The 113186-nt window shown below is 63.8% G+C and carries 103 protein-coding genes, 1 tRNA gene and 5 pseudogenes (1 of these 109 only partly in view); 42 read left to right on the plus strand and 67 right to left on the minus strand.

Annotated elements, in window-relative coordinates; genetic code table 11:
- Window positions 1-549 precede the first annotated feature (549 nt).
- Window positions 550-1194 (plus strand): beta/gamma crystallin domain-containing protein, encoded by a 645-nt coding sequence (locus PO883_RS02855; RefSeq protein WP_167093158.1) that lies wholly within the window; start codon window positions 550-552, stop codon window positions 1192-1194.
- Between the two features lie 100 nt (window positions 1195-1294).
- Here PO883_RS02855 and PO883_RS02860 read toward each other — a convergent pair whose 3' ends face one another.
- Genes PO883_RS02860 through PO883_RS02870 form a run of 3 tightly spaced genes read right to left on the minus strand, consistent with a single transcriptional unit; the run spans window position 1295 to window position 3668 of the window.
- Window positions 1295-1669: an RNA-binding S4 domain-containing protein gene (locus tag PO883_RS02860; RefSeq protein ID WP_167093156.1), complete on the minus strand. Its 375-nt coding sequence runs from the start codon at window positions 1667-1669 to the stop codon at window positions 1295-1297.
- Window positions 1669-2829 (minus strand): cardiolipin synthase ClsB, encoded by a 1161-nt coding sequence (gene clsB, locus PO883_RS02865; RefSeq protein WP_289308419.1) that lies wholly within the window; start codon window positions 2827-2829, stop codon window positions 1669-1671. The genes PO883_RS02860 and clsB overlap by 1 nt, the downstream gene beginning before the upstream one ends.
- 26 nt (window positions 2830-2855) lie before the next feature.
- Window positions 2856-3668 carry an endonuclease/exonuclease/phosphatase family protein gene (locus tag PO883_RS02870; protein ID WP_289308420.1) on the minus strand — a complete coding sequence of 271 codons (813 nt, stop codon included), beginning with the start codon at window positions 3666-3668 and terminating at the stop codon, window positions 2856-2858.
- A 306-nt stretch (window positions 3669-3974) separates the two neighbouring features.
- Between PO883_RS02870 and PO883_RS02875 the strand changes: the two genes are divergently transcribed.
- The 4 genes and pseudogenes from PO883_RS02875 to PO883_RS02890 form a co-directional block, all read left to right on the plus strand.
- The gene (locus PO883_RS02875; RefSeq protein WP_289308421.1) at window positions 3975-4514 is read left to right on the plus strand and encodes a hypothetical protein; all 540 of its coding nucleotides are present in this window, start codon (window positions 3975-3977) and stop codon (window positions 4512-4514) included.
- Window positions 4515-4564: 50 nt separating this feature from the next.
- Entirely contained in the window at window positions 4565-5179 is a 615-nt protein-coding gene (locus PO883_RS02880) for a methionine ABC transporter permease (RefSeq protein WP_289308422.1), read from the plus strand.
- A 28-nt stretch (window positions 5180-5207) separates the two neighbouring features.
- A pseudogene (locus PO883_RS02885) lies at window positions 5208-6037 on the plus strand (MetQ/NlpA family ABC transporter substrate-binding protein).
- Window positions 6038-6041: 4 nt separating this feature from the next.
- Window positions 6042-6233 (plus strand): annotated as a pseudogene (locus tag PO883_RS02890) (5,10-methylene tetrahydromethanopterin reductase); the annotation flags it as partial.
- A 336-nt stretch (window positions 6234-6569) separates the two neighbouring features.
- Here PO883_RS02890 and PO883_RS02900 read toward each other — a convergent pair.
- Window positions 6570-7352 (minus strand): annotated as a pseudogene (locus tag PO883_RS02900) (serine O-acetyltransferase); the annotation flags it as partial.
- A gap of 247 nt (window positions 7353-7599) precedes the next feature.
- On the opposite strand from PO883_RS02900, the gene PO883_RS02905 reads away from it, so the two are divergent.
- A complete protein-coding gene (locus PO883_RS02905; protein WP_289308423.1) occupies window positions 7600-11160 on the plus strand; it encodes a calcium-binding protein in 3561 nt (1186 codons plus the stop codon).
- Between the two features lie 49 nt (window positions 11161-11209).
- Here PO883_RS02905 and nudB (PO883_RS02910) read toward each other — a convergent pair.
- Window positions 11210-11503: pseudogene (gene nudB, locus PO883_RS02910) on the minus strand (dihydroneopterin triphosphate diphosphatase); the annotation flags it as partial.
- 279 nt (window positions 11504-11782) lie between these two features.
- Here nudB (PO883_RS02910) and PO883_RS02915 point away from each other — a divergent pair.
- On the plus strand, window positions 11783-13774 hold the full coding sequence (locus PO883_RS02915; protein WP_289308424.1) for a calcium-binding protein: 1992 nt from the start codon (window positions 11783-11785) through the stop codon (window positions 13772-13774).
- 25 nt (window positions 13775-13799) lie between these two features.
- Here the strand turns inward: PO883_RS02915 and nudB (PO883_RS02920) are convergent, their stop codons facing one another.
- The 4 genes from nudB (PO883_RS02920) to PO883_RS02935 all read right to left on the minus strand — a co-directional run bounded on the left by nudB (PO883_RS02920) (window position 13800) and on the right by PO883_RS02935 (window position 17155).
- On the minus strand, window positions 13800-14249 hold the full coding sequence (gene nudB, locus PO883_RS02920) for a dihydroneopterin triphosphate diphosphatase (protein ID WP_289308425.1): 450 nt from the start codon (window positions 14247-14249) through the stop codon (window positions 13800-13802).
- 69 nt (window positions 14250-14318) lie between these two features.
- Window positions 14319-16115, minus strand: a complete 1797-nt coding sequence (aspS, locus tag PO883_RS02925) for an aspartate--tRNA ligase (RefSeq protein ID WP_187363481.1) — start codon at window positions 16113-16115, stop codon at window positions 14319-14321.
- A gap of 65 nt (window positions 16116-16180) precedes the next feature.
- The gene (locus tag PO883_RS02930; protein WP_167093138.1) at window positions 16181-16786 is read right to left on the minus strand and encodes a DUF502 domain-containing protein; all 606 of its coding nucleotides are present in this window, start codon (window positions 16784-16786) and stop codon (window positions 16181-16183) included.
- A 42-nt stretch (window positions 16787-16828) separates the two neighbouring features.
- Window positions 16829-17155 carry an FmdB family zinc ribbon protein gene (locus PO883_RS02935; protein WP_289308426.1) on the minus strand — a complete coding sequence of 109 codons (327 nt, stop codon included), beginning with the start codon at window positions 17153-17155 and terminating at the stop codon, window positions 16829-16831.
- 143 nt (window positions 17156-17298) lie between these two features.
- Between PO883_RS02935 and PO883_RS02940 the strand changes: the two genes are divergently transcribed.
- Entirely contained in the window at window positions 17299-18288 is a 990-nt protein-coding gene (locus PO883_RS02940; RefSeq protein ID WP_289308427.1) for a peptidylprolyl isomerase, read from the plus strand.
- A 77-nt stretch (window positions 18289-18365) separates the two neighbouring features.
- Here PO883_RS02940 and PO883_RS02945 read toward each other — a convergent pair whose 3' ends face one another.
- From PO883_RS02945 to glpD, 13 genes are all read right to left on the minus strand, one after another.
- Window positions 18366-18962, minus strand: coding sequence for a methyltransferase (locus PO883_RS02945; RefSeq protein WP_289308428.1), 597 nt, complete (start codon window positions 18960-18962; stop codon window positions 18366-18368).
- A gap of 2 nt (window positions 18963-18964) precedes the next feature.
- Entirely contained in the window at window positions 18965-20533 is a 1569-nt protein-coding gene (gene ubiB / locus PO883_RS02950) for a ubiquinone biosynthesis regulatory protein kinase UbiB (RefSeq protein ID WP_289308429.1), read from the minus strand.
- Entirely contained in the window at window positions 20533-21210 is a 678-nt protein-coding gene (locus PO883_RS02955; RefSeq protein ID WP_289308430.1) for an SCP2 domain-containing protein, read from the minus strand. Before PO883_RS02955 ends, ubiB begins: the two co-directional genes overlap by 1 nt.
- Window positions 21211-21315: 105 nt before the next feature.
- Complete coding sequence (locus PO883_RS02960; RefSeq protein ID WP_289308431.1) at window positions 21316-21912, minus strand: Tim44 domain-containing protein; 597 nt, start codon at window positions 21910-21912, stop codon at window positions 21316-21318.
- Window positions 21913-21922: 10 nt separating this feature from the next.
- On the minus strand, window positions 21923-22657 hold the full coding sequence (ubiE, locus tag PO883_RS02965; protein ID WP_167093123.1) for a bifunctional demethylmenaquinone methyltransferase/2-methoxy-6-polyprenyl-1,4-benzoquinol methylase UbiE: 735 nt from the start codon (window positions 22655-22657) through the stop codon (window positions 21923-21925).
- A 178-nt stretch (window positions 22658-22835) separates the two neighbouring features.
- The gene (glpK, locus tag PO883_RS02970; protein WP_289308432.1) at window positions 22836-24320 is read right to left on the minus strand and encodes a glycerol kinase GlpK; all 1485 of its coding nucleotides are present in this window, start codon (window positions 24318-24320) and stop codon (window positions 22836-22838) included.
- Between the two features lie 136 nt (window positions 24321-24456).
- On the minus strand, window positions 24457-26181 hold the full coding sequence (locus PO883_RS02975; RefSeq protein WP_167093119.1) for an ABC transporter substrate-binding protein: 1725 nt from the start codon (window positions 26179-26181) through the stop codon (window positions 24457-24459).
- Window positions 26182-26242: 61 nt separating this feature from the next.
- Window positions 26243-26518, minus strand: a complete 276-nt coding sequence (locus PO883_RS02980; RefSeq protein ID WP_373890027.1) for a DUF2160 domain-containing protein — start codon at window positions 26516-26518, stop codon at window positions 26243-26245.
- Window positions 26519-26528: 10 nt separating this feature from the next.
- Window positions 26529-27329 carry a carbohydrate ABC transporter permease gene (locus tag PO883_RS02985; protein ID WP_054265957.1) on the minus strand — a complete coding sequence of 267 codons (801 nt, stop codon included), beginning with the start codon at window positions 27327-27329 and terminating at the stop codon, window positions 26529-26531.
- Complete coding sequence (locus tag PO883_RS02990) at window positions 27326-28195, minus strand: carbohydrate ABC transporter permease (protein ID WP_289308434.1); 870 nt, start codon at window positions 28193-28195, stop codon at window positions 27326-27328. The genes PO883_RS02985 and PO883_RS02990 overlap by 4 nt, the downstream gene beginning before the upstream one ends.
- A gap of 1 nt (window position 28196) precedes the next feature.
- Window positions 28197-29279, minus strand: a complete 1083-nt coding sequence (locus tag PO883_RS02995; protein ID WP_289308435.1) for an ABC transporter ATP-binding protein — start codon at window positions 29277-29279, stop codon at window positions 28197-28199.
- A gap of 2 nt (window positions 29280-29281) precedes the next feature.
- Window positions 29282-30391: an ABC transporter ATP-binding protein gene (locus tag PO883_RS03000; protein ID WP_289308550.1), complete on the minus strand. Its 1110-nt coding sequence runs from the start codon at window positions 30389-30391 to the stop codon at window positions 29282-29284.
- 58 nt (window positions 30392-30449) lie between these two features.
- Window positions 30450-31976: a glycerol-3-phosphate dehydrogenase gene (glpD, locus tag PO883_RS03005; protein WP_167093111.1), complete on the minus strand. Its 1527-nt coding sequence runs from the start codon at window positions 31974-31976 to the stop codon at window positions 30450-30452.
- Window positions 31977-32122: 146 nt separating this feature from the next.
- Here glpD and PO883_RS03010 point away from each other — a divergent pair, with 146 nt between their 5' ends.
- Complete coding sequence (locus tag PO883_RS03010) at window positions 32123-32884, plus strand: DeoR/GlpR family DNA-binding transcription regulator (RefSeq protein ID WP_289308436.1); 762 nt, start codon at window positions 32123-32125, stop codon at window positions 32882-32884.
- 83 nt (window positions 32885-32967) lie between these two features.
- Window positions 32968-34032: a hypothetical protein gene (locus tag PO883_RS03015; RefSeq protein WP_289308437.1), complete on the plus strand. Its 1065-nt coding sequence runs from the start codon at window positions 32968-32970 to the stop codon at window positions 34030-34032.
- Window positions 34033-34099: 67 nt separating this feature from the next.
- Here the strand turns inward: PO883_RS03015 and PO883_RS03020 are convergent, their stop codons facing one another.
- The 5 genes from PO883_RS03020 to PO883_RS03040 form a co-directional block, all read right to left on the minus strand.
- Complete coding sequence (locus PO883_RS03020; RefSeq protein WP_167093107.1) at window positions 34100-34516, minus strand: gamma-butyrobetaine hydroxylase-like domain-containing protein; 417 nt, start codon at window positions 34514-34516, stop codon at window positions 34100-34102.
- Window positions 34513-34935, minus strand: a complete 423-nt coding sequence (locus tag PO883_RS03025) for an HIT family protein (RefSeq protein WP_289308438.1) — start codon at window positions 34933-34935, stop codon at window positions 34513-34515. The genes PO883_RS03020 and PO883_RS03025 overlap by 4 nt, the downstream gene beginning before the upstream one ends.
- Window positions 34932-38960 carry an FAD/FMN-binding oxidoreductase gene (locus PO883_RS03030; RefSeq protein ID WP_289308439.1) on the minus strand — a complete coding sequence of 1343 codons (4029 nt, stop codon included), beginning with the start codon at window positions 38958-38960 and terminating at the stop codon, window positions 34932-34934. Before PO883_RS03030 ends, PO883_RS03025 begins: the two co-directional genes overlap by 4 nt.
- A 231-nt stretch (window positions 38961-39191) precedes the next feature.
- On the minus strand, window positions 39192-39971 hold the full coding sequence (locus tag PO883_RS03035) for a LytTR family DNA-binding domain-containing protein (protein WP_289308440.1): 780 nt from the start codon (window positions 39969-39971) through the stop codon (window positions 39192-39194).
- Window positions 39968-41158 (minus strand): sensor histidine kinase, encoded by a 1191-nt coding sequence (locus PO883_RS03040; protein WP_289308441.1) that lies wholly within the window; start codon window positions 41156-41158, stop codon window positions 39968-39970. Before PO883_RS03040 ends, PO883_RS03035 begins: the two co-directional genes overlap by 4 nt.
- An 86-nt stretch (window positions 41159-41244) precedes the next feature.
- Between PO883_RS03040 and PO883_RS03045 the strand changes: the two genes are divergently transcribed.
- Window positions 41245-43377: a TonB-dependent siderophore receptor gene (locus PO883_RS03045; RefSeq protein WP_289308442.1), complete on the plus strand. Its 2133-nt coding sequence runs from the start codon at window positions 41245-41247 to the stop codon at window positions 43375-43377.
- Window positions 43378-43395: 18 nt separating this feature from the next.
- Here PO883_RS03045 and PO883_RS03050 read toward each other — a convergent pair whose 3' ends face one another.
- The gene (locus PO883_RS03050; protein ID WP_289308443.1) at window positions 43396-43908 is read right to left on the minus strand and encodes a YqaA family protein; all 513 of its coding nucleotides are present in this window, start codon (window positions 43906-43908) and stop codon (window positions 43396-43398) included.
- A gap of 193 nt (window positions 43909-44101) precedes the next feature.
- Here PO883_RS03050 and ilvA point away from each other — a divergent pair, with 193 nt between their 5' ends.
- The 4 genes from ilvA (at window position 44102) to hprK (ending at window position 48453) form a co-directional block, all read left to right on the plus strand.
- The gene (ilvA, locus tag PO883_RS03055; RefSeq protein WP_289308444.1) at window positions 44102-45637 is read left to right on the plus strand and encodes a threonine ammonia-lyase, biosynthetic; all 1536 of its coding nucleotides are present in this window, start codon (window positions 44102-44104) and stop codon (window positions 45635-45637) included.
- Between the two features lie 78 nt (window positions 45638-45715).
- Entirely contained in the window at window positions 45716-46546 is an 831-nt protein-coding gene (gene queF, locus PO883_RS03060; protein ID WP_289308445.1) for an NADPH-dependent 7-cyano-7-deazaguanine reductase QueF, read from the plus strand.
- A 437-nt stretch (window positions 46547-46983) separates the two neighbouring features.
- Window positions 46984-47466, plus strand: coding sequence for a PTS sugar transporter subunit IIA (locus PO883_RS03065; protein ID WP_289308446.1), 483 nt, complete (start codon window positions 46984-46986; stop codon window positions 47464-47466).
- 51 nt (window positions 47467-47517) lie between these two features.
- Window positions 47518-48453: an HPr(Ser) kinase/phosphatase gene (gene hprK / locus PO883_RS03070; protein WP_054265941.1), complete on the plus strand. Its 936-nt coding sequence runs from the start codon at window positions 47518-47520 to the stop codon at window positions 48451-48453.
- A gap of 196 nt (window positions 48454-48649) precedes the next feature.
- On the opposite strand, the gene PO883_RS03075 is transcribed toward hprK, so the two are convergent.
- Entirely contained in the window at window positions 48650-48871 is a 222-nt protein-coding gene (locus PO883_RS03075; protein ID WP_289308447.1) for a hypothetical protein, read from the minus strand.
- Window positions 48872-49120: 249 nt separating this feature from the next.
- Here PO883_RS03075 and PO883_RS03080 point away from each other — a divergent pair, with 249 nt between their 5' ends.
- Both PO883_RS03080 and PO883_RS03085 read left to right on the plus strand, forming a co-directional pair.
- A complete protein-coding gene (locus PO883_RS03080) occupies window positions 49121-50020 on the plus strand; it encodes an RHS repeat domain-containing protein (protein WP_289308448.1) in 900 nt (299 codons plus the stop codon).
- Between the two features lie 37 nt (window positions 50021-50057).
- Window positions 50058-50399, plus strand: coding sequence for a hypothetical protein (locus PO883_RS03085; RefSeq protein ID WP_054265938.1), 342 nt, complete (start codon window positions 50058-50060; stop codon window positions 50397-50399).
- Here the strand turns inward: PO883_RS03085 and PO883_RS03090 are convergent.
- Complete coding sequence (locus PO883_RS03090) at window positions 50383-50607, minus strand: hypothetical protein (protein WP_289308449.1); 225 nt, start codon at window positions 50605-50607, stop codon at window positions 50383-50385. The two genes, PO883_RS03085 and PO883_RS03090, sit on opposite strands and share 17 nt — an antisense overlap.
- Window positions 50608-51107: 500 nt before the next feature.
- Between PO883_RS03090 and rapZ the strand changes: the two genes are divergently transcribed.
- The gene (gene rapZ / locus PO883_RS03095) at window positions 51108-51971 is read left to right on the plus strand and encodes an RNase adapter RapZ (RefSeq protein WP_054265936.1); all 864 of its coding nucleotides are present in this window, start codon (window positions 51108-51110) and stop codon (window positions 51969-51971) included.
- Between the two features lie 9 nt (window positions 51972-51980).
- Here the strand turns inward: rapZ and PO883_RS03100 are convergent, their stop codons facing one another.
- The 6 genes from PO883_RS03100 to hpf all read right to left on the minus strand — a co-directional run bounded on the left by PO883_RS03100 (window position 51981) and on the right by hpf (window position 58034).
- Complete coding sequence (locus tag PO883_RS03100; protein ID WP_289308450.1) at window positions 51981-54086, minus strand: TonB-dependent siderophore receptor; 2106 nt, start codon at window positions 54084-54086, stop codon at window positions 51981-51983.
- 88 nt (window positions 54087-54174) lie between these two features.
- Window positions 54175-55695: a M23/M56 family metallopeptidase gene (locus PO883_RS03105; protein WP_289308451.1), complete on the minus strand. Its 1521-nt coding sequence runs from the start codon at window positions 55693-55695 to the stop codon at window positions 54175-54177.
- A 2-nt stretch (window positions 55696-55697) separates the two neighbouring features.
- Complete coding sequence (locus PO883_RS03110) at window positions 55698-56075, minus strand: BlaI/MecI/CopY family transcriptional regulator (protein WP_167093661.1); 378 nt, start codon at window positions 56073-56075, stop codon at window positions 55698-55700.
- A 71-nt stretch (window positions 56076-56146) separates the two neighbouring features.
- On the minus strand, window positions 56147-56464 hold the full coding sequence (locus PO883_RS03115) for a hypothetical protein (protein ID WP_289308452.1): 318 nt from the start codon (window positions 56462-56464) through the stop codon (window positions 56147-56149).
- Window positions 56465-56484: 20 nt separating this feature from the next.
- Window positions 56485-57570 (minus strand): enoyl-CoA hydratase/isomerase family protein, encoded by a 1086-nt coding sequence (locus PO883_RS03120; RefSeq protein WP_289308453.1) that lies wholly within the window; start codon window positions 57568-57570, stop codon window positions 56485-56487.
- A gap of 98 nt (window positions 57571-57668) precedes the next feature.
- Entirely contained in the window at window positions 57669-58034 is a 366-nt protein-coding gene (gene hpf, locus PO883_RS03125) for a ribosome hibernation-promoting factor, HPF/YfiA family (protein ID WP_289308454.1), read from the minus strand.
- A 388-nt stretch (window positions 58035-58422) separates the two neighbouring features.
- Here hpf and PO883_RS03130 point away from each other — a divergent pair, with 388 nt between their 5' ends.
- Entirely contained in the window at window positions 58423-59763 is a 1341-nt protein-coding gene (locus tag PO883_RS03130; protein WP_289308455.1) for a hypothetical protein, read from the plus strand.
- A 22-nt stretch (window positions 59764-59785) separates the two neighbouring features.
- Here the strand turns inward: PO883_RS03130 and PO883_RS03135 are convergent, their stop codons facing one another.
- Genes PO883_RS03135 through PO883_RS03160 form a run of 6 tightly spaced genes read right to left on the minus strand, consistent with a single transcriptional unit; the run spans window position 59786 to window position 64816 of the window.
- The gene (locus PO883_RS03135; protein WP_167093671.1) at window positions 59786-61261 is read right to left on the minus strand and encodes an RNA polymerase factor sigma-54; all 1476 of its coding nucleotides are present in this window, start codon (window positions 61259-61261) and stop codon (window positions 59786-59788) included.
- Between the two features lie 2 nt (window positions 61262-61263).
- A complete protein-coding gene (lptB, locus tag PO883_RS03140; protein ID WP_289308456.1) occupies window positions 61264-62022 on the minus strand; it encodes an LPS export ABC transporter ATP-binding protein in 759 nt (252 codons plus the stop codon).
- Window positions 62019-62621 carry a lipopolysaccharide transport periplasmic protein LptA gene (lptA, locus tag PO883_RS03145; protein WP_289308457.1) on the minus strand — a complete coding sequence of 201 codons (603 nt, stop codon included), beginning with the start codon at window positions 62619-62621 and terminating at the stop codon, window positions 62019-62021. Before lptA ends, lptB begins: the two co-directional genes overlap by 4 nt.
- Complete coding sequence (lptC, locus tag PO883_RS03150; RefSeq protein ID WP_289308458.1) at window positions 62618-63241, minus strand: LPS export ABC transporter periplasmic protein LptC; 624 nt, start codon at window positions 63239-63241, stop codon at window positions 62618-62620. The genes lptA and lptC overlap by 4 nt, the downstream gene beginning before the upstream one ends.
- A gap of 21 nt (window positions 63242-63262) precedes the next feature.
- Window positions 63263-63793: an HAD family hydrolase gene (locus PO883_RS03155; protein ID WP_289308459.1), complete on the minus strand. Its 531-nt coding sequence runs from the start codon at window positions 63791-63793 to the stop codon at window positions 63263-63265.
- Complete coding sequence (locus PO883_RS03160) at window positions 63794-64816, minus strand: SIS domain-containing protein (RefSeq protein WP_373890025.1); 1023 nt, start codon at window positions 64814-64816, stop codon at window positions 63794-63796. It lies immediately after the preceding gene.
- Window positions 64817-65047: 231 nt separating this feature from the next.
- Between PO883_RS03160 and PO883_RS03165 the strand changes: the two genes are divergently transcribed.
- Window positions 65048-67033, plus strand: coding sequence for a monovalent cation:proton antiporter family protein (locus PO883_RS03165; RefSeq protein WP_289308461.1), 1986 nt, complete (start codon window positions 65048-65050; stop codon window positions 67031-67033).
- A 5-nt stretch (window positions 67034-67038) separates the two neighbouring features.
- Here PO883_RS03165 and PO883_RS03170 read toward each other — a convergent pair whose 3' ends face one another.
- The 3 genes from PO883_RS03170 to PO883_RS03180 form a co-directional block, all read right to left on the minus strand.
- On the minus strand, window positions 67039-68169 hold the full coding sequence (locus PO883_RS03170) for a diguanylate cyclase (protein WP_289308462.1): 1131 nt from the start codon (window positions 68167-68169) through the stop codon (window positions 67039-67041).
- Between the two features lie 125 nt (window positions 68170-68294).
- Window positions 68295-69146 carry an MOSC domain-containing protein gene (locus tag PO883_RS03175; protein WP_289308463.1) on the minus strand — a complete coding sequence of 284 codons (852 nt, stop codon included), beginning with the start codon at window positions 69144-69146 and terminating at the stop codon, window positions 68295-68297.
- A gap of 39 nt (window positions 69147-69185) precedes the next feature.
- Window positions 69186-69383: a hypothetical protein gene (locus PO883_RS03180; protein ID WP_373890026.1), complete on the minus strand. Its 198-nt coding sequence runs from the start codon at window positions 69381-69383 to the stop codon at window positions 69186-69188.
- 17 nt (window positions 69384-69400) lie between these two features.
- Here PO883_RS03180 and PO883_RS03185 point away from each other — a divergent pair.
- The 4 genes and pseudogenes from PO883_RS03185 to PO883_RS03200 form a co-directional block, all read left to right on the plus strand.
- Window positions 69401-69526, plus strand: a pseudogene (locus tag PO883_RS03185) (SDR family oxidoreductase); the annotation flags it as partial.
- A gap of 80 nt (window positions 69527-69606) precedes the next feature.
- Window positions 69607-69954: an energy transducer TonB gene (locus PO883_RS03190; RefSeq protein WP_289308464.1), complete on the plus strand. Its 348-nt coding sequence runs from the start codon at window positions 69607-69609 to the stop codon at window positions 69952-69954.
- A 200-nt stretch (window positions 69955-70154) separates the two neighbouring features.
- Entirely contained in the window at window positions 70155-71831 is a 1677-nt protein-coding gene (locus PO883_RS03195) for a hypothetical protein (RefSeq protein WP_289308465.1), read from the plus strand.
- Between the two features lie 263 nt (window positions 71832-72094).
- Window positions 72095-72691, plus strand: a complete 597-nt coding sequence (locus PO883_RS03200) for a hypothetical protein (protein ID WP_289308466.1) — start codon at window positions 72095-72097, stop codon at window positions 72689-72691.
- A gap of 130 nt (window positions 72692-72821) precedes the next feature.
- Here PO883_RS03200 and PO883_RS03205 read toward each other — a convergent pair whose 3' ends face one another.
- The 4 genes from PO883_RS03205 to PO883_RS03220 are packed head-to-tail and all read right to left on the minus strand — an operon-like array spanning window position 72822 to window position 76490.
- Window positions 72822-73946 (minus strand): ABC transporter permease, encoded by a 1125-nt coding sequence (locus PO883_RS03205; RefSeq protein ID WP_289308467.1) that lies wholly within the window; start codon window positions 73944-73946, stop codon window positions 72822-72824.
- On the minus strand, window positions 73943-74821 hold the full coding sequence (locus PO883_RS03210) for an ABC transporter ATP-binding protein (protein ID WP_289308551.1): 879 nt from the start codon (window positions 74819-74821) through the stop codon (window positions 73943-73945). Before PO883_RS03210 ends, PO883_RS03205 begins: the two co-directional genes overlap by 4 nt.
- A gap of 56 nt (window positions 74822-74877) precedes the next feature.
- On the minus strand, window positions 74878-75846 hold the full coding sequence (locus tag PO883_RS03215; protein WP_289308468.1) for an HlyD family secretion protein: 969 nt from the start codon (window positions 75844-75846) through the stop codon (window positions 74878-74880).
- Window positions 75843-76490 carry a TetR/AcrR family transcriptional regulator gene (locus PO883_RS03220; protein ID WP_289308469.1) on the minus strand — a complete coding sequence of 216 codons (648 nt, stop codon included), beginning with the start codon at window positions 76488-76490 and terminating at the stop codon, window positions 75843-75845. The genes PO883_RS03215 and PO883_RS03220 overlap by 4 nt, the downstream gene beginning before the upstream one ends.
- A gap of 241 nt (window positions 76491-76731) precedes the next feature.
- Between PO883_RS03220 and PO883_RS03225 the strand changes: the two genes are divergently transcribed.
- Window positions 76732-77478: a hypothetical protein gene (locus PO883_RS03225; protein ID WP_289308470.1), complete on the plus strand. Its 747-nt coding sequence runs from the start codon at window positions 76732-76734 to the stop codon at window positions 77476-77478.
- Window positions 77479-77560: 82 nt separating this feature from the next.
- Here PO883_RS03225 and PO883_RS03230 read toward each other — a convergent pair whose 3' ends face one another.
- Window positions 77561-77848 (minus strand): hypothetical protein, encoded by a 288-nt coding sequence (locus tag PO883_RS03230; protein WP_289308471.1) that lies wholly within the window; start codon window positions 77846-77848, stop codon window positions 77561-77563.
- Window positions 77849-77858: 10 nt separating this feature from the next.
- A complete protein-coding gene (gene bla, locus PO883_RS03235) occupies window positions 77859-78755 on the minus strand; it encodes a subclass B3 metallo-beta-lactamase (RefSeq protein WP_289308472.1) in 897 nt (298 codons plus the stop codon).
- Between the two features lie 313 nt (window positions 78756-79068).
- On the opposite strand from bla, the gene PO883_RS03240 reads away from it, so the two are divergent.
- From PO883_RS03240 to PO883_RS03300, 13 genes are all read left to right on the plus strand, one after another.
- Complete coding sequence (locus tag PO883_RS03240) at window positions 79069-79653, plus strand: prepilin peptidase (protein WP_289308473.1); 585 nt, start codon at window positions 79069-79071, stop codon at window positions 79651-79653.
- Window positions 79654-79672: 19 nt separating this feature from the next.
- Window positions 79673-80515, plus strand: a complete 843-nt coding sequence (gene cpaB, locus PO883_RS03245) for a Flp pilus assembly protein CpaB (protein ID WP_289308474.1) — start codon at window positions 79673-79675, stop codon at window positions 80513-80515.
- A 22-nt stretch (window positions 80516-80537) separates the two neighbouring features.
- Complete coding sequence (locus PO883_RS03250; RefSeq protein WP_289308475.1) at window positions 80538-82052, plus strand: type II and III secretion system protein family protein; 1515 nt, start codon at window positions 80538-80540, stop codon at window positions 82050-82052.
- Window positions 82053-82062: 10 nt separating this feature from the next.
- Window positions 82063-82341, plus strand: a complete 279-nt coding sequence (locus PO883_RS03255) for a hypothetical protein (protein ID WP_289308476.1) — start codon at window positions 82063-82065, stop codon at window positions 82339-82341.
- A gap of 118 nt (window positions 82342-82459) precedes the next feature.
- Window positions 82460-82663 (plus strand): Flp family type IVb pilin, encoded by a 204-nt coding sequence (locus PO883_RS03260; protein ID WP_289308477.1) that lies wholly within the window; start codon window positions 82460-82462, stop codon window positions 82661-82663.
- 48 nt (window positions 82664-82711) lie between these two features.
- Complete coding sequence (locus tag PO883_RS03265) at window positions 82712-82915, plus strand: Flp family type IVb pilin (RefSeq protein WP_289308478.1); 204 nt, start codon at window positions 82712-82714, stop codon at window positions 82913-82915.
- Between the two features lie 57 nt (window positions 82916-82972).
- Entirely contained in the window at window positions 82973-84268 is a 1296-nt protein-coding gene (locus PO883_RS03270; RefSeq protein WP_289308479.1) for a Tad domain-containing protein, read from the plus strand.
- A 3-nt stretch (window positions 84269-84271) separates the two neighbouring features.
- Window positions 84272-84700: a TadE/TadG family type IV pilus assembly protein gene (locus PO883_RS03275; RefSeq protein ID WP_289308480.1), complete on the plus strand. Its 429-nt coding sequence runs from the start codon at window positions 84272-84274 to the stop codon at window positions 84698-84700.
- Window positions 84697-85140 carry a TadE family protein gene (locus PO883_RS03280; protein ID WP_289308481.1) on the plus strand — a complete coding sequence of 148 codons (444 nt, stop codon included), beginning with the start codon at window positions 84697-84699 and terminating at the stop codon, window positions 85138-85140. The genes PO883_RS03275 and PO883_RS03280 overlap by 4 nt, the downstream gene beginning before the upstream one ends.
- A gap of 21 nt (window positions 85141-85161) precedes the next feature.
- Entirely contained in the window at window positions 85162-86364 is a 1203-nt protein-coding gene (locus tag PO883_RS03285; RefSeq protein WP_289308482.1) for an AAA family ATPase, read from the plus strand.
- Window positions 86351-87697, plus strand: a complete 1347-nt coding sequence (locus tag PO883_RS03290; protein ID WP_289308483.1) for a CpaF family protein — start codon at window positions 86351-86353, stop codon at window positions 87695-87697. Before PO883_RS03285 ends, PO883_RS03290 begins: the two co-directional genes overlap by 14 nt.
- A 9-nt stretch (window positions 87698-87706) precedes the next feature.
- Window positions 87707-88714, plus strand: a complete 1008-nt coding sequence (locus tag PO883_RS03295; RefSeq protein WP_289308484.1) for a type II secretion system F family protein — start codon at window positions 87707-87709, stop codon at window positions 88712-88714.
- Window positions 88715-88727: 13 nt separating this feature from the next.
- Complete coding sequence (locus PO883_RS03300; RefSeq protein ID WP_289308485.1) at window positions 88728-89636, plus strand: type II secretion system F family protein; 909 nt, start codon at window positions 88728-88730, stop codon at window positions 89634-89636.
- On the opposite strand, the gene PO883_RS03305 is transcribed toward PO883_RS03300, so the two are convergent.
- The 9 genes from PO883_RS03305 to PO883_RS03345 form a co-directional block, all read right to left on the minus strand.
- Entirely contained in the window at window positions 89623-90396 is a 774-nt protein-coding gene (locus tag PO883_RS03305) for a response regulator transcription factor (RefSeq protein WP_289308486.1), read from the minus strand. The two genes, PO883_RS03300 and PO883_RS03305, sit on opposite strands and share 14 nt — an antisense overlap.
- Window positions 90393-92078, minus strand: coding sequence for a sensor histidine kinase (locus PO883_RS03310; RefSeq protein WP_289308487.1), 1686 nt, complete (start codon window positions 92076-92078; stop codon window positions 90393-90395). The genes PO883_RS03305 and PO883_RS03310 overlap by 4 nt, the downstream gene beginning before the upstream one ends.
- 417 nt (window positions 92079-92495) lie before the next feature.
- A complete protein-coding gene (locus PO883_RS03315) occupies window positions 92496-92894 on the minus strand; it encodes a hypothetical protein (protein ID WP_289308488.1) in 399 nt (132 codons plus the stop codon).
- 13 nt (window positions 92895-92907) lie between these two features.
- A complete protein-coding gene (locus tag PO883_RS03320; RefSeq protein WP_289308489.1) occupies window positions 92908-97356 on the minus strand; it encodes an RHS repeat-associated core domain-containing protein in 4449 nt (1482 codons plus the stop codon).
- Window positions 97357-97833 carry a DcrB-related protein gene (locus PO883_RS03325; RefSeq protein ID WP_289308490.1) on the minus strand — a complete coding sequence of 159 codons (477 nt, stop codon included), beginning with the start codon at window positions 97831-97833 and terminating at the stop codon, window positions 97357-97359.
- A gap of 627 nt (window positions 97834-98460) precedes the next feature.
- Window positions 98461-99552, minus strand: coding sequence for a redox-regulated ATPase YchF (gene ychF / locus PO883_RS03330; protein WP_289308491.1), 1092 nt, complete (start codon window positions 99550-99552; stop codon window positions 98461-98463).
- A 132-nt stretch (window positions 99553-99684) separates the two neighbouring features.
- Window positions 99685-100338 carry an HAD family phosphatase gene (locus PO883_RS03335; RefSeq protein ID WP_289308492.1) on the minus strand — a complete coding sequence of 218 codons (654 nt, stop codon included), beginning with the start codon at window positions 100336-100338 and terminating at the stop codon, window positions 99685-99687.
- An 8-nt stretch (window positions 100339-100346) separates the two neighbouring features.
- Complete coding sequence (locus tag PO883_RS03340) at window positions 100347-101432, minus strand: patatin-like phospholipase family protein (protein WP_289308493.1); 1086 nt, start codon at window positions 101430-101432, stop codon at window positions 100347-100349.
- 144 nt (window positions 101433-101576) lie between these two features.
- Entirely contained in the window at window positions 101577-101921 is a 345-nt protein-coding gene (locus tag PO883_RS03345) for a hypothetical protein (RefSeq protein ID WP_289308494.1), read from the minus strand.
- A gap of 149 nt (window positions 101922-102070) precedes the next feature.
- On the opposite strand from PO883_RS03345, the gene PO883_RS03350 reads away from it, so the two are divergent.
- Complete coding sequence (locus tag PO883_RS03350; RefSeq protein ID WP_289308495.1) at window positions 102071-103927, plus strand: DUF3857 and transglutaminase domain-containing protein; 1857 nt, start codon at window positions 102071-102073, stop codon at window positions 103925-103927.
- A gap of 9 nt (window positions 103928-103936) precedes the next feature.
- Here PO883_RS03350 and pth read toward each other — a convergent pair whose 3' ends face one another.
- From pth to PO883_RS03385, 7 genes are all read right to left on the minus strand, one after another.
- On the minus strand, window positions 103937-104521 hold the full coding sequence (gene pth, locus PO883_RS03355) for an aminoacyl-tRNA hydrolase (RefSeq protein ID WP_289308496.1): 585 nt from the start codon (window positions 104519-104521) through the stop codon (window positions 103937-103939).
- Between the two features lie 113 nt (window positions 104522-104634).
- Window positions 104635-105267 (minus strand): 50S ribosomal protein L25/general stress protein Ctc, encoded by a 633-nt coding sequence (locus PO883_RS03360; RefSeq protein WP_289308497.1) that lies wholly within the window; start codon window positions 105265-105267, stop codon window positions 104635-104637.
- A gap of 187 nt (window positions 105268-105454) precedes the next feature.
- Complete coding sequence (locus PO883_RS03365) at window positions 105455-106405, minus strand: ribose-phosphate pyrophosphokinase (protein ID WP_054265879.1); 951 nt, start codon at window positions 106403-106405, stop codon at window positions 105455-105457.
- Between the two features lie 151 nt (window positions 106406-106556).
- Window positions 106557-106633: transfer RNA gene (locus tag PO883_RS03370), tRNA-Gln, on the minus strand.
- Window positions 106634-106697: 64 nt separating this feature from the next.
- Window positions 106698-107603 (minus strand): 4-(cytidine 5'-diphospho)-2-C-methyl-D-erythritol kinase, encoded by a 906-nt coding sequence (ispE, locus tag PO883_RS03375; protein WP_289308498.1) that lies wholly within the window; start codon window positions 107601-107603, stop codon window positions 106698-106700.
- A gap of 1 nt (window position 107604) precedes the next feature.
- The gene (locus PO883_RS03380) at window positions 107605-108204 is read right to left on the minus strand and encodes an outer membrane lipoprotein LolB (RefSeq protein ID WP_289308499.1); all 600 of its coding nucleotides are present in this window, start codon (window positions 108202-108204) and stop codon (window positions 107605-107607) included.
- A gap of 112 nt (window positions 108205-108316) precedes the next feature.
- Window positions 108317-110140 carry a tetratricopeptide repeat protein gene (locus tag PO883_RS03385; RefSeq protein ID WP_289308500.1) on the minus strand — a complete coding sequence of 608 codons (1824 nt, stop codon included), beginning with the start codon at window positions 110138-110140 and terminating at the stop codon, window positions 108317-108319.
- A 99-nt stretch (window positions 110141-110239) separates the two neighbouring features.
- Between PO883_RS03385 and mutM the strand changes: the two genes are divergently transcribed.
- The 3 genes in view from mutM to mutY are tightly spaced (at most 50 nt apart) and all read left to right on the plus strand, a layout consistent with a single transcriptional unit that may run on beyond the window.
- Complete coding sequence (gene mutM, locus PO883_RS03390; protein ID WP_289308501.1) at window positions 110240-111073, plus strand: bifunctional DNA-formamidopyrimidine glycosylase/DNA-(apurinic or apyrimidinic site) lyase; 834 nt, start codon at window positions 110240-110242, stop codon at window positions 111071-111073.
- A gap of 50 nt (window positions 111074-111123) precedes the next feature.
- Window positions 111124-113058 (plus strand): dynamin family protein, encoded by a 1935-nt coding sequence (locus PO883_RS03395; RefSeq protein WP_167092075.1) that lies wholly within the window; start codon window positions 111124-111126, stop codon window positions 113056-113058.
- Window positions 113055-113186, plus strand: partial view of an A/G-specific adenine glycosylase gene (gene mutY / locus PO883_RS03400; protein WP_289308502.1) — the start only. It continues 975 nt past the right edge of the window; 132 of the gene's 1107 nt are visible here — the first part of the coding sequence; its start codon is at window positions 113055-113057; its stop codon lies beyond the right edge, outside the window. Before PO883_RS03395 ends, mutY begins: the two co-directional genes overlap by 4 nt.

Consider the following 113186-nt stretch of genomic DNA (forward strand, 5'->3'; position numbering starts at 1 on the left):
CCGTTGAATATAAATCCGAACGCTCGTACTATTATCCACTACAAGGCAAATGTCAAACGGGAACTTAGAGGTGGGGGTCTATTGCTGCAGTGCAGCAATGCTGTCGATTTCCTGAGCTTCGCGCGCGCGGCGGCAGGCAGGACAAGTAATGCCCCCTGCCGTTTTTGCCTCCTCCATGCACCTCATGCAGTTCCGGCAAAACATCTGGCGGGGCGGGGCCGGACCGGCCCAAGCGCGGCAGGATGGTAGCGGCCGGCTGCGCGGCCGGGATCCCTCCGCGACGATGTCCAAAGCACAGTTGCGCCAGGCAGCGATAGCTCATCGTTGTGATGGGTTTCCCACGTTGAATTAAGCCTAATATTGCACACAAAGCAATATTTATCGCGCTTGGAAGAAGTCATCCATGACACGCCAGGCCGACGGATGGAGGCGGCATTGCTTGGCGCTGTTGCGATGGACAACGCCTTGATGCCGCCGCACCCGCGCGTCGACCCTAAAGCGCATGGCGACTGAAACGGGGTAAATGAAACACTTTATCGAGGATAAACTATGTCATTGACAGAAACTACGCTCACTTCTCCCGGCCCCGACCAGGTTATCTTCTACGAGGGCAGCAATTTTGACGGCAAGGCTTATCTGTCCACGCTGGGCGCACAAGTAAATATCTATAGCAGCCACCACGCCCTCAATGACCGATTGAATTCGGTGAAAATCGGCTCCTCATGCAAGGTCGTGGCGTTTCGTCATGCGAACTTCGGCAGCCCGTCGAAAGAGCTGGACGCCGATACCGGCAATATCGATATCGGCGGCATGAGCGCTTTTATCGTACTCAATAAAGCCGGACACCACGCCCTGTTATTCGAGTTCAGCGACAGCACCGGCCACGGCCGCAGCATGACGCTTCAAAGCGCAGGCTTCGGCTCGGTCATCCAACCGAATCCCGAACCGCAGGACGGAGTCGATCCGAACACGCCGCGCGCGTTCGCCACGCTGAAAGAGACCGATATCGATACCAAGCCCATCGTCACGGCAATCTTCGTCAGGAAACCGGACGGCGAGTATGAATCCCCGAACGGCTCGCTTCAATTCTATTGGAAGGATGGCAAGCCGCATGCGAAGAACATCCCTGAATACGAGTCGGCCAGCCTGAGCTACACGCAGGAAGGAAACGTATTCTCGTTTACCTGGAAATAGCGCAAACCCGGTGTGGGCCGTCAGGCTGCGCTCCGGGGTAGCGGGAACGCCTGCGTTCCCGCTTGCGCAGGAAAGGCGTTTGCGGCAACGGCAAGGCTGGCTACTCGCCCGCCTTGCTGATCGCCCGCCGGTCGCGCTTGGTCGGGCGCCCCTTGATGGTGGTCCCCGGCTCGCGGTACAGCTTGCGCGCTTCCGCATCGTTCTCGCGCTTGCTCACGCTTTCTTCCGTCTCTTCGTACAAGAGACGTGCCACCGGCGCGCCGGCGCGCACGTCGGAAATGCCCATCACCCGCACTTCCCACGTCTCGGCGCCGTTATCGATGTTCAGCCTGTCATCCAGCTTGACCGCGCGCGACGGCTTGATGCGCTCGCCGTCGAGGCGCACCTTGCCCGTATCGACCGCATCCGTCGCCAGCGAACGCGTCTTGAAAAAGCGCGCCGCCCATAACCATTTATCTATTCGTACATTGTCCATCAGGCATATCCTATAGCGAAAACCCGCATCGCCATTTTATAGAAAAAATACGCCACCTCGTAACCGCTGCGCCGTACCCATCCCACGTGTTCAAAATCTTCCCGGCAAATCATCACGCCGTCGGCAATCCCGCGCCGGATGTGTTCGCGCATGGTCCGGGCGAATTCATGGTCCTTGACCACCACATTGGCTTCCTGGTTCAGAAACAGCGACAGGCCATCGCAGTTGCTCGACCCGACTGTCGACCAGTCGTCGTCGACCACGGCCACCTTGGCGTGCAGCTGGGTCTTGCGGTATTCGTAGACCTCGACCCCGCTGTCGAGCAGTTTCGGGTAAAACGAGCGCGCCACCATATCCTGCAGCTTGATTTCACCCACGCCGATGAGCAGCTTCACCTCGACCCCGCGCTCGGCGGCAATCGCCAGCGCCTTGCGGAATTTGTGCCCCGGGGCAAAGTAAGGATTGACCAGCAGCACGCTTTTCTTGGCGTGGCCGATCGCGTGCAGGTAGGCGCGCTGGATGGTGTGGCGGTTGCGCAAGCTGTCGCGCACCACGAAGGCGGCCTGCATCGGCTTGTCGCCTTGCTGCGACTGGTCCTTGCGCATTTCGCGGAACAGGCCGATCCGCTTCATCAGCCCCAGGTGGCCCACGCGCGCCCATTGGGTCTGCATTTCGTGGTGGATGGCGGCCACCAGCGGGCCGCGCACCTGCACCGCAAAGTCCCAGCGCGGCGCCGGCAGGCGCTTGCCCGGGTCGTAATCGCAGTACCAGTCGTCGTTGACGTTGATGCCGCCGACGAAGGCCACCGCGCGGTCCACCACGACGATCTTGCGATGGGTGCGGGTCACGCCGCGCTTGAACCAGGCGTTGAACGCGCGGAAACGCACGTTGGCGGCGGCAAAGGCGATGCCCAGGGCGGTCGAGCGCGTGCGTCCGGTGCCCCACCAGTCGGTGACCACGCGCACCTTGACCCCGCGCTGGCCGGCCCGGCACAGGGCGTCGGCCACCGAACGGCCGGTGGCGTCGTCCGCAAAGATATAGGTCTCGAAGTAAATATCGTACTGGGCGCCGTCGATGGCCGCGATCAATGCGGGGAAGAATGCCAGTCCGGTTTCAAGCAGGGCGATATCGTTGTGGGCGGTGTAATGGACCGAGCGCATAGTGCTTCATGGTTGGTTGCAAAGCCTCAGGCCAGCTTGAGGTTGGCCACGATCGGGGCGTGGTCGGACAATTTGGCCCATAACGTACCATGCAAGACCTCGGCCGTGTCGACCTTGAAGCCGCGCACATAGATGCGGTCCAGGCGAAAAAAAGGCAGCGCGGCGGGGAAGGTGCGCGCCGGCGTGACCGCTCTTTCGCGCCCCGAGAAGCTGCGCACCAGGTCGCCCAGGCGCGAACGCGCGCCCAGTTCGTCGAATACTTCCACCACGCCCAGCTCCTTGCGCAGCTTGTCGCTGAGATTGTTGCGCCAGTCGTTGAAGTCGCCCGCGATGATGACCGGCTCGCCATTCGGCGCCGATGCATTCACGCAATCGATCAGCGCCTGGGTCTGGCGTCCGCGTCCCGATTCGAACAGGCCCAGGTGGACCACGTAGCAGTGCACCTGGCATTGGGGCGTATCGAGGATGCAATGCAGGATGCCGCGCTGCTCGTATGCATGGTCGGACACGTCATGGTTATGCGTGCCGCCGATGGGAAACGCGGACAGCAAGGCATTGCCGTGGTGGCCGTGATCGTAGACCGCATTCATGCCATAGGCGGAATGATGCGAGTCGCCCGCGAAATACTCGTGCTGGGCACGCTCGGGCCAATGGCGGTGTCCGCGGCTCTCGTCGCCGAACTTCGCCGAGTTGTGGTCATGCTTGCCCTGCACTTCCTGCAGGAACACGACCTCCGCATCGAACTGGGCGATCGCCTTTTTCAGGGCCAGCACGCGTGGTGTGCTCCGGATGGAGGACACGCCTTTGTGGATATTATAGGTAGCGACACGAATCTTCATGGGAACATTCTAACCCCATCAGTGGATGTTCTTCAGAAGGAACTCTATCGTGCGCACTTCTGCCCGCTCAGGGCGGATTGGTCGCGAGAAAAATCCCAGGTAACCGGGCAGCCGGATACCCTGAACGACTGCATGAACTTAAACAAAAACGCAATGTCCAATTAACTGAAGACATTGCAGCTGTTCAGCGGCATGAGGCCGGCACGGATGCCAGCGCAAGGTCACGCCCTGGAGCGAAGCGAAGAATATACCTTGAAATTCTGGAAATATTAAAGTTAGAGCAATTTTCAAATCGAAGAGGCACGCATGAACCATGTCAGGCTAGCCGCGCTGGTCCTTCTGGTGGCCATGTCGCAGGCGTCGGCGCAAGACGTTCTGCTGGCAGGCAAGGTGCAGCGGGTGGTCTTGCTGGCGTATGGCGCGCAGGGATGCCCGGATCCATGCGAGGCGCGCAAGCCGCAATCGGCCGGTACGCAATGGGTTTGCATTCATAACGGCGGTGGCTGCGAGAGCATGGAAGTGCAAGTGGAGCAGGTTTTTTTAGGAGAAGCCGGCGGTCCGACAAGGGTATTCAAACAAGGCATCGGCGAATGGGGGCCGCGTTTCACCGAGTGGCGAAGGCAGGTCATTGTCAATCAGGAAGGCGACAGCATTTCATGGTCGCCCGCCCATGTGCGCGGCGGAAAAATCTACATCGAATCAAGGAAGCTGCGCAACATCCGTAACGTAAAAACAAGCGATCTGGGCCCGGACGAAAATGACCTGGTCGCACTGGACTCAGTGCTTGAGCGCGTACGCCAGGCCCCTGATGGCCAACGCGCCCGGAAAGAGAGCGGGCACAAGTAACGATATTCGCCGAGACATCGCTGCGTCCGCGCTAGTGTGCTCGTGTCCGAGTGCGCCTATTTGTGCAGCACACGCGCCAGCACGCTCTGTTCCAGCGCGGCAAACGCCGGCTCGGCATCGTGCTGTTCCTGGTGGCCGACGGCCAGTCGCTGCAAAACCGCCCGCTCGCGCTGGTGCTGGGATGGATCGTCAACACCGTGCGCTCCTTCCCCTTCATCATCTTGCTGGTGGCGCTGGTACCGTTCACGTGCCTCATCGCCGGCACCCCGATCGGGCCGCTGGCGGCCGCCGTGCCGCTCTCGTTCGCGGCCATTCCCTACTTTGCACGGCTGGTGGAACAAAACCTGCGCGACGTACCGCGCGGCGTGATCGAAGCCGCGCACGCCATGGGCGCCTCCGAGTTCCAGATCGTCACCCGCGTGCTGCTGGTGGAAGCGCGTTCGGGCCTGGTGCTGGCGTTGACGGTACTGTCGATCAGCTTCCTGTCGTATTCGGCGGTGGCCGGCGTGGTGGGCGGCGGCGGCATCGGCGACCTGGCCAGCCGCTACGGCTACTACCGCTTCCAGACCGACATCATGCTCATCACCGTCGCCATCCTGGTAGTGCTGGTGCAGACCATCCAGTTCACCGGCACCCGCATCGCACGCCGCATCGACCAGCGCTAATTCTTACTCACTTCATTCAGAGGACACCATGCTCATCGCACGCCGCACTTTCATCGCCGCCATCGCCAGCCTCGCCATCGCCTCAAGCGCCAGCGCCAAGGACCCAAAAGAAATCGTCATCGGCACCAGTGCCGGGCCGTACGCCGGCCAGATCAAGCTCGGGATCAAGCCGATCCTGGAAAAGCAGGGGTACACGGTCAAGGTCATCGAATTCAACGACTACATCCAGCCCGACTTCGCACTGGCCGAAGGCGCGCTCGACGCCAACGTGTTCCAGCACATCGTCTATTTAACCAAGTTCGCGACCGAGCATAAACTGGCGCTGACCGACCTTGTGACGATTCCTACAGCACCGATCGCCATCTGCAGCAAAAAACACAAAGCGCTGACCGATGTGAAGGACGGCAGCACCGTGGCGCTGCCGAACGATCCGACCAACCAGGCGCGCGCGCTGGTGCTGCTCGATCAACTGGGCTGGATCAAGCAGCGCGACAAATTCGACCCGGTACGCGCGTCCAAAAAGGACATCGCCAGCTACCAGTAGAAGATCAAACTGGTGCCGCTGGAAGCGGCCCAGCTTCCGCGCTCGCTGCAGGACACCGACTTCTCCTTTGCTTTGTTAACGGGAACTACGCGCTGGCCTCGGGCCTGAAACTGACCGAAGCCCTGGTCACCGAAAAGATCTCGCCCAACTACATCAACTTGGTGGCGGTGCGCACCGCCGACAAACAGAAGCAGTTTGCCAAGGATCTGGCAGCGGCTTACCGCCCGCCGGAGTTCCTGGCGGTGACCAACAAGCACTTCGCCGGTTACGCCAAGACCGACTATCAGCTTGCCCTGCAAGCGGCAGCCAAATAGCATCATGGCCAAGCCGATCCGTTTCAACACGTTCCAGATGAACACCGTGGGCCACCAGTCGCCCGGACTGTGGACCCACCCGCGCGACACCAGCCACCGCTATCTCGACGCCGACTACTGGATCGAACTGGCCCAACTGCTCGAAGCGGGTCACTTCGACGCCATTTTCCTGGCCTCACCTCAAGGACCCCATGAAACGCAGCAACCTCCTGCAACTGGCCGCCCTGTCGGTCTTCCCCGGTGCCGCCAGCACGGCGCCGCTACGCGAATTACGCCTGGACTACGCCTACTACTCGCCAACCAGCCTGGTACTGCGCCGTTTCGGCTGGCTGGAAGACGAATTCAAGGCCGACGGCACCGCCTGCTGCTGGTCACGCACGACATCGACGAAGCGCTGTACCTGAGCGACCGCGTGCTGCTGCTCGATAGCGCCGCCGGCCCGGTGGCGGCCGAATTCGCGGTGCCGCTGGCGCGCCCTCGCCGGCGCGGCGACAGCACGCAGGCCCCGCTCAAGGCGGCCATCCTGCGCAGCATCGTCCTCGACCACCGGATGGCGCGCCACGCCCTTGATCAAGACCCCGTTCTCGTCGGCCGGGAAGCGCTTGGCGCCGAGCGTGACGGCCTGGTACAGGCGCACGCGCTGGCCGATGATGGCCGTCTCGCCGATGACCACGCCGGTGCCGTGATCGATGAAAAAGCTGGCGCCGATGCGCGCGCCCGGATGGATGTCGATCCCGGTCAGCGAATGGCCGATGTCCGACACCAGCCGCGCCAGGAACGGCACGCCCAGCTGGTGCAGGCGGTGCGCGAAGCGGTAATACAGGATGGCGATGGTGCCGGGATAGCACAGCATGATTTCGGCCACCGAGGTGGCCGCCGGGTCGCCCGCCAGCGCGGCCTGCACGTCCGACACTCGCAGCGCGCGGATGCCCGGCAGGGCGGCGAAGTCGCGCGTGATGGCGGCCGCTTTCTGCCCCAGCTCCTCGATGCTCGCCTCGTCCGGCCCGGCCGAAAACGGCAAGCCGCCGCGCACCTGTTCGACCAGCCGGTTGAGGGTGGTGGTGAGGGTGTCGCCAACAAAATAGTCGATGCTCTCGTCGGTCAGGTTGGGGCGGCCGTAATGGGTGGGAAACAGCGCCGCCGACAAGCCGTTCACGATCACGGTAAGCGCCTCGCGCTACGGCAGTTCGCGCACCCGCCCGTGGTGGCGGATGTTATGCGTCGCTTCGCGCGACACGCGCAACTGCTCGATGACGGGACCTAAGTTCCAATGCGGCGCCCGCGCGCCGGCCGGTTCGGGGATGTCGTTTTTCATGGGCCGAGCCTAGCCCGGCCAGAACACAGAATGAACGAATTTTTTCGCGCTTGTATATCCGTTTCTTGCGGCTACAGCGAAACAGTTGCGTGTTGTTGCCTTTCTTTATTTTCCTCAAATTTGAACTTTTGCATCATTGCCCTCGCGATATTATTTCTGTATGTACACAGTTATTGTAGAAGCTGCAATGATGTGATGCAAGCCAATCTGAACCGATTTTCGATCTTCCCACCGCCAGAAAGACATCATGCCCCTGAACACGACTACGCTCAATAGTGCAAACATCACCCCCACCGCCACTCTGAACGGCACCGCCGGCAACGACACGCTCAGCGGCAGCGCTGCCGATGACCTGCTCAACGGCTTGGCCGGCGCCGATCAATTGTTCGGCCTGGACGGCAACGACACGCTCGACGGCGGCGCCGGCAACGACTTCATGAACGGCGGCCTGGGCAACGATACCTACCTGTTCGGCCGCGGCGACGGCCGCGACATCGTCTACATGACCGAGGTGCGCCCATTGACCGAAGTCAATACGCTGCGCCTGAAGGAAGGCGTGCTGCCGTCCGACCTGTCCTTCGACATGAGCGGCACCTCCATGCTCATCAATATCATCGGCACCACTGACCAGTTCCGGGTCGACGGCTTCCTGTACGGGAACAGCACTACCAACAGCGCCAATCCCCTGCAACAGATCGTTTTCGCCGACGGCACTACCTGGAACCTGGCCGAGATCCAGGCCAGGCTGTACGCCGGGACGGAAGGCGCAGACGTACGCGGCGGCACTTATCTGGCCGATGCGATCACCGGCCTGGGTGGCAACGACGTGCTTGACGGCAAAGGCGGCGACGACACGATCGACGGCGGCGCCGGCGCCGATACCGTCATCGGCGGACTCGGCAACGACGTCTTGCTCGGTGGCGCCAGTAATGACAACCTGTCAGGCAACGAGGGCAACGACAAGCTCGACGGCGGCGATGGCGACGACCTGCTCGATGGCGCGCAAGGCAGCGACACGCTCGATGGCGGCGCCGGCAACGATTACCTGTATGGCGGCCTCGATAACGATGTCCTGCTGGGCGGCGCCGCTAGCGACGCGCTCTACGGCAATGATGGCGCCGACACGCTCGACGGCGGTGCCGGCAACGATACCCTCAACGGCGGCTTCGGCAAGGACGTCTATCTGTTCGGCAAAGGCGACGGCCAGGACACCATCTCGATGGGCATGACGCTCGATGCGGGCCGCCTGGGCACGCTCCAGTTCAAGAACGGCGTGCTGCCGGGCGACATCATCGTCACACCTGCCCCGGTAGGCTACGGCGGCATCATCGTCAAGATCCGCGACACTGCCGACCAGGTGACCATCGAAGGTTTCCTGGTCCAGGACGACCCGGCTTTACCCTACAATCCCGTTCAAGAATTCAAGTTTGCCGACGGCACGAGCTGGAACCTGGCCAGCATCCAGGCGGCCCTGTACGCAGGCAGCAAGGATGCGGACCGGCTCGACGGCACCATCAAGGGCGAGCTGATCACGGGACAGGCGGGTAACGACTGGATCGACGGCAAGGGCGGCAATGACACCATCGACGGCGGCCTGGGCAACGACGTCATCAATGGCGGCGTGGGCAACGATACCTATCTGTTCGGCAAAGGCGACGGCCAGGACGAGATTCGCGCGGTGGACGACGGCGCGCCAGGCAAGCTCAATACCTTGCAATTCAAGGCAGGCATCGCCGCCGGGGACGTGATCCTGGGCCGCTATCTGTCCGACCTGGTCATCACCTTCAAGGGCAGCACCGACAAAATCACGGTCAGCGCGTTCCTGAACGGCGACGATATCGGTAATGCCTACAATCCGCTGCAGCAAATCCGCTTCGACGACGGCACCTCGTGGGATGGTGCCGCCATCCTGGCCAGGCTGAACGCCACCAGCGACGGCAACGACACCATCGGCGGCACCAGCGGCGCGGACCTGATCAATGGCCTGGGCGGCAACGACAAACTCGAAGGCCGGGGCGGCGACGACACCATCGATGGCGGCAGCGGCAACGATACCGTCAACGGCGGTACCGGCAACGACACCTTCCTGTTCGGCAGAGGCGACGGCCAGGACAAAATCACCGTCTACAACGGCGCCGGCATCGATACCCTGCAGCTCAAGCCCGGCGTGCTTCCCGCCGACGTGCTGCTTGAAGCGTCCCCTTACGAGGGCCTGGTGGCCAAGATCAAGGGCAGCACCGACCAGGTGAGCATCGAGCAATTCATGCCGAACAGCGATACCAGCCGCGCCATCAATGCGCTGCAGCAAATCCGCTTCGCCGACGGCAGCGCGTGGGACCTGGCGGCGATCGACGCGCGGATCTATGGCGGCAGCGCCGGCGCGGACCGGGTGTCGGGCACCGCCAACGCCAACACCATGTTCGGCCTCGACGGCGCTGATTTCCTGGCAGGCAAGGCCGGCAACGACACCATCGATGGCGGCCTGGGCAACGACACGATCAATGGCGGCGGCGACAGCGACACCTATCTGTTCGGCAGGGGCGACGGCGCCGATACGATCTTGCCCACCTACGATTATTCGGTGGGCAAGGTCGACGTGCTGCAGTTCAAGGCCGGCATCACGCCGGCCGACATCACCCTGGCCACCTCCTACAGCGCGCTGGTCATCAATATCAACGGCGGCACCGAGCAGGTCCGGATAGAGAGTTTTCTCGGCCAGGACGACACCGCCAATGCCGGCAACCCGCTGCAAGAGATCCGTTTCGCCGATGGCACGGTATGCAACCTGGCGAAGATGGAAAGCCTGCTGTACGCCGGCACCAATGGCGCCGAGGAAATCAGCGGCACCTTCAAGGCCGATTTCATCACCGGCCTGGGCGGCGCCGACATGATCGATGGAAAGGGTGGCAACGACACGCTCGACGGCGGCGCCGGCAACGACACCATCAACGGCGGCGAAGGCAGCGACATTTACCTGTTCGGGCGCGGCGATGGCGCCGACACAATCCGCTCGACCAGCGACTGGACCGTCGGCAAGGTCGATACCCTGCAATTGAAGGACGGGGTGCTGCCGGGCGACATCAGCCTGGGCAGCAGCGCAGGCGCATTGACGGTGAAGATCAACGGCGCGCCGGACACGCTCACTGTGCAGGATTTCCTGTATCAGGACAGTACGGCGAGCAACGCCAATCCCCTGCAGCAGATCCGCTTTGCCGACGGCACGAGCTGGAACCTGGCAGCCATCGAAGCGAAGCTGTTCGCCGGCACCAGTGGAAGCGACCTGATCGACGGCAGCATGAATGCCGATGTCATCAACGGCCAGGACGGCAATGACCTCATCGATGGCAAGGCCGGCAACGACATCCTGCGCGGCGGTGCCGGCAACGACCAGATCACCGGCGGGCGCGGCAGCGATACCTATCTGTTCGGCCGCGGCGATGGCCAGGATACCCTGGTCGGCAGCAGCGACAGCACGGCGGGCAAGATCGATACCTTGCAGTTCGACGCCGGCATCGCCGGCAGCGACCTGCAACTGAGCAAGTCGGGCACGACCTTGATCATCAAGCTGGCCGGCGCCACCGACCAACTGACGGTCTACAACTTCCTGTCGCAAACGACGACGCCGAACCCGGCCAATCCTTTGCAGCAGATCAAGTTCGCCGACGGCATCAGCTGGGATCTGGCCCAGATCAACGCCGAACTGGTGGCCGACAGCACGCCGGTCCCGGCCGCCGCACCGTTGGCCAGCATGACGGCATTCGAACACGATGTCGGCCTGGTCGGCGTCGCCACGGCGGCGGCGCTGTAAGCGACGCAGGCAGGTGGGCTGGCCGGCGCCCTGCCGGCCAGCCTGGTGCGCTCAGCCCGCGCGGAAGCTGCAAAATCGCTTCCGCGTTCGATGAAGAAAAGCAGCGGTCGGCCGCGTCCATCTGGGGCAGCCACACGTGCCGCAAGTGCTCGCGCGCGCTCAATACGATGGGCGTGTCGCGCGGCACGCACACGCAGAATACATGTTCGGTGTTGTGGGTCACCCCGGGTTAAGCGATGGCGCCAGACGGGTAGAGTTCATCAATATCCAACAGCTGCCAGTCGCGCAGCGCAATGCCAGCGCCGTCGGCCCCGATCCCGGTTTGTTCGAACAGTTCACGCGCGCGGTAGCAAGCAGCGGTACAGCGCGGGCCGCTCTGCAAGCCTGGTGAAAAAGGCGTCGGCTCTGACGCCGGCGCCAGCGGGCAGCCCGGCCAGTCCGGTGGCACAGCCAAACCGATAAAATTGCAAAAATATCAAGATTATTTATCCAAAATGATTTCATAGTGGTACCATTTCCAAAGTAACTTACCCTCAGTAAAACACGCAGTCAGGCGACAGATACACTGCTACGCGGCCGCCGACTGTTGCAACAAATTCAACTCTTCACACTAGAAACTTAAATGCATAACAATACCTTTGATTCAATTTCTTCCGCTATCTCCACCGCTTACGTGGGCACCGCAGGCAACGACACGCTGACAGGCGGCGACACGGACGATGTCCTGCAAGGCCAGGCCGGCGCCGACAAGCTGTTCGGCATGGGCGGCAACGACACCCTTGACGGCGGCGCGGGCAACGATACGATGGATGGCGGCCTGGGCAGCGATGTCTACCTGTTCGGGCGCGGCGACGGCCGCGATATCGTGTACGGCACAGGGGTCCGCCCAGCCGGCGAAACCAACACGCTGCGCTTCAAGCCGGGCGTGCTGCCGGCCGACATCGGCTTCGACATGAGCGGCACCTCATTGCTCATCAACATCAACGGCAGCACCGACCAGTTCCGGGTCGATGGTTTCCTGTATGGCAACAGCATCACCAACACCGCCAATCCACTCCAGCAAATCGTCTTCGCGAACGGGATTACCTGGGACCTGGCTGCCATCAGCGCCGCCCTGTACGCCGGCACCGATCTGGCCGACACGCGCAGCGGCACTTACCTCGACGATCGCATCAGCGGCCGCGCCGGTGATGACGCGCTCAGCGGCAAAACTGGCAACGATGTCCTCGACGGCGGCAGCGGCAACGACTCGCTCAGCGGCGAGGGCGGCAACGACACCCTCGATGGGGGCACTGGCAACGACCGTCTGTATGGCGGCGACGGCAACGACACCTATTCGTTCGGCAAAGGTGACGGCCAGGACACCATCGTGACCGACCTTGACCGGAAAACCGGCTCGGTCGATACGCTCTCGTTCAAGGCGGGCGTGCTGCCGAGCGACATCGAACTGACGGCGAACGGCGGCATGCTCATCATCAAGATCAAAGGCAGCACCGACCAGTTGCGCGCCGATGGTTATGTGCCGCTAATGGTTGCCAATACCTACACCAATCCACTGCAGCAGTTCCTCTTCGCCGACGGCAGCAGCTGGAACCTGGCAGCAATCAATGCGAAGTTGTATGCCGGAACCAGCGGTAACGATGTGCTCACTGGTACCGGAGGAAACGACCGCATCTACGGCCAGGAGGGCAATGACTGGCTCGATGGCGGGTTCGGTAACGATACGCTCGATGGTGGCCCCGGGTCCGATGAAATTCAGGGCGGATTTGGCGACGATACCTACGTCTACGGACCTGGCGACGGCCTGGATTCCCTCGATTTCATCCGTAGCACTGAGGACAATGGCTTCAATACGCTGCAATTCAAAGCCGGCATTCTTCCCGACGACGTTCATCTGGAGAGCACATCAAGTGTGTTATTGATCCGCTTCCTCAACGCGGAGGGGCAGATTCAAGTTTCCGGCTTTCTGGCAAACGGAACGACATCCAACCCCGTCAACACACTGCAGCGCATTAGCTTCGCCGACGGAACCAGTTGGGATCTTCCTGCGATTGAAGCCAAGTTGTTCAAGGGAACAGAAGTGAGCGATACGATTGGGGGCAGCAACGCTGGCGACAACATTACCGGCCGCGGTGGCAACGACACCTTGGATGGCGCGGATGGCAACGATACGCTTGAGGGAGGCAAAGGAATGGATGAGCTGCACGGCGGTTCTGGCAACGATACCTATGTATTCGGCAGGGGCGACGGCCAGGACGCCATCAAGGCCGTCGAAGCCAATGCGCGCCCCGATACGGTTGATACGCTGCAGTTCAAGGCGGGAATCGCCGGGAGCGATCTCCAGCTCAGCGCGGACGGCCACGCCCTGCTCATCAAGATCGCCGGCAGCGCCGACCAGATTCGGGTGGACAGCTTCATATTGCAGGAGGTCCCGAGATGGTTCAACTCACTGCAGAAGATCAGCTTTGCCGATGGTGTTACGTGGGATCTGGCGCGCATCAAGGCCGAGCTGCTGGCCGATACCACGCCGGTCCCGGCCAGCGCAGCGTGGCTGGAAACGCCCTTTTCAGAGGCCGATGTAGCGCTGATCGGCAACACGATGCCGCTCGTCTAAATCACGCGTAACCCAGTCCTGCCGCTCAGCCAACCCTGCGCGGAAGCTGCAAAATCGCTTCCGCGTTGGACGATGAAAAGCAGCGGTCGGCCGCCTCCACGTGGGGCAGCCAGACGTGCCGCACGTGCTCGCGCGCGCTCAACACGATGGGCGTGTCGCGCGGCACACACACGCTGAACACGTGCTCGGTGTTGTGGGTCACGCCAGGCGCGTAGCGGTGGCGCCAGACCGGATAGATTTCATAGATATTCGACAGCTGCCAGTCGCGCAGCGCAATGCTGGCGCCGTCGGCCACGATCCCGGTTTCCTCGAACAGTTCACGCGCGGCGGTGTCGAGCAGCGGTTCATCGGGCGCGTCGAGCGAGCCGGTGACCGACTGCCAGAATCCCGGCTTGTCGGCGCGCTCGATGAGCAGCACCTCCAGCGCGGGCGTGTGGATGACGACGAGAACGGATTCCGGAATTTTAGCGGGCATGAATCATTGGTCGAGATCGAGGCCAAGGCCGCGGACGAAAAAAAAGCACGGCGAACCGTGCTTTTCAGTTTAAACGATCTTCGGTTCGGCGTTGCGCAAGCGGATATGCAGTTCGCGCAGTTGCTTCTCGTCGACTTCGGACGGGGCATTGGTCAGCAGGCACTGGGCGCGCTGGGTTTTCGGGAAGGCGATCACGTCGCGGATCGAGTCCGAGCCGGTCATCATCGTCACGATCCGGTCCAGGCCGAAGGCCAGGCCACCGTGCGGCGGCGCGCCGTATTGCAGCGCGTCGAGCAGGAAGCCGAACTTGAGCTGGGCTTCTTCGGCATCGATCTTCAGTGCGCGGAATACCTTGCTCTGCACTTCTTCGCGGTGGATACGGATCGAACCGCCACCCAGTTCCCAGCCGTTCAAGACCATGTCGTACGCCTTGGCGATACAGGCGCCAGGGTTCGTTTCGAGCATGTCTTCATGGCCGTCTTTCGGCGCCGTGAATGGATGGTGGGTCGCGGTCCAGCGGTCCGACTCTTCGTCGTAGTCGAACATCGGGAAGTCGACCACCCACAACGGTTTCCAGACGTCGTCGAACAGGCCGGCTTTCTTGCCGAAGTCCGAGTGGCCGATCTTCACGCGCAGCGCGCCGATGGCGTCGTTGACGACCTTCGCCTTGTCGGCACCGAAGAAAATCAGGTCGCCGTCTTGCGCGCCGGTTTTTTCGAGGATCGCGGCCAGTGCGGCATCGTGCAGCGATTTGACGATTGGCGACTGCAAGCCGTCACGGCCCTTGGCCTTCTCGTTGACCTTGATGTAAGCCAGACCCTTGGCGCCATAGATCGCGACGAACTGGGTGTACGCGTCGATCTCGGAACGCGGCATGCTGCCGCCCTGCGGCACGCGCAGGCCCACGATGCGCCCGCCCACCATGTTGGCGGCGCCGGCGAAGATCTTGAATTCGACATCCTTGACGTCGTCGGTCAGGTCGGTGAATTCCATCTTCACGCGCATGTCCGGCTTGTCCGAACCGTACAGGCCCATCGCGGTGGCGAAGTCCATCACCGGGAACGGGTTCGGCAGGTCGATGTCGAGCGTATTCTTGAAGACGATGCGGATCATCGCTTCGAACAGGTCGCGGATTTCCTGTTCGGTCAGGAACGAGGTTTCGCAGTCGATCTGGGTGAATTCAGGCTGGCGGTCGGCACGCAAGTCTTCGTCGCGGAAGCACTTGGTGATCTGGTAGTAACGGTCGAAGTTGGCGACCATCAGCAATTGCTTGAACAGCTGCGGCGACTGCGGCAGCGCGAAGAAGTTGCCCGCGTTGACACGCGACGGCACCAGATAGTCACGCGCGCCTTCCGGGGTCGACTTGGTCAGCATCGGCGTTTCGATATCGATGAAGCCGAGGTTGTCGAGGTACTTGCGCACTTCCATCGTCACCTTGTAGCGCAGGCGCAGATTGTTCTGCATCTGCGGACGGCGCAGGTCGAGCACGCGGTGGGTCAGGCGGGTCGTTTCCGACAGGTTGTCGTCGTCCAGCTGGAACGGTACCGGCACCGAGGCGTTGAGCACTTCGACGGCGCTGGCGACGATCTCGATCTTGCCCGACTTGAGGTTGTTGTTGACCGTGTTGCCGATGCGCGCGGTGACCACACCGGTCACGCGCAGGCAGTATTCGTTACGCACCGCTTCGGCGACCTTGAACATCTCCGCCTGCTCCGGATTGCAGACCACCTGCACCAGGCCTTCGCGGTCGCGCAGGTCGATGAAAATCAGCGAACCGTGGTCGCGGCGGCGGTGTACCCAGCCGCACAGGCTGACGGTTTGGCCCAGCAATTCTTCAGTGACAAGGCCGCAGTAGTTTGTACGCATGGAGGACATAGTGTTTTCAGTCTAGGTTGGTTATTCAACGGGCGCGGAGGCAAAGCGCCGCACTCTTACTCTTTGGTTGGCAAATGCTCGGGGGCGACCACGCCCATCGAGACGATGTATTTGAGGGCTGCGTCGACACTCATGTCGAGTTCGATAACCTTGCTGCGTTCCATCATCAGGAAAAAGCCCGAGGTCGGGTTCGGCGTGGTCGGCACGTACACGCTGACGTAGTCGCCCACCAGGTGGTTCTTCACGTCGCCGCCCGGCACGCCGGTCAGGAAACCGATGGTCCAGCTATCCGCGTGCGGATACGGCAGCAGCACGGCCTTGCGGAAGGCGTTGCCGGACGAGGAAAACAAGGTATCCGACACTTGCTTGACGCTGCCGTAGAGCGAACTGACCACCGGAATGCGGTGCAGCAGGCGTTCCCACAGGCGCACCAGGTAGTTGCCGACCAGGTTGTTGGCCAGCAAGCCCGTCAGGAACACGATGGCGATCGTCAGGATCGTGCCCAGGCCCGGAATGTCGCGTCCGAACAGGGCCGCCGGACGCCAGTTGACCGGCACCAGCAGCAGCGACTGGTCCATGGTGCTGATGACCAGGTTCAGGACCCACAGGGTGATCGCCAGCGGGACCAGGACCAGCAATCCGGTGATGAAATATTTACGCATTCGGCTCTCGGTGATTGGCGGGACGCCAGGGCGTCCCTTGGCTCAGGGCGTGCCGCTGCCGGGGGTGGCCGCCGGCTTGGCTGGCGCCGCCGGCGTGGAAGCGTCGGCGGCAGGCGTCGTCGCCGCCGCGGGCGCGGCTGCACTGCCCTCGGCCGGACCGCTGGCGGTACCCGTGGATGGCGCGGCTCCGCCCCGGAAATCGGTGGCGTACCAGCCGGTTCCCTTGAGCTGGAAGCCGGCGGCGGTTAATTGCTTCTTGAAAGAAGGCTTGCCGCAGGACACGCAGACCGTCAACACCGGGTCGGAGATCTTCTGCAATACATCCTTGGCAAAACCGCATTCATCGCAGCGGTAGGCGTAAATCGGCATTGAATACTCCGCAAAAATCGTCAAAACCCTGAATTATAAGCTTTTTTCAAAGACGCAAGCATAAATGGGCAACCACGGGGATGGTAAGATGCGTGCCTGCAGCGCGGCATGCGCCGGGCTAACTTGAAAAAGGAAATTGAACGATGTTGATAAAGTCTCGTGTTCTGCTCATCAGCGCTGCTTCGGCGCTGGCACTGGCCGCCTGCGGCCCAAAAGATTCTGCCAAGGCAGCGACGCCGGCCTCCGGTACGGCGTCCGGTACGGCGTCCGCCTCGACGCCTGCCGCCAAGGATGGCGTCGCAGCCACCGTCAACGGTACCGCGATTTCGACCGCCACGGTCGACATGATGGTCAAGGAGCGTACCGCCCAGGGCCAGCCGGACAGCCCCGAGCTGCGCAAGGCCATCATCGACAATCTGGCGATGCAGACCCTGGTGGCCAATGAAGGCATCAAGAAGGGCCTGGACAAGAGCGACGACGTGAAGCGCCAGATGGACCTGATCAAGCAATCGATGACGGCCAACGCCTACATCCAGGATTACATCAAAGCCAATCCGGTGACCGACGCCATGCTCAAGGCTGAATACGACAAGATGGTCGGCTCGGCCGGCGGCACCGAATTCAAGGCGCGCCACATCCTGGTCAAGGATGAAGCCGAAGCGAAAAGCATCATCGCCAAGCTGAAAAAGGATCCGAAAGCCTTCGCCAGCCTGGCCAAGGAAAAATCGAACGATCCCGGCTCGAAAGTCAACGGCGGCGACCTGGGCTGGTTCAACCCGGCCAGCATGGTGCCCGAGTTCGGCGCGGCCGTGGCCAAGCTGGAAAAAGGCAAGTTCACCGACGAGCCAGTCAAGTCGCAGTTCGGCTACCACGTGATCATGCTGGAAGATTCGCGTCCGATCACGCCGCCGCCGTTCGAGCAGCTCAAGGACCAGCTCAAGCAGCAAGTCCAGCGCACCAACATGAAGGCCTATCTGGACAAGCTGAAAGCTGACGCCAAGATTGTGTACACCACCCCGGTGGCAGCGCCTGCGGCAGCACCAGCTGCACCGGGCATGGCGACACCAGCGGCCGGCGATGGCCACGATCACGGGGCAGCACCAGCGGCAGCCACCCCGGCAGCATCGAAGTAAGCGGCTCCGGCCAGCGCCGCAGCGGTGGCCTGGCCCCGCTGCGGCGTGCATGAGGCCGTTCCCTCAGCGGGAACGGTTCAGCTGCGCTGCCACACCATCCAGCGCTCCTTGCCGGCAAACACGGCAATCGAATCTTCCACGGCAGCCTCTTCCACGCAGCGAAACGCCGGCGTGAGCAGTGCATCGAGTGCGGCCCGTGCAATGCCGAACGGCGGCCCCTTGGGTGCATCGTCAAAAAAGAAAAATCCCGCCAGCAGCGCTCCCGGCGCCAGCAGGTCGGCCCAGCGCGCGGCCACTTGCGGCCACATGGCGCGCGGCAAGGCGCACAGGAAAGCGCGTTCATAGATCAATTCCAGCGGCAGCGTAGGCGCAAAGGCAAAAAAGTCGGCCTCGCGCACGCGCTCGCTCCACGGTCCCACCGCCGCCCGGGCGGCGGCCACGGCGGCCGGCGAAAAATCGATGGCGGTGACGTTCCAGCCGGCCTCGGACAGATAGGCCAGTTCATACGCGGCCCCGCAGCCGGGAATCAGGGTGCGCAGCCCACGCCCGGCGCGGCTGGCGAAATCACGCAGCGCCGCCGGCACCCCGCCCCGGTCCCAGGGCGTGAAACCGCGCTCGAAGCGCTCATCCCAGAAGGCGGGCGATTGCGGATCGCGGCTGGCGAAATCGACCATGGTCAGAACAGGTGCGACCAGCGGCCGTAAGCCAGCAGCGCCACCGCCCCGCTCACGACCAGCGCGGCGCAAGCCAGCGCCACCGAAAGCAGGCGGTTGGTGCGCTGCTGCTCGGCCACCAGGATCTTGAGCAAGTCCTGGTTGACGGTGGCCGGCTCGGACGCATGCAGCAGCGCCCGGTGAACCAGGCGTGGCAGTTGCGGAATGATATGGGTGTAGCGCGGCGCCTCGGCCTTGAGGCGCTCGATCATGCCGCGCACGCCGACCTGCTCGCCCATCCAGCGCTCCAGATAGGGCTTGGCGGTCTTCCACAGGTCCAGGTCGGGGTCGAGCTGGCGCCCCAGGCCTTCGATATTGAGCAGGGTCTTTTGCAGCAGTACCAGTTGCGGCTGGACTTCGACATTGAAGCGGCGCGAGGTCTGGAACAGGCGCAGCAGGATCTGGCCGAAGGAAATATCCTTGAGCGGGCGGTCGAAGATCGGTTCGCAGCAGGCGCGCACGGCCGATTCGAGTTCGTCGACCCGGGTTTCGCGCGGGGCCCAGCCCGATTCGATGTGGGCTTCGGCCACGCGCTTGTAGTCGCGCCGGAAGAAAGCCAGGAAGTTTTGCGACAGGTAATCCTTGTCGAAGTCGTTCAGGGTGCCGACGATGCCGAAGTCGAGCGCAATATAGCGGCCGAAGGTTTCCGGCGCCACCGAGACCAGGATATTCCCCGGATGCATATCCGCGTGGAAAAAGCCATCGCGAAACACCTGGGTGAAGAAAATCTCGACGCCATCGCTGGACAGTTTCTTCAAATCCACGCCCTCGGCCGCCAGGCGGTCGATCTGCGACACCGGAATGCCGTGCATGCGTTCCATCACGATCACGCTGCTGGCGCAGTAATCCCAGTACATCTCGGGCACCATCAGCAGGTTGGAGCCGGCGAAGTTGCGGCGCAGCTGGCTGGCGTTGGCCGCCTCGCGCATCAGGTCGAGCTCGTCGTGCAGGTATTTGTCGAATTCGGCGACCACTTCCTTCGGTTTCAAACGCTTGCTGTCGGCCCAGATGCGTCCGATCCACTCGGCGGCGATATGCATCAGCGCCACGTCTTCATCGATCGACTTTTTCATGCCCGGACGCAGCACCTTGACCGCGACTTCCTTGCCATCTTTCAAGACGGCGAAGTGCACCTGGGCAATCGACGCCGACGCCACCGGGGTGCGCTCGAAGCTGGCGAACAGTTCATCCGGGTGGGCGCGCAGCGAGCGCGTGATCTGGGCAATCGCCAGTTCGGAACTGAACGGCGGCACCCGGTCTTGCAGATGGGTCAGCTCGTCGGCGATGTCGAACGGCATCAGGTCGCGCCGGGTCGACAGCACCTGGCCGAACTTGACGAAGATCGGGCCGAGTTCTTCGAGCGCCATGCGCAGGCGCTCGCCGCGCGGGGCGGAGATATCGCGCCAGAAAATCACGGTGTCGATCAGCTTGGCCGTGCGCGGCACTTTCAGGCCGGAGATGGCGATTTCGTCGAGGCCGTACTTGACTGCAACGCGGAGAATTTTAAGCAGGCGCAGGAATTTCAATAGCATTAAAGATCCAGTTTCTGTTGCCCGGCGGCATTGAGCGCGTCCGGTGCGGCGCCAGCGGGCGCCAGCTTTTGTTCGAGCCGGGCGATGCGCTTGGCGGTGCGTTCGACATCGTCGCGCAGGCGGCTCACTTCGGCGCCGAATTCCTCGACCGCGCTTGGCCGCACCAGCAGCGGCTGCTCTTCGAGGAAGAATTCGGCCAGGTTTTCGGTCACCTTGCCATGCAAGGCGCGCACGCCGTCGAGCACGCCGCGGGCGCCGCCCACCAGGCGGGTGGCGGCAATCGGCCCGACCAGGCGTTCGAGGTCGTGCTCGGCTTCCCAGCGCAAGCCCTTGCTCAATTGCGAAATCGTGTTGGCGAACTCGGCATCGCCTTCGATCTTGACGTAGGAAAAGGCGCGCTCGCGGTTCTGTGCGATCAGCGGCAAGTCGGCCAGCTTGACGCGGATCGTGACGCTGGCGCCCTCTTCCGCACTGCCGGCCGGGCCGGCCTCGACCATGCCGTCGCGCGAAACAAGCAGGCGCAGCGCGATGCCGCTGGCATCGATGCAAGCCACTTTGCCGCTGTGCAGGGCCAGCGCATCCCTGGCCCACGCTTCCTGCGCCAGCAAGTGATTGATTGCGGCGATGGCGGGCGCCATCAGCGCGGATTGGGGGGTAAACGAGTTCGGTGGTGACATGTGGGCACGCTTAAAAAACAAAACCGCCCTGGACAGCGGGCGGTTTTGATCTTACCAGTTTGATGGACACTTTTCCGGCAGCACTGTTACTTTGAGAAAGAATAATCAGGAAAGCTGACCGATGCCGGCCAGCTTCCAGTCGCCGCCGCCTTTGAGCGGCCTGGACATATTCCACACCTCGGCCAGCGGCTCGGGCGCGGCGCCCGGCGCGGTGCGGATCTGGCCGCTGAAGCGGACCGTGGCCAGGAACACATCGCCGACCGTCTCCACGCCCAGCAGTTCGGACTCGATCGCCACCACCTCGGTGACGCTGGCGCCGGCGAGCTGCATTTGCGGCTGCAATTCGGCGAAGACCTGCGGCGTGGTGAACTGGCGCAGGTCGCTGGCGTCGGCCTTGTCCCAGGTCTTTTGCATGCGGATGAAGGTGGCCTTGGCCTGGCGCAGGAAGGCGGTGTTGTCGAAACCGGGCGGAAAGGCGGGCTTGGTGCTGAGCGGGGCTGGCGCCGGTTTGGCCGCCGCATCGCGGCGCCGGATGATGCGAAAGCCAAAGAATCCAGCCAGGCCGAACACCATGACCGCGCCGCCGATGAGCACCTGGGGCGGGTATTCCGATGTGGTGGCAGCGGCCGGGGCCTGCTGCGCCATGGCCGCGCCGGAAAACGCCGACATGGCGAAGAACATGCTTGCAACAAATTTTTTCATCGTACGATTCCTAGAACTTGATACCGGTGTGCAACGCCGCCACGCCAGCCGTCAAATTGAAATACTGGACCCGCTCCAGGCCGGCCGTTTCCATCATCGTCTTGAGGGTTTCCTGGTCCGGATGCATGCGGATCGACTCGGCCAGGTAGCGGTAGCTGTCGGCGTCGCCGGCGATTTTCTGGCCCAGCCACGGCAGCACCGAGAACGAATACACGTCGTAGGGCTTTTGCAGGGGCGCGGCGACCTTGGAAAACTCCAGCACCAGCAGCTTGCCGCCGGGTTTCAGGACGCGCCGCATTTCTGCCAGCGCCTGGTCCTTGTGGGTCATGTTGCGCAGGCCGAAGGCCACGCTGACGCGGTCGAAGTAATTGTCGGGGAAAGGCAGCTTTTCGGCGTCGCACAGCAGGGTCGGCGTGATCAGGCCCTTGTTGAGCAAGCGGTCGCGGCCGACACGCAGCATCGATTCGTTGATGTCGGTAAGCCAGACTTCGCCGGTCTTGCCGGCCTGCTTGGCGAAGGCCTTGGCCAAGTCGCCCGTGCCGCCGGCGATGTCGAGCACCTTGAAGCCGGGGCGCACGCCCGCGTTGGCGATGGTAAATGTCTTCCACAGACGGTGCAGGCCGCCCGACATCAGGTCGTTCATCACGTCGTACTTGGATGCGACCGAATGGAACACCTTGGCCACTTCGTGGACCTTGTCGTCCTCGGAGACCGTTTTGTAACCGAAATGTGTGCTGTTTGTCATAGTAGGGCCGCCGTTTGTCTGCGTGCATTATACAAGCGACCCACGGCGGCGGCACGCTACGCGACGCGCTAGGCGACGCGCTACGCGACGCGCTAGGCGACGCGCTAGGCGACGCGCTAGGCGACGCGCTAGGCGACGCGCGATGCGGCCGCGAGCGGCGCGAGCGGGCCGCGCCGCCCTACTGGCTCCATCCGCGCGAGCGCTCCACCGCGCGCCGCCATTCGCCCATGCGCTGCGCACGCTCATCGCCCGCCATGGCGGGCTCGAAGCGGCGTTCCATCTGCCACTGGGCCGCGATTTCCTCCTGCGAGGCCCAAAAGCCCACCGCCAGCCCGGCCAGGAAGGCCGCGCCCAGGGCCGTGGTTTCGGTCACCACGGGGCGCACCACCGGCACGCCGAGAATATCGGCCTGGAACTGCATCAGCAGGTTGTTGCGGGCGGCGCCGCCGTCGACCCGCAGCTGGGTCAGCGGCATGGCGGCGTCGGCCTGCATGGCGACGAGCACGTCGGCGCTTTGCAGGGCGATGCTCTCGAGCGTGGCGCGCGCGATGTGCGACTTGTTGGTGCCGCGCGTCATGCCGACCATGGTGCCGCGCGCGTAGGCGTCCCAGTGCGGCGCGCCGAGGCCGGCAAAAGCGGGCACGAACAGCACGCCGCCATTGTCGGGCACGGCCAGCGCGAGTTCTTCGACCTCGGCCGCGTGCTTGATGATGCCCAGGCCGTCGCGCAGCCATTGGATGGCGGCGCCGGCCATGAAGACGCTGCCTTCAAGCAGGTAATCGGTGCCTTTTGGCAGGGTCCAGCCGATCGTGCTGATCAGCTTATTCTGCGACATCGTGGCCGTTTGGCCGGTGTGCATCAGCATGAAGCAGCCGGTGCCGTAAGTATTCTTGGCCATGCCGGGGCTGTGGCAAGCCTGGCCGAAGGTGGCGGCCTGCTGGTCGCCGGCGATGCCGGCAATCGGCAGCGCCACGCCGAACAGCTGCGCGTCGGTATGGGCGGCGATGCCGCTGCTGGCGACCACCGTGGGCAGCAGGCCGGGGGGAATGTCGAGCAGGGCCAGCAGTTCGTCGTCCCAGCGCGCGCTGTGGATGTTGAACATCAGGGTGCGGGCGGCGTTGCTGGGGTCGGTGAGGTGCTTGCCGCTCATTTTGAAGATGAGCCAGCTGTCGACGGTGCCGAAGGCCAGTTCGCCGCGTTCGGCGCGCTCGCGGGCGCCGGGGACGTTATCGAGCAGCCATTTCAGTTTGGGGCCGGAGAAATAGGCGTCCAGCACCAGGCCGGTTTTTTGCTGGAACAGGTTTTCGTGGCCGTCGGCGCGCAGGGCTTCGCAGCAGGGCGTGCTGCGGCGGTCCTGCCAGACGATGGCCGGGGCGACCGGTTCGCCGGTGGCGCGGTCCCAGAGCACGGTCGTTTCGCGCTGGTTGGCGATGCCGATGGCGGCGATGTCGGTGGCAGGTACGTTGTTGGTGCGCAGGACCTCGTCGATGACGGCGCGCTGCGACTGCCAGATTTCGTTGGCGTCGTGTTCGACCCAGCCGGGCTGGGGGAAGAACTGGCGGAACTCCTGCTGCGCCGCGCCGTGAATGTGACCGGCGCGGTCGAACAGGATCGCGCGCGAACTGGTGGTGCCCTGGTCGATGGCGAGAATGAATTTGGTCATGCTGGGGTCGCTGGTAATGCCGTCGTCCCCGCGAAGGCGGGGACCCAAGTTCGCGCCGTAGCAACTGAGCTTAGAACTTGGGTTCCCGCCTGCGCGGGAACGACGGTTTTGGGGTCTGAGGTCGAAACGCCTGTGATTAGCGCGCCCGCCCTTCCTTCCACGCCTTGAGCAAGACATCATACGCAATCGTCTCGCCCTTCGGCTTCTCGTTGGCCAGCTTCTTCCACGGTGCGGCCTTGTCGGTCAAATACGTGGCCGGATCGACCTTGGGATTCAACTTCGGCGCGCAATTCTGCATGCCGGCGCGCTGCAAACGCGACATCACCGAATCCATTTCCTCGGCCAGGTTATCCATCGCCGCCTGCGGGGTCTTCTCGCCGCTCACCGCCGTGGCCACGTTCTTCCACCACAGCTGCGCCATCTTGGGATAATCCGCCACATTGTTACCGGTCGGGCTCCACGCCACCCGCGCCGGGCTGCGGTAGAACTCGATCAAGCCGCCGTATTTATCCGCGTTCTTGGTGAAGTACTCGTGCTTGATGTCCGACTCGCGGATAAAGGTCAGGCCCGTGATCGACTTCTTGAGCGACACCGTCTTCGACGTGACGAACTGCGCATACAGCCAGGCTGCGGCGCGGCGGTCCGGCGGGGTCGACTTGAAGAAGGTCCACGATCCAACGTCCTGGTAACCGTTCTGCATGCCCTCTTTCCAGTACGGGCCGTGCGGCGACGGCGCCATGCGCCATTTCGGCTTGCCGTCCGCCTGCACCACCGGCAGGCCCGGTTTCATCATCGACGCGGTGAATGCGGTGTACCAGAAAATCTGCTGCGCCACTTCACCCTGCGCCGGCACCGGACCGGATTCCGAGAACGTCATGCCGCCCGCCTGCGGCGGCGCGTACTTCTTCATCCAGTCGACGTACTTGGTCAGCGCGAACACCGACGCCGGCGAATTGGTGGCCCCGCCGCGCGAGACCGACGCACCCACCGGCGTGCACTTGTCGGCCGCCACGCGGATACCCCATTCGTCAACCGGCAGCCCGTTCGGAATGCCCTTGTCGGCGGCACCAGCCATCGACAGCCAGGCATCGGTGAAACGCCAGCCGAGCGACGGGTCTTTTTTGCCATAATCCATATGCCCGAACACCTTCTTGCCATCGATATTCTTCACATCGTTGGTGAAGAACTCGGCGATGTCTTCATACGCCGACCAGTTTTGCGGCACGCCCAGCTCATAGCCATACTTGGCCTTGAACTTGTCCTTGAGGTCCTTGCGCGCGAACCAGTCGGCGCGGAACCAGTACAGATTGGCGAACTGCTGGTCGGGCAGCTGATACAGCTTGCCGTCCGGGGCGGTGGTAAAGCTCGCGCCGATGAAGTCCTTCAGGTCCAGGCCCGGATTGGTGAAGGCCTTGCCCTCGCCCGCCATGTAGTCCGACAGCGGCACGATCGCGCCGTAGCGGTAGTGGGTGCCGATCAGGTCCGAATCCGAGACCCAGCCGTCGTAAATGCTTTTACCGGACTGCATGGACGTTTGCAGTTTCTCGACCACGTCGCCTTCCTGGATGATATCGTGCTTGACCTTGATGCCGGTGATCTCCTCGAAGGCCTTGGCCAGCACCTTCGATTCATAGACGTGGGTGTCGATCGTTTCGGAGACCACGCTGATTTCCTTGATGCCCTTGGCCTTGAGCTTGGCGGCGGCGTCGATGAACCACTTCATTTCCTCGAGCTGCTGCTGTTTCGACAGCGTGGACGGCTGGAATTCCTGGCCAATCCATTTTTCGGCATCCTTGGTATCGGCCCAAGCGCTCGCCGTGGCCAGCAATGCAGCCGCCATCAATGTCATTTTCAATTTCATGTCTCCGCCTTTTTTTATGTACATCGTTAAGAAAGTACCCCACCACGCACCGCTGTCCGGTTCAACCCCAGCGCATCACAATCAACAGCACCACAAATCCGACCGCCGCACCAAACCCCTGATGCAGCTCGCTCAGGCCCGCCCACGCGAGGTTAACATATGCCGCGCTGAGCAAGCCAATAAACAGGCGGTCGCCGCGCGTGGTGGACATCGGCAAAAAGCCGCGCCGCTCGATCGAGGGCGAGCGAATCTGCCAGATCGTCATCCCGGCCAGCATCAGGCCGATGCAAGTAAAGAAAATGGCCACCGGCGCGGTCCACGCCATCCATGCAAACAGGTTTTCCATGTCACACCCTCCCCATTGCAAAGCCCTTGGCAATATGATTGCGGACGAACCAGATCACCAGCGCGCCCGGCACGATGGTCAGCACGCCCGCCGCGGCCAGCACGCCCCAGTCCATGCCGCCGGCCGACACCGTACGCGTCATGATGGCGGTGATCGGCTTGGCGTCGACCGAAGTCAGTGTCCGCGCCAGCAGCAGCTCGACCCAGCTGAACATGAAGCAGAAAAACGCCGTCACGCCCACCCCCGATTTGATCAGCGGCAGGAAGATCTTGAAGAAGAAGCGCGGAAAGCTGTAGCCGTCGATGTACGCGGTTTCGTCGATCTCCTTGGGAATGCCGGACATGAAGCCTTCCAGGATCCAGACCGCCAGCGGCACGTTGAACAGCATGTGCACCAGCGCCACGGCAAGGTGCGTATCCATCAGGCCAACCGTTGAATACAGCTGGAAGAACGGCAGCAGGAACACTGCCGGTGGCGTCATGCGGTTGGTCAGCAGCCAGAAAAACAGGTGCTTGTCGCCGATGAAGGAGTAGCGCGAAAACGCATACGCGGCCGGCAGCGCCACCGATACCGACATCACCATGTTCATCATCACGTAGATCATCGAGTTGATGTAGCCGCTGTACCACGACGGATCGGTGAAGATGGTGCGGTAGTTCGCCAGCGTGAATTCGCGCGGGAAGAGCGTGAGCGCGCCGGTGATTTCTTCGTTGGTCTTGAACGACATGTTCAACATCCAGTAGATCGGCAGCATCGCCAGTACCAGATAGAACACCAGCAGCGGTGAGGAAAGGCGCTTCATTTGGACTCTCCTGTACCGAGACGTTGCATCCAGCTATACAGCACAAAGCAGAACAGCAGGATGATGAGGAAATAGATCAGCGAAAAAGCAGCGGCCGGACCCAGGTCGAACTGGCCCACGGCTTTCTGCGTGAGGTACTGCGACAGGAAGGTGGTGGCGTTGCCAGGCCCGCCGCCGGTCAGCACGAACGGTTCGGTGTAGATCATGAAGCTGTCCATGAAACGCAGCAGCACGCCGATCATCAGCACATTGCGCATCTTGGGCAGTTCGATGAAGCGGAACACGGCAAAGCGCGAGGCGCCGTCGATGCGCGCCGCCTGATAGTAGGCGTCGGGGATCGAGCGCAGGCCGGCATACGCCAGCAGCACCACCAGCGGCGTCCAGTGCCACACATCCATCACCAGCACGGTGACCCAGGCGTCGACCACGCTGCCTGTGTAGTTGTAGCTGATGCCCATGCGGTTGATGGTATTGCCCATCAGGCCGATGTCATCGCGGACGAAAATCTGCCAGATGGTGCCGACCACGTTCCAGGGAATGAGCAGCGGCAGCGCGATCAGCACCAGCGCGAGCGAGGCGCGCCAGCCACTGGCCGGCATGGTCAGGGCAATCAGGATGCCCAGCGGGAGCTGGATCAGCAGCACGGCCATCGAAAAGCCCAGCTGGCGTACCAGCGCGCCATGCAGTTCGCTGTCGCGCATGATCATCTTGAACCATTCAGTGCCGACAAAGACACTGTTGGTCGGGCTGAGAATATCCTGCACCGAGTAGTTCACGATCGTCATCAGCGGCAGTACGGCCGAAAAGGCCACGCAAATGATCACCGGCAGGATCAGCAGCCAGGCGCGGTTGTTATAGGTTTTCATGTCAGGCCACCCGCTTGTCGTTGACGTAGTAAAGAGTGCGCTCGGGCGGAAAGCGCAGCCGGACTGCCTGTCCGGCGCGCGCAGGGGCGCTGCGCAGCTTGGCGGTGACGGTGTGCGCTCCCACCATAAATTCGGCCATGAAGTGCGTTCCCATGTTGCGCACGCTGGCCACCGTGGCGGAGACGGTGTCGACGCCTTGCGCTGCTGCGCATTCGACGAACTCCGGACGGATGCCGATGGTGATGCTGGCCGCACCGGCCAACGCACTTTGCGCCGCTGGCGGCAGCACGATGCCGTCCGCGCCAGGATATGCCCGCCCATCGCGCACCGGGCAGGCCAGCAGGTTCATGCCGGGGTTGCCGATGAAGTAGCCCACGAAGGTGTGCGCCGGCTCTTCGAACAGTTCCTGCGCGCTGCCGGTCTGCACCACTTCGCCCTGGGTCATCACGACCACCTTGTCGGCGAAGGTCAGCGCTTCGACCTGGTCGTGCGTGACGTAGATCAGCGAGAGCTTGAGTTCGTGATGAATTTCCTTGAGCTTGCGGCGCAAAAGCCATTTCAGATGCGGGTCGATGACGGTGAGCGGCTCGTCGAACAGCACCGCGGCCACGTCCGGCCGCACCAGGCCACGGCCCAGCGAGATTTTTTGCTTGGCGTCGACCGCCAGGCCGCTGGCGCGCTGTTTCAAGTCGCTGGAGAGCTCCAGCATCGCGGCGATGTGCTCGACCCGCTTGCGCACCTCGCTTTCTTTCCAGCCGCGGTTACGCAGCGGGAAGGCGAGGTTGTCGAACACCGTCATGGTGTCGTAGATGACGGGGAACTGGAACACCTGCGCGATGTTGCGCGCTTCCGGCGGCAGGTCGGTGACGTCCTTGCCGTCGAAAATCACGCGTCCGTGCGAAGGGCGCACCAGGCCCGAGATGATGTTCAGCAGCGTGGTCTTGCCGCAGCCGGAAGGGCCGAGCAGCGCATAGGCGCCGCCGTCGTCCCAGGTCAGGTTCATCGGACGCAGGGCGTAATCTTCAGGCCCCTGCGGGTTCGGTTTGTAGGCATGCGCCAGGTCGGGCAGTTCGATGCGGGCCATGCTTACGCTCCTTCCTGCTGCGCATTTGCGTGATCGGGCGCAAACAGCAGCGCGCCGCCCGGTGCGAACACGAACAATTCGTCCGGACGCAGGTACACAGTGCACGGCACGCCAAGGTCGAGGTTATGCACGCCGGTCAGTTGCGCCACCAGTCCGATCGCGCCGCGCTGCAAGTGCACATAGGTTTCCGAGCCGCTGATCTCGGCCAGTTCCACCTTGGCGTCAATCGGAAAATCGTCCGCGTGCAGTGGCGCCAGGCGCAGGCTGTGCGCACGCAGGCCGAGCGTGACCTCGCCATGCTGCGCGGCCTGGCGGCGCTGGATTTCATTAAGCGGGATCGCGAGATCCGGCGCCACCCTGGCCATGCCATCGGTGCCGACCGTGGCCGGAATCAGGTTAATCGGCGGATCGCTGAAGGTGCGCGCGCTCTGGATCGAGTTGGGGGCGTTGAAGACATCGAGAGTCGCACCATGCTGCAACAGGCGCCCTTCGTGCAGCAGCACCGTGTGGCCGCCCAGCTGCAAGGCTTCGAGCGGTTCGGTGGTGGCGTAGACGACGGTGGTTTTCCCTTCCGCGAACAGGGCGCCAAGCTCCTTGCGCAATTCTTCGCGCAGCTTGTAGTCGAGATTGACCAGCGGCTCGTCGAGCAGCAGCAGGGCCGACTCCTTGATCAGCGCGCGCGCCAGCGCGGTGCGCTGCTGCTGGCCGCCGGACAGCTGCGCCGGCAGCTTGTCCAGGTGCGCCGAAATATGCAGGCGTTCAGCCATGCGTTCCACGCGGGTACGGATCTCGGCCTCGGGCACGCGCTTGATGCGCAGCGGCGAGGCGATGTTGTCGAACACCGTGAACGACGGATAGTTGATGAACTGCTGGTACACCATCGCCAGGTCGCGCTGGCGTACCGGCAGGCCTGTCACATCCTTGCCGCCGGCGATCACCTTGCCGTGCGTGGGCCGGTCGAGGCCCGCCATGACCCGCATCAGCGAGGTCTTGCCGGCCTGCGTGGTGCCCAGCAGGACGTTGATGGTACCGGGTACCAGTTCGAGCGACATCGGGTACAGGTGATCCTGCGCCCCGTACTTCGTGCTCACGTTTTCCAATGCCAGCTGCATCATGTCTCCTGTTTTTTCCTGTCGTACCACTGCATCCCTGTGGCGGGATTTGCGTTTTCTACTTGCGGAATTCGGTGATCCAGGCATCGACTGCAATGCCCGCATCGGCTGGCAAGTGCAAGCCCAGTTTGGAACGGCGCCACAGCATGTCGGTCGCCGTGGTGGCCCATTCATGATCGATCCAGTAAACCGCTTCCGCTTCGTACAGGCCGGGTACGATCTGCTTGCCCATGGCGGCGATGCTGGTGCGCTGGTCGATGATCAGATGAATACGGGTGCCGTAAGCGCGCGCGTAGCGTGCCACCAGCGCCGCCGGCAGCCACGCGTACTGTTTCTGCAGGCCGGCGACAAAACCGTCGAATTCGAGCACGCTGCGGTTGTCCGATACCGGGCCGTGCACGTCGCCGCCGGGCAGGCAGGCGTTGACGGTCCATGCGCCGCGCGTGTTCCCCAGCACCGGTGCGATCAGGTCGACGGCTTGTTCGGCCAGTTTGCGGAAAGTGGTGATCTTGCCGCCGAAAATGGAAAGCATCGGCGCGCCCTGGGTGTCAAGCTCGAAAGTGTAGTCGCGTGTGACGTCGGACGCGTCGCTGGACTCGTCGTCGAGCAGCGGACGCACGCCAGAATAGCTCCACACCACGTCGGCCGGCGTGATCGGGTTGGTGAAGTAGCGGCTCGCCAGCGCGCACAGGTAGTCGATTTCGGCCTGGTCGATGGCGACCTTGTCGGCGTCGCCGTGGTATTCGAGGTCGGTGGTGCCGATCAGCGTGAAGTCCTGTTCGTACGGAATGGCGAACACCACGCGCCCGTCCGGATGCTGGAAGATGTAGGCGTAAGGATGCTCGAACAGGCGCCGCACCACGATATGGCTGCCTTTGATCAGGCGCACCGACTTGTCGGCGGGGCCGGGATTGGTCCCCTGCAGGAAGCGCGACGCCCACGGACCGGCGGCGTTGACGATGCAGCGCGCGCTCACGTCGATGGCCTGTCCGTCGGCGCGGCGCAGGCGCGCTTCCCAGCGCTCGCCCTCACGCCGTGCCGATTCGCAGGCGGTGCGGGTGAACACGCACGCACCCTTGCTGGCGGCGTCGATCGCGTTGAGCACCACCAGACGCGCATCGTCGACCCAGCCGTCGGAATACACAAAGCCGCGCGTAAAAGTCGATTTGAGCGGCGCGCCGGCAGCGTGGCGGCGCAGGTCGATCCCTTCGGAACCGGGCAGCAGCTCGCGCCGCGCCAGATGATCGTACAGGAACAGGCCGGCGCGGATCATCCAGGCCGGGCGCTGGCCCTTGTCGACCGGGGTGACGAAGCGCATCGGCCACATGATGTGCGGAGCCGCGCGCAGCAGCACTTCGCGCTCGATCAGCGCCTTGCGCACCAGGCCGAATTCGTACTGTTCGAGATAACGCAGGCCGCCGTGAATCAGCTTGGTGGCCGCCGACGAGGTGTGCGAGGCCAGGTCGTCCTTTTCGCACAGGACCACGGACATGCCGCGCCCCGCCGCGTCACGGGCGATCCCGGCGCCGTTCACGCCGCCGCCGACCACCAGTACATCACACGCGATATTGCCCGCCTTGTCCATGCCACTCTCGCTTCAAAAGGGGAATCTGTGTACACTGCAAAGATGAACAATAAGACAAAAACGAAAAAAATGAAACAAAAATTTATCTGTTTGTTTTCGTTTTATTTCGTTTGTGATAAATTTGGCGCTTTGACAGGAGCCCCACGATGACGCTCAATCCACGCCAGCGGCGCATTCTCGACGCCGTGCGCCAGCAGGTGACGGTGTCGCTGGAGGCACTCGCGCTGCAGCTCGAAGTGACGCCGCAGACCGTGCGGCGCGACGTCAAGCTGATGGAAGAAGCGGGCCTGCTGGCACGCTACCACGGCGGCGTGGGCTTGCCGTCCTCGGTCCAGAACATCGACTACAGCGACCGCCAGGTGCTCAACGTGGACGCCAAGCGCCGCATCGCCAGCGCGGTGGCGGCGCAGGTGCCGTCGCACTGTTCGCTGTTGATCAATATCGGCACCACCACCGAAGAAGTGGCGCGCGCACTGGTCCACCACGAGGGGCTGCACGTGGTGACCAACAACCTCAATGTGGCGACCATCCTGTGCGACAGCCCGGGGTGCGAAGTGATCCTGGCCGGCGGCGTGGTGCGCGGGCGCGATCGCGGCATCGTGGGCGAAACCACCATCGATTTCATCCGCCAGTTCAAGGTCGATATCGGCATCATCGGCATTTCGAGCATCGAGCCCGATGGCACCCTGCGCGACTTCGACCCGCGCGAGGTCAAGGTGGCGCAGGCGATCATCGAGCAGTCGCGCGCGGTGTGGCTGGTGGCCGATCACGACAAATTCGGGCGCCAGGCGCTGATGCGCATGGCCCACGCCTCGCAGATCGATGTGCTGTTCACCGACGCCAAACCGCCCGAGGCGCTGGCCCGGGTGTTGCGCGAGGCCAAGGTAAATGTTGTAATCGCGCAATAATTGACTTGAGCACTGGGCCGCTGGCGGTTTTTGGGGGATGATTGATGTTACCCTGTCTCCCCCTATTTTGTTAGCGAATGAGCATGTCGACTTTTCTGATGATTCTTGCCGTGCTTGTGATCTTGGCCGGCGCCGTAGCGGCCGGTTACTACTACTTGCAGCGCACTCAGGTCACCAGGCTGGCTGGCGATTTCAAGCTGTACGCACCCTACCTGGTCGAGCAAACCGCGCGCGTACGCCTGCGCGTGCAGCCGCTGGGACGTGAATATATCGGCGAGGAAGATGCCGCCGCCTACGCCGAGATGAAAAAACTGTGGTCGGGGATGACCAACCACCGCATGAAACTGCTCGGCACCTTCGCCTCCGACGAAGACCAGCGCGTGTATATCATCGGCCAGCACCCGGACAACAAGATCGTCGGCCTGGTGGGCATGCAGCGCGGCATGCGCCCGTTCGTCGAGTTCTACAAATTGTCGTCCAGCGGTACGGTGGGGGTGCTCAGCGGCGCTCCCGGCGCGCGCGCGCTGCGCCTTCCCACCTTGACGGTGGAACCGAACAGCAAGGCGTCATGGCGTTCGGCGGTCGCAGCGTTTGCCTCCACGCCGGAAGGGCGCGTTCTCGATGTGAACAACCTGATCGTGCTGTTTGAACGCGTGCATGCGGCGCGCATGGACCATCAACTGGCCGCCGCCCCGACCATGCCCCAGATCAAGTCGCACGCGGGCGCCCTGGGCGCCGGCGACTCCCTGAACGGACAGCAGCTCGAACATGCACTGGAAATGAACCACGTCGCCTGGACCGAAGCGGTGCAGGTCGCGCTGCTCGATAACACCAAGCGCAAGCTCAAGCTGACGGTCGATACCTGGGCCCGGCTGGAGCCGCAGCTGATCGTCATCCATGCGGGCATGAATGTGGACGACGTCCTCGCCAAGCTGGCGGAGTATCCGGCGGTCGATGCGCTGGGCGTGCAGCTCAAGGCGCAGGAAGTGGGACCGCTGGAGATTTTCGACCAGATGAATGAACGCCTGGCGACTGCGGACCGGCGCCGCCTGGTGCTCAAACTGAATTCGCCGGTGGCTGCCGCGATCTACGCGCGCGCCGGTGCGATGCAGTCGGCGGGCGTGTCGCCGCAGGCGCTGGCGACGTAAGTACACGCTCACTTACCCGCACAGAAACCGCTACGATCATCTGCGAGACCCAGGAGCCAAGCAGTAATTAGTGCTTGTGACCGCAGCCCTTGGCCGCCGTCGGCACGCCCGGCAGCTCGGCGCCCGGTTCCCGGCCGGCGTCACCCTCGAAACCGGCGGCGTGCAGGCGCGCCATGTAGTCGGCCCACAAGCTGGTTTGCTCGCTACCGAGCTTGTACAGGTAATCCCACGAAAACAGACCGGTGTTGTGGCCGTCCGAAAAGGTCGGCTGCACCGCGTAGTTACCCACCGGTTCGAGCGCCGTGACGCCAACATCGCGTTTGCCCAGCTGGAGCACTTCCTGCCCCTGTCCGTGGCCGCGCACTTCGGCCGACGGCGAGTACACGCGCAGCAGCTCGAACGGAATCGAAAAACTGCTGCCGTCGTCAAAGGCGATATCGAGCACGCGCGATTTCTGGTGGACGGTCAGTGCGGTCGGGTTCATGCTGGTTTTTCCATGCGGCGGACAATGTCGGCCGCCAGTTTCAGCAGCAGCGCGCGGCGCTCCGCCAGGGTTGATTCGTCGGTTGTGCGTACCGCCACCGTCCACACGGGATTCGGGAAGTGCGCGTCGTCGGCGTAGCGCGGAATGACGTGCCAGTGCAGGTGCGGCGTCATGTTGCCGAGGCTGGCGACATTGATTTTATCGGGCTTCATCACATCGCGCAGCGCCAGTTCCACATGCCACACCGCGTCCGTGAGCAGCAGCCGGTCGCTTGGCGCCAGGTCGGTCATTTCCTTGACGTGATCGTTCCAGATCACGCGGCAAAAGCCAGGATAGGCGGCGTCGTCGACCAGGATCACCGACAGCTTGTCGTTGCGCCAGATCGGTTCGAGCGCCAGTTCACAAAGTTCGCACGTCATACCAATACCCTCTCGATGCCGCCGCTGTTGGCACGGGCTACGTATTCGGGCAGCCAGTTTTCGCCCAGCTTGTGGCGCGCGATTTCGATGACGATGTAGTCGGCGGTGGTGCCGGCATCGTCGTTGTAGCGCGACAGGCCCTGCAGGCACGATGGGCAGCTGGTCAGGATCTTGACGTCGCCGCTGAAGCCATCGGCGCGCAGCTTGTCGGCGCCCTTCTCCATCTCGTCTTCCTTGCGGAAGCGCACCTGCGTGGCGATGTCGGGACGCGATACGCCGAAGGTACCGGACTCGCCGCAGCAGCGGTCGTTCTTTTCGATCTTCACGTTGTCCACCGTCGACACCAGCGCATTGACGGTCTTGACCGAATCCTGCAGCTTCATCGGATTATGGCAAGGCTCGTGGTACATGTAGCGGGTGCCGCTGACGCCTTCGAGCTTGACGCCTTTTTCGAGCAGGTACTCGTGGATGTCCATGATGCGGCAACCGGGGAAGATCTTGTCGAACTCGTAGGTCGCCAGCTGGTCGTAGCAGGTGCCGCACGATACCAGCACGGTCTTGATGTCGAGGTAATTGAGCGTGTTGGCCATGCGGTGGAACAGCACGCGGTTATCCGTCATCATCTTGTCGGCCTTGTCGTACTGGCCGGCGCCGCGCTGCGGATAGCCGCAGCACAGGTAACCCGGCGGCAGCACGGTTTGCACGCCGACTTCCCACAGCATCGCCTGCGTGGCCAGGCCCACCTGCGAGAACAATCGCTCCGACCCGCAACCCGGGAAGTAGAACACGGCTTCGGTGTCGGCCGTGGTCACTTTGGGATTGCGGATGATCGGGATAATCTTGTCGTCTTCGATGTCGAGCAGCGCGCGCGCGGTCTTCTTGGGCAGGTTGCCCGGCATTTTCTTGTTGATGAAGTGGATCACCTGCTCGCGCACCGGCGCCTTGCCGGTGGTTGGCAGCGGCGCGCGGGTCTGCTTCTTGGCGAATTTTTTCAGCACGTTGTGGCCGAAGCGCTGCGCCTTGAAGCCCCAGCCGGCCATGACCTGGCGCGTGGCGTTGATGGTCACCGGGTCGGTCGCATTCAGGAAGAACATCGCCGCCGCGTTGGCAGGCCTGAAGGTCTTCTTGTCCATCTTGCGCAGCAGATTACGCATGTTCATCGACACGTCGCCGAAGTCGATGTTGACCGGGCATGGCGTGACGCACTTGTGGCACACGGTGCAGTGGTCGGCCACGTCCTCGAATTCTTCCCAGTGCTTGATCGAGATACCGCGGCGGGTCTGTTCCTCGTACAGGAACGCTTCGATCAGCGAGGACGTCGCCAGGATCTTGTCGCGCGGCGAATACAGCAGGTTCGCGCGCGGCACGTGGGTGGTGCACACCGGTTTGCATTTACCGCAGCGCAGGCAATCCTTGATGCTGTTGGCGATCTCGCCGATATCGCTCTGCTGCATGATCAGCGATTCGTGGCCCATCAGGCCGAACGACGGCGTGTAGGCGTTGCGCAGGTCGGCACCGAACTCGGGCAGGTTAAGCAGCTTGCCCTTGTTGAAGCGCCCTTCCGGATCGATGCGCAGCTTGTAGTCGCGGAATTCGCTGATTTCTTCTTCGGTCAAAAATTCGAGCTTGGTGATGCCGATGCCATGCTCGCCCGAGATCACGCCGTCGAGCGAACGTGCCAGCTTCATGATGCGGCCGACCGCTTCGTGCGCATCCTGCAGCATGGCGTAGTCGTCGGAATTGACCGGCAGGTTGGTGTGCACGTTGCCGTCGCCGGCGTGCATGTGCAGCGCCACGAACACGCGCGAACGCAGCACCTTTTGATGGATCGCGGTCGATTCGTCGAGAATCAGCTTGTAGGCGGCGCCGTTGAAGACCTGGCGCAGTTGCGCGCGGATCTCCTGCTTCCACGAGACGCGCACAGTGCGGTCCTGGACCACGTCGAACAGGGTGGCACCGGGCTGCTGTGACAGGCGCTCGTCGAATACGACGTCGAGCCGCTCCATGCCGATGGCGCGCAAGGCGTCGCGCGCGCCGGCCAGCGGCTGGTCGAGTTCAGCCAGCAGCCAGGTCCAGCGCGCGTGAACGGCGTCGAGCAGCTCGGTGGCTTGCTGCACGCGGTCGCCCAGCATTTCTTCGTCGCCGATCGATTCACCCGAGGCGTCGTCGCTTTTACCCACCGGCAGATTGCCGGCCGCGAAAAACGCGCGCAGTTGGTCGGTCAGCTGCAGCTTGTTCTTGATCGACAGCTCGATGTTGATGCGCTCGATGCCGTCAGTGTATTCGCCCATGCGGCCCAGCGGAATGACCACGTCTTCGTTGATCTTGAAGGCGTTGGTGTGGCGCGCAATCGCGGCGGTGCGGGCGCGGTCGAGCCAGAACTTCTTGCGCGCTTCCGGGCTGACGGCCACAAAGCCTTCGCCCACGCGGGTGTTCGCGATGCGCACCACTTCCGAGGCGGCTTGCGCCACCGCGTTCTCGTCGTCGCCGACGATGTCGCCGAACAGCGCCATTTTTGGCAGCACGCCGCGTTTCGATTTGGTGGCGTAGCCGACTGCGCGCAGATAGCGCTCATCGAGGTGTTCCAGGCCAGCCAGGCGAATGGTCGCAAAAGCCGGGCCGCCCTTGGCTGGCAGGCCGTCGAGGTAATCCTTGATTTCGACGATCGATGGAATCGCGTCGCGCGCCTGGCCGAAGAATTCGAGGCAGACGGTGCGCGCGTACTTCGGCATCTTGTGCAGGATCCAGCGCGCCGACGTGATCAGGCCATCGCAGCCTTCTTTCTGGATGCCCGGCAGGCCGGCCAGGAATTTGTCGGTGACGTCCTTGCCCAGGCCTTCCTTGCGGAAGCGGCGGCCTTCGATGACCAGCATTTCAGTCTTGAACGGCGCGTCTTTCGCTTCGCCGCGCACATTCGGGTGGGTCCATTCGAGCTTGAAGGTGGCGGTCGGCGCGTCGTGGATTTTCGACAGATTGTGGCCGATGCGCGTCACTTCCAGCCAGTCGCCGTTCGGGTCGACCATCTTCCACGACGCCAGGTTGTCGAGCGCGGTGCCCCACAACACGGCCTTCTTGCCGCCGGCGTTCATGGCGACATTGCCGCCGATGCAGGAGGCCTCGGCCGACGTAGGATCGACCGCGAACACGAAGCCGGCCTTTTCGGCGGCGTCGGAAACGCGCTTGGTAACCACGCCGGCGCCCGAATGGATGGTCGCGTATTCATGGTCCAGGCCGGGCAGCATGGTCATTTCGACTTCGCCCAGGGTGATCAGTTTTTCGGTGTTGATGACAGCCGACATGGGCGTGAGCGGAATGGCGCCGCCGGTGTAGCCGGTTCCTCCGCCGCGCGGAATGATGGTCAGTCCGAGTTCGATGCAGCCCTTGACCAGGCCCGCCATTTCATCTTCGGTGTCGGGCGTGAGCACCACGAACGGATATTCGACGCGCCAGTCGGTGGCGTCGGTCACGTGGGCGACGCGCTTCATGCCGTCGAAGCAGATGTTGTGCTTTTCGGTGTAGCGGCCCAGCACCTTGGTGGTGCGCTTGCGCAGGTCCCAGGTCTGGCGGAATTCATTGCCGAAGTCTTCCACCGCCTTGGACGCCGCCTTGAGCAGCTTTTCCACGTTGGCGCTGCGCGCACGCGCGACTTCGCCGGCCGGGTCGTCGCCATCGAGCGCTTCAACGCTGGTGCGGCGCTTGTCTACTTCGGCCAGGCGGTGATGCAGCGCGTCGATCAGTTCCTGGCGCCGTTTCGGGTTGTCCAGCATGTCGTCCTGGAGGTAGGGATTGCGCCGCACCACCCAGATATCGCCCAGCACTTCGTACAGCATGCGCGCCGAGCGCCCGGTCTGACGCGAGCCGCGTAATTCGTCGAGCAGCTCCCAGGACGACTCGCCCAGCAGACGGATCACGATTTCGCGGTCCGAAAACGAGGTGTAGTTATAAGGGATTTCGCGCAGGCGGGTGGCGGCGTGACCGTTTGGCGTTTCGGCCAGAAGTGCTTGGATTTGTGCGGGGGCGTTCATGTATTGGTGGACTATGTGGACTGACCCTAAGGGAGTTCATTCTAGCGTATTGCGCTGCACAACGCAGGAACAGCCTTCGCTTTTGCAAGGGCTACAGGGGGAAAGTGCACAAACAAATCGATGGCGATTTGAGAAATCGACAAGCGTTTTTTTATTTAATATCGACTTCAGCCAATCAAAATTCCGCCGAAATCACATTTTCCGGAACGATGTGCTGAATCACCCGCCGCCTCAGCGCTCGCGCATCGCCGCGCGCAGGGCGTCGACATAGCGTTCGCTGACGGCGACGTGGGCGCCCGAGCGCAGGGTCAGGCGCCAGGCGCCGTCGCCCACCACCTCCAGGTTGGCGGCCTGGCCGATGCGCACTACGGCACCGCGGTGCACGCGGAGAAAACAGGCGGGGTCGAGATGGCCCAGCAGGCGGCTCAGAGGCAGCCGGTGCATGACGCTGCGCGCGGCCAGATGCAGGCTGACGTAATTACCGCAGGTTTCGATCCAGTCGACGTCGCCCAGCTGGATGCATTCGATGCGGCCGACCGAACGCACGCTCACTTGCTGCCAGTAGCGCTCCGGCGTGCCGGGATGCGCGTCGCTGGCATCGGCCCAGGCGCGCAGCGCCGCACCATAGGCCGGGCGCTGGCGCAGTTCCAGCATCGCTTCGGCGCGCGCCAGGGCCGTGGCCAGGCGCGCATCGTGCACGGGTTTGAGCAGGTAGTCGAGGGCGTGCACCTCGAACGCTTCGAGCGCAAAGGCGTTGTGCGCGGTGACGAAAATGACCAGTGGCGGGTTGGCCAGGCCGGCCAAGGCGCGCGCCAGCACCAGGCCGGAGTCGCCCGGCATCTGGATATCGAGGAATACGACGTCGACGTCCTGCGCAGCGATGCAGGCCTGCGCCGCGGCCACGCTGGCGCACTCGCCAGCCACCTGCCAGCGCGGGTGGTCGGCCAGGGCGTAGCGCAGGTTGACGCGGCCCGGTTCCTCGTCGTCGACGATCAGCGCGCGCACTGTCATTGGTCAGGCGCGTGCAGCGGCATGTGAATATCGACCACGAAGCGGCCGTCTTTCAGGCCCGTTTGCAGCGAAGCGCTGTCGCCGTACGCCAGTTGAAGGCGCGCGCGGGCATGGTGCAGGCCCAGTCCGAGGCCGGGATTGGCCGAGCGGCTCTCGCTGGCCGGGTTGGATACGTGGATCGTCAGGCGATCCGTGGTCACGGCAAAGGCGACACGGATATCGCTCGGACGGTCGTGGCAATCCAGGTCATGGCGCAGCGCGTTCTCGATCAGCGGTTGCAGCAGCAGCGGCGGCATGTCTCCGGCCAGCACGGCCTCGCTGTCGCCTTCGACACTGACCTGCATGCGCGCGCCGTAGCGCAGGCGCTGCAAGGCCAGGTAGTCGTCGAGGAACTGGCGCTCTTCGCCCACGCCAACGTGATCGCGTGCGCTCGCTTCCAGCGCATAGCGCAGCAAGGCACTCAGGTGGTTGATGCCGTCCAGCGCCACCCGCTTGTCGTCCGAGCGCACCAGCGCGCTGATGGCATTCAGGGCGTTGAAAAGAAAGTGCGGTTCCAGCTGGCCGCGCAGCGCCAGCAAGCGTTGCTGCTCCAGCTCCAGGCGCAGGGCCAGGTTGTCGCTCTGGGAACGCATCCAGGCCTGTTCGCGCCGGCGGCCTTCGCGCCAGCTGCACGCGGCCACCACCGCGACGAAGGTAAACGTCACCCATACCAGCGCCATGAACTGCCAGAATCCCGAACGCGCCAGCGCGGCGTCGACCACCGGCGCCATTCCCGACAGCGTACCCTCGTCGTGAAGTTTGAGCATGCCGGCATTGAGCAGTTCGAGCGGCGTGAACACGGCCGCGACCAGCAGGTAGGCGACCAGCATGCGCGGCACGCTGCCCAGCGCCGCCGGGCGGGCGGTGAACAATGCGTAGCACCCGAAGCTCATCGACATCAGCAGCAGGTGCTCGCGCCACCAGAGCCAGAGCAAATGCGCGTAGGGGCGGCTGACGCCACCGCGTTGCAGGTCGTCGATATGGTTACCGATAGCGCCGATCGCGCACAGCACCGTCCAGATCAACACGATCGTCAGGAAGGCCTTGGGCAGGCTGGTTGGCCGGGGTGGATTTTGTGCGGTGGTCATCGATGCAAAGTATACCAGCGCCACCTGGCCATTTTTCTGCCATGCTACCGCCTTCGTCATCCAGTTCCGGCGACTCGTCACATACCGGTGTTGCGTGGCAGGGCGAGCGGACACAATCGGCGTCCCTGTCAACCACTTGATCGTTCATGAAACACTCTCTCGTCTTTTCCGCGCAGGCGATCGCCCTGCTGTCCTCCTTCAGCCATGCCGTCCACGCCCAGGATGCCACCGGCACGATCCAGAGGGTCGAGGTGAGCGGCGCCGGCAGCGCCAATCTGCGGCGCGACGACACTGCCGCGCGCATCGTGGTCGGACGCGACGAGATCGTCCAATATGGCGACACGTCGCTCTCGGCGGTGCTCAAGCGCCAGCCGGGCGTGTCGCTCAGCGGCGGCGAAATCCGCATGCGCGGGCTGGGCGCCGGCTATACGCAGCTGCTGGTCAACGGCGATCCGGTGGCGGCCGGGTTTTCGATCGACAGCATCGCGCCGGCGATGATCGAACGGATCGACATTTTGCGCACTGCCACGGCGGAACTGGGTTCGCAGGCCATCGCCGGGACCATCAATGTGATTCTCAAGAAGGGCAATCCGCGCAAGCAGCGCGACGTGAAACTCGGCACCGGCCTGCTGCCTGGGCGGGGCGACCCGTCGGCGTCGCTGCAATGGGGCGAGCGCGCCGGCGACCTGGCGTATTCGCTGGCGGCCGAGATGACGCGCACGACCAGCGACAACAGCTACATGACGCTTGAAACGCTGGACGACGCCGACGCAGCTCCGCTGGCGCGGCGTGAACTGCGCGAGTGGGCATCGTTTCGCAGCACGCGCCTGAACCTGACCCCGCGCGTGAACTGGACCCTGGCCGACGGCGGCAGCCTGGCGTGGCAGACCTTCATCGATGTCTCGCGCAACGCCAACAACGGCAACGCGGTCGAAACCACCGTCTCCGGCGCGAGCACCGAGTATCCCATCAACGATTACGGCTTCAGGGCGGAAACGGTATCGGCGCGCAGCGACATCAGCCTGGCGCGCCAGGTCGGCGCCGACGGCAAGCTCACGGTCAAGGCGGGGCTCAATCACAACAAGCGCGAATCGGATTATCTGTTCAGGGGCGCGGGCAGTGACCATACGCTGGCGCGCAAGGTGCTCTCGGATGCGGTCGACAACAGCGCCGTCTTGAGCGGCAAATACCTGGCACCGCTGATGCCGGGCCATGCGATGGGCATCGGCTGGGAAGGCGGACGCACCCAGCGCACCGAATCGCGGCGCCAGAACGACAGTAGCGCCACCGGCCGGTTCCTGTCGCAGCTCGATGAGGACTACCGCGCGGTGGTCAGCCGCCTGGCGCTGTTCGCGCAGGATGAATGGACCGTGTTGCCGCGCCTGCAGGCTTACCTCGGGTTGCGCTGGGAAGGGCTGCACACGTCAACCGGGGGGCGCGCGCTGGCGGAAGTGAGCAGCAAATCGTCCGTGCTCAGCCCCGTCACGCAGCTGCTGTGGAAGCTCGATGGCAAGGACCAGCTGCGCTTTTCGCTCTCGCGCACCTACAAGGCACCGGCGGTGCGCAACCTGGTGCCGCGCCGGTACACGGTCAACAACGCCAACGGGCCGACCAATCCGGACGTGCGCGGCAACCCGGCGTTGAAGCCGGAGCTGGCGTGGGGGCTCGATACGGCCTACGAATCGTACTTCGGCAAGAACGGCGTGGTCAGCGTGTCGGCCTATGCGCGCCGGATCGACGCGGTGACTGTGCAAACCCTGTACCAGGAGGATGGCGCCTGGATTTCGACGCCCTTCAACAACGGCAAGGCGAAAGTAGCCGGGCTCGAATTCGACGCCCGCTTCGCGCTGCGCAGCGTGCTGCCGTCGGCGCCGGACATGGACCTGCGCGCCAACGCGGCACGCAACTGGTCGCGCCTGGATGCGGTGCCGGGGCCGGACAACCGCCTGGGCGACCAGGCCCGCATTACGGCCAATATCGGCTTCGATGCGCGCATCTGGGCGCAGTACACGGTGGGGATGAACCTGAACCTGCAGTATGGCGGGGCTACGCAAATGAGCCGCTATCTGCGTAGCGATACGGGTCCGGTGCGCGTGCTCGATGTATATGGAGTGTGGAAGGCCGGTGCGAACACGCAGCTGCGCCTGTCGGTGACGAATGCGCTGCACCGTGACCGGCGCAGCGGCAGTACGTATGCCGATGCCGGCGGCGGCAATACGCGTGCGGGGCGGGCATCGTCGCCGGCGGTGGTGCGGATTGTGCTGGAAACGAGCCTCTGAACGAAGCGGAAGGTACCGCTAAAAAAACATGTGCCAAAAATTGGACAAGGTCTCGCCGAGCCCCTTCCAGAAGCTGTCCGGCACATACAACAGCGCAGTAGTCATGGTCAGGTAGCGCGCGAATTTGCCGATCGCCATATAGCCGAGGCTGGGCCAGAACGGCAAATGCAGCCAGCCGCCCAGTGTGCACAGCGGATCGCCAATCCCGGGCACCCACGACAACAGCATGGTCTTGGCGCCGTAGCGCGCCAGCCAGGCGAACCAGCGCGACTTGCGCTCTTTCGCAAACGCGACCTTGGCGCGGTAGCCGATGAAGTAGTCGAGCGCACCGCCCAGGGTATTGCCCAGGGTCGCCACCAGGATCGCGGGCCAGAACATGCCCGGATTGGCCTTGATCACCGCAAACACGGCCGGCTCGGACCCGAGCGGCAGCAGTGTTGCCGAAATGAACGCTATCACGAAGACCGAGCTGAGCCCGACCGCGGGAGCGGCCAGCAATTTGAGCAGCCAGAGGACAGCGGATTCGATCATGGACGCACTTTGATGGCTGCTGAAGCCGTCCATTATAATGAGGAAAAACTATTGCAACGACACGATACGCCGAGCCCGTCACCCGGAACCGCGCATCGCACTGCAAGCCTCGGCCATCCGCCGACAACACAGTCCAGCGTCAACAGCATCGCGTTCCGGATTTTCCGGCCCAGAATCACTTTGTTTGCAGACTATGACTATCGACTACCTCAAAAAAATCCTGACCGCCCGCGTCTATGACGTTGCCACCGAAACGCCGCTCGAATTGGCGCCGATCCTGTCGCAGCGCATGGAGAACCGCATTTACTTCAAGCGTGAAGACATGCAGAGCGTGTTCAGTTTCAAGCTGCGGGGCGCGTACAACAAGATGGCCAACCTGGCGCCGGCACAGCTCAAGCGCGGCGTGATCTGCGCGTCGGCCGGCAACCACGCGCAGGGCGTGGCCATGTCGGCGGCCAAGATCGGCTGCCGCGCGGTGATCGTCATGCCAACCACCACGCCGAGCGTGAAGGTCGATGCGGTCAAGGCATTCGGCGGCGCCCATGTCGAAGTCATTTTGCACGGCGACTCGTACACCGACGCCTATAACTTCGCCCTGACGCTCGAAAAAGAACAGAACCTCGCCTTTGTGCACCCGTTCGACGATCCGGACGTCATTGCCGGCCAGGGCACGGTGGGCATGGAGATCTTGCGCCAGCATTCGGGCCCGATCCATGCGATTTTCGTGGCCATTGGCGGCGGAGGCCTGATCGGCGGCGTGGCGGCGTACGTCAAGCAGATCCGCCCGGACATCAAGATCATCGGCGTGCAGTCGACCGATTCGGATGCGATGGCGCGCAGCCTGAAAGCGGGCCAGCGCGTGACCCTGTCCGACGTGGGCCTGTTCGCCGACGGCACCGCCGTGCGCCTGGTGGGCGAAGAGACCTTCCGCCTGGCGCAGCTGTACGTGGACGAAATCATCCTGGTCGATACCGATGCGATCTGCGCGGCGATCAAGGACGTGTTCCAGGATACGCGCTCGATCCTGGAACCATCCGGCGCGCTGGCGGTGGCCGGCGCCAAGGCGTATATCGAGCGTTCGGCGATGAGCAAGAACCCGGTGCGCGGCGAGACCCTGGTGGCGATCGCCTGCGGCGCCAACATGAACTTCGACCGCCTGCGTTTCGTGGCCGAGCGCGCGGAACTGGGCGAAGCGCGCGAGGCGGTGTTCGCGGTGACCATTCCCGAGCAGCGCGGCAGCTTCAAGCGCTTTTGCGCGCTGATCGGGCCGCGCAATGTGACCGAGTTTAACTACCGGGTCAGCGATGCGGCCCAGGCGCACGTGTTCGTGGGCGTGCAGATTGCCAGCCGCGGCGAGTCCGGCGTGCTGGCGCGCACCTTCGAGCAGAACGACTTCAAGACACTCGATTTGACGCACGACGAACTGGCCAAGCTGCACATCCGCCATTTGGTAGGCGGCAAGAGTACCTTGGCCCATGACGAGTTGCTGTATCGTTTTGAATTCCCCGAGCGCCCGGGCGCGCTGATGCGCTTCCTCGACAGCATGGCGCCGAACTGGAATATCTCGCTGTTCCATTACCGTAATCAAGGCGGCGATGTGGGGCGGATTCTGGTGGGCTTGCAAGTGCCGGCCGAGGAAATGGAAGAGTTCCGCCTGTTCCTCACCACGCTCGGATACCGTCACTGGGATGAGAGTGCCAATCCGGTGTATAAGATGTTTTTGGGGTGATGCCACTACCCTCGCTGACCTGATCGCCGTCGCTCCCGCCTGCGCGGGGCGACGGTGCTTGAATTTGACTGAATCGATATGACCAACACCGCCGCTCTATCCCCCCTGGGCAAAACGTCCGCCTACCAAACCCAATACGCGCCGGATTTGCTGTTTCCGATCCCGCGCCAGGGCAAGCGCGATGAACTCCAGCTCACCGGCACCCTGCCCTTCTTCGGTGTCGATATCTGGAACGCCTACGAAATCTCGTGGCTGAACATGCGCGGCAAACCCCAGGTGGCGATCGCCACGATCACGGTGCCGGCCGACTCGCCCAACATCGTCGAATCGAAATCCTTCAAGCTATACCTGAATTCGTTCAACCAGACGCGCCTGTCCAGCAGCGACGCCTTGCTGGCCCTGCTGCACGAAGACCTGGCGGGCGGCTTCGGCGCGCCGGTCCACATCACCCTGATCGAACCGCACGCCTTCAACACCGTCAAGATGGGCGAACTCGACGGCGTGCTGCTGGACCGCCTCGACGTCGAGATCGATCATTACTCCCCCTCGCCCGCCCTGCTCAAGGCCGCGAAGGACGCAGCGCCGGTCGAGGAAAAGCTCGTCTCGCACCTGCTCAAGTCGAACTGCCTGGTCACCGGTCAGCCGGACTGGGCCAGTGTGCAGATTCACTACGTCGGCCCGCAGATCGAACAGGAAGGCTTGCTGAAATACCTGATCGGCTTTCGCGAACACAATGAATTCCATGAGCAATGTGTCGAGCGCATCTTTACCGACATCCTGCGCCAGTGCGCGCCGCAAAAGCTGGCTGTGTACGCCCGCTATACCCGCCGCGGCGGACTGGACATCAACCCTTGGCGCAGCAACTTCAGTTCGGGCCGTCCGCCCAATCTGCGCACCGCCCGCCAGTGACGTTTGAGGCAGCGCAAGGGGACTGGTTTCCCCCTGCGCGCACGCTTGACGGCATTGCTACGCGGGAATACCTTGATCGGGAAGGGAACGAGTGTGCTTTTCGGGCGACAGATAACGGCCACCGACTTTGTAATAAGACAACAGGCGCGTGAGCACATGCCGCGCTGAAAAAACGGGCAGCAAGCACAGGAAAAATGGCAAACTGCGTTAAGGACCAGCATTTGTGTGCAAAATCCTCAATTTCATGGCGGAAATTCAAATTTTCGACACCCGCCCCTGGCCCAGGTTTTCCGGCTTGTATGAATCGCTACTCATCTTGCGAAATGTCAATGCAGACTTGATATGGATCGACAACGAATTCCGATTACACAGCTGGCAAACAGGCCTATAATTCTGGCTCGCAAGCACCCTTGTGCATCGCACCAATACTCAGCGTTATGACAAACCTTAGCAAAATTTTATCGCTCGAGAACGTGTTGCTTGATCTCGAAGTGTCCAGCAAAAAGCGCGCTTTCGAGCAAGCCGGGCTGATCTTCGAGAACAACTGCGGAATTGCCCGCTCGACCGTTTCGGACAACCTGTTTGCGCGCGAGCGCCTGGGCTCAACCGGGCTCGGCCATGGCGTGGCCGTGCCGCACGGGCGCATCAAGGGCAGCAAAAGCCTCAAGTCGCCGCTGGCCGCCTTCGTGCGGCTGCTCGAACCGATTCCGTTCGAGTCGCCCGATGGCCAGCCGGTCAACCTGCTGTTCTTCCTGCTCATTCCCGATCATGTGACCCAGCAGCACCTTGAGATTTTGTCCGAGATCGCCGAGATGTTTTCCGACGACGGTTTCCGCACAGCGCTGGCCACCGATCCGGACCCGAAATCGGTCCATGCGCGCATCGTCAATTGGCAACCAAGTCTGCAAGCACTGGGTTAAACTTCCTGGTGCCGGGCGCGTTGGCGCCCTCACTTTTCTGAAGACCCGTTCATGCTGCAAACTCCGCTGACCATCCAACGGCTGTACGACGACAATCGCGAAAGTCTGCAGCTGGGCTGGTTCGCCGGCTTTCCCGGCGGCGAACGCCTCATTTCGGGCGACGTCGCCTCCGCCGCCGACCAGGTCGGCCACCTGAATCTGATCCACCCGGGCCGCATCCAGGTATTCGGACACCAGGAACTGACGTATTACCACCGGCTTAAATCCGGCTCGCGCAGCCACGTCATCGGCGAGCTCATTGCCGGCGGGCCGCCGGCGCTGATCATCGCGCAGGGTCTCGATACGCCGCCCGATATCCTGGCCATCTGCGACGAGCAGAACATCCCCTTGTTTTCCACGCCGCTGCCGGCCGCGCAGGTGATCGACTTCTTGCGCGTGTACCTGTCCAAGAAGCTCGCGCAGCGCATCATCATGCATGGCGTGTTCATGGACGTGCTGGGCGTGGGCGTGCTCATTACCGGCGACTCGGGCCTGGGCAAGAGCGAGCTGGGACTGGAACTGATTTCGCGCAGCCATGGGCTGGTGGCCGACGATGCGGTGGAGTTCTCGCGCATCGCGCCGAACATGATCGAAGGACGCTGCCCGGCGCTACTGCAAAACCTGCTGGAAGTGCGCGGCCTGGGGCTGCTGGATATCAAGGCGATCTTTGGCGAGACAGCCGTGCGGCGCAAGATGCGCCTCAAGCTGATCGTCCATCTCGTGCGCCGCAGCGCGCTGGAAGAAGAAGTCGAGCGCTTGCCGTTTTTGTTCCCGACCGAGGATGTATTGGGACTGCCGATTCGCAAGGTGGTGATTCCCGTGGCGGCCGGTCGCAACATCGCTGTATTGCTCGAAGCGGCGGTCCGAAATACGATTCTTCAGTTGCGCGGCATCGATACGTTACAGGAATTCATGGAACGTCAGCGTCAGGCGATGAGTTCAGACTAGGCCTGTTTACGGAGTGTGCCCTTGCAAGGGCATACCGTTCCACAGGCACGGAGCCATGCTCCGTGAAACCCCTGCTTCACCAGGCGATGAGTTCAGACCAGGCCTGTTTACGGAGTGTGCCCTTGCAAGGGCACACCGTTCCGCAGGCACGGAGCTACACCCTGTAACTTCCCTCCCCCCTCGTGATCTGAACTGACTACTCCTGCATGATGGACACCGCATTCGGATCGCGCTGATGGCCTTGCCGCTCCAATCCGCGAAACAGCATTCTGTTCCCGTGCATCGCCACGAGCTGCGGCTCAAAGAGCACCGGGATGATCGGCTCCGGTCGCGCATCCGTCCCAACTGCGAACAACTTCAGTTCACGCCACGTCTCTACCGCGCACATCGTCAGATGGGGCAGCGCCAGGGTCCGCATATATGTCCCGGTCGGGCCGACGCGCCCCGCGAACTCGTCATCTTTTGACTATGCTGTACATCCATACAGTATAGCCCACGTATCTCGCCCTCGCATCTCAGGCTCGTGCGACATCACGCACAGGCAGAAGTTCGCCCGATTCTTTTGATCTGGAACAACCCCCATTTAGTTGGTTTTATTAGGATAAAAATCAGTGCTCGGAAAAGCCTTCATTGACTAAGAGTCATAACGATCCGAATGGGAGTTGATATGAACAAGAAATTGACGTCAAAAATTTTTTCTGCTTTATGGGTATTCGGACTGGCAAGCGCCGAAGCCTTCGCGAGCAGCCCTGTTGAAGCCAAAACACTAACCGTAACCAAGGCGGATGTATCGCCGGAACAAAAAGCAATCGATTCTACGATTGCTAAGCTAGCTATCCAGATGGCTCTACAAACAAAGCGTACGGTTGTAAACGGTAAAACTCAGTCTGAGACACGGCCGGACGGAACTGTTGGAACGTATCTCTACGACCGCAATGGTCGCCTCCAAGGAATCACGTATTCCGATGGCAGGGCAATCACGTCTATCTATGACGAAAATGGAAATATCCAATCGATCGTGGAAAACGGCACCGGCCGAAAAGTTGTTTTTAAAAAAAAGACGGTCATTCCAAATGAAAAAGAAATCGCAGCCGCTTTCGCCATTGAGAAGGGGATATCAGTCCTTATCGACCGACAACATTCGAGCGAAGCCGATCCGATTTGCGAGGAGAAAAGTCCGATTCCCTGCATCGTTGAAGCGCCGGGAACTCGCGGCGGAGGCGACTGGCCTGTCGGCGGACCCCGCCGCATTCCAACGGGCGGCGGAGGAGGTGGTGGTGGTGGCGGTGGTGGCGGAAATGACGGTCCGCCCAAGTCCTATGAAGAGTGGTCCAAAAACCCGCCGAAGTGCGTAACGGATTTGTGCGTTCCCGCAGCACTTAAGCAAAACTGGATTTGCACCATTACAATGTTCAACCCAAAAAGCTTGGAAGAATGCTACCAAGAGGCAACCAAGTTTTACAAAAGATGCGCGGAGAGCTGCTATTCCGGTGATTGGAAGTGGGTTGACGGATACGGAAAAGATAAGTGGTTGAAAAATCACTCCTACGAAACTTACGATCATTAGTGCGGTCTAAATCGCTTTTGCGATACGGAGTTGCGTTATGGATCAACATTTGCAGATGGAAAAGTTAAGAGACACTTTTATGAGTGCATGCGACCTAATCGGGGAGGGCAATTATGAGGCGGCGTTGGAAGCACTAGTTTGGATTCATGACAATCCGATTCCAGATCTTCTGCCATCTGAGATGTTTAGGCGCATCTACGGTTTTCAAACGTGGGGGATTTTAGCTTCACGATACCCGGCAGCAAAGCAGAAAATGGAAGAGCTTCTGGCAAGAAAGATCGAGGCTGCTGAAAAGGGGGGGGCAAGCACATCAATTAGAGCCGATATTGGCAGAATGCGAGAAATTCTTGCATCGTACCTCTTTACTTCGCCCGAATAATATCCGCTTGCACCACCCCAAGGGCAGCAGATAAATTCCATCCATCCTCTGCCGCCTGGATCATCTTGGTCCTGTCCTCCGGCTTCGTGTACATGAGCGTGGCGCCGTGCGCACCGCAGGTGCATTCCAACTTGACGATCTGGACCGCGTCGGCGAAGCGCTCGGTCAGCGTCGGCGTGGCGTTGCATCGGCGGGCGCGGAGGCTCATGCTGCAGCCAGCATTTCCGGCGTCACAGTGTTGCGCGCCACTATTGCCCGCAACCACATGGATGATGCCAGGTCGTGATTACCCTCCGCCATCAGTACGATCACCAGCTCATGCCCAGCCAGCGCGAAACTGCTTGGCGTTCCAGACCTGGGCCAAGGCATTCTCGTAGCGCTTGCCGTTCGCCGCTGCGAGATGCTGGGCTTGGGCGCCGTGCGTCGGCTGCGGCCTGGGTCGCTGCCAGTGCATTGACGGCGCGGTTCTGCTCACGGATCGCTGTTCAAACCAGGTCTGTTTACGCGGTAAGCCCTTGCAAGGACACACCGTTTCGCAGGCACGGAGCGGTGCTCCCTGAGCCCCCTGCTTCACCAGGCGATGAGCAGCGACTAAACCTAGCTGTACGCACAGGTAGCGCCAAAGACCGTTGTAAAATCTCTGTTGCCTGTTGAGAATCATGCATAGTGCCTAAGCAAAGCCCACCCGCTTGGGGTATCATCGGGCCTATGCGCATTGTACTCATTACAGGTATTTCCGGATCGGGCAAATCGGTCGCCCTCAACGTGCTTGAAGATGCAGGCTACTACTGCGTCGACAACCTTCCGCCAGCCTTGTTACCGAGCCTGATCGACGCGCTGATCGCGGACGGCACTGCCTGCGCCGCCGTCGCGGTCGATGCGCGCAGCGCCCAGTCGCTGGTCGAACTGCCCACCAACATCCGTTTGCTGAAAGACCAGGGCCACGACATCAAGGTCATGTTCCTGACCTCGAACACGCACTCGCTGGTCGCGCGCTTTTCCGAAACGCGGCGCAGCCATCCGCTGTCGCACCAGCTGCGTCCCGATGAAAATCCCGCTTCGCGCCGCACCCTGATCGAGTGCATTCTCGAAGAGCGCGAGCGCCTGTCCGCCATCGAACAGCTGGGCCACGTGATCGACACGTCCGACCTGTCAGCCAACAAGCTGCGCGCGTGGATCAAGGAACTGGTCGAGATCGAACGCGCGCCGCTCACGCTCTTTTTCGAGTCGTTCGCGTTCAAACTGGGCGTACCGCTCGACGCCGACTTCGTATTCGACGTGCGCGCCTTGCCCAATCCCTACTACGACCTGACGCTGCGCCCCCTCACCGGCATGGATGCGCCGGTGATCGCCTTCCTCGACGCCCAGCCCAGCGCGGCCGAACTGCTGGAAGACATCCGCGCCTTCGTCGAGAAGTGGCTGCCGTCGTTCAAGACCGACAACCGCAGCTACCTGACCGTGGCGCTGGGCTGCACCGGCGGGCAGCATCGCTCGGTGTACATGGCCGAGCGCCTCGCCGCCTACTTCAGCCCGACCGAACGGGTCGTGCTCAGGCACCGCGAACAGTCCTGACCCGCCGGCTCATTTGGGCCGTTCAACATCATGCTCGAACGTGATGCGTAGCGCCGCGCCGGGCGTCAGCTCGCGCCTGGTGGAGCGCATGCCGCCGTCGCCGCCATGGTCCGACTGCGAAACGTTTGAACGCCGCAGCACATTGCTCAGTCCGACCCGCAGGCGCGTCTGCTTGCCCGCTCCCCACAAGACATACATATCCAGCAAGCGCGTGCCGCCATTCCATTCGCGCCATACGGGCGAGTAGCGCGTCACCGCACCGCGCGCGTACGTGAAGCTCGCCCCCACCGTCAGCGCGGCGCGCACATCGATGCCCAGGCTGGCCGTGAGCGGCGCCTGCTCCGCCAGCCGGTTGTCCGGCCCCTGTACCTTGTCGATGCGCGACCAGTTGCGCGCCACGTTGCCGTTCAACGCCGCGCGCGCCACACCGGGCAGCGGCAGCTTCGCTTCCAGCGCGATGCCGCGCGCGCTCGCCCTGCCCTGGTTGGCCGGCGTCGATACCCAATCCGCGCCATCCTGGAACAGCCGCGTGACCGTCACGTGGTCGATGCGGCGCACGTAAGCGCTGGCCGCCAGCAAGCCATCCTTGCCGATGTGGCGGTCGTAGCCGGCATCGAGGCCCCAGGCTTTTTCGGGCCGCAGCGCCGGGTTGCCCTCGCTGTGCGGATTGGTGGCGCTGTTGTTGTTGTCGACCGTGTAGCGGCGCGGGATCAGGCTGCCCATCGCGGGCGCCTTGTAGGTGCGGGCCAGTCCCGCGCGCAGCTGGTGGCCGGCGGCCGGTTTGTACAGCGCTTGCAGCACCGGCGCGGGGATCACGCTGCGCTGGCGCACCGCCGCCACGCCGGCTTCGGCGACCGAGGTACACAGCGTTTCCCAGCGCAGGCCGGCCGAGAGCGACCACGCGGGGCTGATCTCCCAGCCATCCTGCGCGAACACGCCAAGCCGGTCGATGATGCCGTGATAGCGGTTGTCGGTCAGGAGCGGCGCCTCGTCGAAGGTATCGCGTTCGCTGGCAACGCGGGTCTGGCTGCGCGTCGTGTGCGCGCCATCCCAGCCGGCCGTGAGCGTGTGACCGCCGCCCACAGGCCGCGTCCAGCTGGCGCCCGCGTGGTAGCCGCCTTCGCGCAACTCGGACGTGACCAGGTTGAGCGCGGGCGCGCGCCTGCCATTGATCACATCGCCGAACTCGAAGTCGGACTCGCGCCGGCTGCGGTGGATGCCGCCCCTCGCTTCGATGCGCGCGCCCTCGCCCAGGCTGCGCGCCCATTCCAGATCGGCGCGCAGCCATGTCGCCGGCATGCTGAACACTGCGGCGCGCTGCGGATGCAGGGTCGGCGCCCCTTCCTGCGTGGTCTCGCTGGCCCATGCATCGGTCGCGCGCCGGCTGTTGCTGAGGAAGGCCTGCAAGCCGAGCGTGTCGCCGTTGGCCAGCTTCCAGTTGGCGCGCGGCGACAGGCTCGCAAGGCGCGTGGTGTTGACTTCGTTCAGGCGTGTGCTGCGGCGCAGGCCGGGCCCCGTCTCTTCCTCGTGCGACGGCGCGGGCAAGGGCGAATACGACAGGCTCACCGGAACCGAATACGAAAACGCATCGTCCTTGCCGCTGAATTCTCCGCCCAGGCTGGGCGAGGGCCGGCCGTGCTGCGTGTCCAGCCCTGCCTTGACGGTGGCGCGCAGGCGCGTGGCCGACTTGCGCAGCACGATGTTGACGCTGCCGGCGATGGCCTGCATGCTCGTCGCCGCCGAGGCGCCGCGCGCAATCTCGACCCGTTCGATCAATTCGGGCGCCAGCGATTCAAGCGAAAAGCCGGCCGGCGCGGCCACGCCGTTGAGCAGCACCTGCGTGTAGCCGTTACCCAGGCCGCGCAGGCGGATATCGCTGGCGCGCCCGCCGCCGCCGCCGATGGTGATGCCGGGCACGCGCTTGAGGGCGTCGCCGAGCGAACGGTCGCCATGGCGCATCAGCTCTTCGCGTCCCACCACCAGGCTGGCGGCCGTTTCCTCGCTGCGCTGGTCGTAACGGGCGCCCGCGATTTCGATTTTGGGAAGCACGTCGGCGGCCAGCGCAGGCGAGGATAAAGCCAGCGCGCAGGCGCAGGCATACGGACGGATCTGCATGGGTTTCCTTCGATGGTGTTCAGGGACGAGCACAGCCCTGCGGCGCTGCTGCGCCGCAGGGGAAACCGCGCCTGACCGGGGGAGTTGGTTAAAGTTTGGCGGGACGCTTGCGCAGCGCCTGCGAAGTGGCATAGGCGTCGAGGGACGTCAGCATCCGCTGCGGATCGATGCGCTCGCCGTTACGGAAGGCTTCCAGATGCAGGTGGGGACCGGTGACCTTGCCGGTGTCACCGGCCAGGCCGATCATCTCGCCGGCGCGCACCACCTGGCCCGGCTGCGCCGAACGCACGCTCAGGTGAGCGTACAGCGAGCGCACGCCGTTGGCATGTTCGATCACGATCACATCGCCGTATTGCGGCCCGCCTTCGTACTGCGCAGTCGATGCGAGCACGGTGCCGCTGGCTGCCGCCAGCACGGGCGTGCCGGTGCGCGCGGCGAAGTCGATGCCGTGATGGCCGTCTTCCAGGTTCTTGCGCGCGGCGCCGTAAAAGCTGGTGACGCGCACGCGGTCGACCGGCATCCGCCACTGCTGCGGCGCGCTGGCGGCGGGTGCCGCTGCTGGCGCGGTGGCTTCCAGCGCGCGCCAGGCGAACGCCGGTTGCAGGAACAGGCTCGCGCCCAGCACCGACACCAGCGCGGCGGCCACCGCGGCCTTGCCCGGCAAGCCGGCCGCGCGCAATCCCTGCTCGCGGATCAGGCCCACCCTGGCGCGCAGCGATGCGGTGTCGCCATGGCCAAAGGCGATGCTGGCTGTCGGCACGCCGAAGCTTTCCTGCTGCACCTTGAGCTGGGCCACCAGGGCGGCCGCATACTGCTTGCGCTGCTGCGCAGGGCGGCCGGCCAGCACGGCGCGGTCGCATCCCAGTTCCTGCGCCCAGTTCAGGCGCCGGGTCAGCACAGCCAGCAGGGGATTGAACCAGAACAGGGTTTGCAGCAGCATGCCCGCGTGCAGCCACAAGGGATCGCGGCGCTGCCAGTGGGTCAGTTCATGGGCGACGATCAGGCGCTGCTGCTCGTCGCTGAAGCTGCGCAGATGGCGCGGCAGCAGCAAGTGTGGCCGCGCGAGGCCGGTCAGCATGGGCGAGATGGCGGCATCGGTTTCGGATATGCGCAGGCCGCGCCGCAGCAGCGCAGCCACCGGATCGGCGCCAAAGCCCGCGTGCTGCGCCAGTGCCGGGGCGTCGAGCGGGCGCGCGCTGGCCAGCAAGGCGCGCAGGCCGCGCTGCGCATGCATCCAGCGTGTGCCGGCGGCCAGCAGGCCAGCCGCATACAGCGCCAGCCAGGCTTGCGCGAGCAGCTCGATGACATCGACGTCGTCGTCGGCACCATCCACGTCATCCGCCCCAACGTGCTGCGGCGGCTTCGCGGCGACGGCCGCCGAACGTTCGATCTCGATGGCCGGCAGTACGCTGTAACTGGCGCTGTGCGGCAGCAGCGCGAGCACGAAGGCGCAAGCGATGGCCGCCTGCGACCAGAGCCACACCGAGCGGTGCCCGGCCAGCACCGGCCACGCGCGCGTCGCGAGCGAGAGCAGCGCCAGGATAACGGCGGCCGCAATGCCGCAGGTGATGCTCGCTTTAAGGAAGGGAAAGGCGATCGCGTTCAGCATGCTCAGTCCTTCGCGTCGGGCCAGTCTTGCAGCATCTGTTCGAGTTCCGCGAGTTCCTGCTGGTCGACCAGTTTACTGCCGGTGAACATATTGACGGGCAGCGGCGCGTCGATCTCCATCACGCGGCGTCCGAAGTCGCGCGCAAAGGCGGCCAGGGTCGTCACCTTGTCGAGCTGGGCGCGGTAGACCTGCACACCGTGCTGCGCATGCTGCGACACCATCTGCTTGTCGAGCATGCGTTCAAGCGTCTTGCGGGTCGAAGAAAACGACCAGTCCAGTTCCGCGACGGCGCGCTCGTGCAGTTCGCGCGCGCTCAGGGGCTGGTCCTTCCAGAGGACTTTGAGCAGGCTCAGTTCTGAAACCGAAGGAATGACCGACATGACGATGCTCCATTTGTGACTGATAGGGCAAGTATGCGACATTTGTCACACAAGGTCAAGCGCCACTGGATTCAGTCGGATATGCAGAACAGCCCCTGCTGCCTGCGGCTGGCAAAGGACAGCACGGCGATCAGCTTGTGCAGCAAGGTGCGTTCATCCGCTTGCAGGCTGGCGTGCAGCAGCGGCAGCAGCGCGTCGAGGGCCCGTTCGATGTCGCCCAGGTCGAAGGCCTGGTCGTCGAACAGCTTGGACATCCGTTCGATCAAATCATCATCGCCGCGTTTGACAAGGCGCGCGAAGGCGGGCAGCTCGCCGAAATCGATGCTGCCGACGTGATCGCGCGGGCCATCACGCCAGTTGCCGGGGCCGACGTAAAGATCATATGCCACGCCGCGCCCCGGGCATCACGTCAATCCAGATGGCGCAGCGGATGCGCGGCTGCCGGCCACACCGGCGCAAAAAAGCGCTCGACCATCGGCGCGTCGACCTGATCGAGGCTGGCCGGATTCCACTTGGGCGCGTTGTCCTTGTCGATGACCAGCGCGCGCACGCCTTCGAGCACTTCGCCGTGCTCGAAATTGTGGCGCACCACGGTGCGTTCCATGCGCAGGCAATCGGCGACATCGAGTGCTGCACCGCGCAGCAGCAGTTCGCGCGTCACGCACATCATCAATGGGGAACGCTGGCGCATCGCGGCCAGCGCCTTTTGCGCGAACTCGCCGTCATCGCCTTCGAGCGAGGCCATGATGGCCGCGACCGAGCCGGCGCCGAAATGGCGGTCGATGCCATCGCGCTGCGCGGCCAGGGTCGATGCGCCCGCGTCAGCGGAAAACGGCGCTGCAAACGCACCGATGGCCGCGCGCAGCTGCGCGCCCGGAGTGGCCTCGATCAGTTCCTTGAGCGCGCCCATCTGCGCCTGCGGCACGAACAGGTCGGCCAGCCCGACGTACAAGGCATCGGCCGCGCCGATGGTCAGGCCGCTCAAGCCCAGATACTGCCCCAGTTGCCCCGGCGCGCGCGACAGGAAATAGCTGCCGCCCACATCCGGAAACAGGCCGATATTCACCTCGGGCATGGCCATCTTGGTTTTCTCGGTGACGATGCGGATGCGGCACTCGGGACCGCCCTGCGCAATGCCCATGCCGCCGCCCATCACCACGCCATCCATCAGCGCGATATATGGCTTCGGGTAAAAATGAATCAGGTGATTGAGCGCGTATTCTTCGGTGAAAAAATCTTCCAGCAGCGCGCTGCCGCCCATCGGCGTGGCATGGCCGCAATCGTGGAAAAAGCGGATATCGCCGCCGGCGCACAGCGCTTTGTCGCTGCTGCTGCCAATGACCACGGCATCGATGGCGGGATCAATACGCCATGCGCTTAACACCTCAGTGAGCTCGCGCACCATCGCCAGCGACAGCGAATTGAGGGCCTTGGGACGGTCGAGGGTAATCATGCCGGTACGGTTGGCAACGCGGGTCTGGACGAATTCGCTCATGGCTGGCTGATGGAAGAGGAAAAGAGCGCTATTTTATCGCGCATGGATGCAAAAAGGGCGCCACGCGGGCGCCCTTTGGCGAGTGGGACGGGGCCTGCTTATGCGGCCGACGGCGTCTCTTCTTCAGGCATCTCTTCAGGCAGGTGCTTGATGGCCTGGTGATTGTGGTCCTGGATCTTGTTTTTGTACTTCATGACCTGACGATCCAGTTTGTCGATCAGGGTATCGATGGCGGCGTAGAGATCGTGCGACAGGCTTTCCACATACACGGTTTTGCCCGACAGGCGCAGGTTGATCTCGGCCTTTTGACGTTTTTCTTTTTCCGTCAGATTGTCGACGGTGAGGATGACTGCAATATCGATCACTTGATCGAAATGGCGCCTTACGCGCTCAAGCTTGCTTTGTACGTATTCACGGATGGCTGGCGTTACTTCAAGATGATGTCCACTGATTGTGAGATTCATACATACACTCCTAATGATAATGGCACTTCTTGTTACTATCGGTTCGTACGCATGGCAGCGCAGAGGAACAGCGTTATTACTGCACGGACGATCTGGTCATGCTGGTCCGAAAAATTGCCAATCGATTAATGGGTTTAATGGTATTCAACTCCTTCATTTTTGTACCCGAGCAACTTTCCCTCGTGTAGAACCAAGTGTATCAGTTATTCGGCATAGCACAAGGTAAGCACAAAGACGCCAGGAATCAAGGGGAAATAGGCGATATATTCGCTGCGGTATATCCTCGCGATACCGCGGGGATCGGAAAGTAGCAGGTATGTAAGTCGATATATATAAGACAACGGACTTCCCCTACAATCGCTTCCCCCGCCAATTTCCCGATGCCGATATGTTCAAACGCTCCGCCTTCATCTCCCTGCCGCGCCTGCTCCTGGCCGGCGCCCTGTGCGCCAGTGCCCCAGCCTTTGCCGCCCTCAGTTTCGACCTGAGCGTCGCCACCAAATACAAGGTCGCCTCGCACGGCGACAATCCGCCACCGGACGAGGTCAAGCAGTACAAGGTTTTGCTGGGCGAACGCTATTTGTCGGTGAGCAGCGCGGGCGAAACGATGATTTACGACCTGGCGAACCGGCGCCGCTATCAGATCGACCTGGCCAGTGGCAGCTATGTCGACTACTCGCTGTTCGATGGCGTCGGCTTTCGCATGCAGGAATTGAAAAACCGGGCTTCCATGAACAAGGCCCTGATCATGGCCAACGTCGAACCGCCCTCGTTCGACCCGGTCTTCGACGAGCATAATTTGTCGATCACGTCGGCGCCACGCAAGCTGTCCGAATCTACCGAGGCCGGCGCCACCGTGCTGGCGGTCGACGGCAATCCCTTGGCGCACATCCCTGCCGGCGGCACCCGCGTCAACGCCGGCGACGCGGCCCTGTTCGAGCGCATGATGCGCTACCGTTTCGGCGGCCATCCGCTGGTGCTGGCGCGCCTGGCCAGCGAAAAGCGCGTGCCGGCCGGCTTCGTGATGCACCACAAGCAGGTCGGCCACAGCCAGACGCGTACCTATACGGTCAGCGCGCTCAGGCAAAGCGCTCCGGCCAGCTACGACCTCAAGCCGTACAAGCCGCGCGCGGCAGCGGCTAACGAACTCGATCAGCTGCTCGACAAGGCGCAGGCGAATGCGGCCCCGCCGACGGCGGCAACCAGGCAAGCGTTCGAGACCGGGATCGCACAAGCGTTCGCCGACAAGCGCGCCTTCGACGCCATGCTCGGCATGTCCGAATTGGCGTTTGTCAGCGGTGATCCGATGAAAATGCCGACCCCGGAGCAGAAGGTGCTGCTCAACGCCGACCCGCAAGTGCGCGCGTTTGCGGCGGCGATACGGTCCAAGGGGAAGGCGGAGATGGAGGCGGCGCTCGCCACGCTGCAGGAACTGCGCAAGCTCAACACCCACAAACAGCACATGCTGGCGTTGTTTGAAGCAAATTGGCGCGCCAAGCTGGGCGACGTACGCGGCGCGCTGCCGCTGTACGCCAGCGTCTTGCGCGCCAATCCGGCGCTGGCCGGAGCCTACAAGGATATGGGCGACGCGCTGTTCAAAAGCTATGACATGGCGCGTGCCTGGCGCAGCTGGGACGCCGGCCGGCGCATGGCGCCGGGGCTGGAACAGTTCAAGGCGGTCAACCAGTACGAACAGCTGCTGCTGCGCGAGCACCCGGAGTTTTTCTAGGCACCGCGCAACCCTGAACGCCCTACAGGCACTTGCGCAGGGCGACCGGCGGAATCTTGAGCGCTTCGCGGTACTTGGCGACCGTGCGGCGCGCGATCACCATGCCCTGCTCGCCCAGCATGTCGGCGATCTTGCTGTCCGACAGAGGGCTTTTGGGATCCTCGGCGCTGGTCAGCTGCACGATCAGCGCGCGGATCGCCGTCGATGACGCTTCGCCGCCCGCTTCGGTGGCCACGTGGCTGCCGAAAAAATACTTCAGCTCGAACATGCCGTGCGGCGTCATCATGTACTTTTGCGTGGTCACGCGCGAGATCGTACTTTCGTGCAGCCCGAGCGTGTCGGCGATTTCGCGCAGCACCAGCGGACGCATCGCCACCGCGCCGTGCGAGAAGAAATTGCGCTGGCGTTCGACGATCGCTTCGGCCACCCGCAAGATGGTATCGAAGCGCTGGCGCATGTTCTTGATCAGCCACTTGGCTTCCTGCAGCTGCGCGCCCATCTGCCCTTCGCCCTTGCCCTGCTTGAGCAGCGCGGCGTACATGCTGTTCACGCGCAGGCGCGGCATGACGTCGTTATTGAGCATCACCGACCAGCCGTTTTTCGCTTTGCGCACGATCACGTCCGGCACCACGTAGTCCGACACGTCGGACGCGAACTCCGCGCCCGGATGCGGATTGCACTGGCGGATCACGGTCTGCGCCTCGCGCAAGTCCTCGTCGTCGCAGTCGAGCGCTTTTTTCAGCTTGTTGAATTCGCGCTGGGCGAACCAGGTCAGATGGTTCTCGACGATGGTCAGCGCCATGCGCCGCGTCACCAGCGCCACGCCCGGCATGCGCCGGATCTGCAACGCCAGGCATTCGGACGCATTGCGCGCGCCCACGCCGATCGGGTCGAAACTTTGCAGCAGCGCCAGCGCGGTGCGCAATTCCTCGATTTCGATTTCCAGCTCGGGCGGCATGCGCTCGTGGATCTCTTCCAGCGTTTCGGTCAGGTAGCCATTGTCGTCGACGGCGTCGACGATCAGTTCGACCAGCGCGCGGTCGCGCGGCTCCAGCACGGTCACGCGCATCTGCTCCATCAGGTGCTCGCGCAAGGTGGTGGCGGACGCTTCGAGCTGCGGGCGCGAATCCTCGTCGTCGGAGGTCTTGGCGCGGCCGAGGTCGCCCCATTCGCCATCGTTGTCGCTGCTGCTGGCCGGGCTATCCGCCTCGCCGCCCTCGAAGCCTTCGCCTTCGGCCGGCGCCGGCGCATCCTGCGCCCCCGGCTCGGGCGCCGCTTCGGTCGGCGTCGAGGTGCTGCTGATGGCGCCATCACCGAGCAGGCGCACCGAATGATCGAGCGGATCGTCGAGCCGTTCGAGCAGCGGATTGTCGCTTAACAGCTGTTCCAGTTCCTGGTGCAGTTCCAGGGTCGACAACTGCAGCAGCCGGATCGACTGCTGCAGCTGGGGCGTAAGGGCGAGGTGCTGGGAGGTGCGTAGTTGAAGGGACTGTTTCATGCCTACATCCGGAAATGTTCGCCCAGGTAGACCCGGCGCACGGATTCATCGGCGATGATGTCGTCGGGTCGACCGGAGGCGAGCACCGCACCCTGGTTGATGATGTAGGCGCGGTCGCAGATGCCCAGCGTTTCGCGCACGTTATGGTCGGTGATCAGAACGCCGATGCCGCGCTGCTTGAGGAAGCGCACGATGCGCTGGATCTCGATGACGGCGATCGGATCGACCCCGGCGAACGGTTCGTCGAGCAGCACGAAGCGCGGGTTGGTCGCCAGCGCGCGCGCGATCTCGACCCGGCGCCGCTCGCCGCCCGACAGCGTCATGGCCTGGTTTTCGCGCAGTTTTTCAATTTGCAGGTCGGCCAGCAGGGTGTCGAGGCGTTCGTTGATCTGGGCCTTGGTGAGCGCCTTGCCGTCCACCTTTTGCAGTTCCAGCACGGCGCGGATGTTTTCTTCGACCGTCAGCTTGCGGAACACCGACGCTTCCTGCGGCAGGTACGACAGGCCGAGCGTGGCGCGGCGGTGGATCGGCAGGCTCGAAATATCGACCCCGCTGATGTCGATGGTGCCCGCATCCGACGGCACCAGGCCGACGATCATGTAGAACGAGGTGGTCTTGCCGGCGCCGTTGGGGCCGAGCAGTCCGACCACTTCGCCGCAGTCGACCTGCAACGAGACGTCGCGTACGACCAGGCGCTTGCCGTAGCTTTTCTGCAGGCCGCGCACGATCAGCGTGCTGCCGCAATTCTTCGTTTCGATCATGGGTTTCCCGCCGCTGGCGTGGTGGCCGGTGCTGGCGCCGCTGCGCCCGGTGGCGTGGCCGGTGCCGCGCGCGGCTTGCGCGGCGCGATGATCATGGTGCCACGGCCCTGTCCCGGCTTGTTGGCGCCGCTGGCGTCGTTACGAGCCACGAAGACTTCCTTGCGGCTGTCGTAGGAAATGAATTCGCTCTCGATTTCGTTGGTCGGCTTCTGGCCTTCCAGCTGGCGGATCTTGGCGCCGGAGAAGAGCTTCATCATGTCGTTGCGTTCATCGTATTCGATGCGCTGGGCCTGGCCTTCGATCCACAGGTCCGGGCCGCCGTCGCGTTTCTGGCGGAACGTGGCGGCCTTGCCGGCGCTGGCGGTCAGGGTCACGAACATGTCGCCTTCGGGCGTTTCCTTGATGATGGCGCGGTCGGACTTGAGGATCAGGGTGCCCTTGGTGACGACCACGTTCCCGGTCAGTATGGTCACCTGGGTCACTTCGTTGGTTTCAAGGGAATCGTAACCGATCACCGCCTGTTTGGCGGCATCGGCCTTTTCGGCGGACGCGGTTGCCGCGGCCAGGCCGAGCAGGGCGAAGGCTAGAAATTTTTTCATTGTGGTTTACCTGTGATGGGTGGCGCTGCGCGCGCCGCTTTCGATGGATAGACGATCTGCCCGCGGCTGGCGAACTTGAGCTCGCGCGTCGCGTTGTTCGCGTCCATGCCGGTCCCGGTGATGGTGGCGGTGCCCAGCGTGACCTGGACCGGCTGGTCGGAGGTCATGCGGTCTTCGTCGGTAAAAACGGTCAGCGCTTCGGTCTTGAGCTGCATGCCGCGGTTGGTGGGCGACTCGGGCCGCACCACGTTGACATTGCCGATCAGGTCCGCCTGGTTCTGGGCGTGGCGGATGCGCGCGCGCTGGGAAGTGATGGTGGTGACCGGCTGGCCGGGCGCGACACCCTGCAGCACCGGCAGTTCGACGTCCGAGGAATCGTCGATCGGGCGGTGCGTGAGCTTGGCGCCGGAGACCAGGTAGCGCGGCTTGCCCTCGGGCGTCATGCGCACGAAGCTGAATTGTTCGACGATGTAGTCGGGTTCATTCTTGAAACTGTTCGGATCGACCGACGCGTCGCCGTTTTGCGCCAACTGGACCAGCCAGAAGGTGCCGAAGGCGAAGAAGGTCCCGACCACCATGATCGCGGTCAGGCGCCAGCGGTGTGCGGTGCGCTTATGCATGGTGGTCTCCCGTGGTTGGCATCAGGCGAAGTACGGCGCCAGGGCCGCCTCGTAGGTGCCCTGCGCGCGCATGACCATGTCGCACACTTCGCGCACGGCGCCGCGTCCGCCGCCGGCCTTGGTGACGTAATGGGCGCGGTACTGCACTTCCGGGTGGCCGGTCGGCACGGTAACGGCAAAGCCGACTTGCAGCAGCAGCGGCAGGTCGATCACGTCGTCGCCAATGTAGCCGCACTGCGCGGCCGTCACGCCGGTCGCTTCGAGCAGCTTGGCAAAAGCGACGCGCTTGTCGTGGATGCCCTGGTGGACATGCATGATGCCCAGGTCGGCCGCGCGCCGCACCACGATCGGCGACTGGCGCGCACTGATGATGGCGGTGGCAACCCCGCTCTTTTGCAGCAGCTGGATGCCCAGGCCATCGAGCACATTGAACGTCTTGGTCGCTTCGCCATCGGGGCCGTAGGTCAGGCTGCCGTCGGTCAGCACGCCGTCGACGTCGAAAATCATGACCTTGACGGCGGCGGCGCGTTGCAGGTGTTCGAGCTGGATCATTTAAATTACCTTCGCGCGGGTCAGGTCGTGGATATGCAGGGCGCCCACCAGCTTGCCGTCGGCGTCGACCACCAGCATCTGGTTGATACGGAATTCTTCCATGATGGCCACCGCATCGACCGCCAGCTGGTCGGGACCGACGCGGCGCGGGTCGGCGTGCATCACGTCGCGGATCGTGATCTTGGTGAAGTCCTGCACGCGCTCGATGAGGCGGCGCAGGTCGCCGTCGGTAAATACGCCGACCGGGCGCTGGGCCTCGTCGACGATGGCGGTCATGCCCATGCCCTTCTGGGTGATTTCGAGCAGGGCCACCGACAGCGACACGTCGGCGTTCACCTTCGGCACCGCGTCGCCGCTGCGCATGACGTCGCGCACGTGGGTCAGCAGGCGCCGGCCAAGCGCGCCGCCCGGATGCGAGCGGGCGAAGTCTTCTTCCTTGAAGCCGTGCGCGTCGAGCAGGGCCACGGCCAGCGCGTCGCCCAGCGCCAGCGTGACGGTGGTGCTGGCGGTCGGCGCCAGGTTGAGCGGACAGGCTTCCTTGGCCACCGAGACGTCCAGGTGCACGTCGGCCAGCAGCGCCAGGCTCGATTGCGGGTTGCCGGTCATGGCGATCAGCGGCGCGCCCATGCGCTTGATGATCGGCAGGATCGCCATCAGTTCGGCCGTCTCGCCGGAGTTCGAGATGGCGATGAAGGCATCCTGCGCGGTGACCATGCCAAGGTCGCCGTGGGCCGCTTCGCCCGGGTGCACGAACATGGCCGGGGTGCCGGTCGAGGCCAGGGTGGCGGCGATCTTGCGCGCGATATGGCCCGACTTGCCCATGCCGGAGACAACCACCCGCCCGCCGCACTCCATCAGCAGGCCCACGGCCTGGCCGACGCTGTCGTCGGTCTCCAGGCGTGCGTGCAGGGCGCGGATGGCGTCCGCTTCGATTTCGAGCGTCTCGCGGGCCAGTTGCATGGCGCGTTGCGTGAGGTTTTTGTCAAAAGCTTTCAGCATTGTTTTTTCATGGGTTACACTCATGGCAGAAGTATAAACGAATTGCGAAAGCAAAAAACTTGCCAGACGCAGAAATCGCCGGGAACCCCGCAAAACCGTAGCGAGCGGTGTCAGTTTTGTTCGAGACGCGCAGCCGTACGAAGGTACGGCGAGCATCGCAGGGCAAAAATGACGTTGCGTAGCAGGTTTTTCGAGGTCCCCGGTCGTCATCCCGTGTTTTCGCCCGGCCTTTACCATTCCTTTACACGGCAACGCATGTTTTCAGGACTAGAACTCACCCTCCTTCTGTTGGGCAGCGCCGTACTGGGCGTGGTCGCTTTCCGCATGATGCACCTGCCGCCCATGCTCGGCTACCTGGCCGTCGGCATCCTGATTGGCCCGCACGCCCTGGGCCTGGCCGAAAACAGCAAGACCACCGAAACGCTGGCCGAATTCGGCGTTGTTTTCCTGATGTTTTCGATCGGGCTGGAATTCTCCCTGTCGCAGCTGATGGCGATGCGGCGCATCGTGTTCGGCCTCGGGATGGCCCAGGTGGTGCTGACCATCGTGGCCACCGTGCTGTTCGGGTGGCTGCTCTCGACCCAGTTGCCGGCCTCGCTGAAGATCACCTGGCAGGCCGCGTTCGCGCTGGGCGGCGCGCTGGCCATGTCGTCGACCGCGATCGTGGTCAAGATGCTGACCGAGCGGCTCGAACTCGAAAGCCAGCATGGCCGCAAGATCATCGGCATCCTGCTGTTCCAGGATCTGGCCGTGGTGCCGCTGCTCATTCTCATTCCTTCGCTCGGCAAGCCGCCCGAGGAACTGGCCGAAACGCTGGCCTGGGCCGGCCTGAAAGCGGTGATCGTGCTGGTGCTGCTGCTGTTCATCGGCCAGAAGGTCATGCGCACCTGGTTCACCATCGTCGTCAAGCGCCGCTCGCAAGAGCTGTTCATGCTCAACCTGCTGCTCATCACCCTGGGCGCGGCCTGGATCACCGAGCACGCCGGCCTGTCGCTGGCCCTGGGCGCGTTCGTGGCCGGCATGCTCATTTCCGAGACCCAGTACAAGCACCAGGTGGAAGAAGATATCAAGCCATTCCGCGACGTCCTGCTCGGACTGTTTTTCATCACCGTCGGCATGCTGCTCAATGTCGGCCTGGTGCTGGAAAACTGGTGGCTGGTGCTGTTGCTGCTGGTGCTGCCGGTGCTGCTCAAGTTCGCGCTGATCGGGGTGCTGGCCAAGCTGTTCGGCGCGTCCGATGGCGTGTCGATCCGCACCGGCCTGGCGCTGGCGCAGGCGGGCGAATTCGGCTTCGTGCTGCTCAACCTGACCTCCGGCGCGCATCTGATCGACGACTTCATCATCCAGCTGGTGCTGGCCTCGATGGTGCTGTCGATGCTGGTGGCGCCGTTCATCATCGCCAAGTCGGACCAGATCGTGATGAAGGTCTCGTCCAACGAATGGATGATGCAGTCGCTCCAGCTCACGCAAATCGCCAGCCGCACCATGTCGACCCAGAAGCACGTGATCATCGCCGGCTTCGGGCGCAGCGGCCAGACCCTGGCGACCTTGCTGACCGAGGAAAAAGTGGCTTACCAGGCGCTCGACCTGGACCCGGAACGGGTGCAGGAAGCGCAGGCGGCCGGCGCGCATGTATCGTACGGCGATGCCGCGCGCCGCGAAAGCCTGGTGGCGGCCGGTATTTACCGCGCCAGCGCGCTGGTGATCACGTATGCCAGCACGCCGTCGGCGATCAAGGTGCTGCACCTGGTGCACGAGCTGGCGCCGACCTTGCCGGTGATCGTGCGCAGTTATGACGATACCGATCTCGATGTGCTGAAAAAAGCCGGCGCGGCGGAAGTGGTGCCGGAAGCGCTGGAGGGCAGCCTGATGCTGGCCTCGCACGCGCTGGTGATGATGGGCGTGCCGCTGCGGCGCGTGGTGCACCGGGTGCAGAGTGCGCGCGACGAGCGTTACGCGTCGCTGCGCGGGTATTTTCATGGCACCGGCGACGCCAGCGACGATCCGGAGCACTTGTTCGTACGCCTGCATTCGGTGACCTTGCGCGAAGATGCGGCCTCGGTCGGCAAGCGCATCGACCAGCTGGAGCTGGCCGAATTGGGAGCCGACGTGACCACGGTGCGGCGCGGGAAGGAGCGGCTCGATGTCACGCCGCTCACGCAGCTCGAAGTGGGCGATGTGGTGGTGCTGCGCGGCTCGGCCGATGCTGTGAACCGGGCGGAGGAACGTTTGCTGCACTAGCCTCGTCAGTTGAACGACACCACCCGGTTGCGCCCGCCCTCCTTGGCCTTGTAGAGCGCCGTATCCGCATGCGCCACCAGCGCCTGCGCCACGCCCTCGATCGCGTGATCGCGCTCGAAATCGTCGAGCGTGGCCACCCCGATCGACACCGACACCGCTAGCCGCTCCCCGCTTGAGAGCATGAACGGCGTCCCGGCAATGCTCTGCAAGATCCGCTGCGCCACCTGGGTCGCGCTGTCGAGATTCGCATCGATCAGCAGCACCACGAATTCCTCGCCGCCGAAACGCCCCAGCGCGTCCGACAAGCGCAACTCGGCCTTGATGCGCGCAGCCACCTCGCGCAGCACTTCATCGCCGCCCTGATGCCCGCTACTGTCGTTGACCTGCTTGAAATGGTCGATGTCGATGTACAGGCACGAAATGCGGTACGCCTGGCGCCGCGCGCGGCCGATTTCTTCCAGCAGGCGGCGGTCGATATAGCGCCGGTTGTACACCCCGGTCAGCGAATCGGTCAGCCCGATATACTTGAGCATCTCGTTGCTGATCACGTTCTCCAGGCAGATCGCGATGATCGATGCCATGTGCTCGATGAAGTCGGTGGCCATGGCCGGCGTAAAACGCGTGTCATCCAGGCTACCCAGATTCAGGCTGCCGATCAGGCGCTTGTTGCGCAGCAGCGGCACCAGCGCGATGCTTTGCAGGCCGGGCGGCTGGTGCGGGAACATCGGCTGGTGACCGGCCGGGTGATAAGGCCCCAGCATCGGCTTGGGTGGCCCCGTGAACACCTCGCTGCGCGAAGGCACGAAGCCCAGCGCCGCCACCGCGTCCACGAAAATCATGTGCGGGAAATCGTTGAAGTCCACGCCCAGCTTGTCCATCACGGTGCGGATGTCGGCATCTTCGTCGACCAGGCTCAGTGTCACGATATCGAGTCCGGCTATCGCCGGCAGGCTGCGGAAGATGGTGCCGACCAGTGCCTGGAAGCTGTCGGAACCGACGATCTCCAGGTCGAACGCCTGGTGCCGGCACATGATCTCGTGATTGCGCTCGGCCTGCTCCACCAGGTAGTCCAGGCGCGCGCGCAAGGACTCGTTTTCGGCTTCCACATCGCGCGCCGGAGCGCCGGGATCATGCATACGGTTCCCACCTTTTTTCTGTCGACCTCGACAATAGTGCCACCTTACGCGATCCAGCCCGCCTTGAAAACGAAAAATTCACCCGGATCGCATATGGCGGCGCCGCCAACAGCGCCGCCGCGGCCTCAGAATGCGAGCGTCATTGTCACCGGTTGGCCCACTTGCAGGCGCTCGCCATCCCCGTCGGTGACGATCGCATTCATGCCGAAGCAGATCTTGTCGTCCATGACGGCCTTGCTGCGGTAGGTGCTCAGGATGTCGAGCGGATCGGGACCCGGCTCGCCGCTGGCCTGGTCGACCGCCGGAATCGGGCAGCGCGAGCACGGCTTGACCGGTTTCAGGCGCGCCGCGCCGAGCGCGAAATGGTCGGCGTAATCCTCCTCGAAGGCGTCGATGCCGTCGATGACGATATTCGGACGAAAGCGGTTCATGGGCAGCGCCGCGCGCCCGGCCGCCTGCATCTTCTGATTCAGGTCGTCGAGCGAGGCCTGGCCCACCACCAGCAAGGGATAGCCGTCCGAAAACAGGGTCGGCTCGGCCAGTCCGCCGGTCCACTTGGTGCTCGAAAAACGGGCGGCGGTGGCGTGGAAGCGCACCAGCCGGCACGGGACGCCGATCGCCTTCGAGAACCAGGTGGCGGTGGTGTCGTCGCAGTCGTAGGCCAGCACGGTGTCTTCCCATACCGTCACTTCGCGCGTGATTTCGTGGTCCGGGTCGGGCAGCCCGAGCGCTATTTCAAGGCGCAGCATGCCCGGCGCGCGCAGTTCCAGCGTGTCCGACAACAGGCGCGGCGTGATCAGCGCCATGCGCGGATGCTCGCGCTGCGTGAGGAACTGCCCGTTTTCATCGATGAGCATCCATTCGCGGTCGTACACCGCGTCGACCGACAGGCCGGAACGGGTCAGCGTGGCTTCGCGCACGGAGATGCCGGCGCAGGATTTGATCGGGTACAGAACCAGTTCGGACAGGATCGCCATCGTGTTTGTGCGGTAGTGGAAAGGTGGGACAAGTCTATCTCAGTTTTTGTCCCATGGCGCCGTTCCACTCAGTTCGGCCGCCAGGAAATCGATCATGGCCCGCACTTTGGCGCGGAGCTGGCGCCGGCTCGGGCATACCGCCAGCAGCTCGATATCGGGCAGGTGGTAGCCGGGTGGCAGCGCCACCATGCGCCCGGCGCGCAGGTCGGGGCCGATCGGGAAGGTTGGCTGGCACACCACGCCCAGAGCGGCCAGTGCGGCTCAAGCGCTTCGGCACGCCGGACGAAGTGGCCAGCGCGGCGCTGTATCTGTCCGCGCCGGAATCGGCCTTCGTGGCCGGCACCGGGCTGATTCCCGATGGCGGCATGAGCCAGCTGTAAACATGGTTCGGGCTGGCGGCAAGCGATTGGTGTACATTGGCATCCTCGTACCGACCTCCATATTGGACACAGCCTGATTGATGCGTCATTTTCTGTTCCCCGCCTGCCTGCTGCTGGCCCAGCCGGCGCAGGCACGCGCTGCCTCCCCGGTCCGCATGCCAGCGTCCGTTGTCGCCGGCTCCTGCCCGGCGCCGCAGTGGCCCGCGACCCGCATGCGCATCGAAGAGGTGGGCACCGTCAAGATCGCGTTCGTCATCGGGCCCGATGGCCGCGTGCTCGATTACCGTATCGAGCAAAGCGCCGGCCACCGCCTGTGGGATGAGGCCGCGGTCAAGGCACTGTCCAGATGCCGCTTCCTGCCGGGCCGCCTCGACGGCAAACCGGCGCGAGACATTGTCAAAATGAAACACACCTGGACGCTTGATTAAGCCGGCGCCCGGCGCATGCTTGTGTTGCCGACAATGAAATACAAGCAGACTGCTTGTTTCCCTGACACAAGGAAACACGGGAAACTGTGTCTCCCCAACCCTTTTTCTTGCCTTAAAGCAGTTAAAAACATGATGTTGTCACGCAACCAGTGTAGATTTGCAAGCTTGCGGTTTTACTCATTCACGCTCAAGGACAACTTATGTTGAAAACCCGTTCTTTACTCGGTGCCAGTGTGCTGCTGATGTCATCCGGCGCACAGGCTACCGAACCGGCAGGGCTGAAAAGCGCCCTCGCCGGGGAACGACTCGGGCTGGTGCCGGCCATGCAGTTCCGGCTCAGCAATGGCAACTGCCCGGACTGCGTCACGGTCAAGCAAGGCTTATGGTATTTCAAGAATGAAGTGCTGGCCGTGCCGCTGCCGTCGCAGCCGGTATCGAGCTTCACGCGCGGCGGCGATATCGTGCGCGGCACCAAGGAATGGGCGCCGGACGGCACCCGCGACCAGCTGGCGCTCCCGGGCCTGGTGTGGCTGGGTGCTCCGCACATTCTCGATGATGCCCACATCCTGCCGGACGGCGCCCACGTGCGCACCACCGACGATGCCGTGACCGACCTGGCGCTGGCGCCCAAGATCGCCAGCAACCTGTCGTACTGGGACCCCAAGACCACCGCCTTCTTCGCCAGGCGCGAAGTGCGCATGCGCGGCACCTACAGCGAAGCGGACGGCAAATCGTCGTTCGTCGCGCGCACCGTGTGGCCGAAGGACTTCACGATCGACCAGGCCAGGATGCGCCCGCAGCCGCTGGCCAAGGATGAAACCTTCGCCACCTGGGTGCGCGCGGAAGGCGGCGGCGCATCGAGCCCGTTCTCGACCCGCCTGCTGTGGGAGCGCAAACCCGGCCAGACCCGCCAGTGGCAGGAAAAACCGGTGCTCGGCGTGATGCTCAATGGCGCCCAGGGCGACGACGACGAAGCCTACGGCGGCCACTTCGCCGTCGCCACCGGCCACCTTGGCCGCGAGGGCGAGTGGTCGGACTGGATCGTCAATAACTTCTACAACCTCGATTCGGTCAGTGAAAAAGGCATCATCGCCGCGCCCGTCCCGATGGATAACTACCTGATGGACCTCAACAGCGGCCAGCAGTATTACCGGCCGTCGTACATGCTGGTGGCGGTATTGAGCAACGCGCGCACGGCGGCCGCCTACCAGGGCGGCGTGCAGCGCGTGTTCAACCACTTCTACCGCCACGACTTCACCTACCAGCATGCGAAGGCCAACTGCGCCGGCATCAGCCTGGACGTGTTCAAGGGCCTGGGCTGGAATATCCCGCAGCGCGGGCCGACCAGCAATATCAAGGCGCTGGGCGCGTACGCTTACCTGTCGGCCAAGGACATGAGCCTGGCCAGCGGGCGCAAGATCTACGATTACCTGACCGAAGAACAGGTGCGCCTGTATCCGGCGGTGGCGTTCGAGGCGGCCGGCAACGACCTGCTGCAGCTGGTGGGCGCCACCAAGGGCAAGGCGCGCAAGCTGACGGCCTACGAAAAGCAGCTGCAGAACGATATCGAGGCGCTGGTGCTGGTGCGCATTCCGCAAGTGCCGTCGAGCCGCGTGATGGGATCGAACCCGGTGTTTTCGTTCAGCGAATTCATGAACCGTACGCCGCCCAACCAGGCCGACTGGAAAATCGTCCCGGTCGGGCCGCGCCCCTTCCCTGAAGCGCTGCGCGACGCCGATACGCCGCCGCAGAAAACATCGAGCCTGGTGCCGCTGCCGGTGGCCGGCATCGCCTTCGGTGGCGTGATCGGCCTGGGTGCGCTGATCCGGCGCCGCCGCAAGCCGCGCGCGAGCGAGGGCGGAGATTCCAAAGCCTGACGAGAAAGCAGCATGATCGGCAATGGCGCCTGCGATGAAGATCGCCGGCGCCATTTTTTTTGCGGCAACAAAGCAAGAAATTTTTCATAAAAAGATCAGCAAGATCAATGATGCCTTACTAACAATTTATATAATACGCAAGGCGCATCACCCATGCGACATTCCGGGGGCCACCGGTGCCATGCTCGGCTTCGTTCAAGCGTGCTCCCGCGACTGCGGGCACCTTGGCTCCTTGTCCAATCTGACCTGCATCGAAGGCAGTCATGAAAAAAACCGTGAAGTTTCTCCTGATGTCTCTGATGGCGCTGCAGCTGCTCTTCGTCGGCGCTGCGCATGCCTCGTTCCGGGTCGTCCTCAATGTGAACGAGTCAATGGTGCCGGACCGCCCGTATTTCTCTCCCAACGGTCGCTATTTTGTCGTTTTCCAATCGACTGACGGCAATCTGGTGGTCTATCGCGGCTCCGAGCCATTGCCGTCGAACGCTATCTGGTTCTCCGGGGCCCGCCAGGGGACGCAAGCCGTGCTCCAGAATGATGCCAATTTCGTCATTTACCGAGGCGAGACCATTCCGCAAAACGCGGTGTGGGCCAGCAACACGGACATGATCCCGAATGGGATGGCGCCGCCATTCGTATCGCTGAGCGATGACGGCTCATTGACAGTAGCCGTCTGGGGCGCACAAGTTAAATTCCAGACGCCGCCCGATGCCACCGGTCCAAATTGCACAGTGCGTCAATATCCCATCTGCGTTTTCCCAGGCACCTTCAACCAGTTCAATAGCTTCGTTCTGGCATGCACCATCGCCGAGGCCCAACGGCAAGCTGCCGCAACGGGCGCGGTCTTTGGTACTTGCCACTAAAGCAGAAATTTACGCTACCGGGCAAACGTTGTTTGCCCGGTGTTGCACGAATACACTATGGATACGGCCGCAACCTGTTGCTGGAAACTCCAGGTTCAAACGCTTTTACTCTCTAGTCAATCAGGTCTCGTCAGTCCAGGGTTTGGCGATACCGCAGCATGGCCACCGTGCCCGCCACGCCCATCGCCAGCGCAATCGGCCACGCGTGCGGCAGCACGTCGGCCAGCCCGTTCCCCTTCAACATGATGCCGCGCGTGATGCGCAAAAAATGCGTCAGCGGCAGCACTTCGCCGATCGCCTGCGCCCATCCCGGCATGCCCCGGAACGGGAACATGAAACCGGTCAGCAGCATCGACGGCAGGAAGAAAAAGAAGGTCAGCTGCATGGCCTGCATCTGGTTGCGCGCGATGGTCGAAAACGTGAAGCCGATCGCGAGATTTGCCGCGATGAACAGCACCAGCGCGCCCGACAACAGCAGCAAACTCCCCACCATCGGCACATCGAACACCAGCCAGGACGCCAGCAAGATCACGCCCACCTGGACGTAGCCGATCAAGATATATGGCACGATTTTCCCGATCATGACTTCGAGCGGCGAGACCGGCGTGGCCAGCAGGTTTTCCATGGTGCCGCGTTCGCGCTCGCGCGTCATGGCCAGCGCCGTCATCATCACCATGGTCATGGTCAGGATCACGCCCATCAGGCCGGGCACGATGTTGTAGCGGGTCAGCCCCTCCGGATTGTAGCGGCGCTGGCTGCGGATGTCGTAGGGCGCCTCGCCCGGACGCAGGCGCGCCAGCGGCCCGCGCAGCTCCGATCCGATGGCGCGCGCCGCGATGGCATTGACCGACGCCAGCGCATTGCCGGTGGCCGCCGGATCGGTGGCGTCGGCCGCCAGCAGGATCACCGGCCGCTCGCCGCGCACCAGCCGGCGCGAAAAGTCGCCCGGCACCACCAGCACGAACTGCACCTCGCCGCGCGCCAGCAGCGCATCGCCCTCGGCCGCGCCGCCGACGTGGCGCACGATGCGGAAATACTGCGACGTCTCCAGCGCCGCCACCAGGCGCCGCGAGAACACGCTGCGGTCAAGGTCGGCCACCGCCAGCGGCAAGTGCCGCACGTCGCCATTGATGGCAAAGCCGAACAGGATCAGCTGCATGATCGGAATGCCGACCATCATGCCGAAAGTGAGCCGGTCGCGCCCGACCTGGCGCAGTTCCTTGAGCAGCACCGCCAGCATGCGCCGCCAGTTCATGGCGCCGCTCCGCCGAAGTTATCCTGCGCGTCTTGCATCAGCGCGATGAAGACGTCTTCCAGGCTGGTCTCGATCGGGGTGGCCGTGAGCGCGGCCAGGGGCGGCTGCGCCAGCGCCTGCGCGAACGCGTCGGCGGAGTTGGCGCTCACATGCAGCGTCATGCCAAACGGCGCAACGGTGCGGATGCCGGGCGCGCCGCGCAAGCTGTGGGCGGCGCGCTGCAAGTCCGGCCCGGACAAGGACCAGGTATGCAGGCCGGCGCCGGCGATCACCTCGGCCACGCTGCCGCGCGCGAGCAGCTTGCCGTAGGCGATGTAGGCCAGCTGGTGGCAGCGCTCCGCTTCGTCCATGTAGTGGGTCGAGACCAGCACCGTCATGCCGGCGGCGGCCAGGTCGTGGATCTGGTCCCAGAACTCGCGCCGCGCGGACGGGTCGACGCCGGCCGTCGGTTCGTCGAGCAGCAGCAGTTGCGGATCGTGGATCAGGCAGGCCGCCAGCGCCAGCCGCTGCTTCCATCCGCCCGACAGCGAGCCGGCCAGCTGCGCGCGGCGGCTGGAAAGGCCAAGCCGTTCCAGCGTATCGGCGATGCGCTGGCGCCGTCCGGCGATCTGGTAGACACGGGCGACGAAGTCGAGGTTTTCTTCAATGCTCAAGTCGTCGTACAGGCCGAATTTTTGGGTCATGTAGCCGACCTGCTTCTTGATCTCGCGCGCCTCGGTGCGGATGTCGTAACCGAGGCAACGGCCCTGCCCCTGGTCGGGGGTGAGCAGGCCGCACAGCATGCGGATGGTGGTGGTCTTGCCGCTGCCGTTCGGACCCAGGAAGCCGTAAATGCGGCCACGCTCGACGCGGATGTCGACATGGTCGACCACCATGCGCCCGCCGTAGGATTTGGTCAGGCCCTGCACGTCGATGACGATGGCCGGCGCGGTCACGGCTGCGGCTCCGTGCGCACCGTCAGCGGCTGGCCGGGATGGAGCAACGCCGGTCCCGGCTCGGGCGTCGCTTCCACCATGAACACCAGCGAGGCGCGGTTTTCCTTGCTGTAGATGAGCGGCGAGGTGAACTCCGCCTCGGGCGACACGAAGGTGATGCGCGCCTTCACCGGTTGCGCACAGCCGTCGCAGGCGATGATGGCGCCCTGTCCCATCCGGATCTTGCCCAGCGCCGTTTCGGGAATGAAGAAGCGCGCCTTGATGTTCGCCGGCGGCAGCAAGGTGACGATGGCCGCGCCGGCCGGCACCCATTCGCCGGCGCGGTAGGCCACGTCGCTGACCATGCCGCCCACCGGCGCCGCCTGGGCTTTCTGGTCGACCTTCCACTGTGCCTGCGCCAGCTGGGCGCGCGCGGCCTCGACTTCCTTTTCCGCCGCCGCGACCTGGTCGCTCCTGGCGCTGGTGCCGGCGCCGCGCAGGCGCGCCCTGGCCTGTTCCACCCGGGCGCGGTCGGCCGCCAGTGCCGCCGTCGACTGATCGAGCCGGGCGCGCGAGATGAATTTGTCGGCCACCAGCTTGCGCTCGCGCTCCAGGTTGGCCTGCGACAGCGCCAGCGCCGCTTCGGCTTCGCGCAGCGCGGCCGTCAACGCCGCCAGTTCATCGCTGCGCGCCCCCTTGCGCAAGTCGGCCAGCAGCGCCTCGGCCCGGCCCATCCGGCTTTGCGCTTCCTGGCGCGCCGCCGTTTCGCTGGCCTGTTCCAGCACGTAGGCCGGCGCGCCGGCCTTGACTTGATCGCCGCGCCGCAGGTGCACTGCGGTCAAGGTACCGGCCAGGGGCGCCGACAGGCGCACGTAATCGCCTTCGGCGTAGCCGGGAAAGGCGTCGTCGCGCGCCGGCCCGCAGGCTACGCACAGGGTGAGCGGCAGGGCCGTGGCGCAGAGGCGTGCGAGCAGGGACAGGTTCATGGCGGCGCTGACTCCTTTGGAGCGGTGAGAACGGCGCGCATGGCCAGGTCGATGCGCAGGGCGATGGCCGCTTCCGACAACAGCGCCTGCTGCGCCAGCGCCACCAGTTCGGGCGGCGCGGCGGGCAGGCGTTCGAGCGCGCCGCCGGCAAACAGGGGACCGGCGATGGCCCCCAGCATGAACGGCAGCAGCTGCATGGCCGGGGCGTCGATGATGTCGCCCTCGGCCTGGCCCTGGCGCAGCAGCTGGGCCAGCACCGCGATATGGCGCGGCAGGTTCTCGCGCAAAAACGTCACGGGCAGCGCTTCGCCGCGCGTCGCTTCCGAGAGCAGCATCAACAGCAGGTGGCGGTGCTTGCAGGCGAAACCGGCCAGCACGCGCAGGGCGCCATCGAGGTTCTGCGCGCCGCTGCGCGAGGCTTGCGCCTTGAGCGTGAGGGCGGCGAACATTTCCTCGTACATGTGCTGCAGCAGCATGCGCAGGAAATTATCCTTGTTCTTGAAGTGGTAGTGGAACATGCCGAGGTTGACCCCGGCGTGGTCGACGAGTTTGCGCACCGACAGACCAGCGCATCCGGTCTGGGGCAGCAACACCATGCCGGAGGCGATCAGTTGGGCATCGATTTTTTGGGAGGGGCGGTTCATGCGAATTATTATACACTTGTGTAGTAATTGGTAAGCACGATTGTAAAAACCCGGAAAGTGCCCTTGACGCCACGCCCGGCTGACTGGGGATCGACGCTGGGCTTGCTCCGCTTGTGGAGGCGGCATCAGGTCCCCATACTAATTTTTCTAATTGTTTTTTGTCGAATCGATCGTGACGACGATGATGGGTACACCAGCACATGCCTCTGCGTCGGCCACCATATTTTGACAGGGAAACATCATGACTACAGTTGTGTTAATTCCATTTGATCTAGCTCATAGCGCGGAACATGTGATCTCCACCAAGGGTGGAAACATCGATCCGACGACCCAGGTAACGCTGAGCAACGCACAGTCGGCATTAATCACTATTCAATCAAAAATAACCCATTTGGGTACGATGCAACGGTCGTCGCGGGCCTCCGCCATGCTGCAGCAATTTCGCGATCGAGAAACAGAATTCACCGACCTGCGCGACCGGGCGATCGAGAGCGTCGCGGCTGCTCAACGGCCGGGCTGGAACAAGATCGTGGCAAACAATATTGTTTGCACGGATGCCCCTTATTTGAACGGCGCGCTCAATCTGATGCAGGGCGTGGACGACGTTCTATACATCCGCGGGCACTGCGCCCCGGGCGCCAATTCGCTCAAATCCTCCGACCACGCTGCGGAGGTGTCGATCGAGGGACTGCTTGGCATATTCAATGGACGCCTGAGCAAGTCCTTTTCAGGGAAAATTAAAGTATTCGCGTGCGAATCAGCGGTCGCGAACGGGGCAAAGGCTTCATTCGCCGACCGGCTCGCGAAAACGCTGTTCAAGCGCGGCTGGCGCAACGTCAGCGTATGCGGTTATACGGACAAACTCATGACTTACATCGTCGACCCTGCCGGGCACAAAACCTCGCAAGGACAGAACCGCGCCATGACGACCAGGACGCAGGCGGTCTACGTGCCGAAATCCAATGGCGGGTGCTGCGTCATCATGTGATTTGACGGCGCATGAAAAATGGCATTGGCCCGGAATCGCAGCCCGGCGCAATTGCGCTCACGGGCACCGACTGCTACTCGTCTCAATGCCATCCAGCATTACCCAAGCGATTGAAGAGCAAAAGCACAAGCAACAGGACGATGCTGACGGGCAGCGACAGCATGACGCTGAGCAGCAGCGTGCGCGCTTTTCCGGCATGGCCCTTCACGTCCGCCCTCACCGCAAACGGCAGCGGCGCCAGGCTGACCAGCGCGGGAACGATCAGCAGCGCGCGCATCCACGACGACCCGCCTGTGCTGCCGGCACAGGCAAAGGTCGCTGCGACGACGAGCAGCAAATGAAGCGCGACGAAAACGATGCGCGCAATCACGGCAGGCGCTTCATTGCGCGGTTTCGCGCCCAAGGCGTACGGCCAGCCTTGCATGCGCGTCGGCCGCGTACGCACGGCATGCACCCGGGTCGATGAATGGGTTGTTGCCGCTGGTGCGGGCCGCATGCTTTTCCATGACGTCCGAAAAACCCGGATGCACCGCAATCATCACGTCGCACTTGAGTGCCGCGACCTTGTCGATGCTGGCCCGGAACGAGGGCACGCGGTCGGGCGCGGTGGCACTGCCCCGGAAGCGGAAGCCAAGCTGCGACATCGCGTTCAGGCTGTCGGCGTACACGACATCGAGGCAGCGCCCGTTCTCGCACGATTGCCACGACCAGGTGGTGCCACCTGTGGTGTGGCCGGGCGTAAGGTGGGCGGTGACGGCCAGCGCGCCCACCCGCACGACGCCGCCATCGGCCACCTCGGTCACCTGTGCCACCTTGGGAAAGCGGTCCGGGCCATCGGCCTTGTACTGGGGATCGTCCGGTCCGACCAGGCCGGCGCGCAAGGCCCGCGCAGCCAGCGCGCTGGCGGCCACGGTGGCGCCACTGGCGCGCTGCAATTGAGCAATGCCACCCGCATGATCGTCATGGGCGTGGGAGTTGACGATCAGCTTCACATCCTCGATGCGAAAACCGAGCGCCGCGATGTTGCGGATGATCAGCGGCGCCGACTGGGGTAGCGCGCCGTCGAGCAGGATATGGCCCTGGTCGCTCGTGACCAGCAGCGCCGACAAGCCGCGCGGGCCGACGTAATACGTGTTGCCGACGATCTGGAACGGCTGCTGCGGCAGGTTCCATTCCTCGCACATGGCGCACTTGACGCCCTCGTCCCCGGCCATTGCCGCCGTCATCCCTGTTGCCGCGATCGCCAGGGCGAGTGCCAGCTTGCGCAAGATTGCCATTGCTTGTCTCCAATTAAGAAACGCGGCGGCGTGTCCGTTGCCACTGATTGCTTGTTCGATCCGCGCCATGCGAAGTTCGCAATGTTACACGTTAAACAGCACCCCTTGAACAGAACACGCGCAGGACATGTGTACTACGCCGCCTGGTCCGCGCGTCCCATCCGCCGCCGGAAAAAACAGGAGCGCCGTCCCATCCGGAACAGGACATCCGGCCGATTCGCAGCCGAGCCCGTCTAAATATACTCACTTCATCGATCACGCCAACGGCCCCAGGCCTGGCGCGATCGCCCCCCAACATCACCGGCGAGTCATCATGGACGAAACAGCCTCCTTCTTCGAACTGCTCGGCATGCTGGTCAGCAACCCGCGCACCGGCGTACTGCTGGCCCTGCTGGTGGCGGCCGCCGTGTGCGACTACCGCAGCTTCCGCATTCCCAACCTGATCACCGGCGGCGGCATCCTGTTCGCGCTGGTCTACAACACCATCGTGCCGCCCTACTGGCACGCCGGCTGGAGCTGGGCGCCGGCCGGCATGCTACTCGGTTTTGGCGCCATGCTGCCGCTGTACGCGATCGGCGTGATGGGCGCCGGCGACGTCAAGCTGATGGCGATGGTCGGCGCCTTCCTCGGCCTTGACGCGACCCTGTACGCCCTGCTGTTTTGCATCATTACCGCCGGCATCGCCGCCCTCGCCTTCGGCCTGCGCAAGCGGGTCATGGGACGGATGCTGGCCAACGCCGGCGGCGCCCTGCACGCCATGCTGTGGTCCGCCATTGCCTGCGGCAAGCCGCAACTGGCGCCGGGCGCCATGCCATCGGTCGGCAAGCTCGCCTACGGCATCAGCATCGCGTTCGGCACCACCAGCTATCTGGTGGCCCAGCAGTTCAACCTCGTCTGACTCTCGGAAAGAGATCACCATGAAAAACCTCAAGGCACTCGGGCTGATCGCGTTCGCCCTCGTCATCGGACTGGCGGCGGCCATCTACGCGGCAGGATGGGTAGCGCGCCAGGGCGGCGCCACCACCAACAAGGTGGTCGTGGCCGCCGTCGACATCGAACCCGGCAGCAAGATCAACCCGGAAATGCTGTCCAGCCTCGACTGGCCAGCCGGCGCCACGCCGCCGGGCGCCTTCAAGGATGCCGGCGAACTGCAGGACCGCGTCGCCAAAGTCAACATCCTGCGCGGCGAACCGCTGCTCGACGGCAAGCTGGCGCCGCTGGGCACCAAGGGCGGCTTGTCCGCCGTCATCGCCGATGGCAAGCGTGCCATGACGGTGCGCGTCAATGATGTGGTGGGCGTGGCCGGCTTCGCCCTGCCCGGCAACTACGTCGATGTGATGGTCAATGCCCAGCAGGAAAAATCGGGCAATGAAGAGGGCAAGCAGATCAGCAAGACGGTCCTGGAACGGGTACTGGTGCTGGCGGTGGCGCAGGAAGCCGGCCGCGACGATACCAAGCCCAAGGTGGTCAGTGCCGTGACCCTGGAACTGTCGCTGGAAGATTCCGAGAAGCTGGACCTGGCGCGCAGCGTCGGCACCCTGTCGCTGGTGCTGCGCAACCAGGTCGACCAGAAGACCGTGTCGACCGCCGGCATCACCAAGGACGAACTGTTGGGAGGGAAAAAAGCGCCGCCTCCCGTGCCCGCCCCGGCGCCGGTGCGCAAGAGCCGCCCGGCCCGGATCGCCGCCGCACCCAGCCCCAGCCGCACCCAGTGCGTGGAAGTGATCCAGCACGGCGTGCTGGCAGTGAACTGCTTTTGAATAGCCACGGAGACCTGACATCATGAACAAACACATACGCATGGCGGCCTTGAGCGTCGCCACCGCAGGGATGGTTGCCGTCCCGGCCTGGGCAGGAGCAGCAACAGCAACGGCGCCCGGCGCCGCCAGCCCTAAAAACTGCAAATCGGTGGAGGTGGGTACGGCAGTCCAGGTGATGCTCGGCAAATCATCGGTAATTCCGCTGGCGGCGCCTGTCACCCGCATCGTGGCCAGCGGCCAGGGCGGTGCCCGGCAGGCGGCGCCGGCGGGCGCACCGGACGAGGCGGCCGACAGCGGCGCCATCGCCGAGTTCGAGGTGCTGCTGCTCAGCCCGACCGACCTGTTCCTGCTCGGAAAAAAGGCCGGCTCCGCCAGCCTGATCCTGCAGGATACGAGGGGCGTGTGCTATCTGCGCGACATCCTGGTGGCGATCGACCCGGCCACCCTGCAAGCCAAGCTGAACGAGCTGATGCCAGAGGAAACCGGCATCGTCGTCAAGAGCGCCGAAAACGCCATCGTGCTGACCGGCACGGTACGCGACGCCGAGCAGCTCGACGAAGCGCTGCGCGTGGCCGGCGCTTACGGCGGCGGCAAGCGGGTGCTCAACTTGCTGCGCGTAAATTCGCCCCAGCAAGTCATGCTGGAAGTGAAGATCGCCGAAGTCAGCAAGACCCTGCTCGACAAGTTCGGCATCGATTTCGCCCGCATGATCGGCTCGGCCGACGGCCTGGGCTCGCGCATCATCTCGGGCATCCTGGGCGGCGCGCCGGCGGTGCTTGGCCAGTTCAGCCATCAAGGCTCCGGCGCGGGGTTCGGCGCGCTGGCCGAGGCGACCGTCAGGGGCGGCAATAACGCCGCCGCCGTCCGCCTCTCGGGGGGAGCGGGCGGGGCCACCCTGTTCGGCATCGATGCGCAGCAAAAAGATGGCCTGGTGCGGGTGCTGGCCGAACCGAACATCATGGCCATCAGCGGCCAGTCGGCCAGCTTCCTGTCCGGCGGCAAGGTCTTCATTCCGGTAGCCCAGTCACGCGACAGCGGCGGCGCCAACATCACCCTGGAAGAAAAGGAATTCGGGGTCGGCCTCAAGTTCTCGCCAACCGTGCTGGGCGGGGCCCGCATCAACCTCAAGCTGGTATCGGAAGTATCGGAACTGGCCCAGACCGGCTCGCCCTTCACCACCAGCGGCGGCGTGACCTCGGTGCTGCCCTCGATCACCACACGCCGGGTCGACACCACGGTGCAGCTGAACGATGGCCAGAGCTTCGCCGTCGCCGGCCTGATCCGCAACAACGTGACCCAAACCCTGTCCCGCTTTCCCGGCCTGGGCGACGTGCCGGTGCTGGGCGCGCTGTTTCGCTCGACCGAATTCCAGAAAGACCAGACCGAACTGATTTTCATCGTGACGCCACGCCTGGTCAAACCGGCATCGGGGCTGGCGGCGCCGACCGACAACCATGTGCCGGCCGACCGTGCCGACCTGATTTTCCTGGGCAAGACCGAAGGCCAGTCCGCCCCCGCCACCGCCACCGCCAAATAAGGAGAACGCCATGAACACACCTTGCCGCGCCGCGCTGCACCTGCTGCCCGTGCTGGCCATGCTGGCCGGCTGCGCCACGGCGCCCGGCTACGACGCCCGTTTCGGCGACGCCGTGCGCCAGGCGCGCGGCGCCATGACCATCAACCCGCAGGCCGGCGCCAGCGCCGATCCGGTGGCCGGCATCGACGGCCAGGCCGCGCGCGACGCCATGGCGCGCTACCACGACAGTTTCAAGGCACCGCCACCGGTGGTCAATGTCATCAACCCCGGCAGCCCCGCCGCCAAGTGAGCCGCAACCCGCTTCACCGCAGTATCCGGCAGCGGCCACGGGGCCGCAGTCCGGCGCAGTATCCCGCCCGCAGGGGCGGACATGTTTTCCCATCCATCACACTTGAAAGGTCAGTCCCATGAACACTTTTTTGAAAACGGCCAGCCAATCGGTCCAATCCTTCGCCCGCGACGACGAAGGCGCCCAGGTCGTCGAATACGCGCTGATCATCGCGGTCGTCTCGATCATCCTGGTGGTGGCGCTGCGCGGTCTGACCGGCACCAGTTTTTCCGGCTTCATCACCCGCGTCGGCACCTGCCTGACCGGCGGCGCCTGCGCCTGATCGCCGCCACGCTTCCGCTCTTCCCATCTCAACTGAAAGGTCTGCACCATGAACGCACTGCTCAACACCGCCAACCGCAACATCGGCTCCTTCCTGCGCGACGATGAAGGCGCCCAGGTGGTCGAATACGCGCTGATCATCGCGGTCGTCTCGATCATCCTGGTGGTCGCGCTGCGCGGCCTGACCGGCACCAGCTTTTCCGGCTTCATCGCCCGCGTCGAATCCTGCCTGACCGGCGGCGCCTGCGCCTGACCCACCAGCCGACGGACCGCGGCCCGGCCGCGGCCCGTCATTTTTCGGAAGAAAACCATGATCCCGCACAATCGATACGCCGTCCGCCAGCGCCTGCATGGCGCGGTGATCCTGACGGTCTGCTTCCTGCTGTTTTTCCTGCTGGGGTTCATCGCCATCGCCTTCGACCTGGGCCGCCTGTTCATCGTCAAGACCGAACTCCAGACGGCCATGGACAGTTGCGCCCTGGCCGCCGCCCAGGAGCTCGACGGCCAGGCCAGCGCACTGGCGCGGGCGCGCCGCGCCGGCACCACCGTGGCCAACCTGAACCGGGTCAACCTGCAGTCGGCCAGCTGGGACGGCAAGGGCCAGCTGCAAGACGCCGGCATCAGCTTCCGCGACCAGGGCTACATGCCCACCACCAGCCCCGCCAGCGCGCGCTACGCGCAGTGCCAGCACACCCAGAATGGCGTGAGAATGTGGCTGCTGCATGCCATGGGCGCCTTCGGCGGCAGCGGCACGGCCAATCCGGCCACGCGCGCGGTGCTGGCCAGCGCGGTCGCCACGCGCGGCAGCGCCCAGAGCACCTGCCCGATCCCGGTGGCGATCAGGCCCAGGTCCTGCTGCACGGCATTGAACAACTACGGTTTCCTGGTCGGCGAATGGGTGACCGTGCTCGACAAGGGCGGCGCGCCCTCCGCGGCCGGCGAAATGGGCTGGTACAACCTCGATGGCAGCACCAGCGCCAGCGAAACGGCAGCCGAACTGGCCGAGGGCGGCCGCTGCGGCACGCGCCTGGGCGACATGCTCGGCACGCCGGGCGCGCAGACCAGCGTCGACCGGCAGTGGAACCACCGCTTCGGGGTCTACAAGAACAGCGACTCGCCCAGCGTGAATCACCCCGACCAGAGCGGCTATTCCTACACCGCCGCCAACTGGAAGAACGCGGTGCCGCAGAACGCCTTCGGCGGCACCCCGGCGGCCGGCTCGCACCCGAGCGCACAGAATTACGTCACCAAGCGCGCCGCCTGGGCCTCGCTGGCCGACACCGGCACCAGCATCAAGACCGGGTCGCAGATCGCCTTCGGCGACAGCAACCACCTGAACAGTTTCCACAAGCTGGCCACGCCCGGCGCCGCCGGCGAACACCGCCAGTACGGCACCAGCCGGCGCCTGGTGATCGTCCCGGTCATCAATAGCGCGGCCAGGGTGATCGACTTCGCGTGCATGCTCATGCTGCATCCCCTCAGCGGTCCGAACGATTCCGCCAAACTCGAGTTCCGCGGCCTGGCGGGAGCGGCAAGCTCGCCCTGCGCACCGGGCGGCACGCCCGGCGGCGTGGCCGGGCCGCTGGTACCGGTACTGGTGAGGTGAGCCATGAGACACCGTCAACAAGGCGTGGCCCTGGTCGAATTCGCATTCGTGCTGCCGCTGCTGCTGATCCTGTCGCTGACGTGCGCCGAACTCGGACGCGCCGTCTACTGCTACAACACCACCGCCAAGACCGTGCGCAATGCGGTGCGCTACCTGTCGATGCAAACGCCCGGCACCCATGTGACCGAGGCGCGCAACCTGATCCTGTACGGGAACGTGGCCGGCACCGGCGCCCTGCTCGACCCGGCGCTGACGGCGGCCAACGTGGCGGCGCCGACCTGGCAGACGGCCGGCAGCGATCCGCTGATGAACACCGTCACGATCCGGGTCTCCGGCTACCAGTTCCGGCCCATGGTGGCCGATATGTTCGGCGCCAGGTTCACGGCCATTTCCTTTAACGATATCAGCGCCACGATGCGCAGCCCACTATGAAAACCAAGCGGAACGGCGCCAGGGAACATGGCGCGACAATGATCGAACTGGCGCTCGTGCTGGTGCTCTTCTTCATGTTCCTGCTCGGCGCGACCGACGTGGCGCGCATGCTGTTTACCTGGAACGCGGCCACCGAGGCCACCCGTGCCGGGGCGCGCTACGCGGTGGTGTGCGCCGACCCGGCCAACCAGGGGCAAGTGCTGCAAAAGATGCGCATGATGGTGCCCGAGATCGGCGCGGTGGCGCTGGCGTGGGAGCCGTCCGGCTGCGACGCCGCCAGCTGCGCCGGCGTCACGGTCACCATCACCAGCCTGCAATACCGCTGGCTCTCGCCAGTGGTCGGGGCGGTGATGCCGGTGCGCGCACTGCCCGCCTTCAGCACCTATCTGCCGCGCGAAATGATGCGGCGCGACCCGAATAACGCGCTCATTTGCCAATAAAGCGCACACCAGGAACCTGCCATGAAAATCGCCATCGTATCGCCCGACAAAATACGCCTCGCCGAGATCGGCCAGCAGCTAGCGGCCGGCACGCACCTGCTCTTGCCCAGCGTGGGCGGGGCTGCCGACCTGGCGCCGCTGGCCGCGCGCGCCCAGCCCGACCTGCTGCTGGTCGACGGCTGCGCCGATGCCGCCGGCCTGGCCGCCATTGCCGCCATCACCAGCGCCCATCCGCACATCGCCGTGGTCCTGCTGTGCGCGGCCTGCTCGCCCGAGTTCCTGATCAACGCCATGCGCGCCGGCGTACGCGAGGTGCTGCCGGCGCCGCCCGCGCCGGCCGAACTGGAAGCGGCGCTGGCGCGCATCGGCGCCAAGCTGCGCGGCGCCCAGGCGCACAGCGACGGCAAGCTGCTCGCCTTCATCTCCTGCAAGGGCGGCAGCGGCGCCACCTTCCTCGCCACCAGCCTGGCCAGCCAGCTGGCGCAAACCGGTTCCGTGCTGCTGGTCGACCTGAACCTGCAGTTCGGCGACGCGCTGGCCTTCGTGCACGATGGCCATCCCGCCTCCACCCTGGCCGACGTGGCGCGCGCCATCGGCCGCCTCGACGCCTCCTTCCTGGCCGCCAGCGCGGTCCGGGTGACGTCAAATTTCAGCATCCTGGCCGCGCCCGACGACCACGCCCAGGCGGTCGAGATCAGCGCCGCGCACGTCGATGCGGTGCTGGCGCTGGCGGTGCGCCACTACGACTACGTGGTGCTCGATATCGGGCGCCCGGTGACCACCCTCGGTATCAGGGCGCTGGACCGCGCCTACCGCATTTATCCGGTGCTGCAGGCCGGCCTGACCTCGATCCGCAACGCCAAGAAGATGCTGGCCATTTTCAAGTCGCTCGACTACGGGCCCGACAAGGTTGAACTGATCGTCAACCGCTTCGAGCGCCAGGGCCCGATCGGGGTGGCCGAGATAGGCGGAGCGCTGGGTAAGTTCGCCATTCACACCGTCGCCAATTCGTACCGGCCGGTCACGCAAGCGATCGAGCACGGCGAACCGTTGTTGGCCGGCGGGCGCGCCAATCCGGTGCTGCACGGCGTGGCCCTGCTGGCCGAGTCGCTGGTGACCGGCCCGCAGGCCGCCCCCGGCGCCAGGCTGCCGGCGGGCCTGTTCGCACGCCTGTTCGCACGCCTGTGCGGACGCCACACTGGAGAATCCCATGTCCTTCCGTGACCAACTCAATGCCATCGACAGCCAGGCCGACCTGCGCGTGGCGACACCAGGCGCCAGCGACGACTACCACGCCATCAAGGGCCGCATTCACCTGAAGCTGCTCGACAAGTTCGACCTGGCCGCGCTCGAAGCGCTGCCGGGGCCCCTGCTGCGCGGTGAAATCGCGGTGATGGCCGAACGCTTGCTCGACGAGGAGCAGGCCGCCATCAACGAGTCCGAGCGGCGCTCCCTGATCCGCGACATCCAGCACGAAATGCTCGGCTTCGGCCCGCTGGAACTGCTGATGGCCGATCCGACCGTGTCCGATATCCTGGTCAACAGCTACAACCGGATTTTCGTCGAACGCAAGGGCCGCCTGGAACTGAGCACGGTGCGCTTCACCGACGAAAAGCACCTGCTGCGCATCATCGACAAGATCGTCTCGCTGGTGGGGCGCCGCATCGACGAATCGAGCCCGATGGTCGATGCGCGCCTGCCGGACGGCTCGCGCGTGAACGCCGTGATCGCGCCGGTGGCGCTGGACGGCCCGATGATGTCGATCCGCCGCTTCGCCCACATTCCGCTCAGGATGGATAACCTGGTGCACGACCTGCACAGCCTCACGCCGGACATGGCGAGCGTGCTCGAAGGGCTGTGCAAGTCCAAGGTGAACATGATCATCGCCGGCGGCACCGGGGCCGGCAAGACCACCCTGCTCAACATCCTGTCCGGCTTCATTCCTCCGTCCGAGCGCATCGTCACCATCGAAGATGCGGCCGAACTGCAGCTGCAGCAGCCGCACGTGGTGCGCATGGAAACGCGCCCGCCCAATATCGAAGGCAAGGGCGAAATCACGCAGCGCGCGCTGGTGCGCAACGCGCTGCGCATGCGCCCCGACCGGATCATCATCGGCGAGGTGCGCGGCGCCGAAGCGGTCGACATGCTGCAAGCGATGAACACGGGCCACGACGGCTCGCTCACCACGATCCACGCCAACAACCCGCGCGACGCCCTCTCGCGCCTGGAAAACATGATCGGCATGGCCAACCTGAATTTGCCGCACAAGGCGGCGCGCCAGCAGATCGCCTCGGCCATCACGGTGGTGATCCAGGGCCTGCGCCTGATCGACGGGCGGCGCAAGATCACCAGCATCCAGGAAATCACCGGGATGGAGGGCGACATCATCACCATGCAGGAGATTTTCGCGTACCGCCAGACCGGCGTGGCCGCCGACGGCACGGTCGAAGGCTACTTCCAGGCCAGCGGCGTGCGTCCCAAGTTCAGCGAGCGCTTGCGCGCCTTCGGCGTGACCCTGCCGGACGCCATGTTCGACAGCACCCGCCGCTACCAGTAGGAGGCCATCATGCTCAGTCACGTCAATCGGATCGATGCCGGCGCGGCCGTTTCGCCGCTGCTGGCGGTGCTGGTCTTCATCGCGGTGGTGCTGCTGTTCGAGGGACTCTACCTGATGTGGCGGACCTACAAGGGACCGCAGGCCAGGCAGATCGAACGGCGCCTCAAGGCCCTCTCGGCCGCCGGCGACAGCTCGGCCCAGTCGCACCTGCTGCGCGAGCGCATGATGAGCGAACTGCCGCCGTTCCAGCGCCTGTTGCTGCGCCTGCCGCGCGCCCACCAGCTCGACCGCTACCTGCTGCAGGCGAACCTGGACTGGACGGTCTCGAAGCTGCTGCTGGCCTGCATCGCGCTGGGGGCGGCCAGCTTCCTGCTGCTGACGGCACTGCTGCACCAGCCGTTCACGCTGGGCGCGCTGGCCGGCGCCACGCTGGCCTGGCTGCCGCTGGCGTACGTGCAGCACCGCCGCCGGCGCCGCCTGAAAAAACTGGAGCAGCAGTTGCCCGACGCGCTGGACCTGCTGGGGCGCGCCCTGCGCGCCGGCCACGCCTTCGGGGCCGGCCTGCACATGATCGGCGAGGAGATGGCCGACCCGATCGCCGCCGAATTCCGGATGGTGCACGACGAAATCAACTTCGGCGTCTCGCTCGAACAGGCGCTGGGCAACCTGAGCGTGCGCGTGCCGATCACCGACTTGCGCTACTTCGTGGTGGCGGTGCTGATCCAGCGCGAGGCGGGCGGCAACCTGACCGAGGTGCTGGCCAATCTGAGCCGCCTGATCCGCCAGCGCCTCAAGCTGTTCTGGCATGTGCGCGTGCTCTCGGCCGAGGGGCGCCTGTCGGCCTGGCTGCTGTCGCTGCTGCCGTTCGCCATCGGTGCCCTGATGAGCGTGTTCAATCCGGACTTCATGGCCCCCTTGTGGACCGATCCGCTGGGCCAGAACCTGGTACGCGCCATGCTCATTTCAATGGCGTGCGGCATCGTGCTGCTGCGTCACATCATTCGTATCCGTTTTTAGAAAGGGGATCATCATGTTCGTGCTCGCTGCCCTGGTCTTCCTGGCCGTCACCACCGCCATCGCCGGCCTGTTCCTCCTGCTCGTGCCCAGCCGCCTGGACCAGCGCCTGGACGCGATCGGCAATCCGGCCGCCGCCACCGACTGGAGCACCACCGTGGCGCAGGCGGTCGGCCCGTTCGCGCGCGTGCTGGCGCCCAGCGGCGACTGGGACAGCTCGCCCCTGCGCCTGCGTTTCATCCATGCCGGCATCCGGCGCGCCGACGCGCGCCTGATCTATTTCGGCCTCAAGACGGTGCTGCCGCTGCTGTTCGCGGGCGCCACCTGGCTGCTGCTGCGCGCCTTCACCGGCATGGACGAGATGACGGTGCTGATGAACCTGGGGATCGCGGCGCTGGCCGGCTGCTACCTGCCGAACCTGGCGCTGTGGCTGCGCCTGCGCGAACGCAAGCGCGAGATTTTCGAGCACTTTCCAGACGCCGCCGACCTGATGCTGGTGTGCGTGGAAGCGGGACTGGGGCTGGATGCGGCCTTGAACCGGGTGGCCGAGGAAATGGGCATGAGCAGCCGCGCCCTGGCCGAGGAACTGCACCTGACCAACCTGGAGATGCGGGCCGGGGCCAGCCGCACCCAGTCGCTGCGCAACCTGGCGCTACGCACCGGCATCGAGGAAGTCGGCATCTTCGCCACCATGCTGGCGCAGTCGGACAAATTCGGCACCAGCATCGGCGACTCGCTGCGGGTGTTTTCGGAAGACTTGCGCCACAAGCGCCAGGTGCGCGCCGAGGAACACGCGGCCAAGGTGCCGACCAAGATGCTGATTCCGCTGGCCCTGTTCATCTTCCCGTCGATCATCATGGTGGTGCTGGGACCGGCCATGATCGTCATCGTACGCACCATCATGCCGGTGCTCAGTGCCCATTGAGGCGTTCGTGGCGCGGCGCGTCCTGCTCGGACTGGGGCTGGGGCTGGGGCTGGGGCTGGGGCTGGGGCTGGGGCGGGACCAGGCCGTGGCGGATCGCGTACACGTACATGCCGAGCCGGTTGGAGACGTCGAGCTTGCGGTAGATCGAACTGAGATGGTTGCGCAAGGTGTGCTCGGAAATGAACAGGCGCCGCGCCACCTCGTGGTTGGCGCTGCCGCTGTGCTCGACGGCGGCGCTGACGATGGCGCGTTCGCGCGCGGTCAGGGCGGCATGCTTTTCGGCCGGCGGGTCGGGCCGCAGCGCGCGGCGCCAGCCCAGCATCTGGCCGAACACGCGCTCCATGGTGCCGGCGTCGAACCAGAGTTCGCCGCCGTGGATCTTGGCGATCGCCTTGATCACTTGTTCGGCCGTCACTTCCTTGTGCAGGATGCCGCGTGCGCCGCGCCGCACGGCCAGGTCGAGCAGTTCGGGATCATGGGCGGCGGTGAGCACCAGCGCGCGCGAAACGCCATTGGCCAGCAGTTCCGGCAGGAACTCGACCGTGGAAACGCCAGCCAGGTCGAGGTCGAGCAGGATCACGTCGGGCAGCAGTTGCGCGGCGCCGGCCAGCGCCTCGGCGCAACTGCGCGCCGTGCCCACCACGGCCATGCGCGGGCGTTCGGCGTCGATCAGGGTTTGCAAGCCCCACAGCATGGTCTGGTGGTCGTCGACCAGCATGACCTTGACCGGGCCGGACAGGTCTTGTGCTTCACTTTTCATAATGGAATCTCCACGGTGACGATGGTGCCGTTGGCGCCATCCTGGCGCACGGAAGCGGCGCCGCCCAAGGCGCTGGCGCGCTCGCTGAGCGAACGCGGCTGGAAGTCCGGCGGCGCGCTGGCGCCGTGCGGGTTGATGATGTCGATGTGCAGCATGGCGCCGCTGCAGCGCAGCGCCACGGTGGCCTTTGTAGCGTCGGTGTGGCGGCACACGTTGCTGATGCCTTCGCGTACGATCTGCAGCACTTCGGCACCGAGCCGGTCGCCCAGCGCGACGCTGGCGCCGGCATCGATGCGGATCTCGACGCCGTAGGTGGCCAGCGCCTGGGCCGCCTGGCGCCGCAGCGCGGCGTCGAACATGGCGTCGCCGGCGGGCGCGGCGCCGCAGGCCCGGCTGGCCTCGTCGCGCAGTTGCGCGATGACGTCGGCCGCCATCGTCACCAGCTTGTCGAGGTCGGCCGCGAGCGGATTGCTGGGCGCGGCCTTGCGGCACAGGGCGACCAGGCCCAGCTGCAAGCCGATGTAGGACTGGATGGCCGTGTCGTGCAGGTCGAGCGCGATCTTCTTGCGCTCCAGGCCGGCGGCGTCGGAAGCGATGCGGTCGAGCAGGTCGATGCGGTCGATGGCGCGCAAGCCTTGTTCGGCGATGCGCGCCAGGAACAGGGCGTCGCCGCGGCCCAGGTGGCGCGTGCGCGCGGCCACGTAGATGCGGCCCTTGCCGCGCCCAAAGCTGACGGGGGCGCTGATGAACGCGGTGGCGCCCAGCAGGTCGGCGAGTTGGCGCAGGCGGACCGGGTCGTGCCGGGTCCAGGCGGGAAGCTCGCCGCCATGGCCAAGCGCGCAGCCGCCGAGAGCGCTCCAGCGGCACCAGGGACGCGTGTACAGCAGCACCTGCCCAGGCGGCCCGGGCAGCATGGCGCGCGCCAGGGCCGGGTCGATCGGGTCGGCCGGGGCCACCGCCGGGCCGCGTGCGCGCACCGTGCGCAGCGCGTGGCCGCCGCTGTCGCGCTCGTCGAGCAGCATCAGGCAACTGTCGGCCATGAAGAAGGCGCGCACCCGTTCCAGCGCGGCGGTCATGCTGCGGTCGATGCCGAAGCGCGGATTGGCCACCTGGTTCATCTCGCGCAGCAAGGCCTGGCGGCGCGCCGCCAGGATGTGCATTTCGCCCAGTTGGGCGATGACGCGGCCGAAGGCGAGCAGCACGGCCGCATGCAGCAGCAGGCGCGCCGGCGTCACCGCGGGCAGTGCGGTGAGCGCGGCCACGCAGTACAGCAAGACGGTGGCGATGGTCACGCGCACGCCTTCGGCCAGGCCATAGCGCAGCGAGGCGACCACGATGGCGAAAAACAGGAATACCAGCGGGAAGATATCGGCCGGGCCGACCGCGGCCAGCACCGCCGCCGATACGGCCACGTCGAGCCGGTGGCGCAGCTTGCCACGGGTCCAGCGCGACTGGCAGCGCGGGACCAGGTAGACCGCCGCGCACAGCACCGCGTAGACCGACAGGACCAGCAGCGCGGCGACGTTGGCGCGCTCCGGTCCGGGGTGGTCGAGGACGGCGACCAGGACCGCCGACACGGTCAGCACCAGCCTGATGCGCGCGACCAGCTGGCTGTATGCCACGTCCGACTGCGCCACCGAGCCGGCCGCATCCTTGTCGAGGGGGGAGTCCGCAATCACCATTCGCTGTCGTTCCGTTCGCAGTCAAGCCATGCTGCCTGCCGCCGGCGCCGTGGTGCCGGGCCGGGGTTGCTGTTGCCAATCGATTATTGATTGTAGGTTGTTACTTTCAGCCGCCCATGACGCGGGTCACAGCATCGGGCCATGCGCCGCGACACAAAGGCGGGTAAGGTTCTGTGCGGCGCAATGGCGCGCCTTCCGCCACATACTGTCCAGCGGAAATGCGTACGAGATGGGCTACGCCAGCTTGCTCACCTTCCATGACGACCTCATCGTCAGCTAGCGCGCGTACATCCGTGCCGGCATGAAAAATGCCCCGTCATCACCAAGATGCGCGGGGCTTTTTTTCATCGAAACAGGCCGGATGGCGCTGATACCATCACTGCAGCACGGCTGCGGCAGGAAGAATCATGCCCCGATCTATTGATCGGAGTAAGCAAAAACGCCGATGAAAACGGGATCATCTGCTATCGCGCGGGTGACGACTGCCGGGTCATACGCGAAGTCGTATTGAATAACAACCTCTCGTGCTTTTTCTATTCCTATTTTTTTCGCCGCTGCCATCACATTGTCACTATACGTTTTTGAATAAGACAGAGGGGCCAGGAGGCGTGATAGCTCAACCACTTCATTGTCGAAAGACATGCTTTCCTGGTCGCTGAGCCTGTAATAACCCACGCCGCACAGGTCCTGCAGTATGTCGATGTCCTCATCTTCTTCAGTCTGAGGGGTCAAACCGACCCATGCCGAAAGCACGCCTTTTTTTTCAAAATTCTGTTCATAAAACTCGTCTTCATCGGAATAATCGTGTCGAGCCATATTTCCTCCCTAATTAGTTGTGAAAACCCGGCGGTAATCCATCATATCCACCGGTAATCCAAGTCTCAGCCCACGGTCTGATGTTAGCCTTGAATTCAGGCAGGGTATTTGATTTCTGGATGATGCTCTGAAGCTGGTTGTGGACGGTCTTGGAATTCGGTGCGGGAACTCCTTTCTTGCCAACGACGTGGGTCCAGCCATTTGCCAATCCGCCCTCATTCAATTCGGCAATTGGAATGGCGAAATCTTCCTGAACCTCCTTGGCTTTCACACCCCATTGCCGCCATTTAGGTGCCTCTGCAACCATCAGCATCTCGTGTTGACCTCCGGCACCACGCAATCCGGTTTCAACCTTTGCACGCAATCCTGGATTTTCATATATCAATGCCAGTTCCTGGCTGGATCTTGCATCAAACCACTTATTAAAATCCCCACTCTTAAAGCTCGGTATGTCCCGTGCCTTCAAGTTGGCGATATCAATCGCCGAAGTTTGCCCATCGCACGCCTCCAACCCGAGCGGGTCCACCGAACTGAGCGGATTGTCCACATAGGCATACGGATTGGGGCCGCCCGCCAAGCCCAGCGGATCCGGCGTCAGATACCGTGCCGTGCTTGCATCATAATAGCGATGCCAGTTGTACGCCAGTTTCGACTCGGTATCGTAGTACTGGCCTTGGAAACGAATCGGACAATCGGTCTTGCTGACGGTCGTTTCCTCGATCTCGCCCCATACATTCGTTTTCGCCTGCCACGCAATGTCACCGTCGGCATCGATCAACTCCTTCGGCGTACCGATGTGATCCAGCACGACAGCGTAGGTTTTGCTTGTTTCCTTGCCCTTGCGCCGTATCGTTTCGGTCTTTGCGAGCGGCCGGAAACTGTCTGGCTCGTAGTCCCAGGAAGCGCAGCTTTCCTCGATGATGTCGGAGCCACCCTTGCCGTCCGGTTTTTTGCTGAAGCGCCGCTCTTCCGCGACCGTGTGGCCATCCCACAGGTAGGCGATTTCGGTAAACAGCGAGCCGGCATTGCCCGGAACCTGTTTTTTGCTCAGCCTGCGGCCCAGTGCATCATAGGTATATTCCCAGGCATCGCCATCGGGCGTAATGACACGCTTGAGGCGACTTTCGCTGTTCCACACATAGTGCCAGCTCTGCTGCCGTCCCCAGCGCTTGCCCTCGCTGCGCTTGATGACGCGTCCCTCAATATCATATTCATACATGACTTTGCCAGCCTGGATCAGCCTGCCGCCCTGGTGGATGCGTTGACCGCGTGCGTCGGCATTACTGTCGTCAGTGCCAAACAGCGCTGTTTGCTTGATCGCAGCGATCAGATTGCCTGCTAGATCGTAGGCGTATTGCTCTTCGCTGTCGGTGCGTCGGGCTTGCGTGACCCGGCCAACGCTGTTGTAGCCGATATCAACGACGCCGGCGTTGCGCGCACCCAGCTTGCTCGGATTGCCGTTGCCGTCATAGTTGACGGCACGCTCCTGGAGCGTGCGGGCCTGCCGGCCAGACTCTGGCGCGATGCCGGCCCATTGCCGGGTCAGGCGGTTCAGCGGATCGTATTCCTGCTCGATCCGTACCCCGCCTGGCAACTTGCGTCCGGTCTCGCGGCCACAGTTGTCATGCAGAAAGCTGAAGGTCTGCGCATCGGGCAGCGTCAGTTCAAGTGGCAGGCTGTTGGCGTCGAATTCCCATACGCTACTGTGTCCGCTTGAACTCAAGCGCTCGGTGCGACGGCCCATCAGGTCGTAGCCGCTGGCAATGCTGCGGCCATTCTGTGTTTCCTTGACCAGGCGGCCCAGCGCATCGCGCTCGAAAACAATATCGCTGTCGGCATTGGCGGCGCGCGCCAGCCGGCCCAGCGCATCGTAGGCATAGCGGGTACTACCCTCGCTGTTGATCTGTTCAAGCAATTGACCTGCGTGGTTGCGCAAATAACGTGTGCGCTGGCCCGCAGCCGTGCGTTTCTCGATCATCAGACCGTCGGGATTGACGCCGTATTCGATCGTGCGATCGCTGAAATCGGTTTCCGCGATGACTTGCCCATTGGCGTTCCTGAGATAGCGCCAGCGTTCACCGAGGGGATTGATGACTGCGCTCAGGCGCATTTCGGTATCGTATTCGTAGCGCGTAATGGCGCCGTCCGCTTCGGTGGTCTGTGCCAGACGGTCGAAAGCGCAATAGGCGTGCTGGGTCACCCGGCCCAGCGCATCGGTGCGGGCGATGCAGTTGCCTTCGGCATCGTACCGGGCGAGGTGGCGGCTGCCATCCTGCAGAGTAATCTCCAGCGGCTGGCCCTCGACGTTGTAGACGTAGTGGCTGATATGCTGTTGCGCGTCGGTGCGCGCGCTGACACGGCCGAAGTCGTCACGCGCAAGCCTGGTCGGATTGCCCTGCCAGTCGGTGGCACTGATCAGCAGGCCGCGCGCATCATGCTCGAAGGTGGCGACCGCGCCGGCCGGATTGATGACACGCGCTACATTGCCATTTGCGTCATGTTCGAAGCGCGTCCAGGCGCCGCCCTGGCCGACTTGAATCAGGCTGCCACGCTCGTCATAGGTGCGTTCAACCCGGTTTCCATCCGGCGCAGTAACAGCCACCGGAAAGTCGCGCCAGTTATAGGCAATGACGGTTTCCTGGTTCGATGCATCGATGTGGCCAACCATGTTGCCACGGGCATCGTAGGCCCAGCGCAGCACTGCGCCGCCTGGGGTAATGGTGGCAAGCAAGTTCTGCTGCGCATCATAGTCGAACTCGCTGACACCGCCGCACGGATCGACTTCCTTGATGACCTGCCAAGCATCGTTGTAGTGGTAGGCGGTGGCGTGGCCCAATGAATTGGTGTAGGTGTTGATCTTGCGCGCGTCGTCGTAGACGAAGCGGCCGGTCATGTGGCCGCCGGCACCGCCACTGGTCTGCTCGCAGCGGCCCCGGGCGTCGTAGCGGTAGCCGATCCATACGCCGTTGCGGTCTTGCCAGCGGATCAGGCGGTGGGCGCTGTCATAGGCATAGGTGAGCGGCAAGCCACTGCTGTTGATGATGCCCGACAGGTCGCCATTGGCATGGTAGGTGTAGCTGGTCAGCGTGGTCTGGCCGCCCTCGGGGTGCAGCAGACTGATGCGGGTGATCGCATGTTCGCTCGCCTCGACCTTGAGCCGCGTGCCGCCGCTGTGGCGCACTTCGGTCAGGACAGCGCCGGTGTAGACCAGCGCAATCCGGTTGGCGTTGCGGTCCGTGATGGCGGCCAGACGCCAGTGCCTTGCATCGCTTGGCTCGAAACGCAAGGTAGGTTGATGCCGTTGCTCAACCAGGAAGTGGCCGTCGAGCCGGGTCACGCGGAAACCCTGGTAGACAGGGTGCGTGACGCTTGCGCCCATGTCTGGCATGGCAAAGCGCATCGAGGCGCCATCCTCGGCATGGAACACCAGTTCCGCGTCATTACTTACTTCGATCCATTGCCCCCAAGTGCTGGCCCAGGCCTTGCCGAACACCGTCCCGACCGGATTGCCCGAGGTGTGCACGCGCCGCAGTACGATCGGCAGCACGCCCGGCAAGGCGAAGTCGGTTTGTTCCATGATGACGTCGCCCGTGATGACGTCGATCGGATCGCCGCACTTGCATTTGGTCCCGTTGGGACGCTCGTTGGCGGGGTTGAATTTAACGACGCCGGGTACGCCACCCTTGACGAACGCCATGGCCGGCGTCGCGGGAGTGGGAATGTACTTGTTGCCGAGCCATGCGCCGCCCTTGGCACCGGCCGCGCCGCCGAGCATGCTGCCGGCCAGCATCATGGCTTTCTGGCCGTCCGACCCTTCGCCGAACATCAATCCGCCGATGTATGCACCGCCCTTGCCGCCCACCATGCCGAGCGCCAGTCCGCCGAGGGCGACCAGGGGGCCGGCCAGGATCGTGGCGCTGACCAATCCCGCCACCAGCAGGGTCGTGTGCACCCAGCCCGGCACTTCCGGCGTGATCAGGTCGATATCCGTGGTGATGGTCGCGCCGCCGACGAAGACGTTGGGCGAGCCGGCATGGATCTTCGCGCTGCAACTGATCATGTCGCCGACGCGGGCAAAGGGCAGGCTGTTGACGAATACCGTGGACGAGCCTTGCACGACCAGCTGGGGCGTCGGTCCATGGGTGGCGCACAGGGCCGTGGAGAGGTGGGCTCGCGCGGCCTCCTTGCCATTCGCAAAGACGTTCGCCGAGCCGGTCTTGACCACCCCGGTCAGGTTGGCGCCAAAGATCTTGTCCGTCACATTCATCGAACCGACCACTTCCCCCACGCCGGCGGCACCGGCCGTGACCGCCACCGCCCCGGCTACCGCCACCAGCGCCAGGCCGCCGGTGGCGATGATGGCGGCGCCGACCAGCGCGCCGATCACCAGGCCGGCGATCAAACCGCCCATCGCATGGCTATGCGCGATGGGATCGTCGACCCGTCCGGCCGCCGCGCTCAATCAGGACTCCTGGGCAGCGTGGTCCGCGGCCGGCACCGGCGCGTGCAGGTGCATGCTGCCGAGCATGGTCTCGAACGCCGTATTCCACTCGTCCTTGAAGGCACCGTGACTGGTGCCGGTCAGCAGCAAGGCCTTGCTGCTGACCGCGCTCGCGGCCTGGACAAAGACGGCCACTTGGCGCTGGTGCAGCTCGCTATCGCCATTGCGCCAGGTGTAGTGCAATTCCACCGCTGCCGAGCCGTCCACGGTCAGGTCGCGCTTGCCGAGCAGTTCGAATTTCGGCAACGCTTTGCGCAGCTCGCTTGCAAGGCGCAGGGCGAAGGCGTCGACCGTGGTTTCGGTGAAGTCTTCGGCGCGCGAGATGACAAAGGAGAAGTCGCTCGGACCGTCGTCGTTGATGATGAATTGGTTGACCGTGCGGTCTTTCAGGCTCGGGTGCAGATCGAAACTCGCTTCGTTGAGATTGTATTGGCTCATAGCTGTGTTCTATCGATGGTGGAGTCGGGGGGAGAAAATTCACGTGGGGGGTAGGATCTGCGCGTCGGTTCGCCGCTCGCCACTGGCCGGCGCCATCAGAGGGATGGAGCGACAATCGCAGCGTAATGTGTAGCGGCCACCCATCATTATTTCGCTGCCTTTGGAAGCTCATGTAATGTTACTATAGGGAAATTGCGGAATACGGCTGAAGCTGGAAATGCATTAAATGCTGGTAAGCATTATGTCATGGACGAGAAAATAAGTTCCAATATTTCAATATTTCCAGGTGTTATTTTGTCGTGAGCGCAGGCTTCCGATGCGCGCCAGTCGCGCTGCATTGGCATTGGACCCGGCGGTTTGAGTTCGTGAATCGGGTGGTGCCGGTCGCAGATGACCCGCCTCATCGTCGTGCTGGCGCCGGCCGAACATCGATCCCGACGAGCCGCCGGCCGGTGAACCATCGTCGTGTTTCGTCAGGCTCTTTCTGCTGGCTATCTGGATGTTGCTTCGGGCCAGGCATGCACGGCGACACGCCAAGGTAATAGCAAAAAACCCCGCCATCACGAAGATGCACGGGGTTTCTTGTTCTTTGGCGGCGCCGCTGTCCGGCGCCGTTTCCGCAGCGACTTAGACGTTGAACAGGAAGTTCAGCACATCGCCATCCTTGACCACGTATTCCTTGCCTTCGGCGCGCATCTTGCCCACTTCCTTGGCGCCGGCTTCACCCTTGTAGGCGACAAAATCATCGTAGGCAATGGTTTGCGCGCGGATGAAGCCGCGCTCGAAGTCGGTGTGAATCACGCCGGCCGCTTGCGGCGCGGTATCGCCCACGTGGATGGTCCAGGCGCGCACTTCCTTCACGCCGGCGGTGAAGTAGGTCTGCAGGCCGAGCAGCTTGTAGGCGGCGCGGATCAGGCGGTCGAGGCCTGGCTCTTGCATACCCATGTCGGCCAGGAAAGCACCCTTGTCGGCATCGTCGAGGTCGGCGATTTCGGACTCGATGGCGGCGCAGATGGCCACGATCGGCGCATTCTGCGCCTTGGCGTAGGCGGTCAACTGGTCCAGCAGCGGGTTGTTGGTGAAGCCCGTGTCGGACACATTGGCCACGTACATGGCCGGCTTGGCGGTGATCAGGCACAGTGGCTTGATCAGCAGCATTTCCTCGGCATCCAGGCCCATCGCGCGCACCGGCTTGGCATCGTTCAGGAACGGCATCATGCGTTCCATCAGCGCGACCAGCTTGGCGGCATCCTTGTCGCCGGAACGGGCTTTCTTGCTCTCGCGGTGGATGGCTTTTTCGACGGTGCCCATGTCGGCCAGCGCCAGCTCGGTCTGGATGACTTCGATGTCGTCCAGCGGGCTGATCTTGCCGGCCACGTGGATCACATTGTCGTCCTCGAAGCAGCGCACCACGTTGACGATGGCATCGGTTTCGCGGATGTGCGACAGGAACTGGTTGCCCAGGCCCTCGCCCTTCGACGCGCCGGCGACCAGGCCGGCGATGTCGACGAATTCGACGATGGCATTGACCATGCGTTCCGGCTTGACGATGGCGGCCAGCGCATCCATGCGCGGGTCCGGCACTTCGACCACGCCGACGTTCGGCTCGATCGTGCAGAACGGATAGTTTTCGGCCGGAATGCCGGCCTTGGTCAGCGCGTTGAAGAGGGTGGACTTGCCGACGTTAGGCAGGCCGACGATGCCGCATTGGAGACTCATGGGAAGACTTTCTGGTTCGATGGACGAGGGGCGCTCAAACAGGCAAGCCCCGAAACCCCATATTGTAACCTTGGACGGGGCCGGGGGCCGCAAAAACCGGGTGTGGCGGAGCCACGCCCGGGCGCGAGCCTGTCAGGATGGCAACAGGGCGGCAATCTCGGCGTCCAGCTGGGCGACCGTGTCGACCACCCGGTAAGCGCCGTCGAACGGGTAACCGCGCATGAGGCGGTGGCGCAGGACGATGCATGCGATGCCGGCAGCACGCGCTGCCTGCAGGCCGCGCGGCGAGTCTTCGACCGCCACGCAGTCGGCAGCGGCCACGCCGAGCTTGTCGAGACCTGCCAAGTACGGCTCGGGCGAGGGTTTGCTGTGCCGGTAATCGTCGGCGGTTAATGCAAAGCGGAAATGGCGCATCAGGTCCAGGCCGGCGTGGATGATGTCGAAATCGGCGCGCCGGGAGCTGGTGACCACGCCCATCGGTACGCGCGCGGCACTGCGGCTGAGCACGGAGTCGATGTGCGGCATGGCCAGGCCGTTTTCGCTGCACAGGCGCGCGCTGTAGCGGCGCTTGCGTTCATCGCGGCGCTCGCCGATCTGGTCCGCGGTCGCGCCGCAGGCCGCCATCAGGTGCCAGGCGCCAATGTTATCGGCAAGGAAGCAGGCAAAAAAATCCGCTTCGCTCAGCGCAATCTGATGTTCGAGGAAGAGCTCGCGGTTGACCGCGTAAAACAGATGCTCGGTATCGACCAGCACGCCATCGTTATCCCACAAGATGCCCTTGATCATGCTGCCTTTCAGAAAGCCTGGATGCGCGACAGGTCGGGTTGAGCGACAAACGCGGCGAACTCGTCGCGCAGGCGCTGTCCCTGCCCGATCGCCTGCTGCCAGTGGCGGATGCGCGCGTCGTGGTCGAGCCCGTAAAAGGTGAAATCCTTGCGGTCGGGCAGTTTGCCGCGTGGCAGGGTGCTGAGGAAATGCGCGGTCGGGGCGACCAGCAGCACGTTGTCGAGCCAGCCGCGCTGGGCGCCGCGCGCCATGCGCCGCCACGGCATCGCCTTGTCCAGCCAGCCGGGCACGATGTGCTCGCTAAAGTGCGGGTACAGCACGATTTCGCCCGGCGCCAGGTTCGAGTAGGGCAGCGCCAGGTGATAGTCGATCAGGCCGCCATCCCAGTAGGCGCCGGGCGGGGCGCCGGCAATCGTGCGCACCGGCGGCATCAGCATGGGCAGGGTGCCCGAGGCCAGCAGGGCGTCGGCCAGATTGGCGCTGTCGAGGGTGGCGAAATGGGTGGTGAAGCTGTCGAAGCCGGCTGGCATCCAGCTTGGCGCGCCGCGCGCATCGCTGACGACGACCCGTTCGGCCACCCGGCCCAGGCTGGCGCGCGAGGCCAGGTTGAGCAGCGCGGCGGCGGCAAAGCCAGTCGCTTCGGCGCGCCGGTGGGCTGGCTCGGCCAGCGCGCGCCGCCCTCGCGCCGCGATCACATGCAGGCGGTGGTGAGGGTGAGCGATCACTTGCGCCTCGTGGCCGCCGACCAGTTCGTGCAGGAGCGTGCGGCAGACAGCGTTGATTTCCTGCGGCGATGGCTTGGCGGTGTAGCGCTGGCCGCAATACAGCTCGCCCAAACGGGCCAGCGCGGCGACCGGATCGGCCTGGCAAGCGGCGGCCATGCGCCAGGCGCCGATCGATGCGCCGATCAGCGCGCGTTCGCGCGGGGATTGCGGGAACCAGTCGCCAAACAGCCATTGGTCGAGCGACTGGAAGATCAGGCCCTTGGGGCCGCCGGCGGCGGCGGGAACGACGGCGATGTCGCGCGCGCGCAGGCCATGCTGGCGGATATGGGCCAGCGCGTGCGGGCCGGCGTGGAAGGAAAGTGCGTGCATGGCGCAATTATGGCGACAAGAGCACGCTCGCAGCAAGTCCTATCCAAGGAACTGGTCACGCGATATCGCGATGCATTACAAACTACCTTACTGTGAAAATTCGTTCCAGAACTTAACAGCTTGTCATGACCCGACTATCTATTTTCAAGCCGCACGTGGCCATCCCGCCTCATGCCGCTCGATAACCACACCGCGGGCGAAGTAGCCGCCGTCCCACAATTCGAACTGCACGCCCGGCTGCACGACGTCGTGGAACAGATCAGGCGCAATGACGACGCACCGGACGAGGACGGTATCGCAGGCCCGAAATGTGTTCGCCTTGTCGACCCACATTCCGACCGTGTTGAGGCCGTCCACGCCATCCATTCGCATCGGTAAGCGCCGGTGCAAGCCCGAGCCTTCATCGAACCCGAAGCTGTGGCGGCGTTCAGGACCATGCCCGGCGAAATGAAATGTCAGTTCGGCAGTAAATTGCGGTATTGGCGGCATGATGCGACTCCCTGGTGTTCATGTTTTGCAAGGTGGACAGCCACCGGGGTAGCCACCGGGGTAGCCACCGGGGCACGATTGCGGCAAGTCAAATCCGGAAGCATGAGCCTGCGTAACATGGGCCGCTGATGCCTCATCCGGAGCCTTTCATGCCCACTTGCCTCGCCGCAGTATTGAGCGCCCTCCTCCTTATTGTCAACGCCAGCGCCACCACCACTGCCGATACCGGCACCGATCCCTCGATGGTGGTCGACAAATACATCCAGCACTTCGTGGTCGATACCGACGGCAGCTACCGCCTCACGGTCGACAACGTCAAGACCATCGTCCTGCAGCGCGCGCTGCAGGCGCACAGCCAGTACTACATCAGCTACAACACCAGCCTCGACGAGATCAGCGAAGTCGAGGCTTACACCGTCAAAGCGGACGGCCGCCGCATTCCGGTGCCGCCGGAGCAGGTCAAGGACCAGCAGGAGCCGGCCTCGGGCGACGCCCCGATGTTCCAGGATACGCGCCTGAAAATCGTCGTGTTTTCCGACGTCGCGGTGGGCGACAAGGTGGCGGTGCACTACGTCCTCAGGCGCAAGACCGCCTTGTTTCCCGGGCATTTCGAGGACTTGTCCTCGTCCCAGTTTTACTCCAGCAAGCAGTTTCACCTGATTTACGACATGCCGGCCTCGATGCTGCTGTATGCCGACGCGACAGGCTTCGTGCCGGTGCCGGCAAGCAGCGCGCCCGGGCGCCAGGTCTACCAGTGGCAATACGTCAACGGGCCGAACCGGCGCATCGAGTCGGAATCGGTCAGCTATCTCGATTACGGCAAGCGGCTGGCGGTATCCACCTTCCCCAACTACGCCGCTTTTGCACGCGCTTATCACGCGCGCGCGCAGGTGCAGGCGGCAGCCAGCCCGGCGATCGGCGCGCTGGCGCGGGAAGTGACGGCCGGCCTGGACACCCCGCGCGCGCAAGCGCTGGCCCTGTCCGAATGGGTGCGCCGCAACATCCGCTACGTGGCCGTGTACACCGGCGCCGGCGGCGTGGTGCCGCATGCGGCCGCCACGGTGCTGGGCAACCGCTACGGCGACTGCAAGGACCACGCGATCCTGCTCGAAGCGCTGCTGGCGGCGGCCGGCATCGACAGCAGCGCGGCCCTGATCAACAGCGGCAATGCCTACCGCCTGCCGGACGCGCCCACCCTGGGCATCTTCAACCACGTGATCACCTACATTCCCGCGCTCGACCTGTACCTCGATTCGACCTCGGATGCGGTCGCCGCCGGCTATCTGCCGCCGGCCGCGCTCGGAAAGCCGGTGTTGCTGGCCAAGACAGGCAAGCTGGCGCAGACGCCATCCATGCAGGCGGAGATGAACCGGACGCTGGCGCGCTTCGAGGTGTTCAGGAATGGCCGTGGCAGTTTCAAGGTGGTGCGCACGGCCGGCGGCGCCATTGCCGAGCCGTACCGCCAGGCGGTGCGCGACACGGCCCCCGCCGAGCGCGACCTGTTCGTCGAGCGCACGCTGCAAGCCCTGGGCCAGCACGGCGATGGCAAGTTCGATGCCGGCCTGCTCGACGGCGCGGGCGACGAGTACCGCATGGGCTTTGCCGGCGTGAGCGACAATTTCGCCGACTTGCCGGGGCCGACCGGGGTGGCGACCAGCTTCAATTTCTGGGGTGGAGTGAGCGAGTCCATCGCCAGCATGGCGCAGGAAAAAACCCGCACCCAAGACTTCATGTGTCCGGGGATCGATGCCGCCGACGAGACGGCGATCGCGTTCGCGCCCGGCATCCGCATCATGGCGCTGCCCAAAGCGCTGGCGCTGGGCGGCGCCGGCCTGTCCTACCAGGCCAGTTACGCGCGCCGCGCCAATACGGTGCTGGTGCGGCGCAGCGTGCGCTTCCGCCATGCCGGCATGATTTGCACGCCGGCCGACTACGTGCGCATGCGTCCGCTGCTCGAACGCATGATGCGCGACCTCAAGAGCCAGATCATCGTCAAGGCCGGCTAAAACACGGCTTCAGGCGGTATGCAGCTGCATCGTCGCGATATCGAACTTGCCTTCCACCGCCAGCGGCAGGATGCGCAAGCTCTTGTCGATGGCTTCCTCGATCAGGATCTGTTCTTCCTTGCGCGGCCGGTGCAGCACGAAGTCCGCCACCGGCTGCTGCGAGCCGAGCGTGCGCGGATGGCCGATGCCGAGCCGCAAGCGCCAATAATCCTGGGTGCCGAGCGCTGCGGTGATGTCTTTCAGGCCGTTGTGCCCGCCGCTGGAACCGCCCTTCTTCATCTTGACCGCGCCGGGCGCCAGGTCGAGTTCGTCGTGCACGACCAGCACTTCATCGGGATTGATCTTGTAAAAGCGCGCCAGGCCGCCCACCGATTGCCCGGAGCGGTTCATATAGGTTTGCGGTTCGAGCAAAAATACTTCGTGGCCGGCCACCGCGGTCTTCGCCACGAAGGCGTTAAAGCGCGTCTCGCGCTGCAAGCGGCAGCCGGGCAGGCTGTTGGCGAGCTGCTCGACCAGCCAGAAACCGGCATTGTGGCGGGTCTGTTCGTACTCGGGGCCGGGGTTGCCGAGGCCGACGATCAGGCGAATGGGCATGGTGTTCTAAATTATCAAAATGGAGTGCAAGGATAACAGACGATAAAAAACCCGCTGGGCGCAAGGCCAAGCGGGTTTTTCTCCAACACGCCGCTCGCGCGGCGCGCGAATGATTACTTCTTTTTGCCTTTGGCAGCTGGAGCGGCAGGCGCCGCTTCAGCGGTAGCAGCAGCGTCAGCGGCAACGTGGCCAGCTGGCACGGCAGCGGTAGCAACGGTTGGGTTCTTGCCGTGGGTGATCGCGACCACGCCTTTTGGCAAGGCCAGGTCAGCAACGTGGATCGAATGGCCAACGTCGATGTTGGTCAGGTCAACGGTGATGAATTCCGGCAGATCGGTTGCCAGGCACGACACTTCCAACTCTTGCAGCACGTGCGAGATGATGGCGCCGTGCAGTTTGACTGCTGGCGATACGTCGGCGTTCACGAAGTGCAGGGCGATTTTCTTGTGCAGCTTGCTGTTGGCATCGACGCGCTGGAAGTCAGCGTGCAGGACCAATTGCTTAAATGCGTGCATCTGGAAGTCGCGCAGCAGCACTGGCTGGGTCTTGCCGTCGATTTCCATTTCCAGGATCGAACCGTGGAACGCTTCTTTTTTCAGTGCGTGGTACAGAGCGTTGCCGTCCAGTTGGATCATGACAGGGGCTTCGGCGCCACCGTAGATGATACCTGGGGTTTGACCAGCGATACGCAGGCGGCGGCTCGCTCCGGACCCCTGCAGATTGCGATTGAATGCGATAACTTTCATGTGAAACTCCAAAATGTGCGGGGCTTGATCGCCCTGCGGTGTGAGCACCCCCGCGACCAGGGGCACTCGAAAACGGCCACGCTAGCGTGTCCGGAAAAATTGGTACTGAAATAAATTTCAGGGTGGCAAGGCGGGAGCTGAGCCCCCGCCTTGCCACCCTGCGAATCGGGTATTTCTATGGACTGGCTTAGTCGATAAACAGCGACATCACGGAATCGCCCTTGCTGATGCGCTTGAACGTTTCAGCGAGCAGCGGTGCGCAGGTCAGCTGGCGGATCTTGTCGCAAGCCAGGCCGGCGGCCGACAGGGGAATCGTGTCGGTGACAACCAGTTCGTCCAGCGGCGAGGCCGAAATGCGGTCGATCGCAGGACCCGACAGTACCGGGTGGGTGCAATACGCCACCACTTTCTTGGCGCCGCGCTCTTTCAGCACTTCGGCAGCCTTGGTCAGGGTGCCGGCGGTGTCGACCATGTCATCCATGATGACGCAGTTACGGCCTTCGACTTCACCGATGATGTTCATCACTTCCGACACGTTCGCCTTCGGGCGGCGCTTGTCGATGATGGCCAGGTCGCAGCCGAGGCGTTTTGCCAGGGCACGTGCGCGCACCACGCCGCCGACGTCCGGGGACACCACCAGCAGATCGTCGTAATTGCGTTTTTGCAGGTCGCCCAGCAAGATCGGGGACGCGTAAATATTGTCAACCGGGATATCGAAGAAGCCCTGGATCTGGTCTGCGTGCAGATCCATGATCAGGACGCGCTCGACGCCGGCTTTTTCCAGCATATTGGCCACCACCTTGGCCGAGATGGCCACGCGCGCCGAACGCGGACGGCGGTCCTGGCGGGCATAACCAAAATACGGGATGGCGGCGGTGATGCGGCCAGCGGACGCGCGCTTCAGGGCGTCGACCATCAGGATGATTTCCATCAGGCTGTCGTTGGTCGGTGCGCAGGTCGATTGCAGGACAAAAACGTCTTTACCGCGGACATTCTCGTTAATTTCGACCATCACTTCGCCATCCGAGAACTTGGAGACGACTGCTTTGCCGAGAGGGATGCCCAGATTCTTTGCGACCCCTTCTGCCAGCGCAGGGTTAGCGTTGCCGGTAAAAACCATCAGGTTTTCGTAAGCCATGGGAGTCCCAAGAGGTAAGCGTTGATTTCTTTGAATGTCGCCGGACAGAACCGGCCGGCTGACGCTAAGCTAACAAGTGACTCGCGAGAGCGAGGCCACCGAGTCCGCCTGCTGGACGCTGACTTCGCATCGACAGACCAGGCAAAACGAATGGCAGGGGAACAAGGATTCGAACCTTGGTATGCTGGAATCAAAATCCAGTGCCTTAACCAGCTTGGCGATTCCCCTACGCAACTTACTGCTTGTCGTCACACTTGACATTTTATCGTCAAACACAACGCCAGGCCAAATTCTATTCTATAACCGCACTAACTTGCAACACCGTGTTGAAAGGATGATGCATCAGCGCTTTAGCTTTCCATGCTTTCCAGATGCCGGGCACTTGTTGAAGTACCGCGCCGACTTCCGCTTCGCTGGAAAACGCGCAAAATACACACGCTCCTGAGCCAGTCATCCTGGCATCACCGTGAGCCGAGAGCCAGTCGATCGCCTGTGCTACCGGCGGGAACAAACTCACTGCCACTGCTTGCAAATCATTTCTTCCGAACCCAGTTGAATCTGTTCGATTCATGGTGTGCCTGGAAAAGTCCGCTATTCTGACGGGTTCCGTGTCCCTTGTCAAATTTTCTGAGCAAAATATTGCTGCAGTGGGTACCGCGACCCCTGGTTCGATGACCAGATACCAGCAATCGGGGGCGTCCACCGGCTGCAAAGCCTCGCCCACGCCTTCGGCAAACGCAGTCTGGCCGAAGATAAAAAACGGAATGTCGGCGCCCAGCGGCAGGGCCAGCGCCATCAGTTCTTCGCGCGAAAAACCGGCCTCCCACAAGGCGTTGGCGGCCATCAGGGCGGTGGCCGCGTCCGAGGAGCCGCCACCGAGCCCGCCACCCATCGGCAGGCGCTTGTCGATGGCCACGTCGATCCCGGGCGGCAGGCGGCCGTGGCGGCGCTTGTAGGCCGCTTGCAGCAGCAGCAGCGCGCGCACGATCAGGTCGCCCTGCTCCGGCACGCCCGGCACGTCGATGGTCCGCACGATGCGTTCATCGGCGCGCAGGTCGAAGTGCAGCAGGTCGCCATGGTCCACCATCTGGAACACGGTTTGCAGCAGGTGGTAGCCGTCGGCGCGGCGTCCGTTCACGTGCAGGAACAGATTGAGCTTGGCCGGGGCCGGGCAGTCATGCAGGCGGGTAGCGCGCATATCAGCCCTGCGGGTCGATCACGATGCGGATTTCCATCGCTTCCACGGTGGCGCTGGCCGCGCGCGCGACGTCGATGCGCTTGGGCAGCGGCTTGGCCGCGTCCGGATCTTGCCAGCTCACGTAGGTCAGGCGCCAGCCATCGGCCGTGGTGACCGTGTTGGCGGCCGGCGAGGCGGCAAAGCGCTGGCCGTCGGCGCCGGTGGCGTAGCCTTGCAGCCAGTCGCGCAAGCCCGACACGGGCAGCGACCAGCCCAGCGTCTGCGCGGTCAGGGTATCGATGTCGCGCGCCACGCGCGGCGCGCGGTCGCCCTGGGTCAGGGTGGCAGCGTCGGGCGTGACGCTGATGGTGGCGATGGTCTGGCCCAGCGGCGACGCCAGGCTGACGTTGACCGCGGCCGGGGTCTGGTTCCAGCTGAACTTGCCGGTCAGGGTCTCGGTCTGGCCGTCTTTTTGGTAGTTCACGGTCAGCCGGCCGTTCAGCTCGATGGCTTCGCGGTAGGCGGCCACATTGGCCTTCGACAGGTAGGCCGGCGTGACGCAGGCGGACAGCAGCGCGGCGCAAGCCAGGGCAAGGAAGCGGGTTTTAGTTCTGAGCATCATGGGCAATCCGACAGCGTAAAGGAGATGCGCCGCATTATGACCCATTGCAGCGCGGCCTGGCGCGGCCCGGCCAGCGAGGCCCGGCCAGCGAGGCCCGGCCAGGCGCCGCCGATCACAGCTTGAGTTGCAGGCGCGCGAGCGTGCTCTTGAGCGTGTCGTTCTTGGGGTCCCTGGCGCGCGCTTCGCGCCACAGCTGCTGGGCATCGGATTTCAAGCCCTTTTGCCACAGCACTTCACCCAGGTGCACGGCGATTTCGACATCGTCGCGCAGGGCGTAGGCGCGGCGCAGGTGGGCCTCGGCTTCGTTCAGGTTGCCCAGGCGGTACTGGACCCAGCCCATGCTATCCATGATGAAGGGGTCGGCCGGGGCCATTTTCAGGGCCTTGTCGATCAGGGCCAGCGCTTCGTCCAGGCGCACGTTGCGCTCGGCCAGCGAGTAGCCCAGCGCATTGTAGGCGTGGTGGTTGTCGGGCGCCTGCTGCATCACCAGGCGCAGGTTTTTTTCCATCACGTCAACGCGCCCGAGTTTTTCGGCCAGCAGCGCGAAGTCGTACAGCAAATCGGGATTGGCTGGAAAGCGCGCCGCGCCCTGCTCCATCACCGCGTAGGCCTGCTCGATCTTGCCGGCGTCGCGCAGCACCTGGCTGTGCACCAGCACCACTTGCACCTGCTGGGCGGGTTCCTCGGCCTTGAGAGCGGCCAGGAAGGCCTGGGCGCCATCCAGGTCGCCCTGCCTGCCCATCAGCTGGGCGCTGCGCAGCTGCGCCGAAAACCAGGTCGGCGCGTCTTCCTGTTCGATTTTTCCCAGCCAGGCGCGCGCGGCGGCGAAGTCGCCCCGCTCTTCGGCCAGCTGCGAGAGCATGATCAGCACCTTGGCCGGGTCGCGCTCGTCGCCGGGGTTCTTGTCGAGTGCCGTGATGAAGCCGGACAGATAGGTTTCGGCCGCGGCCGGGTCGGCCAGCTGCATCGACAGGATGCCGAGCGCGTACAGGGTGCCCGGATTGTCGGGCTGCTCCTTGAGCAGGGCCAGGAATTGCTTGCGCGCCGGCTCGTACTGCTTTTGCGTGACGAGGATGCGGGCGTAGGCCGCGCGCACTTCGCGCGCACCCGGATTGGCGGCCACGAATGTGGCCAGCAAGGGAGCGACGTCGCCCTGCTCGCCGCTGACCTGGGCCAGGGTCAGTACGGCGATGTCGGAATCGGGCTTGAGGCGCAGCGCTTCCTGCGCATGGGCCAGCGCTTCCGCGTTGGCGCCGCGCGCGTAGGCCGACTGCGCCAGCACCACGCGCGCTTCGCTGGTCGCGGTGTACGGCGCCAGCAAGCGTTCGAGCAGCGCGCCGGCGGCGGCCTTGTCCTTGGCGCGGGTGAGCAGTTGCTGGATCTGGTACATGGCCATGCCGCGGTTGGCGGGCGCGGCGTCGCGCAGGCGCGCGGCGAACAGCGCCTCCGCCTCGCCCAGGTCGTCGGCCATGACCGAGGCGGCGATGTAATACTGGCCCGCTTCGTCGGAATCGGGCGCCAGTTCGCGCCACAGGCGGATCGCGGCCAGCGCTTCGCCGCCCTTCTGGGCCGCCTGGGCCATTTCGGCGGCACGCTGCGCCAGGCGCGGGTCGCGCGTCTGCTGGGCCATGCCCATCAGGGTCATGTACGGGCCCTGCCAGGCGCCGCCGCGAAATTCCAGCTCGGCCTTCATCAGCTTGTAGAGCATGTCCTTGGTGAGCGCCACGTGCGGCAGCTTGAGGTCCGGCGATGGCTCGTCCGGCGCGGACGCGCGTTCGCCTTCGGCCAGCACCTCGGCGGCCGCTGGCAGGGGTTCGGACGCAGTGGCGGGCACGGGCGCGGGAGCGTCCGCCAGGGCGGGGGCGTGAGGCGTTGGCGCCACGGCGCACGCCGACAGCAGTCCGGACAGGGTTACAATGACGAAAGCGTTTTTCAAGGGGGTTCCAGAATGACAGCGATTATGTCCGATTCTACGCCCAACGCCCGCTTCGCGTACGGGGCCGCACCCTCACTCACATGAATTTTTCTATCCGACATGCCTGAACTGCCCGAAGTCGAAGTCACCCGCCGCGGCGTCGCACCGCATATCGATGGCCGCATCGTCGATAGCGTGTTGATGCGCAGGGAAGGATTGCGCTGGCCGTTTCCGCCGGGCTTGTCCGATTTGCTGGCCGGGCAGCGCATCCTGCACACGGGACGGCGCGGCAAATACTTGCTCATCGCCTTCGATCATGGCACCCTGATCATCCACCTGGGCATGTCCGGCCACTTGCGCGTGTTGCCGCTGGACACTGAAGTGAAAAAACACGACCACTTCGACCTGGTCGTCGAGGGCGATGCCGGCCCCCAGGTGCTGCGCATGAACGATCCGCGCCGCTTCGGCGCGGTGCTGTGGCACCCCGGCGATGATGGCGAACTGGACCAGCACATCCTGCTGCGCGGCCTGGGCGTGGAACCGCTGGAAGCCGGCTTTTCGGGCGAATTGCTGTACCGCGCAACGCGCAAGCGCTCGGCGCCGATCAAGCAAGTGCTGCTGGCCGGCGATATCGTGGTGGGCGTGGGCAATATCTACGCTTGCGAGAGCCTGTTTCGGGCAGGAATCAACCCGAAAACGCCGGCCGCGCGCATCGGCCGGGAACGCTACAACCGGCTGGCCGAGGCGATCCGCCTTATCCTGTCTGAGGCTATTGTGCAAGGGGGCAGCACTTTACGTGACTTTATTGCAGTAAATGGGCAATCGGGCTATTTCCAACAGACATATTTCGTCTATGATCGTGCTGGAGTGCCTTGCCGCAACTGTGGGGCAGAGATTCGTCAGATCAAGCAGGGACAGCGGTCGACTTTTTATTGTGTAAATTGTCAAAAATGACAATCGAGCAGGATTCGCAAGAACCTGTACGCGAGGGCAATGTGAGCATAATGGTGCAAGATTTTGAGCAGTACAGCGCATGGCGTCAAGACGTGGCCATGGCGCTGGAAAAGTATCAGATGTGGGTCAACGCGGCCGAACTGGCTGACGCGGCAACGGAGCAGCGCATTGCGCGCGCGCTGGCGCGCCTGGCCGACGACCGGCTGTCGGTGGCCTTCGTGGCGGAGTTTTCGCGCGGCAAATCCGAACTGATCAACGCGATTTTCTTTGCCGATTACGGCCAGCGCATCTTGCCGTCCGCGGCCGGCCGCACCACCATGTGCCCGACCGAGCTGATGTACGACCCGGCCTTCCCGCCGTGCATCCGCCTGCTGCCGATCGAAACGCGCGCCAGCAACCTGTCGACCAGCGATTACCGCGACGACCCGGCCGCCTGGACCGTGCTGCCGCTGGCGCTCGACGCCGGCGAGGAAATGCACGAGACCTTCAAGCAGGTCAGCATGACCAAGCATGTCAAGGTCGAGGAAGCCAAGCGCTACGGCCTGTTCGACGAGACCGACCCGGACGTTGCCGCCACCCTGGACGATAACGGCGAGATCGAAATTTCGCTGTGGCGCCACGCCATCATCAACTTCCCTCACCCGCTGCTGAAACAAGGCCTGGTCATTCTCGACACGCCTGGCCTGAACGCGATCGGCACCGAGCCGGAACTGACCCTGAACCTGATTCCGAACGCGCACGCGGTGCTGTTCATCCTGGCCGCCGAAACCGGCGTGACCAAGAGCGACATCGAAGTCTGGCGCACGCACATCGGCGCCGGCGCCGGACGCATCGTGGTCATGAACAAGATCGACGCGATGTGGGATGAGCTCAAGACCGAAGAGGAAAACGACGCCGAGATCGAACGCCAGCAAACCACCGTGGCGCACATGCTGGCCCTCGAACCACGCCAGGTGTTCCCGGTGTCGGCCCAAAAAGCCCTGGTCGGCAAGATCAACGGCGACATGGCGCTGCTCGAGAAAAGCCGCCTGGGCGCGCTGGAAGCGGCCCTGTTCAACGAACTGATTCCGGCCAAGCAGGACATCATCCGCAAGCAGCTCTCGGACGATCTCAATGCCGTGGTCGGGATCCAGCAGGCAACCATCGGCGCGCGCATCCGCGACATCGTCGAGCAGCTGCAGGAACTGAAAAGCCTGCGCGGCAAGAACCAGGGCGTGATCGCGCACATGATGCGCCGGGTCGAAGTCGAGAAGAAGGAATTCGACGGCAGCCTGTTCAAGCTGCAGGGCACGCGCGCCGTGTTCGCGCGCCTGTCCACGGAGCTGTACACCACGCTCGGCATGGACATCGTGCACAAGGAAATCGCCGCCGTGCGCGAAGCGATGGCCGCATCGCGCTTCGTCACCACCGGCATTCGCGGCCCGGTCAAGCACTTCTTCGACCAGGCGCGCGCCAATCTCGATCTGTCGAACCGCAAGATCGCCGAGATCAGCGAGATGATGGAAATGATGTACCGTAAATTCGCCGCCGAACATGGCCTGAGCCTGGCGGTGCCGATGACGCTTTCGCTCGACAAATACCGCAAGGAAGTCGACGCCATCGAAGAGGTCTACGTCAAGCAGTTCGGCACCACGACCTTGCTCATCACCAGCCGCGATGCCGTGATCGAGCGCTTTTTCGACTCGATCGCTTCGCGCGTGCGGCGCAGCTACCGCGCGGCCAACGGCGACGTGGAAGCGTGGCTGAAGGTGATCATGTCGCCGCTCGAAGCGCAGATCCGCCAGCACAAGGACCAGCTCAAGCACCGCCTGGCGTCGATCCAGCGCATCCACGATGCGACCGACAGCCTGGAAACCAAGATCGAATCGTTCGAGGCCAGCCAGTTCGCGCTGGAGAAGGTCAAGGCGCGTTTGAACGAGCTGGCCGGCAACGTCGAATCGGCCATGCAACGCAGCGCGGCGGCGGCACTCGAAGCGGCTGCGTGAAAAGACTGACCGAGTTCGGGCAGCTGGAAGACCCCTCGTTTTCCGCTGCCGTCATCGACTGGCAGAAGTCGCACGGGCGCCATGCCCTGCCGTGGCAGAACACGCGCGACGCTTACCGCATCTGGCTG

Source organism: Massilia sp. DJPM01 (assembly GCF_030348125.1).
Lineage (GTDB): Bacteria > Pseudomonadota > Gammaproteobacteria > Burkholderiales > Burkholderiaceae_D > Telluria_A > Telluria_A frigida.

Excerpts from the sequence above, each read along its gene's own strand:
- PO883_RS03210 (WP_289308551.1), bottom strand. The coding sequence starts at position 74,821 with ATGGTGGTCGACCATGTCGACATCCGCGTCGAGCGTGGCCGCATTTAC.
- PO883_RS02860 (WP_167093156.1), bottom strand. The coding sequence starts at position 1,669 with ATGGACAATGTACGAATAGATAAATGGTTATGGGCGGCGCGCTTTTTC.
- PO883_RS03065 (WP_289308446.1), top strand. The coding sequence starts at position 46,984 with ATGACAAACCTTAGCAAAATTTTATCGCTCGAGAACGTGTTGCTTGAT.
- PO883_RS03365 (WP_054265879.1), bottom strand. The coding sequence starts at position 106,405 with ATGGCTTACGAAAACCTGATGGTTTTTACCGGCAACGCTAACCCTGCG.
- PO883_RS02940 (WP_289308427.1), top strand. The coding sequence starts at position 17,299 with ATGTTGATAAAGTCTCGTGTTCTGCTCATCAGCGCTGCTTCGGCGCTG.
- ispE (WP_289308498.1), bottom strand. The coding sequence starts at position 107,603 with ATGCGCGCTACCCGCCTGCATGACTGCCCGGCCCCGGCCAAGCTCAAT.
- PO883_RS03260 (WP_289308477.1), top strand. The coding sequence starts at position 82,460 with ATGAACACTTTTTTGAAAACGGCCAGCCAATCGGTCCAATCCTTCGCC.
- PO883_RS03080 (WP_289308448.1), top strand. The coding sequence starts at position 49,121 with ATGAACAAGAAATTGACGTCAAAAATTTTTTCTGCTTTATGGGTATTC.
- PO883_RS03170 (WP_289308462.1), bottom strand. The coding sequence starts at position 68,169 with ATGCATGATCCCGGCGCTCCGGCGCGCGATGTGGAAGCCGAAAACGAG.
- PO883_RS02955 (WP_289308430.1), bottom strand. The coding sequence starts at position 21,210 with ATGTCACCACCGAACTCGTTTACCCCCCAATCCGCGCTGATGGCGCCC.
- PO883_RS03050 (WP_289308443.1), bottom strand. The coding sequence starts at position 43,908 with ATGATCGAATCCGCTGTCCTCTGGCTGCTCAAATTGCTGGCCGCTCCC.
- PO883_RS03090 (WP_289308449.1), bottom strand. The coding sequence starts at position 50,607 with ATGAGCCTCCGCGCCCGCCGATGCAACGCCACGCCGACGCTGACCGAG.
- PO883_RS03155 (WP_289308459.1), bottom strand. The coding sequence starts at position 63,793 with ATGATCCAGCTCGAACACCTGCAACGCGCCGCCGCCGTCAAGGTCATG.
- aspS (WP_187363481.1), bottom strand. The coding sequence starts at position 16,115 with ATGCGTACAAACTACTGCGGCCTTGTCACTGAAGAATTGCTGGGCCAA.
- PO883_RS03130 (WP_289308455.1), top strand. The coding sequence starts at position 58,423 with ATGTTCAAACGCTCCGCCTTCATCTCCCTGCCGCGCCTGCTCCTGGCC.
- PO883_RS03250 (WP_289308475.1), top strand. The coding sequence starts at position 80,538 with ATGAACAAACACATACGCATGGCGGCCTTGAGCGTCGCCACCGCAGGG.
- lptC (WP_289308458.1), bottom strand. The coding sequence starts at position 63,241 with ATGCATAAGCGCACCGCACACCGCTGGCGCCTGACCGCGATCATGGTG.
- PO883_RS03085 (WP_054265938.1), top strand. The coding sequence starts at position 50,058 with ATGGATCAACATTTGCAGATGGAAAAGTTAAGAGACACTTTTATGAGT.
- PO883_RS03225 (WP_289308470.1), top strand. The coding sequence starts at position 76,732 with ATGACTACAGTTGTGTTAATTCCATTTGATCTAGCTCATAGCGCGGAA.
- ubiE (WP_167093123.1), bottom strand. The coding sequence starts at position 22,657 with ATGACAAACAGCACACATTTCGGTTACAAAACGGTCTCCGAGGACGAC.
- PO883_RS03190 (WP_289308464.1), top strand. The coding sequence starts at position 69,607 with ATGCGTCATTTTCTGTTCCCCGCCTGCCTGCTGCTGGCCCAGCCGGCG.
- PO883_RS03020 (WP_167093107.1), bottom strand. The coding sequence starts at position 34,516 with ATGAACCCGACCGCACTGACCGTCCACCAGAAATCGCGCGTGCTCGAT.
- hpf (WP_289308454.1), bottom strand. The coding sequence starts at position 58,034 with ATGAATCTCACAATCAGTGGACATCATCTTGAAGTAACGCCAGCCATC.
- PO883_RS02855 (WP_167093158.1), top strand. The coding sequence starts at position 550 with ATGTCATTGACAGAAACTACGCTCACTTCTCCCGGCCCCGACCAGGTT.
- PO883_RS03395 (WP_167092075.1), top strand. The coding sequence starts at position 111,124 with ATGGTGCAAGATTTTGAGCAGTACAGCGCATGGCGTCAAGACGTGGCC.
- PO883_RS03035 (WP_289308440.1), bottom strand. The coding sequence starts at position 39,971 with ATGACAGTGCGCGCGCTGATCGTCGACGACGAGGAACCGGGCCGCGTC.
- PO883_RS03380 (WP_289308499.1), bottom strand. The coding sequence starts at position 108,204 with ATGATGCTCAGAACTAAAACCCGCTTCCTTGCCCTGGCTTGCGCCGCG.
- lptB (WP_289308456.1), bottom strand. The coding sequence starts at position 62,022 with ATGATCGAAACGAAGAATTGCGGCAGCACGCTGATCGTGCGCGGCCTG.
- PO883_RS03160 (WP_373890025.1), bottom strand. The coding sequence starts at position 64,816 with ATGAGTGTAACCCATGAAAAAACAATGCTGAAAGCTTTTGACAAAAAC.
- PO883_RS03200 (WP_289308466.1), top strand. The coding sequence starts at position 72,095 with ATGAAAAAAACCGTGAAGTTTCTCCTGATGTCTCTGATGGCGCTGCAG.
- PO883_RS03345 (WP_289308494.1), bottom strand. The coding sequence starts at position 101,921 with ATGCCGCCAATACCGCAATTTACTGCCGAACTGACATTTCATTTCGCC.
- PO883_RS02945 (WP_289308428.1), bottom strand. The coding sequence starts at position 18,962 with ATGGTCGATTTCGCCAGCCGCGATCCGCAATCGCCCGCCTTCTGGGAT.
- PO883_RS03255 (WP_289308476.1), top strand. The coding sequence starts at position 82,063 with ATGAACACACCTTGCCGCGCCGCGCTGCACCTGCTGCCCGTGCTGGCC.
- PO883_RS03310 (WP_289308487.1), bottom strand. The coding sequence starts at position 92,078 with ATGGTGATTGCGGACTCCCCCCTCGACAAGGATGCGGCCGGCTCGGTG.
- PO883_RS03015 (WP_289308437.1), top strand. The coding sequence starts at position 32,968 with ATGTCGACTTTTCTGATGATTCTTGCCGTGCTTGTGATCTTGGCCGGC.
- PO883_RS03120 (WP_289308453.1), bottom strand. The coding sequence starts at position 57,570 with ATGAGCGAATTCGTCCAGACCCGCGTTGCCAACCGTACCGGCATGATT.
- PO883_RS03290 (WP_289308483.1), top strand. The coding sequence starts at position 86,351 with ATGTCCTTCCGTGACCAACTCAATGCCATCGACAGCCAGGCCGACCTG.
- PO883_RS02905 (WP_289308423.1), top strand. The coding sequence starts at position 7,600 with ATGCCCCTGAACACGACTACGCTCAATAGTGCAAACATCACCCCCACC.
- PO883_RS03135 (WP_167093671.1), bottom strand. The coding sequence starts at position 61,261 with ATGAAACAGTCCCTTCAACTACGCACCTCCCAGCACCTCGCCCTTACG.
- PO883_RS03350 (WP_289308495.1), top strand. The coding sequence starts at position 102,071 with ATGCCCACTTGCCTCGCCGCAGTATTGAGCGCCCTCCTCCTTATTGTC.
- ychF (WP_289308491.1), bottom strand. The coding sequence starts at position 99,552 with ATGAGTCTCCAATGCGGCATCGTCGGCCTGCCTAACGTCGGCAAGTCC.
- PO883_RS02975 (WP_167093119.1), bottom strand. The coding sequence starts at position 26,181 with ATGAAATTGAAAATGACATTGATGGCGGCTGCATTGCTGGCCACGGCG.
- PO883_RS03025 (WP_289308438.1), bottom strand. The coding sequence starts at position 34,935 with ATGACGTGCGAACTTTGTGAACTGGCGCTCGAACCGATCTGGCGCAAC.
- PO883_RS02935 (WP_289308426.1), bottom strand. The coding sequence starts at position 17,155 with ATGCCGATTTACGCCTACCGCTGCGATGAATGCGGTTTTGCCAAGGAT.
- PO883_RS03295 (WP_289308484.1), top strand. The coding sequence starts at position 87,707 with ATGCTCAGTCACGTCAATCGGATCGATGCCGGCGCGGCCGTTTCGCCG.
- PO883_RS02995 (WP_289308435.1), bottom strand. The coding sequence starts at position 29,279 with ATGGCCCGCATCGAACTGCCCGACCTGGCGCATGCCTACAAACCGAAC.
- PO883_RS03280 (WP_289308481.1), top strand. The coding sequence starts at position 84,697 with ATGAAAACCAAGCGGAACGGCGCCAGGGAACATGGCGCGACAATGATC.
- PO883_RS03075 (WP_289308447.1), bottom strand. The coding sequence starts at position 48,871 with ATGCGGACCCTGGCGCTGCCCCATCTGACGATGTGCGCGGTAGAGACG.
- PO883_RS03265 (WP_289308478.1), top strand. The coding sequence starts at position 82,712 with ATGAACGCACTGCTCAACACCGCCAACCGCAACATCGGCTCCTTCCTG.
- PO883_RS03000 (WP_289308550.1), bottom strand. The coding sequence starts at position 30,391 with ATGCAGCTGGCATTGGAAAACGTGAGCACGAAGTACGGGGCGCAGGAT.
- PO883_RS03315 (WP_289308488.1), bottom strand. The coding sequence starts at position 92,894 with ATGGCTCGACACGATTATTCCGATGAAGACGAGTTTTATGAACAGAAT.
- PO883_RS03305 (WP_289308486.1), bottom strand. The coding sequence starts at position 90,396 with ATGAAAAGTGAAGCACAAGACCTGTCCGGCCCGGTCAAGGTCATGCTG.
- glpD (WP_167093111.1), bottom strand. The coding sequence starts at position 31,976 with ATGGACAAGGCGGGCAATATCGCGTGTGATGTACTGGTGGTCGGCGGC.
- PO883_RS03240 (WP_289308473.1), top strand. The coding sequence starts at position 79,069 with ATGGACGAAACAGCCTCCTTCTTCGAACTGCTCGGCATGCTGGTCAGC.
- PO883_RS03110 (WP_167093661.1), bottom strand. The coding sequence starts at position 56,075 with ATGTCGGTCATTCCTTCGGTTTCAGAACTGAGCCTGCTCAAAGTCCTC.
- glpK (WP_289308432.1), bottom strand. The coding sequence starts at position 24,320 with ATGACCAAATTCATTCTCGCCATCGACCAGGGCACCACCAGTTCGCGC.
- queF (WP_289308445.1), top strand. The coding sequence starts at position 45,716 with ATGACCAACACCGCCGCTCTATCCCCCCTGGGCAAAACGTCCGCCTAC.
- PO883_RS03165 (WP_289308461.1), top strand. The coding sequence starts at position 65,048 with ATGTTTTCAGGACTAGAACTCACCCTCCTTCTGTTGGGCAGCGCCGTA.
- PO883_RS03100 (WP_289308450.1), bottom strand. The coding sequence starts at position 54,086 with ATGCAGATCCGTCCGTATGCCTGCGCCTGCGCGCTGGCTTTATCCTCG.
- PO883_RS03205 (WP_289308467.1), bottom strand. The coding sequence starts at position 73,946 with ATGAACTGGCGGCGCATGCTGGCGGTGCTGCTCAAGGAACTGCGCCAG.
- nudB (WP_289308425.1), bottom strand. The coding sequence starts at position 14,249 with ATGCCCGCTAAAATTCCGGAATCCGTTCTCGTCGTCATCCACACGCCC.
- PO883_RS03010 (WP_289308436.1), top strand. The coding sequence starts at position 32,123 with ATGACGCTCAATCCACGCCAGCGGCGCATTCTCGACGCCGTGCGCCAG.
- PO883_RS02930 (WP_167093138.1), bottom strand. The coding sequence starts at position 16,786 with ATGCGTAAATATTTCATCACCGGATTGCTGGTCCTGGTCCCGCTGGCG.
- PO883_RS02990 (WP_289308434.1), bottom strand. The coding sequence starts at position 28,195 with ATGAAAACCTATAACAACCGCGCCTGGCTGCTGATCCTGCCGGTGATC.
- ilvA (WP_289308444.1), top strand. The coding sequence starts at position 44,102 with ATGACTATCGACTACCTCAAAAAAATCCTGACCGCCCGCGTCTATGAC.
- cpaB (WP_289308474.1), top strand. The coding sequence starts at position 79,673 with ATGAAAAACCTCAAGGCACTCGGGCTGATCGCGTTCGCCCTCGTCATC.
- lptA (WP_289308457.1), bottom strand. The coding sequence starts at position 62,621 with ATGAAAAAATTTCTAGCCTTCGCCCTGCTCGGCCTGGCCGCGGCAACC.
- mutM (WP_289308501.1), top strand. The coding sequence starts at position 110,240 with ATGCCTGAACTGCCCGAAGTCGAAGTCACCCGCCGCGGCGTCGCACCG.
- pth (WP_289308496.1), bottom strand. The coding sequence starts at position 104,521 with ATGCCCATTCGCCTGATCGTCGGCCTCGGCAACCCCGGCCCCGAGTAC.
- PO883_RS02960 (WP_289308431.1), bottom strand. The coding sequence starts at position 21,912 with ATGAAAAAATTTGTTGCAAGCATGTTCTTCGCCATGTCGGCGTTTTCC.
- PO883_RS03270 (WP_289308479.1), top strand. The coding sequence starts at position 82,973 with ATGATCCCGCACAATCGATACGCCGTCCGCCAGCGCCTGCATGGCGCG.
- PO883_RS03360 (WP_289308497.1), bottom strand. The coding sequence starts at position 105,267 with ATGAAAGTTATCGCATTCAATCGCAATCTGCAGGGGTCCGGAGCGAGC.
- PO883_RS02875 (WP_289308421.1), top strand. The coding sequence starts at position 3,975 with ATGAACCATGTCAGGCTAGCCGCGCTGGTCCTTCTGGTGGCCATGTCG.
- PO883_RS02915 (WP_289308424.1), top strand. The coding sequence starts at position 11,783 with ATGCATAACAATACCTTTGATTCAATTTCTTCCGCTATCTCCACCGCT.
- PO883_RS03325 (WP_289308490.1), bottom strand. The coding sequence starts at position 97,833 with ATGAGCCAATACAATCTCAACGAAGCGAGTTTCGATCTGCACCCGAGC.
- PO883_RS03275 (WP_289308480.1), top strand. The coding sequence starts at position 84,272 with ATGAGACACCGTCAACAAGGCGTGGCCCTGGTCGAATTCGCATTCGTG.
- PO883_RS03335 (WP_289308492.1), bottom strand. The coding sequence starts at position 100,338 with ATGATCAAGGGCATCTTGTGGGATAACGATGGCGTGCTGGTCGATACC.
- PO883_RS03285 (WP_289308482.1), top strand. The coding sequence starts at position 85,162 with ATGAAAATCGCCATCGTATCGCCCGACAAAATACGCCTCGCCGAGATC.
- PO883_RS03215 (WP_289308468.1), bottom strand. The coding sequence starts at position 75,846 with ATGAACCTGTCCCTGCTCGCACGCCTCTGCGCCACGGCCCTGCCGCTC.
- PO883_RS03175 (WP_289308463.1), bottom strand. The coding sequence starts at position 69,146 with ATGGCGATCCTGTCCGAACTGGTTCTGTACCCGATCAAATCCTGCGCC.
- PO883_RS03195 (WP_289308465.1), top strand. The coding sequence starts at position 70,155 with ATGTTGAAAACCCGTTCTTTACTCGGTGCCAGTGTGCTGCTGATGTCA.
- PO883_RS03040 (WP_289308441.1), bottom strand. The coding sequence starts at position 41,158 with ATGACGAAGGCGGTAGCATGGCAGAAAAATGGCCAGGTGGCGCTGGTA.
- PO883_RS03340 (WP_289308493.1), bottom strand. The coding sequence starts at position 101,432 with ATGCACGCACTTTCCTTCCACGCCGGCCCGCACGCGCTGGCCCATATC.
- PO883_RS03220 (WP_289308469.1), bottom strand. The coding sequence starts at position 76,490 with ATGAACCGCCCCTCCCAAAAAATCGATGCCCAACTGATCGCCTCCGGC.
- clsB (WP_289308419.1), bottom strand. The coding sequence starts at position 2,829 with ATGCGCTCGGTCCATTACACCGCCCACAACGATATCGCCCTGCTTGAA.
- rapZ (WP_054265936.1), top strand. The coding sequence starts at position 51,108 with ATGCGCATTGTACTCATTACAGGTATTTCCGGATCGGGCAAATCGGTC.
- PO883_RS03045 (WP_289308442.1), top strand. The coding sequence starts at position 41,245 with ATGAAACACTCTCTCGTCTTTTCCGCGCAGGCGATCGCCCTGCTGTCC.
- hprK (WP_054265941.1), top strand. The coding sequence starts at position 47,518 with ATGCTGCAAACTCCGCTGACCATCCAACGGCTGTACGACGACAATCGC.
- PO883_RS02870 (WP_289308420.1), bottom strand. The coding sequence starts at position 3,668 with ATGAAGATTCGTGTCGCTACCTATAATATCCACAAAGGCGTGTCCTCC.
- bla (WP_289308472.1), bottom strand. The coding sequence starts at position 78,755 with ATGGCAATCTTGCGCAAGCTGGCACTCGCCCTGGCGATCGCGGCAACA.
- PO883_RS03105 (WP_289308451.1), bottom strand. The coding sequence starts at position 55,695 with ATGCTGAACGCGATCGCCTTTCCCTTCCTTAAAGCGAGCATCACCTGC.
- PO883_RS03030 (WP_289308439.1), bottom strand. The coding sequence starts at position 38,960 with ATGAACGCCCCCGCACAAATCCAAGCACTTCTGGCCGAAACGCCAAAC.
- PO883_RS02985 (WP_054265957.1), bottom strand. The coding sequence starts at position 27,329 with ATGAAGCGCCTTTCCTCACCGCTGCTGGTGTTCTATCTGGTACTGGCG.
- PO883_RS03300 (WP_289308485.1), top strand. The coding sequence starts at position 88,728 with ATGTTCGTGCTCGCTGCCCTGGTCTTCCTGGCCGTCACCACCGCCATC.
- ubiB (WP_289308429.1), bottom strand. The coding sequence starts at position 20,533 with ATGCTATTGAAATTCCTGCGCCTGCTTAAAATTCTCCGCGTTGCAGTC.